Source organism: Vibrio sp. 10N.286.48.B8 (assembly GCF_003050085.1).
GTDB lineage: Bacteria > Pseudomonadota > Gammaproteobacteria > Enterobacterales > Vibrionaceae > Vibrio > Vibrio crassostreae.
Map to the genome: position 1 here is coordinate 1 of NZ_PIGD01000017.1, position 100,414 is coordinate 100,414.

Consider the following 100,414-nt stretch of genomic DNA (forward strand, 5'->3'; position numbering starts at 1 on the left):
GATCTTGGGATCACCAAGCTCCCAGAAGGCTGTGCTCTTTTGGTTGGATGAACGTGACGTGCTGAACTTGCTCGGAAGTGCTTGCTCTAGCACAGAAAGCTCGCCACTCTCGAAAGGTTCTAGCTGATTGATACAACGAATCAAGGTTGATTTACCTGAACCTGATGGCCCGCAAATCACCACTATCTCTCCTTGTTCAATATTTAAATCGATATCCTTTAGGGCATGAAAATCACCATACCACTTGTTAAGTGACTTAAACTTAACCATTTCCTTGAGATTGTTCAAATCGTTGTTCATACCTAGTAAAGAGACAGGTTTACCTTACCAATATAGAAATATGATTGCACATAAAATTAGGGACTTATGAGAATTTAATAGCATCTTGTAGGGCAAATAAAAAGCAGCGCCTGATTTGGACGCTGCTTGAGGATATACGCAAGGGCAAAGAATTTGGTTCAGTTTCACGGCATAAATTTTTAGATTATGACGATTTTCCTTAGAACCTTGTTTTCCTTGCTCTAATTTTGAACGCTATTGAATCGCAGACTCTAGAATTTCACGAGTCTTCTCTGGCGTGATTGCTTGGTTTTCGCCAAGTTGCAGGTAGCCATGTGATTCAAGTTGAGCGACAACATTGTCGATCGCTGTTTCTTTGTTTGTTTCGTAGCCGTCGAACATAGTTGCAACGTCTAGGCTGTGGTAGAACGCTTCGATTGCCGCGATTGTGCGCTCGGCTAAATCAGCACCCGCTTCTAGGCCAAATACGTTACGACCCATTTGCTCAAGCTTGCAACGCTTCGCTTCGATTTGGTTACGAAGTAGTGAAGGTTGAACAATCGCAAGTGAGCGTGCGTGGTCTACGTGCCATAGTGCTGTGAACTCGTGGCCAATCATGTGTGTTGCCCAATCTTGATGAACACCCGTACCAATCAGGCCGTTAAGCGCTTGGTTTGCTGTCCACATTAGGTTGGCACGCCATGCGTCGTTGTCACGCTCGTCGTATTGCTTACCCAGTACAAGTAGGTTTTTCAGCAGAGTTTCTGCATAACCGTCTTGAACCATCGCGTCTGTTGGCATTGTGATGTATTGCTCACATACGTGTACCCAAGCATCAACTAAACCATTAACTAGTTGGCGTTCAGGCAGAGACTTCATTACATCTGGGTCCATTACTGCAAACTTAGGCTGCACCGCAGGGTTCATGAATGCCAGTTTTTCTTGAGTTGCTTTACGAGTGATTACTGCACCCATGTTAGATTCAGACCCTGTAGCAGGAAGCGTCAGCACTGCGCCGATTGGCGTCGCTTCTGTTACTTGGTGTTTGCCCGCTAGGATGTCCCAACCGTCACCGTCGTATTTAGCCGCTGCAGCAACATACTTAGAACCATCGATTACCGAACCACCGCCAACAGCGATAATGAATTCTACGTTTTCTTCTTTAACAAGAGCGACGGCTTTATCTAGCGTCTCTTTGGTTGGGTTTGCTTCAACACCAGAAAACTCAATCCAAGCGTGATCTTTAAGAGATGCGACTACTTGGTCGTAAACACCATTGCTTTTGATTGAACCGCCACCGTAGATGACTAGCACTTTCTTTGAAGTATCAACCGCTTGGCTGATAGCGTTGATTTGACCTTGGCCGAAATGGATTACAGTAGGGTTAACGTAAGTAAATTGCATTAGAGATTCCTTGTGTAAAGCTAAATTTGTTATTTTGGTTTATTGCTCAATTTCTATATTTGCATATTAGTACAGTAATATAGGGTTATGAAGAGCTGATCCTCCAAATAAATTGCCTATTTCTACAAAATTGATATTATTTCTCTGCTTTAGCTTACATACTCTTAGCACTTGGAATGGAAAGTCACCACTTATGAAAACACTCGCGCAGTTGTTACAGTCTTATGTAGAACACAAAGGTTGGGATGATCTCGAAGGGATCAGAGAAACTGAAATTGGCGGTGTGTGGTTGTATAGAAGCAGTGGCGGGAATCAGCGTCAGCCATTTACTTACCAGTCGGGTATTATCATGCTCGGGCAGGGCAAAAAGAACATCTACATTGGCGACAGACCCGTTACTTACGCTGCTGGTGATTATCTTGTGGTAGGCGTGCCAATGCCATTGGAGTGTGAAGCCTTACCTGTAAATGGCGAACCATTGCTTGGTTTGTCGATAAGCATCGATTCTCAGCGCTTGCACAGCTTAGTCAAAAAGCTGGAAGACCAAGGCTTTCTAGAGAGCTACTGCAACAAGCACAAGCAGAATTCGAGCGGCTTAGAATCGACGCCAATGGAAGAGCAAATGCTGGAGAGCTTTACTCGATTGGTCAAAACTCTACATTGTGACATTGAAGCCAATATATTGGGCGATGCCATGGTCAGCGAGATTGTCTACCGCGCCCTAACCGGTTCAGAAGGACGAGTGCTGTTTGATTTAGCTCATCATGACGGACACTATGCACGTGTCGCTAAAGCGCTGTCTAAAGTGCATGAAGAGTATGACCAAACCATCACTGTTCAATCGCTTGCCGATGAAGCTAACATGAGCGTGTCTGCCTTCCACAATGCATTCCGCAATGTCACCTTTGAATCACCTCTTCAATATTTGAAGAAGGTGAGACTCAACAAAGCCAAAGAACTGATTCAGCTAGAAGGCCTTCGCATCAGCGATGCTGCTCGCCGAGTCGGCTACTCGAGCCCATCCCAATTCAGCCGCGAATTTAAGCGCCACTTCAATACTACCCCTAGAGCCGTTTAGCTTTTACTCAATATCTATGTTCCGAAACGTGCGGTATTTCATGACGTGTAGATTCCTAATGTCTAGCATGTAAGGTGATATACAAAACTGTGAGATTAATCTCCTTTAAATTCTTGAATTTTGGAGAATAAACCGTATATACAGTATGGAAATATCAAAAGGTGAATCCATGCAATTAACCCATTCAACGAAGCTTCAATTACATTATTACCTTGAGAATAGCTCTCATAGTATGGATGCTCTCGCTCGTAATCGATGTGAAGCAGAAATTATAGCAATTGTCCAAGAGGTGGCTAAAGCTCTCAATACTCATATCGTAATTGAAGCAGAAGCACGCAAAGAGGGTGGGCTGAGAGATATATTTACGTTTGTGAATGCAAATGTCGCTGTTATATCAGTTGTTGTAAGCGTGGTAGGTATTGTCGTGTCTCGTATTCCTAGCTCAGATCCAGAGCTTGAACATTTACAGAAAGAAGATCTTAAACTCAGCATATTAGAACGCAAGGCTCGCCTAGCTAAGTTGAAAATGGAAATTGATGAAGACAACTTATCTCGGGATACCATTGAAAAGGTAGCTGAGTTAGTTGATAGCAATTACAAAGTTGTTTCCCGTAAGTCTAATTTCTATAAGCAATTAAACAATACACCTAAAGTTACTCAGGTAGGAATAAATGGCTTAGATCAAGATGGTGAGGAAGCTTTCAAGGAAGTGATGGTTGAACGTACAGACTTCAAGCGCTTTATCTTGCATTCCAATGCATTACCCGTGCAAGTTGAAGAAGATGCGATAGTTGAGATTATTTCACCGGTACTGCGTAATGGAAGACACAAATGGAAAGGCATTTACGAAGGCGAAAGCATTAGCTTTTCTATGAATGACAAAGACTTTAAACAGGATGTTCTATCTGAACAAATTAGTTTCACTCATGGTGCTGCAATAAAATGTGTTCTACATATACACAGAAAATTAGATGAAGTGGGTGAGGTTGTGATTACTGGTTACTCAGTGGACACTGTAATCGAGAATGGCCAAGACGATGCTTTTAACGAGACTTTACAAGGTAAGAAATATCGCCACCAAAAGGCCTTAGTAGGCGCTCAGCAAGAGTTGTTCGCTAGTAATTAGCAGAGCTTTGTAAACACAATGGCGTCGATCGTTCACTTTTGACGCCATCTTCATTTTAGAAAGCACCACTTCTCAGTATCACAACCACCTTTCTCTGCTGTTACCCTAGGCTTCTCAATTGTTTAATTATATGAGGATATGTATCTAATAATGGGTGTTGTTAGACTATTGGTATTTTAGTATCGAACATATTATTAACGTACTTGTATAAAATAGACTTTTTAAAATAATTAGTTAAATTGCTTAAGAGTTTATGCAGGATATTTTAGTGGTAGTTCAATGGTTCTGATAATAAGGCTGTTTTATTGTGAACAACCTATCAAACTGCATTTAAATTTCGTAATTTACGTATCACACTACTTGAGAGAGTATTCAAGATTATTGAATAGTTTAAAAATTAAAGATAATTTATCAGTTGATAAAGCCAAATGTGACGGATATTTAGTCGTGTGATGACTAATTATTCTATAACTTGCTGATTTATAGTCAACTGAGAGTCTGATGGATATCACATTTACCCTAAAATAATTCACTTAACATGGCGCTACTTTAATCATTCTTTCCAATACGATTGTTCAATATAAATACGTATTCCTATATTATTAAAAGGATAATTCCGATGAGTAGCGATATCATTAAAATTTCAAGAAATACTGAAAATGCACCAATTAATTCTGTATCTACACAAACGGTCGCTTTTTCTCATTATAATAACTTTTCAGCTCAATTACCTGTTGACCCTAAAACAGGTGAAGTCGTAATCGGTAATATTAAAGACCAAGCAGCACAATGCTTAAATAATATTAAAGCCATTGTTGAAAGCATCGACCATGTTATGGATGATGTCGTAAAGATTAATATTTTCGTTAAGAATATTTCTGATATCGAAGCTATCGATGAAGTTTACAAAAGCTTCTTCAACAATAGTCTTCCTACACGTACAGTTGTGGGCGTAGCTACGCTACCGAATAGCGACGCTTTAGTTCAAATGGATGCGCTGATTTCAAACGGCGAAGGCACTAAACCACAAGCACCTTGCGCGCTGGTAAAGGTATCAAGAAATACAGATAACGCTCCGCATAGTGTTGTCTCTACGCAAACAGCGGCTTTTTCTCACTACAACAACCTTTCAGCTCAATTGCCTATCGATGTAAATACAGGTGAGTTGGTTTCAGGTGGTATCACAGAACAAACGACACAATGTTTAGCAAACATTAAAACGATTCTAGAGAGCATCGGTCATGTCATGAATGACGTGGTTAAAACTACTATTTACCTTAAAAATATTGAAGATGCAGAAAAGGTAAATGAAGTTTGCGCTAAGTTCTTCCCAAGTTATGTTCCAGCGCGAACGGTTGTTAATGCCGTTGAACTACCAATGGGCGCTTTAATTCAAATTGATACATCCGTTTCACATGGCGACGGTACACCGCCACAACTGCCAGAAGACACTCGCTTACTGGTTATCGAAGCTAATAATACGGTTGATGCGCCATTTATGGCTTATTCGCACACAGTCGCTTTCTCTCACTACAATCATATTTCAGGTCAACTGCCTGTAGATCCGAAAACCAATGAAGTGGTTGCTGGTGGTATAAAAGAGCAAACTGAACAATGTCTTAAGAATATTAAGGCGATCATTGAAAGTGTTGACCACAGCATGGACGATACGGTGAAAATTAATATTCAGCTTAAAGATGTTTCAGATATTGATGCGGTGAACGAAATCTACACTACGTTCTTTAATGCTGATTTACCGGCAAGAACGGTGGTTGGGGTTTCAGAGATTCCTATGAACGCTTTAATTCAAATTGATGCCGTCGTTTCTAACTGCGAAGGTACACCTCCACAAGACATTGTTGCTTAAACATCGTTACACACATCGATAACAGCGTTGAAATTTCGGCTCTAGTTCCTAACTTGGAATTAGAGCTGATTCAGTTTGAAGGCCTGCGATTAAGCGACAGTGTATACCGAATCAATGACTCTAATTCATCACAAGTTGGGCGCGAATGTAAGCGCCACCTCAATACATCCCCACGAGCGGTGTAATGCTTCCTATCAGCAATAAAGGTTGTTAAACATGCGGCACTTCATATAGTGCAATCTTGCGCATAATTTTTGATTGACCGAGAAATCTAAATTTTATAAATACCTGTTATTGAGGTACTAAGATTCTGGAGGAGGTTCATTTGCTCGATTTGTTAAAGAAAGTGGTGCTTATCAATTTGATGGCTGCAATGGTCGTTTATGTGCTGTCGCAGTTTTTTCCTTTCTTTGCTTCTACTCGACTCGTCGACTTCTTATTTTTTGTCGTTATTGTCATTTGGATATTGGCAAAACTTCTGTGGGAGGGAGGCGTTCATAGCAAAACAACGCGCTTAGATGATCCTATTACAGACAAAGTCTACAAAATGGTCGACGGGCACGATTTTGCTAAAGACCAACAAGAACACTATCGAATGAATTATCAAACGGGCTTAGTGTTATTCATTGCTGGCTTACCGGCGTTTATTGCGTGCTTTGTTCTGCAATTCTTTTAAGTACGGGTAAGAGGCAGTAATGGAAGAATATTTAGAGCTGGACTTGATGACATTAGAGTCAATTTCAAAAGAAGCGGGCTTTCCAATAGATAGAGATGTGTATTTAGCATCGCGCACTCAATCAATGGAACAAGGACTGCTTGTCGAATATCGGCGACAGAATAAGCTAATTGGCTACACAACGTTGAGTGATTTAGGGGATGGAAAGTGGTTTGTCCCTATGTTTGTGGTACACCCAGACTATAGAAGTAAAGCCGCTTTTCTTGCTTTATTTCGTGGCATTGTAAATATACTGAAAGAGCGCGATTCAAGGGTATTAGTAAGCAATGTTTTACGCCTAAATGAACTGTCGGTGCAGTTTCATAAGCGATTAGGGTTTGAAATAACACGTGAGAATCACTTAGGTTATGAATTTACACTAGCGTTGACTCCTGAAGTAAAAAGAAAATGGGCTAACTTCGTCGCTGTTACCTTGGGGTCATAAATAATTGTGGATCGAGTTTGACCTCAAGTGTGTGGTGGTTAATATCACCTTTCTATCAAACGCATCACTATTAACGCTTCTTATCTTTCGAGAGTAATCAGCAAGGGCATGAATTATGTACAAAGTCGGAATCGTATTATTTGATGACTTCACCGATGTAGACTTCTTCTTGATGTATGACTTACTAGGAAGAACGACAGACTCTTGGGAGGTTAAGGTTCTCGGAACCAAGCTCGAGCATCGCTCACATTTGGGTATGACCGTGAAAACCGATGGTCATTTGAGTGAAGTTGCGCAGCAAGACGTTGTGCTGATCACAAGTGGTTATCGTGGTATTCCGGCTGCATTGAGAGAACCAGAGTTCATGAACTCATTACCGTTGGATCCGAGCGAGCAGCTAATCGGGTCGATTTGCGCTGGATCTTTTGTGTTGCACGAACTCGGTTTACTTAAAGGCAAGAGGCTAACAACAAATCCGCATGCAAAACCAACATTAGAAGCGATGGGTGGAGATGTTCAAGATCTACCTCTAGTCATCGAAGGCAACATTGCTACAGCTGGTGGGTGCCTTTCTCTGGTCTACTTAATTGGTTGGGTGGCCGAGCGGTTATTTGATTCTAACAAACGTAGGGCGATACAAAATCAGCTCATCCCTGCAGGGCAGCTAGAGCTCTTCGAAGAGCTTATCTCTAGAACCATCCAGTCTGCAGAGGCTGATAACTTACACAACAAGTCATTCAAAGCTGAGCTTACAGACGCGGTGAGTTAAATCATCGTCATGGTATTTTTACAAAAAGCGTTTAACGAGAGAAAGAAAACCAGTTTATGCAATTTCGAATTATTTTACTGTTGTGCCTAGCCCTGATGGGTTGTTCATCCAAACCAGAGTTAGCTCCTGACCCAACAACTGTCACTCTTTTTTATGGTAATACGTCGATCTCTGCGGGTGTTTTAGAAGATAAAACATTTAGTTCAGTGCTCGCGGATAGGGTTGAAAGCGTGACGTTTTCGGGTTCAATACGTAAGCAAGACTCTGGCTATTTCGTCGATATGTTAGTGATTCGAGAAAAGAAAGAGCCACGCTCAACTCGACAATTAAATACTTCGCTTCTTATGAAGCCCGGAGAGTTGGTGGATGTTGGCGGTGTGAATAACGATGTCTTCAGAGTCATTATTGAGTAGCAAGACAAACATGCCGATTAATTTGAATTTTCACTTTACCTCAACCTAACTTCAAGTCTTAAGCTTCTTTTACTCATTGAAAAGGAGCTTATTATGCAAAATAACTATGTAAAAGAACTTGCTGTCAAAACTTACCAAGAAGACCTTCAGAAAGAGTACGTAAAATCTAAAGCTCGCCCATTTCATGCCCCAAGTTTTATCGGAGGCATACTGTTGTCAGTCGTGTTGGTTGGCTTGTTTTAACTTATGCAGAATCTTTGATCCACTGCCAACTCTCAATACATCTATTTGATGCACTTTAATGCATAAGACACAATCGCTTAGGTTGAATTATGACGCCAATGTCGAGAGGAAGTATGGCAAGTCCTAGAGTTTTAAAGGCGCAGATTACTGATATTACGTGTGGCGAAAATGTCACTATCATCGAACCAAGCAACGTTTATGGCTGTGAGTTTAAAGATGATGTGTTCGTTGGCCCTTTTGTTGAGATTCAAAAGAACTCGGTTATCGGTGACAGAAGTAAGATTCAGTCTCATACCTTTATTTGTGAGTATGTGACGATCGGAAGTGACTGCTTTGTTGGGCACGGGGTGATGTTCGCGAATGACTTGTTTAAAGATGGCAAGCCAGATCCAAACCCAGACAGTTGGGGACGAACTGTTATAGCAAATAACGTTACCATCGGTTCCAATGCGACAGTGTGGTCTGTCAGCATTTGCGAAGGGGTGGTAATCGGCGCGGGCAGTGTGGTGACCAAAGACATCACCGAGAAAGGTATCTATGCAGGTAACCCTGCTAAGAAGTTAAGAGACTTACCTTATATTCAGAAGACAAGCTGAGATGTATGAATCGTAAGGTGCGGCTTTTTAGATAAGCATCAGAGTATTGATTATGGATATATTTTTACACTTACTTCACCCAAGCGATGTCAGTAATTTATTGGAGTTTGAAGTCGAAAATAGAGAATGGTTTGAGCAATTTGTTCCAGCTAGAGAAGACCGTTTTTATTCAAATGCGGGTGTTGCCGAGCAAGTTATAAGCTTTCTAAAAGAATATGACAATGGCGATATGATTCCTATGTTGATCAAAGACGCTAATGGCACTATTTGTGGGCGAATCAACGTTCGTGATATCGACCAGAACACTGAAACTGGAGAACTAGGTTATCGAGTAGGTCACGCATTTGGTTCTAAAGGTATTGCGTCCAACGCGGTGAGGAAGGTACTTATCTACTTGGCCGAGCACTCTTCCCTTAAATATGTTGATGCCTATGCGCTAGTGGGTAATGTAGGGTCAAATAAAATCCTATCCAATACAGGATTTGATTTAGTTGAGCGCGTTGAAAGTTACGCCGTGTTCAAAGGGAAGGCTCAAGATGCTTATTATTATCGCAAAGTGTTATCTATGTAACTGAATACTCTCAATACTAACCTCTTTTACAGTAAGGAAATATTATGTTTATTGTTTCTCTCGAATACCAAGTGCCTTTGAAGGAAGTCGATCGTTTCATTCCAGAACATGTTGAGTTTTTAAACAAGCAGTATGAACTCGGGCACTTTCAGTTGTCGGGTCGTAAGAGCCCTCGAACTGGTGGTGTTATTTTGTCTACGCTTAGTAACAGGGAACAGTTAGACATGATTTTGACCGAGGATCCTTTTCATCGAGAGAATATCGCTAAATATGAAGTCATCGAAATGTTGCCGACGAAGGCGTCTCAAGAGTTTGAGTTTTTGTTATAGGGTGCATTTATTCTACGAAGTTAATTGGTATTTTAACTTGTTATTTTAATTGAACTTTATAATCTGAACTCTCGCCACTGGCAGCTTGAGAAGTGAACTTGTATGAGTAATACTAGCCGCAAATTTGGCAGGGCAGTTTTGAAGATTCGAGGCATAATTTCTCTTGTCTTAATGGCGGCATTACTTATGTGTATGAGTTCGAGGTGATATGAAGTATTTAATAGGTGTTTGCTTAGGTGCCTTATCTCTGTCTGCGACAGCGCAGTCAATGGTCATTGTTGATTCAACAAGAGACCGCTCTATACCTCTAGAGGTTGTTTTACCGCAGGATTCTGATAGTTGTACAACGACAGAACAGTGTGGCGTGGCTTTTATTAGTGCCGGTAATCGAGTGCCATTCACCAAATATAGTTTTGTTGGAGAAATGCTGAACGATAGGGGTTACATGACCATTTATGTCGATCACGAACTACCAAATGATCCTCCTTTATCGAAGACTGGTGACTTGTATAAAACACGAATTGAAAATTGGACGCGAGGGGCACAAACTCTCAACGTACTTCAACATGAGCTAGCGAGTCGTTTCCCTGTTTATGATTTTGACAAGTTAACCTTAGTCGGGCATTCGAACGGTGGCGATATTTCTACATGGTTGAGTAACGAAAATAAAAGTTATGTTTCTCAGCTAATTACGCTCGACCATAAACGAGTCACTTTACCTAAAAGCGAAAGTATCCGAGTGCTTTCCATTCGAGCAACGGAATACCCTACCAAAGAGGGTGTACTGCCAACTGAATCAGAGCAGAAGCAATATGGTAGTTGTGTTGTTGAGATTCCAGACTCTAAACATATGGATTTAAGCGATTATGGTTCTAATCTCGCGAAGCAAAGTACGAATGACATTATTATTGGCTTTTTGGATGGCTTAGCGTGCGAAGAGTTGAGAGTAAAAGTTGAGTAGAAACATCTAAACCATTAGGGCGTGATATCTGTATTCGGAATAGACGACCGAGCTAATCGATTATCGCCTCATATATTAGAAGCTGGCAGCGTCCTTCTAGCCAGCTTCGAGTCTTTTTATTTCAAGGTTTAAGGTTACTTCTAGTTACGGCCACTTATAGGTTTACGGTTACTTCTGAGGTTTGTTACGTTCGATTACGCTAATTGCGATCGCTAAAAACAGGATGTCTTTCACTAAAAAGAAGTTAGTGACTAAGATGCCATCCGATACTTTCCAAGCGTTTGGCGTTGTAATCAGGAAGCTAAGTGTCACAACAAAGATAGCCGCTGCCGCAATGCCTGAATAGAAAGCTACTGTCGGTTTCTTAAATCCAACGATCAGTCCAACCGCGACAATGATCTCCGCGCCACCCACCATGTTAGACACAGCTTGCACTGAGAACAGATTGTAAAGCCAGTTCATTGCTGGATGATTTGCGATTAGCGGTTCAATGAGCATCGCTTCGGTTGGCGTAAACTTATAAATACCAATCCAAGCTAACACCAATGCTACGCCAATCACGCCTAGGTTGTATCCGACGTTACTCTGTTTTAAATCATAGGTTTGAACATGCATAAAAGTACTCCATTTAATAAAATCCCTGAATATGACCGCAATAGCTCAGATTAAATTTCGCGCTGTGAATAATACTTAATATATTTATCTAAAAACTTAATAGGTAACGACTTATTGTCTCGATAGGAACTTAAAGGCTAGTGACGTTGAGAACCTAAAGAGTGTGTAGGCGATAGTGCTGTTCAAAAGGTGCCGCGAGTTTTCCAATTTTTGTTTTCAATATTCATGATTTGGATTAGATTACGCTGATGTTCACCCTAATTATAAGAAGAGTATAACCAGTGAAAATCCATAGAATTAACCCGACCAAGCGTTGGTCTGATGTGACTGTTTTTAACGGTATCGCAAGCTTTGTGGAAGTGGCAGAGACGGATACAACAGCAGGAATTAAGAGTCAGGTTCAGCAAATCTTCGAACAAGCTGAAGAAATGATGAGTTTGGTAGACAGTGATAAATCTCGCGTATTGTCGGTGACTATTTACCTAACGGATTTCGCTAACTTTGATGCACTGAATGAAGTTTGGGAAGCGTGGTTCCCTGAAGGTTGTGCGCCAAGCCGTGCATGCGTGAAAGCAGAACTTGCTAATCCTGAACTATTGGTTGAGATGTCATTCATGGTTGCTGCGGGTGAAAAGTTTCAATAAGCTGAATTATCGGTAGAAATAAGCATTCGTCGATACAAGTAACGAACAGATAAAACAAAGCCACTCAGGTGAATCACTTGAGTGGCTTTTTAGTGTTCTAGATTATCCGAAACTAAATCGGATTAGGTATTAAGCGAGACCTTGATCTCTTGCCATCTGTTTCGCGATCTTCGGAGCGTGCCATAAGCATGGCAGTAAGATGAACGAAACAGGAACCGCAGTGATTACAATGAACGACTGTAGGGCAGAAATGCCGCCAGAGCCCATTGAGATAAGTGCGATCGCTACCGCACCCATGATGATACCCCAGAAGGTACGTACCGCTGCGTTCGGCTCTGTCGTGCCCGTCATTACTACACTGATCGTGTAAGTCATTGAGTCACCTGTTGTCACGATGAACGTGGTCGTCAGGATCAGGAACAGAATTGCAATCAGAGTTGGGAACGGCAGTTGCGCGGTAATTGCTAGAAGAACCGCAGGAAGGTTGAAGCCTTCGAACGCACTAGAAATCACACCTGGGTTCTCTAATTCAAACGCTAGACCACTACCACCAACGATGCTGAACCAGAAACACGTTACAAGCGGTGCAACGATGCTGATAGAAACGATCATTTGGCGAATAGTACGGCCTCGTGAAATACGAGCAATGAAGATAGCCATCATTGGGCCATAGCCTAAGAACCAACCCCAGAAGAATACCGTCCAGCCACCTAGCCACGCTGTATCTTGGCGGTATAGCGCCATTGGGATGAAGTTATCAACCATTTCGCCCATACCTTGCAGGTAACCATCAACGATGAAGCTCGTTGGGCCAACAAGAAGGATGTAGCCGATTAGACACACAGACAAGATGATGTTGTAACGGCTTACTAGTTGGATACCTTTGTTCACACCACTCAAAGCAGAAAGTGTGTACATTGCGATAGCAAAGATAATAACGACACTTTGTGTTGCAAAGCTGTCTGAAATGCCAAACAGTTCGCTTAGCGCGTAGCTTATTTGTAGGCCGAGGAAGCCAATAGGGCCGATAGTACCTGCGGCTACAGCCACGATGCTGCATGCGTCGACAACGTTACCAACCCAGCTGTTAATCGCTTTGTCACCAAGTACTGGGTAAAGCAGCGTGCGTGGCTTAAGAGGAAGACCTTTGTCGTAATGCAGGTGCATTAACACGATGGAAGACAAGCCACCTAAGATTGCCCATGCAAGGAAACCCCAGTGCATGAAAGATTGTGATAGAGCATTGAACGCCATCGCTTGAGGATCTGCGTTGCCATACAGTGGCGGAGCTGAAACAAAGTGAGCGATAGGCTCTGCGGCTGCCCAGAACACACCACCGCCGGCTAGCAACGTACATAGGACGATAGACATCCATTTAAAGGTGGTCATTTCAGGTAGAGCAAGCGTTCCTAAGCGAACGTGGCCGGTGCGACCTAGTGCAAGCACTAAACCGATAATGAAGTTGAGAAGTAGTAGGACTTGCCAGAAAGCACCGAACCATTTAGTTGAATAACTAAAGCCGATGTTTACAAGTTCGGACAACACGGAGGTGTTGGTGAAGGCTAGGATGACAAAGAGGGTTAAAAAACTGCCACTAAGCCAAAAGACTGGGTTTCCGAGTTCCAGTTTTTCACCCAAAGATTGAGCTTTATTGAAATCGATAGAAGTAGATTCTGCGTTGATGTTTTCGTTGGCGACTTGCGTCAAGTTGGACATTATTTCTTCGCTATATTTGGCTCTTTCAAGCCTATGTATTTCTCCCACACTTGCATAGAAATGTGAGGTTCGTCAAAAAAGCCGCCGATACTAACACATTTGTTATCAAAAAGTGGGCGAATTCCCAAAAGAATCCCAAATCGCCTTTAAATCACTACTTTTTGGCTAGTTTTGATACGAATTTTTTTCTCGAATCCAAATCACATTTCTGATTTTTGAGACGTTATTTTTTAGCTTTCCGAAATAAATTAATATTAGTTGTTGGTGCAAAATAAGTGTCGACTCATTGCATGCTATAAACAAATTAATGCGAGTCATTTTATAAATACTGAATATTTTAGGTGTTAAATTGGCGCTGTTACCTACAGTTGTTTTGCGAAGAGATTTAAGTGGCGAGGAAAGTCCCATTTAAATTAAACATCTTGAAACAACAACTTAAGGGATAGCTAACATGCACCTAAATCAAGGAAGAGTGGCCAAGAAGGTTTTTACACTCAGTACGCTCACCGCGTCATGCTTAATGGCGTTCAACAGCTATGCGGCTGTGGATTGCTCAACGTTAGAAACGTGGAACTCTGCCACTGTATACACAGGTGGTGATCAGGTTTCACATGACGGCAGTGCTTATACGGCAAATTACTGGAATCAAAATAACAACCCAAGCCAATTTGAAGGCGACTACGCACAATGGAAGAAAGTGGATGTGTGTAGCGGCGACGGAGGTGGCGGTACGCCGAATGAAGTACCAACTGCTTCACTAACGGCTCCCTCTGCTTCTGACGCGATTACTGAAGGCGACAATGTTGTGTTGAGTGCAACAGCGCTAGACTCTGATGGCAGTGTGGCTTCGGTTGAGTTCTTTGTTGATGGCACATCAGTTGCGGTAGTCACAGCGGCACCTTTCGAAGCGACTTGGGCTGCAACGTCGGGTAATCATCAGGTTTCTGTTGTTGCAACGGATAATGAAGGCGCAGTAAGTGTTGCAAGTGCGGTTTCTGTTTCTGTTGATTCAGCACAACCAGGGAATGAAGCACCGACAGTTTCAGTTACACTTTCAGCGACATCTGTTGATGTTGGTGGTGTAGTCACACTGACAGCAACGGCAGCAGATAGCGATGGCACGGTTGATAAGGTTGATTTCTATGTGGCTGGTGCTCTTGTTGGCACTGCAGCAACGAGCCCTTACACGTTAGATTACACAACGACTCAAGCGGGTTCTTTAGCAGTTTACGCGAAAGCGACAGACGACCAAGGTGCGACTACAGACTCTGCGTTGGCATCGTTGACTGTGAATGGCGCTCCAACAGTGAGCACATGTCGCCCTGATGGCTTATATCAAACTCAAGGTGTCGATGTTCCTTACTGTACGATTTACGATGATGAAGGCCGTGAGAAAATGGGCGCAGATCACCCACGTCGTGTCATTGGTTACTTCACAAGTTGGCGTGCAGGGGATGACCCACAAGCTGCTTACTTAGTAAATGACATCCCTTGGGAACAACTTACACACATTAACTACGCTTTTGTGAGCATCGGCTCAGATGGCAAAGTAAACGTCGGTGATGTGAATGATCCTGAAAACGCTGCGGTTGGCAAAGAGTGGCCGGGTGTGGAAGTTGATCCTGCATTAGGCTTCAAAGGTCACTTTGGTGCATTAGCGACAGCGAAGAAAAAACACGGCGTGAAAACGCTAATCTCAATCGGTGGTTGGGCAGAAACCGGTGGTCACTTCGCCACTGACGGCAGCCGAGTTGCTGATGGCGGTTTCTACACAATGACAACCAACGCAGATGGCTCTATCAATCATCAAGGTATCGAAACATTCGCAACGTCAGCGGTTGAAATGCTGCGTAAATACCAATTCGATGGTCTGGATATTGATTACGAATACCCAACCTCAATGGCGGGTGCCGGTAACCCTTACGACAAAGACTTCATGGAGCCGCGTCGTCAATACCTATGGGCTTCATATCAAGTGTTGATGAAAGTGCTACGTGAGAAGCTCGATGCTGCCTCTGCGCAAGATGGCAATCACTACATGTTAACGATCGCGGCGCCTTCTTCTGGTTACCTGTTACGCGGTATGGAAACATTCGATGTGACTAAGTACCTCGATTACGTAAACATCATGTCTTACGACCTTCACGGTGCGTGGAACGATCACGTTGGTCATAACGCAGCCTTGTTTGATACAGGTAAAGATTCAGAGCTAGCGCAGTGGAACGTATACGACACGGCGGCTTACGGTGGTATTGGTTATCTGAACACGGATTGGGCTTACCATTACTTCCGTGGTTCTATGCCAGCAGGCCGTATTAACATTGGTGTGCCTTACTACACTCGTGGTTGGCAAGGCGTAACGGGTGGTGAGAATGGTCTTTGGGGCCGAGCAGCACTGCCAAACCAATCTGAATGTTCAGCGGGTACGGGTGAAGGCGAGAAAAACAACTGTGGCCATGGCGCTATTGGTATCGACAACATGTGGCACGATACCGATCCAAAAGGTAACGAAATGGGCGCGGGTTCTAACCCAATGTGGCACGCGAAGAACCTAGAGAAGGGTATTTGGGGCTCTTACGCTGAAGCTTACAAGCTTGATCCTGTGAATGATCCTTCAGATGTTCTAACGGGTACTTATACGCGTAACTACGACAGTGTAGCGGTTGCCCCTTGGTTGTGGAACGCAGAGAAGGGCGTATTCCTTTCAACGGAAGATAAACAGTCTATCGACGTGAAAGCGGATTACGTTATCGACAAAGAGATCGGCGGCATCATGTTCTGGGAACTAGCAGGGGATTATAACTGTTATGTTCTCGATGCAAGTGGCAACCGAACGTCTATCGATACGACTGAGCAAGCGTGTAATAGTGGTAACGGTGAGTTCCACATGGGTAACACCATGACGAAAGCTATCTACGATAAGTTTAAGTCTGCGACTCCATATGGAAACAAAGTAGCGACGGGTGCTATCCCAACAGAAGCGCTGGATATCGCGGTATCGGTTGGTGGCTTCAAAGTTGGTGACCAAAACTACCCAATTAACCCTAAGATCACGTTTACAAACAACACAGGCCAAGCACTTCCGGGCGGTACCGAGTTCCAATTCGATATTCCTGTGTCTGCGCCTGACAATGCAAAAGATCAATCGGGTGGTGGTTTGACGGTGATTGCTTCGGGTCATACTCGTGCGGATAACATCGGTGGATTAGATGGAACCATGCACCGAGTGGCGTTTACGTTGCCTACATGGGAAGAGCTTCCAGCTGGTGGTGTGTATGAGTTAGATATGGTGTATTACTTGCCAATTTCTGGCCCTGCTAACTACGCGGTGAATGTCGGTGGCGTTGATTACGCGTTTAGCTTTGAGCAGCCAGATCTACCATTAGGTGATATCAGTTCAGGTGGCGGTAACCCTGGCGATGGCGGCACCAACCCAGGTACATGTGATACAGCAGGTTTAGCGGTTTACCCAGACTTACCTCAGAAAGATTGGGCGGGTAACCCAAGCCACGCAAACACAGGCGACCAAGTGGTTCATAACGGTAGTGTTTATCAAGCAAACTGGTGGACAAGTTCTGAACCGGGTAGCGACGGTAGCTGGACTCAAGTTTGTTCTTAATTTAATGCTAAGTAATCTCTTTATAGACAATAGAGCGTAGTAATAGGTAATAAATGCGAATGCTTTTAAGTCTATTTATCAGGATGTTAGTATAAATTAAGTCATCAATTTAAACGTAAAATTAAAACGCCGAACTGAATCCAGTTCGGCGTTTTTGTCATAAGTCACAGATTGCGTATAGAAACCCTTGAAAATATCGACACTCGTTCAGTAAAAAATAAAAACATGATATAAAACAGTCTGTATATAAGAGAAGTCACAGCGTTACCTGAAATTATAAATCTACGGGGTAATCTTGAAAGTCAGACGTAAATACATTCTTAATTTTTCAATTGCGCTCGCCGTCGTGTCGATGATTCTTTCTGCCTTTCAATTTAATCGAACTGAAAGGTCATTGTTGGAATCTAACCAACTGTTTTTTCGTACGATTGTGAACGCGAGTTACGATATTGTCGACACCACAGTGAATGAGGCGATAAAGACATATCTTAAAGGAATTACGGATACCGTTGCGTCTCATGTATGGCATACCACGCCAGAACAAGAAGTTGAACAGGTAAGCCAAATTGCCCGTGAATTGCATATTGGACAATCGGGTTATATCTATTTGATGTCACCCCAAGGCGTCCACCTTTATCATCCATTCTTGCAAGGTCAGAAGCGCGGACATCTTACTCATATCCAAAAACAGCTCACTATTGACTCTGGCATGATCGAGTACTTTCACGCTAATCCTCATGAAATAAGCCGTAGAGCCAAAGTCGCTTATTCGATGAGGCTCCCGAGTGGCAACACTTTGGTTGCGACGACCTATAAAGAAGAACTGATGTATTTGGTCGATCTTGAAGGTTTAAAAGACAAACTTAGAAAGTACGCGTTTGGTGATAGCGGATATGTATACATTGTCGATCTGCAAGGTAACTTAGTGCTTCATCCGGATTATGAACATAAATCATTGAAATCCTTAATAGGCTACTCGTCTGAACTGCTTATTGATCGAATCGCCACCAAACCAGAAGGTCAATTCAGTTACTCGATTTCCAGTGATAGTGGCACGACCAACAAAAAAATCTTCTATAAGTTTTACCCTTATCTTAATTGGGTCATTTCTGCAGGTATCTTAGAGCAAGAGCTTAATCGAAATCATAGCCTGTTGTTTATTAGTTTGATGGCTTTGGTTGTAAGTTTGTTGAGCATTATTGTCGTGTTGGTTCTTTACCTGCGGCATCGTCATCTCAAAATCTTGGATGTGGCAAGCCTAGATTACCTTACTGGGCTTCCTAGTCGACGGAGTTTTATCGAGCAGCTAAAACTGAAAATTACTCAGAATTCACCTTATCCGATAACGAATGTCGGCGTCATCTTGCTTGATATTGACCATTTCAAACGGGTCAACGATCAATATGGTCACGCTCAAGGCGATCGAGTTATCTGTGCGGTCGCAAAGTCACTTAAGAGATTTGTTAACCGTCGTCGTTTGATTGCACGCTATGGCGGTGAAGAGTTTATTTTGGTGACGTTTGATTGTGATGAACATGAGTTATTCGAATTATCAGAGGCGTTACGGCTATGTGTTGAGCAACTTCAAGGCTTAGTGTCGCCAGTAACAATCAGCGCTGGTTGTTGCCATACCCAAGCATTGACTGATATTGAAACCGCTATCGATAAAGCCGACAAAGCGCTTTATCAAGCAAAAGAGAGTGGACGTAACAACACTCAAGCGTATCGAGAGAACGAATATCACGTTGCTTACATGTGATCGGTTGAAAGCCTCATTGAATTGAAAAGTTTTGTTCACACAAATCGAGCTCTTGAGAACGACAGAGACAAAAAAGCCCAAATAGATCGCTCTATTTGGGCTTTTTCAGAATTATTTGAAAGGCTAATCGCTAATTTAAGCTTTCGCTGCTTTCATCGCTTCCGTTTTTTTTTCCTTTTGCATTTTTGCAAGGAAGTAGATGTTTACACAAGCGATAAAGCCGTTGGTGGCTGCAACTGGCCATGCGTCAATCATGATGCCGTATGCTGTGAAGAGTGCACAGCCAATAAAGTTAAGGACACGCAGACGAACGATATCTTTCATTGTTAATGAAATTGCGACCATAATAGACGCAGCGTAACCTAAAATTTCAACCATATTGAATTCCATTGTTTGACCCTCTTAAATTTGCCGATACTTTGTCGGTACCAATTCTTCTCTTCATGAGATGATTGAGGAAGCTCCGTGCCTCGAATGGTCTGGTTTTGTTTAACGGGATGAACTATACCAACTCTGTTTTTGTGATTAAACCCCCAAAACGGACAGAAGTGAAGGTTAGCGATTACGCAAACGTTTAATGACCTTTCTATTAACATAATTACTATTTATGTTGGAGGTTAAATTGATAGTTATTCTTATATAGGTAAGGAAGCCTCGAATGATAAAGCGATCCATTTGTGCAACAAAAAGCATAACAAAAGCAGCACTATTGGCTTTGATGGCTATTGGGCTGACCGCATGCACCACGCAAGAAATACCACCCTCGCACAATTATGGTGTGGTCACTAGCGGTGACTTTGATTTTATGAAACACGGCGTAATGACGTACTCCTGGCACCCAGAGTCAGAAAAGGTTTACCTTTCTCAAAAATACGATGAAACCGTGGTGACCGATTTAGTGCGTGATTCGATTCAAGAACAGCTCTCAAGTAAAGGTTATCAGTTAAAACAGGATGGTGTCGGCGATGTTGTTGTAGGCTTTGGATTAGCGGAAGAATCGGAACTGAACGATGAGTCTATCTTCGATGCGATTAAGCTATCTACTGGTGTGCCATTTTACGATGGTGAAGGTAAAGTTGCGGAGAAAGGGTCGTTGTACATTGCGTTTTTCGTACCTAACTCAGAGGTCGTACAATGGCAAGCATTAGCACAGTCTGGCATCCAACCTGATTTAGAACCAAGCGAGAGCAAACAGCGTATTACTGGCTTTGTTGAAATGTTATTTAGACGTATGCCTGAGCGATAGAATTAGGCGTTAGATGTATTTGTTGAGTCAATATTAGTTGTTGAAAATATGGTCAGATCGCAGATTATACTTTTTTATTTGTAACGAATGGTACAAATACGTAAAGCAACGTAAAGTTCGCGCTTCTTTTGCTAGCATTTGTCTATACTGCTCAAAACGTTAACTTAGGTTTGATTCAATGAAACTGTTTTCCAAATACTCTCTCCCTCTATTAAGTATATTCATTGTAAGTAACGCCGCGATGGTAAGTAATGCAGCTATCGCAGCACCTTCTATAGTACCAAGCCCACCTAGCTTAGGCGCAAAAGGGTATGTGTTAATTGATTTTAATTCTGGTGATGTGCTGGTAGAAAAAAACGCACACACTAAGTTAAACCCAGCGAGCTTGACCAAACTGATGACCAGCTATGTGGCAGGTCAAGAGATGAAGCGAGGCAACATCTCTGCTGACGATCAAGTACGAATCAGCGAAAACGCGTGGGCGAAGAACTTCCCAGACTCTTCAAAAATGTTCATCGAAGTAAATACCGATGTAGCAATGATGGACCTTTATCGTGGTTTGATTATTCAATCCGGTAATGATGCTAGTGTTGCGATTGCAGAGCATGTTGCAGGCTCACAAGATGCATTCGTTGACCTGATGAACTCTTGGGCTACCTCTCTGAAGCTAGAAAACACCCATTTTGCCAATGCACATGGTTTGGATGCAGACGACCTCTATTCGACTCCTTACGATATCGCGTTACTCGGTCGTGCCATTATTCGTGATTTACCGGATGTGTATGGCTTATACAGCGAGCGTTCTTTCAGTTACAACGGCATCACACAGCACAACCGTAATGGCTTGTTGCGTGATAGAAGCTTAACCGTTGATGGCATGAAAACGGGTTACACCTCTGGTGCTGGCTACAGTTTGGCGAGTTCAGCGACACAAGGTGAGATGAGACTTATCGCGGTTGTGATGGGTGCATCAAGCGTTAAGAGCCGTGAATCAGACAGCAAACAGCTGTTGAGCTATGGTTTCCGTTTCTTCGATACACTAAACCCGCACAAAGGCGGCGATCAAGTGGCTAAAGAGAAGGTATGGTTTGGTGAGCAAGACACATTGAAACTAGGTGTGGCAGAAGACACGTTCATTACGTTGCCTAAGTCGGACAGTAAAAAGCTGACTGCATCTATCGAGCTTAACTCTGAACTGAAAGCGCCGATTGCAGAAGGTCAAACTCTAGGTGTGGTTCATTACACTGTTGATGGTGAAGACGTTCAAACTCAGCCTTTGATCGCGCTTGAAGCGGTTGAACAGGGCGGTTTGTTCAAACGTTTAATGGACTACGTTAAGCTGTTCTTCGCGAGCCTATTCTAAATAGAGCTTGTGGCGATAAGCCGCGCTGAAAGTCGAAATATGATGGGCGTTGTGAGTGAATCACAGCGCCCATTGTTATTTCTACATCAATCAAAACACCGCGCCGCACTATCTTTATTAGCCGTAGCGGGCGGTTTCGATTACTATACGCAAAATTTAGCAGTGTAGTCACTTATGACGATAGAGATAAAGAACGTAACCGAACCCGAAGTAACCTGTGCCAATTGTCAGGCATGCTGTTGTCGTTTAGAGGTTATGATCATCACAGATACGGGCGTACCTGAAGAGCACATCGCTTACGATGAATGGGGTGGTGAAACCATGAAGCGCTTAGATGACGGCTGGTGTTCTGCGGTAGATAGAGAAACACTGATGTGTACTATCTACGAAAACCGACCATGGATCTGTCGTGAGTTCGAAATGGGCTCTTATGAATGCGTTGATCAGCGCAAGGATGTAATGGGCTAAGGCTTTATTTTAGCTATCGATTTCAGTTGAGCTCTAGCTGTTTTTAGAGCTTTAACTATTCCTTGAACTCAAATACTCCGCAAGAAAATCGATAAACACTCGGATTCTTTGGGGCAAATAGTCGCTCGCATGATACACCGCGTACATTGGTAGCTGGTCATTACTCCAATCTTCCAATAACCGTGTTAATTCCCCTTTCTCAACAAACTCCTTACCCATCCAATTCGGCAAAGCGACAATACCTAAACCTTTACGAGCCATCTTAAGCAGCATTTCTGGGCTGTCTGAAGTGAATATTTGATTTACTTTAATACTGCTGGCTTTGTGGCTCTTGTCGGTAAAACGCCACTCATTCGTAGGTGTCATCAGTGAGTAGGTCAAGCACTGGTGTTTGCTCAACTCTTGAGGCTGTTGCGGTGCTCCGTGTTTCTTTATGTATTCTGGTGATGCGAAGTAGTGAACTTTATTATTAAACAACAAGCGCGCTTTTAACCCTGAGTCTTTGAGTTGGGATGCGCGGATGGCGACATCAATATTGTGTTCATTGAGATTAACGATGCGGTCGTCAACGCTGAGATTAATCCGTATCCCCGGATGTTGTTCAATGAATGCTTGAAGCGGTTCACTGAGTAACATGGTTGAAAAGGCACTTGGAGCGGATATTTTCAATTCACCTTCTACAGACTCGGTTTCTCGCTTGAGCTGACTTTCTATTGCGGACATTTCTTCTAGGAAGCGGACACAATAAGTGAGGTAGTCTTTACCTGCATGGGTTAGGGTTATTTTGCGACTGTTTCGCTGAAACAACGTCATTCCTAAATCACTTTCTAACCACGCAATCTTTTTACTGACGGCACTTTGTGTCATGTCGAGTTTATTGGCAGTAGCAGTAAAACTATTTAGCTGCGCAGTTTCCACGAAGATACGAATACACTCAATTTTATCCATTCCACTTGCCTTATGTCTGCTATCTAAACTCAACCATTCCAAATTGGAATCTTAACCATCATAAAATTAGCATTTATCGCTCGATTTATGAATGGTTAAATAATCCCACTGACGTTAATAATTCTTAAGAAAGGTGGCAATATGATTTTATTGGTGAGTGTATTACTGGTGGTGTTCTTTTTATTGGCAAGCTCAATCAAGACACTTGCTTGGCAGCGTAAAGTGTTCGAAATCCAACTTGGTTTTTTTAAAAGCTATGGATTAAACCGAGTGGTCATGTTTCTAGTTGGCATGGTTGAGTTTACTGGAGCTGTATTGTTGCTCTGTGCTTTGGTTGGTTTAGCACCTGAACATACGCAAATGATGGGAGGTTTGATATTAGCGAGTACTTCACTAGGGGCGATTTACTTTCACTTGAGATTCGATACGTGGAAGGATGGTATTCCCGCGATGGTGACTCTGTTGGGCTCTGGCTTCTTGGTCATTGCAGCGTACTAAGTTTATTCGTATGTAGCGATAGAGGTGAGAGGCAAAGAAAATAAGAGTAGGGCACGAAGCCCTACCAAATAGAAATCATTTAAAACTCAGAAGGCACTTCAAACTCCATCCATTCACCGGTTGTCGGGTGAATCAACTTTAGGTAGCCAGCGTGTAGGTGTAAGCGCTCTCGTTTGTATCCGTATAAGTCGTCACCACGAATAGGCACACCAAGCCCTAATGGATGAGCACAGTGCACTCGCAGCTGGTGGGTTCGCCCTGTTTTAGGGTACAAGTGAACCTTGGTTTTGCCATTGTGAGTGCCAACCGCCTGCCAGTGGGTTTCTGCATTTCGGCCGTGTTGGTGGCAAACCAGTTGTCTTGGTCTATCCGTGATGTCGCCGCGCAAAGGAAGGCTGATGTCGCCAGATTCACCCGTTACCTCACCATCTAACAAAGCGGTGTAGCGCTTCTCTACGGTTCTATCAATGAACTGCTTCTGAATGTGCTTGTTTGACTCTGCCGTGAGCGCCAAGATCAACAAACCTGACGTCGACATATCCAATCTATGAATAATCAAAGGGCCAGTCGCATCCGGGTAACGCGCTTTAATGCGTGTATAAACAGAATCTTCGATGAACTTACCAGGAACCGACAAGAACTCTTCAGGCTTATTGACGACTACGATTTCATCGTCTTCATAAACAATATCAAAAGACTTGCCTACAGCAGGGTTCACGATAAGTGGGTTATCTTCTAGTTCAATACCACTCAGCTGGTGGTCGAGGATCTCAAAGCTTTTACTCTGACAAACCGGGTAGAGGTTTCCGTGTTGTCGAATGATATCTGTAGGCGGTAATCCCCACCAAAATTCAGATAATGCTAACGGCTTGAATCCGTGTTCAAACGCAAAGTTAAGCAACTTAGGTAGGCAGCAGTCGCCAGAGCCTTCAAGTGCGTCTTTGCCATCGAGTAATTCGAGCAAGTTCTTAGATTGCTTGGCTTGATCGATAAAGCGATAGTGAGAGAGGCGTTGAGTTTCCAACAGCTGTGAAACTGCTTGGTGATCTTGCTTACGGTTTTTCAGTTCGTTTTCAATCAAATTAACGTGTGATTGGCGCTCTGCGATCTTCTGTTTCCACTCAATACGAAGTGCTTTTAGGTCACGTTTCTCTTGGCTACTTTGATTACCCAGTTGTTTGAGCAAATTCGTCGCCGACTCTAGATTCCCTAATGCTTTTTCTTGGTTTGCTTGCTCTCTGAGTTCGTTACGTTGGGCTTTATTCGCGGCCATAGCTAACTGAAAGGCTTCGATAGCTTGTGCTGATTCGATTTTTAACCCTTCAAGCTTGGCCAATAATGCGTCTAGGTTGTGCGACTGTTGTAGCTTTTCAATGTCACCCGCAAGTTGCAATTGGTGAGCAAGGTTCGCACTGTTTTGAGAGTGAAACTGTTTTGAATCGAAGGCTGGTGGAACAAAGTGAATGTTGTTTAACTGAGAGACCAAAGCCGGATCTAACTGCAAGCCAGAAAACGCAGAAAGGTAGCCTAACTCTTGTGTTGTTGGATTCTGAACAAGAAGCACAGCGTAGAGATTACCTTGCGAGTTTTCATTCACACCACAGTCGATAAGTGATTGCTGAAGCTGTAGCATAGCGAGTTCACACACAGGGTGTGGGGTATAGTAATACGGAAACGTAAAACGGGTCGGTAGCGCTAAATCGACATTCGTGTTTGGTAGGTGCAGAGGTGTGTATTGAGCGAGGTTTGCTGGCATTAAGATCAAACTCTATGGCTGTTCAGTTAGAGTTCGATATTGTTGTCGAAATGAAGACAAATGAGAAGCCAAAGCAGAAGATAAATCGGCTTTGGCTTCATTTAGTTTCTTGTGTTTACCCTAGCAAGCACGTGTTTGAGTGAAACTCGATCAGTTCGAGTGTTCTAGCTCTACTTGCTCAGCTTTTTGGTAAGCAGGGTGGCTCTTTAAAAGCTCGCCGTATTTAGCAATGTTAGGGTAAAGCGCAGTTGCACCAAAGTTACCCACGATTTCTACGATGAACGACATCATAAAATCTGCACCTGTTAGTGTGTCTGCAACCAAGTAGGTTTTACCTTCAAGTGCATTATTCACGTAAGTTAAGATCTTTTGGTTTTCATCGTCTGCATAACCGCCTAGGAAGTTAGTTTCACAGCCGTCTTTCATCACAAAGATCTTAAGCAACATTGGCAAAATACCTGAGCTCTCAGCGAAGTGAAGCCACTGCGAATATTCGACGTAGTCTGCGGTGCCGCGAGTAGGTGCGAACTTACCCTGACCGTATTTGTCGATTAGGTATTCCGTGATAGCACCAGATTCAGTGATCACGACGCCATCGTCTTCAATGACAGGAGACTTACCCAATGGGTGAATGGATTTAAGTTCTGGTGGCGCAAGAAAAGTGACACTGTCTCGTTGGTAGGGTTTGATTTGGTAATCTACCCCAAGCTCTTCCAATAGCCAGATGATGCGCTTTGAGCGCGACTTATTCAGGTGATGCAAAGTAATCATGATTCTACCTAGTTAACGGGTTCAGTTTATTGAATTTATTTAGCTTCGTTCGTTTTGATAACAAGCTTACCGAAGTTCTGACCTTCCAATAGGCCCATGAATGCTTGTGGCGCATTCTCTAGACCTTCAACCAGGTGCTCACGATAGTGCATCTTGCCTTGAGATAGCCATTTTGTCATTTGAACAGCAAATTCGTTGTAACGGTGCGCGTAGTCATCAAAGATGATGAAACCTTGCATCTTAATTCTTTTAACAAGCAGCATACCCATCAGGCTAGACATACGATCTGGGCCTTCAGGCAGTGATGTCGCATTGTATTGAGAGATAAGGCCACACACAGGAATACGAGCACCTGTATTAAGCAAAGGCATTACTGCATCGAATACCTTGCCGCCAACGTTTTCAAAGTAAACGTCGATGCCGTTGTCACATGCTTTAGCCAATTGCTCCGCGAAATCGTCAGCTTTGTGGTTGATACATTCGTCAAAACCAAGAACCTCTTTCGCGTATTGGCACTTCTCTTGACCGCCTGCAACGCCGATAACACGACAGCCTTTTAGTTTGCCGATTTGTCCAACGGTTGCGCCTACAGCACCTGTTGCTGCTGCAACGACTAACGTGTCGCCTTCTTTAGGTTGGCCGATATCAAGCAAGCCCATGTAAGCAGTAAAACCAGGCATACCCATGATGCCAAGCGCGTAAGAAGGGTGCGTCGGTTCTTTGCCTAGTTTGATTAGGCCTTCACCGCTAGACACACCAAGATCTTGCCAACCTGTGTAAGCGAGAACCCATTCGCCAGTTTCGTAATCAGCGTGGTTTGACTCTTCAACCTGACATACGGTTGCGCCTACCATCACTTCATCAATCGCAACGGGGTCTGCGTAGGATTTAGCATCGCTCATACGACCACGCATGTATGGGTCTAGAGAAAGGTAAACTGAGCGAAGTAACATCTCGCCGTCTTTGATACTTGGCGCGGCTGCTGACTCTAAACGGAAGTTGTCTTGAGTTGGTGCGCCAACTGGGCGAGAAGCCAATACGATGCGGCGATTGTCTTGTTGAGTCATTGGATATCCTTAATTTATGTTATACATTTAGAATTAGACCAGTCGTCTAGTCTTATTGTCTAAAAATCCCGCCATCATCAAACTGATAAGAGGGCGGGTGATTTGTTTTAAGTTAAAGCAAATAAAACGCGTTGCGCGTTATTAGCTTCCACCTTTTAAAATGCGTTCGGTAAGGCTCAAAGCCGACTGTAAGCTATGGGAGCTCTGGCTCAGCTTGCTTAATAAGCTTGCACCTAACCACATGGAGTATAGGTTCTGAGCTGCTTCTTGGTTCTCTTCAACCTTTATAGAGCCATCTTCAATACCGCCGACAATGCACTGTTCGATGGTATTCGTTACTTTCTCAGCACCCTTTAATAGCGCTTGGCGCATAGGATCAGAGAGATCAGAAACTTCCGCACTGAGTTTAACGACCAAGCATTTATGAGCATTACAGGTGCCGTTTTCGGTCTTCGCCCATAGCGAGAAATAGCTCAAGATTCGCTGATAATGATTACCTTCACCGTGTACTAAAATTGCTTCAATCTTAGTGATGTAGTTTTCAAAATAGTGCTGAATCAACGCCTCGCCAAATTGCTCTTTAGATTTAAAGTAGTGGTAAAACGACCCTTTCGGCACGTCCGCTTCTTTAAGCAATTGCGATAGGCCAACGCCGTTAAAGCCGTTGTTTACTATTAGTTGATAGCCAACATCTAAAACATGCAGGCGTGTGTCATTCGTTTTTTCGTTCATGGGCGGTACTATAGGTTAAATTAGACCAGTCGTCTAGTGGTTGGTTTTCGAGATTATATTTGGTCGTTGTTAAGGTCGCTAAATAGCTCAATATCTAAAGAGGCTTCAAATGTTCAGATATAAAAAAGCCCCAACATAGCGCGTATGTTGGGGCTTAAATCAGTTACTTCGATTATTTGATAGAGATAAGTTCTACATCAAAAATCAGAGTCGATGATGGTGGGATAGGGCCTGAACCGCCTTTACCGTAAGCTAGAGTGCTTGGAATGAATAGACGAACTTTTTGGCCTTCAACCATGTAAGTCAAACCTTCTTGCCAGCCTTTAATTACTTGCTTAAGAGCAAATGAGATTGGCTCGCCGCGCTCAACCGAGCTATCGAAAACCGTGCCGTCAATCAAAGTGCCGTGGTAGTGAACTGTTACTTTGCTGTTCTTTGTTGGGTGCTCTGTACCTGTGCCTTCTTCAAGTACAAGGTACTGTAGGCCGCTTTCAGTCGTTACAACACCTTCTTTGGCGCCGTTCTCGATAAGGAACTGTTGACCTTGTTCGAAGTTCTCTGCACCAGACTTATGATTCGTCCAAGTACGGTAAATCATGAAACCCGCCAAAAGAAAGACAATGACCGGGATGACAAATTTAGACATAGTAAAACCTATTTATATTGAGTGCTGAATTTCGTAGCTAATACAAAATGTGTTAATCAGTTGACTAAAGCCGTGGTTATGGTTGAGTCAAAAGGTAGTTGATCGTTTTTGCAATGCCAGCAACGTCTTGGTGACCTGCTGTTAGTACTTGGTATTTACCGTTGATGATAAAGGTTGGTACTGAGTTGATCTGACCTTTTACTGAGATCTCTTCTGCTTTTTTAACGTAGTCGAAAAGAGCGACTTGCTGTTCTTTGTTCAGCTGGTATGGGCTAACCAAACCACGAGAAGTAAACGCTGTCTCTAGTGCTTGTTGACGCTGCTCAGGCGTTGCATCTGCACCCATTTGAACGGCACCAAATAGGTCGTCCATGAATGCGTGGTCAGGCGTCGCATCAAGCTGCATCACTGCTGTGTAGTAGATCATTGCGCTGATTTGAGCGCTTTCGTTGAACGTCACATGCATCTTGCCAATAGTTTGGTCTGTTAGAGATTCAATCTCTGGAATTGCACTTTCCATTTGACGGCAGTGACCACAGTTAAGAGAGAAGATTTCAGTGATCGGAGACAAGTTAAATTCTGTTAGAGCAGTTGGAAGCGCTTCGTATTGAACGCCTTTTTGTGGCTCGTCTGTTTCACTACAACCCGCGATGATAAGTACGGCAGCGAGTGCTATGATGAATTTAGTAAATGGTTTAAACATAATGTTTGCTCTAGCGTTGAGAAGTCGTGAGATTCTAACTATTTAGTACGAATTGGAAAACAATTATAAGGTAAATAAATGCAAACAGTTCGAACTAGCGAGTTAAGACAGTCTAGTTGACTGTTAACTGTGATCAATAGCACTTTTTTTGATGCAGGCTCTTTTGTCGAAAGTTTTCGTCTAAAGTTTTTCCCTCGGTGCCGATATAGACATTAGTGAATGGTTTATCTGCATGAGTGGTTGGTGAAGTAATGAGATATTTAGCAATAATGTTAAGCATAGCTTTGGCAGGGTGTGAAACGACATTACCAACGGGTATGTTGGGTGATGATATGCTAGAAACTGCGCCGCAAACCGATTACGACTTGATGCATCCTGAATGGGGCGTGGTTCAGACTACACATGTAGCAAGCAATCGTGGCTATTCAATGCAGAGTAACTCTCGTCAGCAAACAACCATTACCAGCAACTATGGTCGAGGCGTATCAACCAATGATCCGCTAGAAGTTTTCCTCAGACAAAACCGTATCGATTTTGAAGTTTTACCGGGCAATCATGTAATGGTAAAGCTTGAGCAGCACGTGAACTTTAAAACAGGTTCTGCATTCCCTGAGCCTGTTTATAATCAATGGCTAGATACGCTAGGCAGCTATCTTGCTCAACGCCAAGATATTGATGTGGTCATAGAAGGGCATACTGATAATACGGGCACAGATCGAATCAACGATCCGCTTTCAGAGAAGCGCGCAAAAGAAGTGAAGGCTCGATTAGAGAGTAACTATGTGTCGAGTCGCTCCATTTATACTCGTGGCTTTGGCGAATATGTTCCAGCTTGTACCAACGCCTCTGCGCAAGGCAAGGCGTGTAACCGCCGTGTAGAATTGATGCTGATCGTAGCGAAGTAGTCGTTTGAACTTTCGCACCTCATTTGAAACGGCTTATGCCAAATAATAGACATAAAAAATCCCTCACATTTGAGGGGTTTTTTGTATCTAGATTTTGTCGCTTTATTGCTTATGCAAACTGCTTTTCTAAGTAAGTCACGATATCTGAAGATTCGTACATCCACTCAGTTTTGCCGTCTTTTTCGATACGTAGACAAGGCACTTTCACACGACCGCCGCCAGCTTCAAGCTCTGCACGGTGTTGCTCGTTGTTTTTTGCATCACGAAGTTCAAATTGAACCGACTGACGTTTCATCGCGCGGCGCACTTTCACACAAAATGGGCACGCTTCGAATTGGTATAACGTGTGCGTTTTTGCTTGCTCGTTTACTTTGCTTTGCTCTTCTTGAGAACGCTTAACACCACGTGGGCTGAAAACAAAATTCAATAACAAGATGACACGACCTAAGAACCAACGGATAAACTTCATAACTCTCTCTACATATTTAAAATTAGCGTTACAATTTGCAGCATTATATACACAAGTTTTGCCAGATGCTCGCAACAAACCGCTAATATCTATTTTGTCCGTTCGATCGTGTGAGACTTAGCCACATTTAGCCCTAAACGCTTAGACAGTCGAGTCAGGTTTGCTCGGTCTGTTTTCAAAATACGGCCTGCTTGTGCCCAGTTAAAATTGGCATCTTCCAATACCTCAGTAATGATACTGCGTTGAAAATCATCTGTTGCACCGCGCAGCCCTGCAGAAAGATCGATCGTTGGTGTCGATAACGGTGTGTTCTTCACCTGTGTCGTCGCAATTGGCTGGTCTTGGTCGAGTGGACCACAATCTTCCTTGGTAATTGTCACCAGGTTTTTATTCGTGCTACGCGCCAATGCTTTCAATGCTGAACGACTGATCACGTGCTCAAGTTCACGAACGTTACCTGGCCAACCATAACGATTTAGGAAAGAAAGAACGTCAGAGCGGAACTTAACTTGGTTGATACCAAGTTTACGACGTGCTTGTTCTAAGAAGAAACCCGCTAATAGGCTGATGTCGTCACCACGATCTTTTAGTGCAGGTACTGCGATAGGGTACACACTCAGTCGGTGATATAAATCGGCTCTGAATCGCCCGTCTTCAACTTCTTGCTTTAGATCTCGGTTAGTCGCTGCCAATACTCGCACATCAATGGTTTGAATGTTGTCTTGGCCAACAGGTTGAATTTCGTTGTTTTGTAGAGCACGTAGTAGTTTACTTTGCGCGGCCAAAGGCAATTCACCAATCTCATCTAAGAACAGTGTGCCACCATCGGCTAACGCAAACTTACCTAAGCGGTTTTTGTCTGCGCCAGTAAACGCGCCACGAACGTGACCAAATAGTTCACTCTCTACCAAGTTCTCAGGAATAGCAGCACAGTTGACGTAGACCAACGGGTTACGTTTACGTTGCGATTGATGGTGCAGGGTACGAGCAACAAGCTCTTTACCAACACCAGTGTCACCATGAATCAAGATATTAAATTCAGACGGTGCGACAACGGCAATGTCGTTCTTAAGCGCGACCATGGTGTCACTGTTACCAATTAACTCGCCGCCGTCACGTTCCCAGGCTTCTACGTTCAACTCTTCCAGTAATTGCTTTGACTGTTTTGCTTGATGCTCAAGTTGCGAGAAGGTCAGTGCCATCTGCATAGTTGACGCTGCAATAGCTGCCAGCACCTCAAGGTTGCGGGCAGGAATATTCGCAAATACATCTGGTTTTAGGCTGTCCAGGGTTAGCACCCCTAACAATTTGTCACCAAACAGCAGAGGCAAACCCATGCAGGCGTGCATTGGTAGATCGCCGTCATGATCGATCAGTAAGCCATCGAAAGGATCAGGTAGCGAGCTATCAGCATCAAAACGAACAGGAGAGCGTGATGCGCAAATCTCATCAAAACGAGGGTGTTCTGAAATGATAAAGCGACGACCGAATGTATCTCGGCTGAGCCCTTGCATTGCTATAGGTACTAGCGTGTCGCCTTGAAGGCTTAAAAGCGCGACACAATCACACGTTATGGTTTTGCGAATGGCATCGATCAGGCGATTGAAACGATCTTGATCGTTCACACCACTTGCGAGGCCAATGGTCATTTCCATGAGGGTAGATGCGGAGATATCTTGCATAAAAAACTCTAACTGTGTGTGTTTATCTACATAATAGAGTCTTATTGACTTAAAAAAAAGGTCTTTTTGACATTTTTATAAGATGTATTTTGAAAGGGAAACCAGTAATGACGGGGATTGATAAAGTTGGCACTGATTGTGCAAAAGAGACAGCGAAGCCCAATTATAGCGCTGATTAAACAGACTATTCTTGATCTCAATCAATCAGGTGGCATTAATCAGGTTTCGCGATTTTTTGAAATGAAAACGAGTCAAAATAACTCAGTTTCTAAAAATAACTCAGGTTTCAGAAAATCGATAAGTCATTCTTAATTTTTAGTAGTCAAAATGACATATAGGTCATAAGGCTCAGTGTTCGGAGTAAATTCATGCTTAACAATGCACATATCGAAATCATCAAATCTACTATCCCTCTACTTGAGAGCGCAGGCCCAGCTTTAACTCAGCACTTTTATCAACGTATGTTCACACATAACCCTGAGTTAAAAGATATCTTCAATATGACTCACCAAAGAACAGGTCGCCAAGGCGTAGCACTGTTTGAAGCTATCGCGGCTTATGCAAAGAACATTGAAAATCTAGCAGCGCTAACCACAGCAGTTGAACGCATTGCACAGAAACACACAAGCTTTAATATTCAACCAGAGCACTACCAAATTGTTGGTTTGCACCTGATTGAAACACTACGTGAATTAGCTGCTGACGCGTTTACTCCAGAAGTGGAAGAAGCATGGACAGCCGCTTACCTATTCTTAGCTCAAGTATTCATCGATCGTGAAGCTGAACTTTACCTACAGCGTAAGCAAGCTGTTGGTGGTTGGGAAGCAGCGCGTGCGTTTGTGATTGCAGACAAAGTCGAAGAGTCAGCGCTAGTAACAAGCTTCATCTTACAGCCAAAAGACGGCGGTGAAGTTCTGGATTACACACCAGGTCAATACATCGGTATTGAAGTGAAACCTGAAGGCTCTCAATACAGCGAGATTCGTCAATACTCACTGTCTGATAAGCCAAACGGCAAGCAATACCGTATTTCTGTCAAACGTGAGGGACAAGGTCAAGAGACACAAGGCGTTGTATCTAACCACCTACACGATATGGTTGCTGTTGGTGATGAAGTAAATCTTTACGCACCAGCGGGTGACTTCATGTATCAAGAGCGCAGCAAGCCAGTAACACTTATCTCTGCAGGTGTTGGTGTAACGCCGATGCAGTCTATGCTTGAGTTCCTAAATACGGAAGATAAAAACGAGCCAGTACTTTACCTTCACGCTTGTGAGAACGTAGGCCAACACTCTTTCACGACTCGTGTTAAAGACATTGTTGCCAACAAAGGTTGGGAAGCGAAAACGTGGTACATGAACAAAGACGAATCTGCATGTGAAAACACGCATCAAGGCCAAATGGATCTAGCGTCTATCTCAGACACTAAAGGCTTTGAAGAGAGTGACTTCTACATCTGTGGCCCGGTTGGTTTCATGAAGAACATCGTGGAACAACTAGACGCACTTAACGTTGAACGTTCACGCGTGCACTACGAAGTATTCGGCCCTCACGCTAACTTCTAATAGTTCTCGATAGTTCTATTAACACTCGCCTGAACTATTAACGACCTTGCCTATTCAAAAGGCCTCACATTGTGAGGCCTTTTTTGTTTGGAGGAGCGCTGAATCGAGAGGTCTCTAGAAAAGAGGGCTTGAGTTGATTAAGAACGCTTCGTCTTCTTAGACATGTAATCGGAATCAAAAAACTCGGGCCAGTACATTTTCACGTAACCACCTGCAACCCAAATCACTAGAATGGTCGCGATGGTTAGCTCAAAGAAACCAAACTTGTGTAGCCAATACCATTGTGGGTATTCCGCGCCGAAAAATGTGGTTAGACGATGCATGGCAATAGCGCTGATCACGGATGGGAAGGTGACGGCAGCAATTGAAGGTTGGAACTTCAGACGCATTAGGCGGATGTAACACAAGTAGATCAGCAGTGTCATTGTGATGGCAATGCCAGCCAAAGCGCCAGTCAGAATAGGATCTGGATTATCAAAGTTGACCAAGTAAGCGGCTAAAGACAAGTTTACTGGTGCGGCCATGATTGCCAGTGTTGGTCTTGCTCTGCGTGGCAGGTTTCCTTCGAACACCAAGCGGTACAATACCACTGGCAGCATAAGGAAATAGATACCGATACAAGTGGCCGCAAGTGTTTCTGAAAATACCGTATGGCCAAACTGTGTGCCCGCTAAAGAACTGCTGATCAAACCTACCGGATACAGAAACCAACTCGGTACAATGTTTGACATTTTGAAGTTGATGATCTGAAAACCAAAGAACAATACCATCATGGTAAAGTGCAGCAATAGCGCACAGAACCAAACTGGGTAGGCGATGACTGGCGATATCTCGGCTAAGTAGTCGCACAGAATCAGCAAAGCCATGCTCATTGGTGCCATTAAGCTACCCACTAATGGGTGGCGTATGTCATTAAGGAAGGTATTAAAGCTCGTTAGATAACGGAGTAAAACAGGCAGCAATAATAGCGCACCGAATGAAGCGAGGTAGGGACGAATGATCTCACCAATGCCCGGGATATATAGCGCCCAAGCTTGTCCTAGCCCAATAACGCCAAGTGCTAAAGACGCCTGAGATGGCGGCACATTTTTTACTTGGGTTAATCTTCTCCAGTTCAACGACTTGCTCCGACTTAGTTAATTACAGAATATTGGATTATTTGCTTTAGTTAGAGCCTGTAAGTATTTCATCAATAGATTTTGAGGGCACTCAACTAATTTTGAGTGGATGATACCAAGTTTAACGTTTGCTTTTTTGATTTTGATACGGAATCGGGAGATTAAGCACGTTGAATGTGTGCTTTTGTTTCATGAGTCTTTTGTAATTAACGCACTTCCTCTTGTTGAGGCAGGTCTTGTTGTCTTAACTTCTCGTTTTTCAGCGTGCGGTTCAGTAGTTGGCTGTAAATCGGCTGACCCCCTAACATCTGCGCAATGATTACGGCACCTAGACAGGTGATGATCAACGGTAGGATAAGGTAGTAGTTATTGGTCATCTCGATAACCAGTAATATACCCGTAATTGGTGCACGCACGGTTGCAGCAAATAAAGCGCCCATACCTGCAATCGCAAACATGCCCGGCTCGATATTCAGTTCAGGAAAGAATGCCGCGGCGATAAGCCCAAATGCGTAACCAAAGAGTGTGCCGAGTGCAAGCATCGGCGCAAAGATACCGCCCGGAGCACCAGAGCCAAAACAAAGCAAAGTGGTGACAACACGCCCTAGAAAGATCAGTAGCAATATGTTGGTGCTGTAGCTGCCATTAGTGATATTCGGGATGATACCAATACCACCGCCAGTCAATTCCGGGATATAAAGCAGCAACAAGCCAAAACAGCCACCAAGCAGGGTTCCGGTTATCAAGTAGCGTTTGCGGTCGTTCTTATGTATTGCCACAAACATATCTTGCGAAAGTGTTATTAGCTTATTGAAGATCACGCCAAATACGCCGAACAACACGCCAAGTAATAGGAACAACCACAGTGCACTCAGTTCAGGCGGTTGGTATTGAGGCATTGTGATAACGGCAGATTGGCCATTGATCGAACGAAATACAATGTTGGCTGAGATTGCAGAGATGATGACGGCTTTGATTGAAATGAGTGAGTAGCGAAATTGTGGTCGCATCTCTTCAACAACGAACATAATCCCAGCCAATGGAGCATTGAACGCAGCAGCCAAACCGCCAGCCGCACCAGAAGCGAGCAGTGAATGTCGAGTATCGTCATCTTTCACTCGGAATATGTCAGTCACCATACGTCCGATGCTTCCGCCCATTTGCACGGTAGGCCCTTCACGACCTAACACCATGCCAGAGCCTAACGCGCCCATACCACCAAAGAATTTCACAGGAAGTACTCGCCACCAACGAACAGGTCGCATCCCGTCCATCGCGCCTTCTATTTCAGGGATACCTGAGCCGGCAGCTTCTGGAGCGAAACGGTGAACGAGGAAATAGCCAATGAAAGCGAATGCAGCACTAATAAGGAAAGCCGCAAGCCAAAGTGGTAAATAGCTACCGATTTCATCTTTCAGCCAATCGGTACGAGTTTCTGTGATGAAATGAACCGCAACCTCGAAATAGGTGCCCACCACGCCAGCAAGGATACCGACAATGCAAGAAAGGAAAAGTACTGAAGCGGGTGTTTTGTCTCTAGAGAGAAATTGGTTGATAGCATCCCTTGGCATTTTTGCTAAAAGGGATTGCTTAATTCTCTCTCTATTGGTCATTTAAGTTTGGTTCCTGAGTTGATGCGGGGAGGGCCTTAGTAAATTATACGCCTCCTCTGCATATCCTATAGCAGCAAAGATGCAAAGTTGAATTTCATTTATGAAAGAAGTGTATTACATAAATGGAATGTATGGACAATATAGTGTAATCGCCGTCACAGTTTTGATCGATTCTCAGGTAGCAACTTGTATTACGCCAAAAATGAACCATAGTTAAATCGTAAAGCAACATAACGAACCGCAAGGAGAAGTGAGGTTTTACACACAATTTGGATGGATTCAGAAACAAAGTTTTTAGTTCCTCGTTAAATGTTCAGGTCGATATTTAAGGCTTCCTGATTCGCGAACTCACGATTGAGTAACGAGGGTGAGGCGTACTGACAAGTACGCCTTTAGTCCGTCTGGAGCATCCAAAATTCTGCTTTTCACTTCAATTATCTATTTATCTGCTCAAAGTCTTTACACTTCGTTAAGCACTGTATCTCTGTTAATCAGCTTAACCCTCTATTTAGTTAACCCATTCTTCTGCTCGCCAATCTGAGTATAAACAAGCGATTGGGGTCAACTTTTTGGTAATTGAGTATATACTCCCTTAAAAAGGAGAACTGATATGACTAAAAAAGTTCCTACAAACATCATTACGGGTTTCTTGGGTGTTGGTAAAACGACAGCCATTTTGAATCTGCTTAAAAACAAACCTGAGAATGAAAACTGGGCTGTTCTGGTTAATGAGTTCGGTGAGATCGGCATAGATGGCGCATTGATGACGGACCAAGGTGCTTTGATTAAAGAAGTGCCGGGCGGTTGCATGTGTTGTACAGCGGGTGTACCTATGTCTGTAGGTATTAATGCTTTACTTCGCCAAAAGCCAGACCGCTTGTTGATTGAGCCAACAGGCCTTGGTCACCCTAAACAAGTGATTGCGACGCTGACTTCTGAGCAATACACGCCATACGTTGATCTCAAAGCGACGCTTGGTTTGGTTGACCCACGAAATCTATCCAATGAAAAGTACACGTCGAATCAGAATTTCAATGATCAACTAGACAGTGCCGATGTGATTCTTGGTACTAAGGTTGACCTTGTTCATTCTGAAGACATCGATGTGTTTAATGATTGGGTGACGGATCAAACGCCGGCCAAAGTCTTCCATAAGCTAATTCATGATGGTGAAGTGCCATTGGAAGTGTTGGACATTGAAAGAGTGTATGGCAGTGCTTCATCTCATCTTGAAGCGCACCATCACGATCACGCTGACCAAGAACCTCAATTCCAACTTCCTCCCGGTGAAGCTTTCATCCGTAAAGAGAATAAAGGGCAGGGCTACTTTAGTTGTGGTTGGTTGTTTGGAGCAGAGCATAAGTTCGACTTCGATGCGCTATTCTCAATGTTGTCGGATCTAACGGCTGAGCGTGTAAAAGCCGTAGTGAACACCGACCAAGGTTGCTACGCATTTAATGTGGCGAATCAAGTTGTATCTGTGAACGAAATTACGCTTGATGGTTTTGAATCTCGATTGGAAGTGATCGACTCACAACTCATGCCGTGGGGCGATCTCGAGCAGATTCTACTCAAGCTGTGTGGCATCAAATAGCCTCATTTTTGCTGTTTGAACCAATGAACTCGGTGTTTACTTCGTTTAAGGCGGGGTAAACACCAGATTAAATGAGAAAGTTTGCGTTATATCACGATAAATGTGAGATAAATCACTCTAATTACTTTATAGTGCTCGGCTGAAATAAGAATGTAGGCTGTCTGCTTAAGGAACCCGTAACAATGTCATTTTCCTCTCAAGGTTTTGCTCCTGAATTAGTCAAAGCGTTGACTGAGTGTGGTTATGAAAAACTCACTCCAATTCAACAAAAAGCGATTCCAATGGCTCGTAAAGGCCATGATATTTTTGCTACTGCTCAAACCGGTACGGGTAAAACAGCGGCATTTTCATTGCCTGTTATCCAACACCTTTTGAACAGCGGTAAAAAGGCGTCTAGAGGAACGGCTCGCGGCCTTATTCTTGCTCCAACTCGTGAGCTTGCTGCGCAGATCGCTCAAAACATTAAAGACTACGTTAAATACACGGATCTAAGCGTTTCTGCGGTTTACGGTGGTAACAAGATGTCTTCACAAGTTCGTCAACTAGAACTGGGTGTCGATATTCTGGTTGCAACGCCTGGCCGTTTAGAAGAGCACTTAGAAGCGGGTAACGTGTCTATTGCTAACCTAGAATTCTTAGTATTTGATGAAGCTGACCGTATCCTTGATATGGGCTTTATCAATGCCGTTCGCAAGATCATGTTGGATGTTGAGACCTCTCCACAAATCATGATGTTCTCAGCGACGACTTCAACTCAGTTAAACCAATTGTCTGTTGATATTCTACGTAAACCAAAACGTATCAGTGTTGAGCGTGAAAACTCAACGGCTGCAACTGTTGGTCACGTGGTTTACCCAGTGGATCAAGAACGTAAAACTGAACTGCTTTCTGAGCTTATTGGCCGTAAAAACTGGCGCCAAGTGCTTGTGTTCGTGAACTACAAAGAAACAGCGAACGATGTCGTTAAAGAGCTTAAGCTAGACGGTATTAAAGCGGTACTTTGTCACGGTGATAAAGCGCAAAGCGCTCGTCGTCGTGCTTTAGACGATTTTAAAGAAGGCAGAGCGCGTGTAATGGTAGCAACAGACGTTGCGGCTCGTGGTCTTGATATCGAAGACTTACCACACGTAATTAACTACGATATGCCTTTCCTTGCGGAAGATTACGTTCACCGTATTGGTCGTACAGGTCGTGCTGGTAAACAAGGTCATGCAATCTCTTTCGTTAACCGTGAAGAAGAACTGACTGTTGTTCAAGTAGAAAAACTGATTCAACAGCGTATTCGCCGTGTCGAACAACCGGGTTATGAACCGAAGAAACGTGATGCTTACATCGAGAAGCTGAACACTAAGTCGGCTTACAAAAACCGCCAAGGTCGTAAGAACAACGCGAACGAAGAGCCTCAAGATCAAGCAAGCGCAGAACGCCGTTTGACTATGATGAAGCGAATTAAAAACCGTCGTAAGTAAAATTACGGTTGGTACTGAAAAAGAGCCACTGTATTGTGGCTCTTTTTCGTTGTGTCGCTAAATACAAGGTCGCTCCTTACAAAGACAACTCAACAAGCTGAACACTCAAATAAAAATAAGTCGATAAGGTAATAATATGGATAGCGCGCTACTTTGGGCTTTTATTCCCACGTTTTTCTTTGTATCAATCACGCCCGGCATGTGTATGACCTTGGCGTTAACACTGGGCATGAGCATCGGTTACAAGCGTACATTATGGATGATGGTCGGTGAGCTGGCTGGCGTCGCGGTAGTTTCAGTGGCCGCAGTACTAGGTATCGCGTCTATTATGCTGAATTACCCATGGCTATTTACAGGCTTCAAGTTTGTGGGTGCAGGGTACTTGTTCTACTTGGGTGTTCAGATGTGGCGTTCAAGAGGAAAACTAGCGATCAGTACTGATAATCAAACAACCAAAGTCAGCAATGATTGGGACTTGGTGGTTCAAGGCTTTGTTACTGCGATTGCAAACCCGAAAGGCTGGGCGTTTATGATTTCTCTGCTGCCTCCTTTTATCAACAGCAGTAAAGATTTAGCACCTCAGTTGATGATTCTGGTTTCTATTATCTTAGCTTCTGAATTTGTTTGCATGACTCTGTACGCGACAGGTGGAAAGAGCTTAAAACATATGCTGGGCAAAGCCGATAACGTTAAGTTAATGAACCGCATTGCGGGCACCTTGATGATGGGCGTAGGTGCGTGGTTGTTCGTGAGTTAACTGTGATTAACGGTATTGCGATTAACGAAAACGGGTAGAGAGATCCCCGACTCAGTCGTTCCTCCTTCTCGAGGATGACGATGAGCTCAAGGGCTAGGACTCTTGTTTCAACCGAAGATTGATAGAATAGAAAAAGAGCGATAGGGCAGTTAACCTTATCGCTCTTTTTGATTTTACATAGCTAGATGTTAGAAATATTTCCGATCTTAGCCAGATCTACCGATTAAACCGCTATTTCACCGCCGTCTTCACGACGAATCACAACGGTAGATGCTCGTGGGCGAACATTGCTTTGAGTTTGAGCTGTTGCATCTTCAGACGATGGCCAGTTTGCAGGGTGTTGGATGTTCACAAACAGTGATTTGAAGTCTGGGCTTATGGTAAAGCCAGTCACTTCACAACCGTTTGGACCCACAAAGAAGCGTTTAAGCTGTGCCTGGTTGTTTGCATCAATCACCGCGCTGTTGCCTTTGTCGTCCGTTAACTGAGATGGAACTACTGCCAGCATTTGGTCGTTGGTGTACCCAGTAACTTCGTCTGCACCGTTATCTGTCTGAATCCACAAAATGCCACGAGCATCAAACGCTAAGCCGTCAGGGCTCGCGAATTGGTTCATGTCTGTTAGTCCTGAGCGGTTGATAGATTTATCTTCCACTGCTGGAGAGCCGAATACAAAGATATCCCAATCGAATTCGCCAGCCGTTTTACCTTCATCCCAGCGGATAACATGACCAAACTTGTTGTTTACGCGAGGGTTCGCTGAATTGGCTTCTTTGCGCTTATTGTTGTTCGTTAGCGTTAAGTAAGCCGTACCTGTCATTGGGTCTACAGAGCACCATTCAGGACGATCCATTGGCGTTGCGCCTACAAGGTCGGCTGCGCCTGCGGTATTAACGATAAGTGCGGCTTGAGAGTCATATGAATCACCTAGCTGGCCGCCGTTTGTGGTTTTGCTGCTGAGTGTTAATGGTAACCATGTACCTGAACCGTCGTCGTTGAACTTAGCGACGTAAAGCGTGCCTTTGTCCATGTATTTGTCGCCCGCGCTTAGGCGGTTACTTGGCTCAGCGTCACGCGGGTCCCATTTTGCTTCAGAAACAAATTTGTAGAGGTATTCGAAACGAGAATCGTGGCCAGAGTAGAATACGATCGGTTCTCCTTCGGTCAACTTACCGAATGTACAGCCTTCGTGACGGAAACAACCCAGTGCAGAACGTTTTTTAGCGCGAGAGTTTGCTGTGTATGGGTCGATTTCAACAATGTAGCCGTGACCGTGTGCTTCATTACGGTAATCGTCCATTGGTGAATCAGCGGTTGGTGTTACATCAAAACGTGCGAACTCATCCAAGCGTTCTTGTTTGTCACCAGAAAGCGTGTCCCAACCGTAGCGAGTTTTGTCTGTAGCGATGCCGATACGCTCTTGAGCTGGTGTTGTTGTACCTTTATTGACGAAGTAACCTGGCCAGTTCTCTTCACAAGTTAGGTAAGTGCCCCAAGGTGTGTAGCCGTTGCCACAGTTATTCAATGTGCCACGAGCTTGGCTACCGTCTTGTGAAAATTTAGTTTTGGCAAACTCACTGTGAGCGACAGGTCCAGAAAGATCCATTACGGTTGCGCCTGTGTAGCGGCGGTTAAGTGGGTCGTTATCGACCATTACCCATTGATTACCCTCAAGCTTCACGCGAACAACACTCACGCCGTGTGCGTTGATCTCTTTGCGTACTTCATCAATGTTAGGACGAGCGCCTTCATTATATGTAGGACCATTAGCGTGCAGGGCTTTTTGGTCAATGTATTCGTGGTTGATCACCAACAAACCATCATTGCTGTTGCCGTCGAGTGGGAAGAAGTGCATGCCATCGTGGTGCATTCCCAGTGCGTTGGCTTGGTCTTGTGCGTTGTTTGTACCGTCTTTTAACCAAGCATTACCTTGCTTGTTAAGTGGCGTACCCCAAGGAACAAGCACTTGTGCTGTGTAACCTTTCGGTACGACAACACTGTCAGTCAATGAGCCTTTAACCGATTCAAACGCTAGAGTCGCGGTGCTTTTCTGCGCGCCTGTTGCTTGCATTGTTGCGGCGTTAGCTGTGCTGTGACCCGCTAAACCAAACGCGCCAAAAGCGGTCATTGCACTGATGCCTAAACCGCCTTTTAATACATTTCTTCTTGAAAGGTTTGCATCTAGAACTTCTTCGAAGGGTTTGTTTTTACTCTTGTTAAAACGAGTGCTATCAAATGTTTCCTTGCTCATCGCGACTGCTTCCTATTGGCTGACTTTATTATTCGTTATTTATGACTTACCCGCCTACTAGGGCGTGTTGACCTTTTGCGGTTAAATTTTGTTCGAGATAAAAGCGTTTTAATCGCGGCGAGGGGGAAGTAGCCTAGTCATTCTAAGCAAATCCTCCTCAACAAAGAGTAAAACGCTTTTAGCCGAACCCTTCGGGCAGCGTTTGCTGGTGATTTCTACTGCGTTATCGGCTTCTCATGTAGGCTAGCTACACATCGAAGCCTCTGCCTTGTATAAATACCCAGCAACTCGCTGCAAAAATCAGCTCAAAAGATCAACACGCCCTAATTAATTGGTTAATAACTTGGGTAAATGTGTGACCAATCGTGAAGCAGTTAAGTGACAGATTTTTATAGTTTTCATTAAGCTTTTGTTTCTGTAGCACGATTTTTGCCATAACACTTCTCATGCAAGACAAAACACTTGGGGATTGGGTTAGAACTGTGTATAAATGCTTAATCAAATGAAAAGAGAGACAGTTATGAAATTAGATAAAATCGAAAACAAAAATCGTCGCCTACGCAAAAAGCTATACCTAGGTGAATTCGCGATTCTGGGTTTTGAAGTAAGCTGCAAGACATCGATTACTGATTTTGATCAATACGATGTGTTCATTGACGAGTTCATCGATTTCATCGACAGCATCGGTCTGTGCTTTGGTGGCGGTGGTCTTGAGCTGTTTGAAGGTTTCTTATGCTCTATTGAGCGCTACCGTTCAGTGACAGAAGCAGAGCAACTGCAAGTTGCACAATGGCTTGAAGCGCGTGCTGAAGTAACGAAAGTTGAAGTAAGCGAGCTTATTGACGCAAACTACGCGTTCTAAATTGATGTTGTACTGTTAGCTTTGCTTAGAGGCCTATACGGCTTTTAGAACGAGCAACAATACACAAAAACAGAGGCCGAATCGGTATATCGATTCGGCCTTTTTGCGTTTTCTTCCTTTCATATTCTTTTTTTATGTTTCCCTTTTGTTTTGTGAGGCGACTAATTTCTCTCAAATATCAGCGCTCTATGGCTACTTATCTGGGCTGTAATAAGTTTGGATAAACTTGTGAGACTTTTATGAGAATTCAATGAAGTTGCTGATAGATTTGATCGCCATTCTTAGAGTCAACAACACCACAGTTCGTGGTTGACTAGATAACATGTATTTAAATGTTATCCATTCGTCGGTCTCGAAAGGACTCAATAAAGGATGGAATCAAAATGAATAAACGTACTCAAATCAGCTTAGTGATTGGCTCAGCGATGTTCGCTTTTGGGGCTGTTCAAGCTCAGGCAGCCCAGCTTGAGGTGACTGTCACCAATGCCACAAAAGGGATCTACTTTACGCCAATCTTGGCTGCGGCTCATGATTCAAGCTTGTTCATGTTTAGAACGGGGGAGGCAGCTTCTGCTGAGTTGGAATCCATGGCGGAAGGTGGCGATATTTCAGGTCTATCTAGTGTTATTGCTAACGCGGGCGGCGTGGTGGTTGAGAATCCAGCAGCCGGAATTCTCAATCCAGGCGTCGCAACTACGTTTGATATCGATACGGGTGATTTAGCTTACTTGTCACTCGGCGCGATGTTGTTGCCGACCAATGATGGCTTTGTTGGATTAGACAGTTGGAAGATCCCAACTCAAGCGGGCACCTACAAAGCCACACTCAATGGTTATGACGCAGGTACAGAAGCCAATGATGAGTTGGCAGGCAGTATGCCAAATCCTCCCTTTATTACCTTTGGTGCTGGTGGTACTGGTGTAGAGACTGCCGTGTCTAACACTAAGGTTCATATTCATCCGGGTAACATTGGTGATAGTGACGCGGCGGGCGGTATAAGTGACCTCGATAGCAGTAGTCATCGTTGGTTAAACCCTGTTGCAACTATCACCATTGTTGTGAAGTAAGGGGGATGTATGAAAGCTAGAATTCTATTTATCGCTGCCTCTGTTGCCGTGTTAGCCGGTTGTCCTGATGATGACGATTATTACTATCGCTATGATGTGAGTGTTACTAACCTCACGCCCAACCAACCTATGTCGCCACTTACAGTGCTGACGCACAACACCAGTTTTGATCTGTTTGAAATCGGGCAAAGTGCTTCCGTTGACCTTGAATACTTAGCTGAAGGCGGCAGCAATGCTGAACTTATCGCGCTTAGAGACAGCGACGCTAATGTCTATCAAGGCATCTCGGGCAATGGGCTAATTCTTTCGGGTGAGCAAGACACGGTGTCTATTCGTGTCGACCCAAATCAAGAGGAATATATCTCAGTTGCCTCTATGTTGGTGAACACCAATGATGCGTTTGTTGGTGAATCTGGTTTATCGCTGAAATCTTTGGCGGTGGGCGACACGTTCGTTATGAACATGAATGTGTGGGATTCAGGAACTGAGCTCAACGATGAGCTTGCTGCAACCATTCCGGGACCAGCAGGCGGTGGTGAGGGCTTTAATACCACACGAGACGACACCGATGTAGTGAGTTTTCATCCTGGTGTCATTAGCCAAGATGATGGTCTTGCGACCTCCGTATTAAGTGGCAACCATCGTTTCCTTAACCCCGGTGCGCGAATTACCATCACTCGCACTGAGTAACTAGTTGAACACACGATGAAAGAATTCCTGCTCTGTTCCGGTCAATTGAAAAGTGGGCAGACTCAGAATAGAGCAGGGATAATGAATAGTGCTGCGGTAAATTTGATGGCAAACATATTGCTGGTCGAAGACGACGATGATTTGGCCGAGCTGGTGCAGATGCACCTCAAGTTCCAAGGGCATGATGTTGTAAGAACCAATTCAATTGAAAAGGCTCAAGCGTTATATCAGGGAAGCCAGTTTGATTTGATCGTGCTTGATCGAGGCTTACCTGATGGCGACGGTCTTGATTTCTGTCGATTGCTACGTCAGCAAGAAGACTGGGCGCCTGTGTTGATGCTTACAGCTAGAGACACTGAGCTAGATAAGGTCTTAGGCTTAGAAGCAGGGGTCGATGACTACATTACCAAGCCTTTCAGCGTTCTTGAGTTTCAAGCTCGAGTAAGGAATATACTGCGTCGCTTAAGTCACTCTGAAGCAATAGTGAAAGATCCGCAGTCAACCGAATCCGTAATGAGTTTTGGCAGGCTTACCATTCAACCTGAGCGTCATCAGGTTTCATTAAATAATCAAGATGTCCCACTTACCGCAACCGAGTTTACGTTACTTCACTTTTTAGCTACCCGACCGGGGCGCGTCTATAGCAAAGACGAGCTGCTCAATCACGTTTGGAATACCGATCATTCTGGGTATCACCACACGGTGTGTAGCACCGTTAACCGTTTGAGAACTAAGTTGGCCGTGCCGAATAGCGACGATGACTTCATCAAAACCGTGTGGGGTGTGGGCTATAAGTTCGAATCGAAAGTTTAGGGTTATGTGTCGCATCTTAAGCTTAAGAGGCATCGAGGAGAGAGCATGAGTTTCAAATCGCGTTTAGTGCTGTTTACCAGTTTGTGGTTTCTGCTCGTGAGTGTGGTTATCGCCTATACCTATCATTGGCAAAAAGAGACTATAGAACAAAGAACTAAGCAGAGCTTACATAAAGATCTCGCGCAGCACATGCGTGATGATAATCCTCTGATGATTGGCACGGACTACAACCCGAAAGCACTCAAATCCATATTTCATACCTTGATGTTGATTGGTCCCGATTTCGACATCTACTTTCTCGACAGTCAGGGCAATATCACGACACACGCCGCACCAGAGGGCACTGTGTTGGCAAACCAGATAGACTTAGCACCCATTAAACAATTCTTAAATGACGAGCCTTATCCGATTCTGGGTGAAGACCCGATCAACCCTGAATCTCGTAAGGTATTCTCTGTTGCTGCGATTGAAGAGTTGGGTTCTACGGTGGGGTATCTGTATGTGTTGATTGGCAGTAACCGCCATACCGTCATTGCCAATTCACAAGTCGATACGCCTTATATGGCGCTAGCCGGGCTTATGCTGATCTCTATCTTAGGCTTTGCGATTGGCGCTTACCTGCTCGTAAAACGTAGCCTGTTGAACCCTATTGAAGAGGTTACCAATAAGCTACAACAGCAAGCAGAGCAAGATTTCCGCCTCGACCCCAACTTCATACATCAAGTACCGGAGTTGGTGCCGATCGCACGCTCTTATCAGTTGATGGCGAAACACATTCAGCAGCAATTCTTACAGCTTGAGTATCAGTCTTCACATCGTAGACAAAGTTTATTGCAACTGAGCCATGATTTGAAAACACCGTTATCAAGTGTGTTGGGTTACTTAGAAACATGGAAGATCCAAAACCCTCAATCGGATTCACTGATTGATGTCGCGTATCGCAATGGTAATAAACTGTCTGAACAATTGCATTCACTGCTCGACAGTGCCAAACATGACAATCCTGTCCCTACCTATCGATACGCATCGATAGATTTGAATGGGTTGCTTAGCGAGTGCTTAGAAACGATTCAGAGTCAGTACCGCCATAAAGATGTCGAACTTAAGGTTGATATACCTGATGGAGTAAAAGCAGCTGGTGACAATGACTTGCTTGAAAGGTTGATTTTGAACTTACTAGACAATGCGTTGAGGCATAGCCCAACTGGAACAGTAGTTTCACTGAGTGTTGATTTAGAACCGGATTCGAAGCGGGTGAAGGTGGTGATTCAAAATGAGGTGGAGCAGGAAGCACCGAATGGTTCATTGGGAATAGGAACCAAGATCGCGCAGTCTATACTGATGTTGCATCACAGTGTGCTAGAAACAACAAAGGCAGAGAACTCATTTCAGCAAAGCTTTTACTTGCCTTCGGTATAGTTCTGTCTGCCTTTGGTTTAGCTTGGTGTGTATTTACGTAGAAGCAACGTTAAGCGTCTTTGCTGCCTTCGTTACCTTCGTTCACTTTTGCATAGAAGTGAAGTAGCTCAGTTAATTCTTTAACCCAACCAAATGCATCTTTAGGTGCATTCTTTAAAATCTTTTCTACTTTCTCACAGTGCACTTCGATTGCGATTGCTTCTTCAAGGTTGAAAGAAATTGAGTAGAAGTGCCAAAGCAGTAAGCGAGTCATTCGCTCGATGTTCTGTTGCGAGTTATCCGACTCTGAGAAGGCTAGGTTCACTTCACCAAGCGCGATAGCTGTCATTCGAAGCATTGCGTCAAATTTCGCTGATTGCATGCGTTCTTCGCTGGTGACTTCTTCTTGTTCAAACGTGAACAATTCTGTCATTGCGTCTTCAGGAACAAGGCGATGGATCATTCTTAAACTAAATTCTTCTAGTTCATGACGAGGCATGGTGATTAAACAATTTAAGGTGTAGTCGCGTTGCATGGTGTTCTCTTGAATCAGCAAAAAGGTCGGACAGTTTAATGGAGAAGCGAGCTTAGAAAAAGCAGATTTTAGATAAGCCTACCTTTGCAGACTTATCTGGATGCCGCATACCTGAAAACTAGCGAAAATGGTGAATATAAAAAGCGTTACGCTTTACTATGACTTGGCGGTTGGTATTGCATGGACTGGTCGTTTCTCATAAAAATGTTGCTCGCAACCAAACTGCCAATGCAAATCGAACCAAGGGCGAGCCAAGTCATCGCATCGGGAATCTCGTTAAAAAGCGGGATGGCTAACAAGGTTGCTACTGCGGGGGTTGCACTGCCAAAGGCGGCAGAACGTTCAGCCCCTAAGGTATTGACCGCATAAAGGTAAGTGAACGCCGCTATTAAACCCGCCCCAACGCCTTGCACAGCTGAATGAACGGCAAGCTCTGTGTAGGGCCAATTAGCTATAGGTGTATCCATTAGATGGCTTGGGAGTGTTCCGGTCAGGATTAGGACGAGTAACAGCAAAGTAGAGCAGAGCGAAATAAAACCGGCACTGACTAACGCATTAAGATTAGCGACACGGGCAGATATGGTAAACGTTGCCCACATTAAGCTTCCGCATAAAAACAACAAATGGCCTTTGGTGTACTCAAAGTTGAAGCTGCTTAAGCTACTTCCCAAAAACAACACAATACCGAGCAAGACCAAACCTAAACCGACAACACGGTGTCGGCTGAGCGGCTGCTTAAAAAAGAGTACGGCAATTCCTGTTACGAAAAGAGGGAGCGTGCCCGGAACAAGAGCACTGCCATGTGATACCGGAACAAACTGCATGGCCGTTCCTGCAACAAGCAGATAAGGCAATCCGCTACCGACAAACATACCCGTTAGATACCGTTTAGGGACTTCAGCAATCACGCTGCGTGCTTTCCATATCAGAGGCAATAAAACCAAAGCCGGTATGAGAAATCTTGTGAGAGCGATATCTGCAGGTGTTAAATCTGAATTTGCGCCGCCTTTAAGAGAAAGGAAAAAACTCGCCCAAATGAGCAGAGTGATGGTAATTGATAGATAGCCAAGATTCATAATAAACAATGAAAGTGAATGATGACTAATTATGGAGGAGAGCTCGTGCCTTAAGTTGGCAAGTTTCGTTCTAACTTGACCTATCATTGCGGATTTCTGCTAACATTCTTTCAATTGTTAACGAATTTAACTAATGAATGGCTTTCACTATGGACAGAATTGATAGACATCTTCTCGAGTTGCTGCAAAAGGACGGTAGATTGACCACGGCAGAGTTAGCTGATGAAGTAGGCTTATCCCCGTCACCTTGTGCTAGACGTATCAAAAGGCTTGAAGAAAAAGGCATTATCGACAGTTACCGCGTGAGCTTATCGCGAGAGAAGGTGGGTGTGGCGATGAGTGTGTTTGTCGAAGTGAGCCTAAACAACCACCAAGAAGTGTCGATCGATAAGTTCGAGGGCGCGATTGTCGAGATGGAGGAGGTGATCAGCTGTCATGTGGTGTCTGGCGCTTATGATTATCTGTTAGAAGTCGTTAGCCCGAACTTGATGGCCTACGAGGCATTTACAAGAAAACTTCAAAGGCTCTCTAACGTGAAAGACATTCATACTCACCTTGCGATAAGACAAGTAAAAGGTAATGCGCCACTGCCAATTTATACCGATTAAACCAAAATAAGAGCAGTAACGCGGCGGTAAAGTGAGCTGAAAACGAAATGGTTTGATCTTTAAAGAAGAGCGAGAAAGTTACCAAACATCTCTCACAGGATGACAAACTCACGGCAATAAAAAACGGAGAACCTCGTGAAAGGTACTCCGTATATGTAGGTGCAAAACTTAGTGATACTTAAAGTTAGAGATTGAACAATCCCCAGTTTGTGCATTAATTCTGAATGAAAAAGCATGTGAATGGTAATCCACACCATCATTCCAAATTGTTTCTCCAAATATCTTACATAGCTCTAGCTCACTTACTGAACCGAACTCTTCCATGTGTTTAGCTACAGATAAAAGTTTACCTCTTATCTCTGCAGTCCATTCCGTGTTACTCAAGCAGTTGAAAGCCATAGTCTTTTGCATATTACCTAGCCAAAATGTTTCTTGTTATTAAGTTATATGAAGATTCATGATAACAATTTTCTGGCGTTTGTAAATCTATTTTGTGATGAATATCTCACATACTCGCTTGCATTGGTCGGAAATTGAACTTTATTGTTGATAGTTAGCACATTAGTTTTACAACTTATTGATAAATCTTTGATTAGCGAGCTCTTAGAATAGTATGAAGTGGGTAGAGCATATTAATCGGAAAAGTCCAGTCAAACAGTGAGGTGATCTAATGGCTTCTTCAGTTTGATACATCGCTTATTGGTTGGTTTGTGTGGCGTGCTTCATCAATCATCGTAGCTTCTCTACGGTATATTGACGACAGCTGCCGGAATTTTTCACTGAGTGTATGGAGATCTCGGGAGAGTGATTGTGAGCTTTGTACGTGCACTTGTGCACTTTCTGTTTGTCTCGGTAGTTTTGCTCTAGCACAATGTTTAGCGACGGCTTGCCAAGAGTGTGTGAGAGACTCAGCTCCATCTAACTCGGTAGACACAACGTATGCCTGTTTTAATAGAACCTCAGAGACATCGTAAGCGGTATTCATATGACTATTGAGCTGTACATTAAACCTTTGCTCGTACTTTGCCCAAAGCTCAACGATCTGCTTTTTGGTGAAATGTTTGGATAACAGCGTTTGTGACTTGTAGGTTGAGAGAACTTGGTTGAATTCTTTGGTGTATTGGTTGTAACGTCCTTCAAATGAGAGCTGGCGATCCAGCAGTAGTTGCCAGTTTTCACTGCTACATTGGTTTGCTAGCACGACATTAGCACTCAAAGGTACACACACAATGATAACCTTCACCCAAAAACTCATGACTTTCCTCTACTTACCGCGTTCTCTATAGAGAGTATAGATGAGCAGCAGCATGAGTTGATGTACACTTGAAAGATACCTAAAACGGAAGAGCTGGTGGATTTGATGAAAAAAGCGCTGATCGCTTTACTTGTGTTGTTAATATTGGGCGGAGGAGGAGCTGCGTATTACTTCTTGGTCATGAATAAAGACCCAATTCCACCAGAGAAAATGGAAGAGCCAGCTGTAGAAGTTACTCAGCAGTCAGAATTCGACCTGGCACCCATCATGGATCTGCAGCCTGAACCAGAACAGACGGAATTTTACGTTTTGGATAGAAAGCTTGAAGTGGTAGAGCAACCTGAAATTGATGGGTTGATAACAGATTATCTCTACAAAGGTGAAAAAGTCGAAGTATTAGAGAAACAAGGCGAATGGGCTCGTATCTCTGATTATATTGTTCTCAAAGAAGGTGGCCCGCAGACAGCTGAATGGGTGTCTATGTCAGGTCTATCTAATGATGAAGTGATTATCTCAGAAAAAGAAAACAAAGAGATATTAGATTCCTATTTGGTTAAGTCTGATGACCTCAAGATCCATCAAGAGAAATTCCGTAATTCGGTGGCTAAACTGATCTCTGAAGGGGAGTGTGCCCCAAGTGATTTTGAAGAACTCGGCGGATGGGTGAAATCGGTTAAGTACAGCAATCGAGATGTTTATTTTATTTATTGTGGCGGGTTGTCCATTGAAAACAAAATTTATCTTGATGTAAATACAAATGAAATATTTACGAAGTAGCAACCCACGCTCTATTTATTAATGATTTTAATTAAGCCCACTCATAGATTGAGTGGGCTTTTTTTTGCCTATCCATAATGTTCAGTTTTCCAATTCAGAACGTTAATTATATTGAAGTTCATATAGAATGATAATGAACCATTTATTAATGGATAATAAGATTTTTGTTATTATTTCCATGGTCAATCATTTCAAATTCTCACTTTGCATTCTTCTTGAAACAAGCTAAAAAATATAGGTTTATCTCCTATTAACAATGACTTACCTACTTGGTGATAAAGTTAAAATTAAATAAATCCTAATGATATCAGCACCTTGCATTGGTTTACATGTTCGCAACATTTCATTGATTTTGAGAGGGAAGTCAAGTTTTCAATCATAAGATATAAATATTTCCCATTTGTAATAATATTTTTTGATTTTGAGTTGTAGGGTTTAATTAAAGCAAAACGTAAAGTTTAATTATCAACTAAGACATTATCTTATTAACATCATTGTTATTTAATTGCTTGTAAGGGATGGAACCATTAATGAAAAAACTTGCTTTAATTACAGGGTCAAAAGGCGGTATCGGCTCAGCAATTTCCTCTAAATTAGTTGCAGACGGCTATCGTGTTATCGCGACTTATTTTACTGGAAACTACCAATGTGCATTGGATTGGTTTAATGAAAAACAATTCACCGAAGACCAAGTGAGATTGTTTGAATTAGATGTTACTAATACCGCGGAATGTGCGCTGAGCTTAAGCAAGTTGTTAGAAGAAGAAGGCACGGTGGATGTGCTAGTCAATAACGCAGGTATTACACGTGATAGCGTATTTAAAAAGATGGATGCCGAAGCGTGGAAAGAGGTTATCGAAACGAACTTAAACAGTTTGTTCAACGTGACTCAACCTCTGTTCGCTCCTATGTGTGAAAAGGGTAACTGCCGAGTCATCAATATATCTTCAGTAAATGGTCTTAAAGGTCAATTCGGACAAACTAATTACTCGGCAGCGAAAGCTGGAATGATTGGGTTCTCTAAAGCTTTGGCAGCGGAAGGTGCTCGTAGCGGTGTGACAGTGAACGTGATTGCCCCTGGTTACACTGCAACGCCAATGGTTGAGCAAATGAAACCTGAAGTACTGGATTCAATCAAGAACCAAATCCCGATGAAACGCTTAGCAACACCTGTTGAAATTGCAGATGCAGTGGGTTTTTTAGCGAGTGAATCTGGCGCGTACATTACAGGCGAGACATTGTCTGTGAATGGCGGCTTGTACATGCACTAATGGCGAAACTGACAGGAATTGAATAATGGAAAAAGTATTTATTGTTGCAGCGAAACGCACACCAATTGGTTCATTTACGGGTTCATTGAAAAACGTTAACGCAGGTGAATTGGCTGGTGTAGCGATCAAAGGTGCTCTAGATTCAGTAGACCTTCCCCTAGATGTCATTGATGAAGTGATTGTCGGTAACGTGATTTCTGCTGGTCAAGGTATGGGCGTTGCGCGTCAGGCTTCCATCTATGCGGGGCTTCCTGAGGAAACACCAGCATACGGTGTGAACATGATTTGCGGCAGCGGCATGAAATCAGTGATGGACGCCGCGGCGCACATCAAAGCACAAGATGCTGAATTGGTTATTGCTGCTGGCGTTGAAGTGATGTCCCAAATTCCTTTTGTGGTTCCAGCGAGCGTTCGTAATGGTCACAAAATGGGTGACATCTCAATGAAAGACTTACTGGTTGGTGATGGCTTAACCGATGCGTTTAATCACTACCACATGGGCATGACCGCTGAAAATATCGCGAATACGTTGAATATTTCTCGCCTTGCTCAAGATAACTATGCCCTAGAAAGCCAACAGAAAGCAGTCGCGGCGATTGAAGCAGGTAAGTTTAACGATCAAATTGTGCCTGTAGCAGTTAAGCAGCGTCGACAAACTGTCACTTTTGATACCGATGAGTACCCGAAGTCAGATGCAACCTTCGAAGGTCTACAAAAGCTTCGTCCTGCCTTTGACCGTGAAGGAACAGTCACGGCTGGTAACGCTTCGGGCATCAATGATGGCGCGAGTGCAATCATCTTAGCGTCTGAATCTGCGGTAGCGAAACATGGTCTAACACCTTTAGTGGAACTGACCAGTTACGCACAGTCTGGTCTGGACCCAAAGATCATGGGTTTAGGACCCGTAGAAGCTGTTTCGAAAACGCTTGATAAGGCGAATCTAACTCTAGAAGAAGTAGATTTGTTTGAATTGAATGAAGCGTTTGCAGCTCAAGCTCTTGGCGTGATGTACCAATTGTCAGAGCAGCATGATTTACCGCTTGATGCGTTCAAACCAAAGGTCAACGTGAATGGTGGTGCAATCGCGCTTGGCCATCCTTTAGGTGCTTCAGGCAATCGAATCATTGTTTCACTCATCCATGAAATGCTTGAACAGAAAACGACTTATGGCGTTGCTTCACTCTGTGTGGGTGGAGGAATGGGAACCGCTGTTTTGCTAAAAGGTATGGAAGGTTAGAACCTGACATATCGGTGGCAAGCTTAAAAAGATCGATTCAGCTTTGCAAAGCATCGTGAGTTAGTCGATAAGCGTCGGCTGAATCGATAGTGACACAAATTTATTAAACTATGTATTCATCAGGAGTTATTTATGTACACGGATATTTTCAAAACAATTACTGACCAAACTGAAAAGCAATTTGAACCGTACTTAAAGTTCAACAAGTTGGTTGCAAAGAACGTCCAAACGATGACAGAGCTGCAAATGAATGCTATGCAGACTTACACGGACATGGGGCTTGCGCAAATGAAAGCAGTGACTGAAATCAAAGACGTGACTAGCCTAACGGCTTTCAACAGCCAGCAACTAGCAGCGCTAACTCAGCTGTCTCAACAGATGATGAGTGACAGTGCTAAGCTTCAAGCTGCGGCAAAAGAGTTCAAAGAAGATGTTGAAACACTAACAACTGAAAACTTGAAAACAGTTACACCTGCATAAATAAAATCGCCATCGAGTTAGCACTGTGTTTACTGTGAGGCTCGGTGGCGATTTTCCGATTATTGGAGTCATGTTATGTTTCAACACTTCTTTTCGGACTATCTTGTTAAACTTCAACAAACGAACCAGCAATGGTGGGAAAACTTTGAACAAAACAAGGAAGCCGCGCAATCTCCCCTCAATCAAGCGATGCAAGAATTGAACTTTGATGATGCATCAAAAATCTTCGAGCAAGCCGCCAACCAACCCGCCGTTCTACTTCAGCTACAATCTCAATGGTGGGAACAACAACTTAAGATCTGGCAGAATGCCGCGCTGATGGGCAACACCGAAAGTGTTATTTCAGAAGGTCGCAGCGACAAGCGCTTTATTGATGAAGCGTGGAAAAACGACCCATTCTACAGCTTTATCAAGCAATCTTATTTGCTATTCAGCAAAAGCTACATTGACACCATCAATTCTATCGAAGGCATCGACGAGAAAACCAAAGAGCGTGTGGCGTTCTTTTCACGTCAGGCAATCAATGCTCTCTCTCCAAGCAACTTCATTGCGACTAACCCAGAGTTGATGAAACTAACGCTCGAGCGAAATGGTGAAAACCTGCTTGATGGATTAGAGCAGTTACAAGCAGACGTTGAAGCGAGTGCTGATATCCTCAAGATCCGTATGACTAACAATAACGCTTTCCGATTAGGTGTTGATGTTGCTAACACGGAAGGTGATGTTGTCTTTCAAAACGAGTTGTTTGAACTGATTCAATACTATCCCAAGACACCGCAGGTCAATGCGACGCCTTTGCTGATCGTCCCGCCGTTTATAAACAAGTACTACATTCTTGACCTTCGTGAGAAGAACTCGATGGTGCGCTGGTTGCTAGAGCAAGGACATAGCGTATTCATGATGTCTTGGCGTAATCCGAGCGAGGCGCAGAAAGACCAAGAGTTCGGTGACTATGTCACGGAAGGTGTAGTGAAAGCGGTTGCGGCGATTGAAGACATCACAGGTAAAGAGCAGATTAACGCAGCAGGTTACTGTATCGGTGGTACGGTATTAGCCTCTACGGTTGCTTACTATGCTGCGAAGCGCATGAAGAAACGCATTAAAACCGCGACCTTCTTTACAACCTTGTTGGATTTCTCGCAGCCGGGTGAGGTTGGCGCGTATATCAACGAAACGATCATTAACGCGATTGAGAAGCAGAACGACGCCAAAGGTTATATGGATGGTCGTTCATTGAGTGTGACGTTCAGTTTGCTTCGTGAAAACAGCTTGTACTGGAACTACTACATTGATAATTACCTCAAAGGCAGCAGCCCAATGGAGTTTGATTTGTTGTATTGGAACAGTGATAGCACAAACGTAGCTGCTAAGTGCCATAACTTCTTGCTGCGTGAGCTTTACCTTGAGAACAAACTCGTTCAAGACAAAGGCGTGAAAGTTGGTGGCGTTTGGATAGATCTGAATAAGATCAAAATACCAAGCTACTTCATCTCAGCCAAAGAAGACCATATTGCCTTGTGGCAGGGGACTTATCGCGGTGCATTGAATACGGGTGGCAACAAAACCTTTGTATTGGGTGAATCCGGTCATATTGCAGGCATTGTTAACCATCCAGGCAAGAAGAAGTACGGGTTCTGGTTGAATGACAATCTTGATGATTCTGCTGATGAGTGGCTATCAAACGCAAGCCATAATGAAGGTTCATGGTGGACACACTGGGATCAGTGGTTACAGGGCTTTGAGACTGACGAGCAAATCGAACCATTCAATCAAGGTTCTGAGCTTAACCCTGTGATAGGCAAAGCGCCGGGCAACTACGTAAAACAGGTGCTGCCGATTGTTGATACAGAAGCTGTCGATAAAGAGCCTGCTGATACAGAAGCTCCGAAAAACGAAGCTTAGATTTTGCTATATAAGGCTTTCTTTATATTAGCTGCGATGTCGTTTTACTAAGGTTCCATCATCCCCCTAGCAGTAAACAGAAACGCCAGATAATAAAAAAGCCACTGAAATCAGTGGCTTTTTCGTATCAACTCCTATCAGAAGTAACTGGTAGACGTTGATGCAATCTCGATTATTAATCGACTTCTTTGTCTTTACCCATAGATAAAATCCAAAGAGATACGGCTGCAACACCTGCGAAGCCGCCAAGAATGATAACTGGCATAGCGCTGTAACCTAGGATGTGCCAAATTACGCTTTCTAAAGTACTCATTCAATCGCTCCTTATTGCCAGCCTTCAACGCCGTGCATGTCTGGTAGTTTGTGTGCAATACCTTTGTGACAGTCTACACACGTTTTTTCACCAGAAGCCAGCGCAGTCGAGTGTTGTTTTGCACTACGAGGGCTTTGCTCTGAGAAGTCCATGTAATCGAACTGGTGACAGTTACGACACTCAAGTGAATCGTTCTTTTTCAATCGAGCCCATTCGCGTTCCGCTAGGTGAGCACGACGCGCTTTGAACTTTTCTTCAGTATTGATGGTCTTCGCAATAAAGTGAGCGTATAGCTCTTTAGATGCTTGAACCTTACGAACAATTTTATCCGTCCATTCGTGAGGTACGTGGCAGTCTGAACAGATAGCACGAACACCAGAACGGTTGGAGTAGTGAATTGTCTCTTGGATTTCAGCAACGATAGGTGCGTGACAGCCAGAACAGAATTCTTCTGTGTTGGTTGCCTCCATACCCGTGTTGAATGCACCCCAGAACAAAAGACCGCCCGAGAAACCCAAGAACAAAACAACGCCTACGGCTGCTTTACTTGGTGTCGCGAGTCTTTTCCAAAACGCTTTAAGTAATTTTATCATATATAGCCTCTCTTACAGTCCGGCTACGATTAACGCAGTGAATCTACAGGTTTGAACTCGTTCTCAACTAGTGGCTTAGCATTAGCTTGAGGTACGTGACACTGTAGACAGAAGTAACGACGCGGTGATACATCTGCAAGTACCGCATCTTCACGGTTCATGTAGTGAGTTACACTCACTTTAGTAGCACCCATTTCTTTTGCGTTTTTCCAGCTGTGGCAAGAAAGACACTTGTTAGCGTTAAGAGAAACTTCATAGCTACGAATAGTATGAGGCACTAGAGGTGGTTGGTATACGTAGTCACTCTCAAGTACTTGGTCACGAGGGAACTTTTTGAAGTCATCTGCTGCGCGAGTTGCTTCAAGTTCACTTGCACCACGTAGAGATTCTACGCCACCAATGCCGCCTGGGTTATCCAGCTCAGCTTCAGCTTGAACTGCACCAGCTAGCAAAAGACCAGCTGATAGTAGGGCAGTAATCAGTTTTTTCATGGTTAATTTCTCCGCCTAAAGGCTAATTCTTTGAGTGGACTACTTTTTTCAAAATTCACAAAAAAAGTAGCCGCAATATTAAATACGTTAGATCTTGTACCTAGTTTCTAAAAGCATATGGCTCTTAAGAAACCTTAGTGATCTTAACTGGACACTTCTTGTAGTCCGTCTGTTTAGACAGAGGATCCGTTGCATCCAAGATCAACTTGTTGATCAGAATTCTTGCATCAAAGAATGGTACGAATACCAAGCCTTGTGGTGGACGGTTACGACCACGAGTTTCAACACGAACGCGTACTTCACCACGTTTGTTTTCGATAAGAACTTCATCACCACGACGAAGGCCACGAGCTTTAGCGTCAGCAGGGTGGATGTAACACAGTGCATCAGGTACTGCTTTGTAAAGTTCTGGTACACGACGAGTCATAGTACCTGTGTGCCAGTGCTCAAGAACACGACCTGTACATAGCCACATATCGTATTCATCGTTTGGTACTTCAGGTGGCGCTTCGTATGGGGCATTGATGATCAGTGCTTTACCATCTGGCTTACCGTAGAAGTCCCAATCAGAGCCTTTCTTAGCGTATGGATCTGAACCTTCTTTAAAGCGCCATAGTGTTTCTTTACCGTCAACAACAGGCCAACGTAAACCACGAACTTGGTGGTAGCGATCGTATGGCGCTAAATCGTGACCGTGGCCGCGACCAAAGGCTGCGTATTCTTCGAATAGGCCTTTTTGAACGTAGAAACCTTGAGCTTGTGCATCATCGTTAAGCTCTTGAGCTTCAGACAGTGGGAATGCATCAACGTTGCCGTTTTTGTAAAGCACGTCGTACATGGTTTTACCACGGTACTCAGGCATTTTCGCAACCAGTTCTTCACCCCAAACTTCTTCTATAGTGAAGCGCTTAGAGAACTCCATGATTTGCCATAGGTCAGACTTAGCTTCACCTACGGTTTTCACTTGTTGGTACCATGCTTGTGTACGACGCTCTGCGTTACCGTAAGCACCTTCTTTCTCGATCCACATTGCTGTTGGAAGGATAAGGTCAGCCGCTTGAGCTGTTGCCGTTGGGTACGGGTCAGAACATACAATGAAGTTATCTGGGTTACGGTAACCTGGCAGACGTTCAGTGTTGATGTTTGGACCGGCTTGCATGTTGTTGTTACACATTACCCAGTAAGCGTTGATCTTACCGTCTTTAAGCATACGGTCTTGAACTACAGCGTGAGCACCTGGTTTAGCTGGGATAGTGCCTTCTGGAAGTTTCCAGATGTCTTCTGCAATCTTACGGTGTTTAGGGTTAGCAACAACCATATCTGCCGGTAGACGGTGAGAGAATGTACCAACTTCACGGGCTGTACCACACGCAGATGGTTGGCCCGTTAGTGAGAATGGGCTGTTACCTGGAGTAGAAATCTTACCTGTAAGAAGGTGGATGTTGTACACAAGGCTGTTCATCCATACGCCACGAGTATGTTGGTTCATACCCATAGTCCAAAGTGACATTACTTTGATGTTTGGATCTGCGTATTGCTTAGCCAGTTTGATAAGGTCGTCTTGAGATACACCTGACATTTCAGACGCTTTCTCAACTGTGTATTCAGCAACAGAAGCTTTGTAGTCTTCGAAGCTAATATCAGTCATTTTACCTGAGTTAGGGTTCGCAGCAGCTTTCTGCAGTGGATCATCGTCACGAAGGCCGTAACCGATGTCTGTCGTTGCTTGCTTGAAGTTTGTGTGCTTGTTCACGAAGTCCCAGTTAACTGCATCGTTTTGAATGATGTAGTTTGCTACGAAGTTCGCAATTGCAAGGTCAGACTGAGGATTGAAGATGTAACCAGTGTCAGCAAGCTCGAAAGAACGGTGGTAGTAAGTAGACAGAACGTTTACTTTAACGTGTGGGTGGCTTAGACGACGGTCTGTAATACGAGTCCATAGTACTGGGTGCATTTCTGCCATGTTTGAACCCCACAGTACAAATGCGTCTGCGTGTTCAAAGTCATCGTAACAACCCATTGGCTCATCAATACCGAAAGTACGCATGAATGCGCCTACCGCTGAAGCCATACAGTGACGAGCGTTCGGATCGATGTTGTTTGAACGGAAACCCGCTTTCATCATCTTAACGGCTGCGTAGCCTTCCATTACTGTCCATTGGCCTGAACCGAACATACCAACACCTGTTGGGCCATTTTTCTTCAGTGAAGCTTTCCATTTCTCAGCCATTACGTCGAAAGCTTTGTCCCAAGATACTGGTGCGAAATCACCATCTTTATGGAACTCACCGTCTTTCATACGAAGTAGAGGAGTCTCAAGACGGTCTTTACCGTACATGATTTTTGAAAGGAAGTAGCCTTTAATACAGTTAAGGCCTTTATTTACAGGAGCTTCTGGGTCGCCTTGAGTTGCAACCACTTTACCATTTTGAGTACCTACCAGTACCGAACAGCCCGTACCACAAAAACGACAAGGCGCTTTATCCCACGTGATTTTTGTTTGATCAGAGCTAGCAATCAGGTTGGTTGCTGTTGCCGGTAGAGTTACACCTGCAACGGCTGCCGCTGATGCAGCTGCGTTTGCTTTCACAAACGCACGTCTTGTCATTTTCATACTTCACCCTCAAGTTGAGAATTGTTGCTTCCAGTTTCTAAATCCGTTTCGTCCAGTCCAGTTTCGATTTGGTGATAAACCAAAGCTGTCCCTAAAACGTTCGTAATATTATTAATTTCTTCGATGGTATCCGTTACAAAACCTTGGTTTTCGGTTTCTAGGACCACTATGATTTTGCCTTCAGGGCTACTGCCGTAAATCTCTGCATTATCGAACTGCTCGATTTGTGCTTTGATCTCGTCTAGATGCTCTGGGCTCACATGCACGACTAAACTTGATATATGCACTTCATTTAGTGCCATAAATTGCTCTCGTTATTTTTGTTTTATGCATTACTCACAAGAATAGCTAAAGTAGGGCAAACTGCTACGCAGGCTCCACAACCGCTACACTCATCTAACTTGATTTTTGGTAGAGCAACACTGCCTGCTCTAAGTTGAAATTGAATGGCCATAGGTTCACACATGTCACCACAGCTTCGGCATTCAACATTTTGTTGCGCTAAGCACTTATCAGAGATATGTGCTTTTGCTTGCCAAGGCTCTCCCTGCTTTGGCTTAAAAATGGGTTCGGGGCAAACATCTGCACATTGATAGCAGAACGTGCATTCATCAATAGAGAAATCGACAGTGGGGAAACCACCATCGCCTACAATGATTATCTTAGTCTCACAATTCTCGATGCATTTACCGCAGCGAGTACAGTCATCTGTAAAGCTTTCTAAGTTGTTAATCCAAGGCAAACGAATCTGGCTTGAGTCAACTTTTCTTCTAGAGAACAGACGGCGTTTTGATAGATCTACCACTTAATACCTATAGATGTTGCTAAGATGTTGTAATTTTAGGTCAATATTCCATTAATATCTTGTAATTTGTCCTCATAAGTAGTGTAGTTTTAGAAACAATTGTATAAATACCCCCTAAGGGCTAATTGGGGGCATATATTGTCTTAGATCAATAAATTACGGAGCGAGTGATCACATATTGAATGGAGCTATGATTTTTGATGTGTGACAATACGATATCGCTGGCAAGTCATTTATCAATAGGAAGGCACTTTTGCTTATAAAACCGGTTTCATCTGTAACAAGTACGATAGCAAAATCCTTGCTCTCTATACTGCTGTTGTCGGTTGCTACGACTGGCTTTGCCATCTTTACTTTGGCTTCAAGCTTGAATGATGCGGAAGCGGTTAACGTGGCTGGTTCAATGCGAATGCAAAGCTACCGTTTAGCCCATGATATTCAAATAGAATCCGTCGATTACGAATCTCATATTCATGAATTCGAAAGTTCTCTTTATTCTCCATCAATGACCAATTTGGTCAGTTGGAATGTTCCGACAGACATCACAGAAGATTACTATTTAATTATTGGTCGGTGGCATGAACTGAAGCAAGTATTAAACAGTGAAGATCGCAAGCACTATCTCGTGTTGGTTGAGAACTTTGTTACTGAGATAGATGGCTTCGTTTTCAAGCTTCAAGAATTCTCAGAAGATAAGTTAATAAAATTGGCGTGGGCCGGTGGTGTTGGCTTAGGCGGAATTTTGGTCATATCTCTTTTTGTTGTTCATTTTGTACGTAAACAAGTTGTTAAGCCATTGCATGCGCTCGTTGGAGCCAGTCAGCGGATCAAAAACAGTGACTTTGAGGTAGAGTTAAAGGTCACCAATAACAACGAACTGGGTATTCTGACTAAAACGTTTAACTCGATGGCCAAAGATTTGGGCGTGCTCTATCGAAACCTTGAGTCAGTTGTAGACGCTAAGACAGTTGAGCTGCAAAACGCCAACCAATCTTTGCAGGCGCTTTATCACTCGTCACAAGAACTTACGGTTACACGTATCGCACCAGAAAACTTCCGAGCTATTCTGCAGCACCTAGTCAGTCTAGAAGGAATAGAGTCGTTAAGGCTTGAGATAGCTGATAGTTCGGGTCGTTCATTGATTATGGACGAAGGGTATGATTCGAACTTGGATTATGAAAAGTTTGAAATGAAGTTGGATGATAATGAGCTTATCTTAGGCTATTTATATTGTTCATATCATCATGGCCATTCAACCAAGACTCTGATTGAGAGCTTTATCCAACTGTTATCACGGGCGATCTATTATAATCGTGCGCAGAAGAAAGCAGAACAGCTTATTATTATGGAAGAGCGTGCAACAATTGCACGTGAACTACATGATTCATTGGCCCAATCACTGTCGTATCTGAAAATCCAAGTGACATTGTTGAAGCGCGTGATTGGCAAATTGCCAGAACAACAGCATCGAGAGCAATCTGAACAAATAGCGTCGGAAATCGGCAACGGTTTAGCTGATGCCTATACTCAATTACGAGAGTTGCTCACAACCTTTAGGTTGACAATAAAAGAGGGCAACTTCGGCGAGGCTCTAAGTACCATGCTTGAAGAGCTCAGTGAAAGAACAGATGCAAAGATTAACCTAACCAATAATCTTTCATCCATAGAGCTTGATGCACACAGTCAGGTTCACTTGCTTCAATTGATTCGTGAAGCAACAATAAACGCAATAAAACACGCCAATGCCGACTTGATAGATGTATGCTGTATCGATGAGGACGGTGAAGTATTAGTCGTGATTAAAGATAATGGAGATGGCTTTGACTCAAGTAGTTCCAAGACGAACCACTACGGGATGAGTATTATGCAGGAGCGTGCGGCAAGACTGAATGGCGACTTAACGATTGAAGCGGCTCAAGGTGAAGGCTGTACAGTCATATTGAAATATAAAAGTTTGAAGGAAGTTAAAGTTGACGATTTGTAAAGTAATGCTGGTTGATGATCATCCATTGATGCGCAGAGGTATAAGCCAATTACTGAGCTTTGAAGATGAATTCGAAGTGATTGCAGAAGCAAGTAACGGTACTGAAGCAGTCGCTCTTGCCCATGAAGAAGAACCTGATTTGATCCTATTGGATCTTAATATGAAAGGCATGTCTGGACTTGATACGCTGAAAGCACTGCGTACTGATGGTTCAAGCGCTAACATCGTTATTCTCACGGTTTCTGATAGCCCTGCAGACATTGAAGCGATCGTAAAGGCCGGCGCTGACGGCTACTTGTTAAAAGACACTGAACCCGATGAGTTAATCGAATTGCTTAAGCAAGCACACAGCGGTGACAAAGCTTACAGCAGTGTGGTTGCTCGTTACTTAAATGACGCTGGTAGTCGCAATGATATCTTCGACCAACTGACTGAACGCGAAATGCAAATCCTTCAAGAAGTCGCGAAAGGTTACCGTAACAAGCAGATAGCAGATCACCTGTTTATTTCTGAATCGACAGTTAAGGTACACATGAAAAGCTTGCTGAAAAAGCTACAAGTGCCTTCACGTACTGCTGCAACGGTTCTGTATCTAGAACGCTATGGTGAAATGAAGTAGGGCTTGTTCCTTTGAGATAACACTATTTCAAGCCTTACTGTTTATACATATCTCGATAGTTTTAACGATGTTGAGAAAATGAGATTAAAAAAAGGCGTTGAACTTATTAGGTTCAGCGCCTTTTTGTTTACGCATTTTATATCAGTATTGGTGTTCGTTTGTTCTTCGTTCTTTGAGATTAGAAACTTAAGGCTTACGCTGCCATTGGAACCAATACAAGCGTGCCGAAGATAACGGTGATAAGACCACAGATTACTGGTACAGAAGTACGTTTTACTACTTCAAATGGGCTGATTTTACCCATACCAGATGTCGCTACAATTACACCAGATACTGGTGAAATAGTACGGCCTAGGTTTGATGCTTGAAGCATTGGGATGATTAGGAACGCTGGGTTCAAGCCCATTTTTGCCGCCAGTGATGGAGCCAGTTCTACGAATGCATAGAAAGGCGCGTTACCAGAACCTGTTGCGATAGCTGCAGCAACCGTTAGACCCGTCAGGATAAGCATCAATGCGATACCGCCTGCACCTGCCGATTCAGCAAGACCAATTAAGTTATCAATCGCACCAATAGACATTAGACCTTGAGCAAATACGCCTGCCGCAACCAACAGCATTACCACGCCTTTAAATGCGTCAGCCATACCTTGGTAACAAGAGTCTAAATCCTCTAGTGTTTTTTCGCCGTCAAACTTCTTAACAACGTAATCGATGACCGCGCCCACGAAGATAGAACCTACCACAATGGTATAGATATCAAGTGAAAGCCCAGGGATAGTCCGTCCGTTGAATAGAAAAACGCCGATGATAGGTAAGAATGGAAGTGCAGCGTAGAAAGCCGGTGCGGTCGTTTCAATTTCAGAAACGTCTACTTTCTCCATTGGTGTGTTTTCTTTCTTATCTAGGTATTTGTTCCAGAAGAAAGCCGCACCCGCCATTACGATGATTGCACAGATAGAAACAGGTAGTACCGTTTGAACAGCAAACACATCAAGGGACATGCCTGACTTTTCTGCCGCGATAACCACATCACCAGAGGTTGGTGAAAGAATGATGGCAGCAGGTGACGCACAAACTGCAACTGCCGCTGGGCGAGAAATACCCATTGCCGTCATCATTGGGAATAGGGTTGCCATCAATAGCACACCAAGACCCGTTGCAGAACTTACTGCTAGAGACATCAGACACGCTACGATGTAAGCCGCAACAAGAAGTACATAGGGAGATTTGATCGCAGCAAGTGGTTTAGAGAACTGTTTCACTACCACGTTGTTAGCACCAATGTGCGTCATGTAAGAAGCAAAACCACAAAGAAGCATGATTTGCATACCTAGGCCGCCCCCGCGGTACTGAAGCATGTATTTAACAAATTCTAGTGAGTCGGTAACCATGTTACCTGTTGAAGCGACTTTAGCTGGTAAGACTGTGTGACCAATAAGGCCAGTAATAAGAAGTAGGGCAAGGCCAGCAGTTAGTAATACACCCGCCGCTTTATAGCCTTTTACAATAAAGTAACCAACAGCAATAGTAATCACTAATCCGATCAAGAGCTCTAACATAGAAATCTCCACAAAGTTTAAAAAATATAAGAAAGTGTTTCAGAATATGACAATGAATGTACAGAAAACTGCACTGTGGCACGAGGCATAGTTGAGGTTGATATGATCTAAGACAAACATTTTTTTCGATGTTAATTGTGGTTGTAAATCGTGATTAACTACTGTTGTTTAGATGTTAATAAACAAATTATATCGTTTGCTAGAATATAGCTTGGATCACTTTTGTTGTGCTAAGTTGCATATTAATGCTTTAATTTATAAAATTATGCTTTTTCTAACTTAGTGGTGGAAATCAAAAGGAAAGGGCTATTTCTTACATTTAGGAAGGTATTTTTGCATTCGAGGATTAGAGTCTGACGCCTACTTAATTGGGAAATAGCAGACGCCAGAGGAAAGTCACATAGAATTTACAGAGTGTGCTCTGTTAGTGACGGTAAGCTTAATTGATATTTACTTCCGGTTCTGAATTTGAATAAGCGGGCAGGTCGGCACATACCACTTTTTTACAGAAATGAATCATTCCACGTTGCGTCACCAATAACAGCTCTCTGTCGTTCAGTGGAATGTAAGTCATCGCATCTGAAGAGAGTACAGAACCTTCACTGATCATGACTTTTTCATAGAACGTGAGCTCTCTGTCTGGGATGATCTGTTCGTGTTGAGTCTCATCCAACGAAATATCGTGTTGAGTGACAACGTAAGTGCCAGACGATGTGAAACCAGCCTCTTTAGTCGAAACATATAACAACTCGTAACTATTGTTCTTCTTAAATTCGATATTCACGGAAGCTTGGTTATAAATTATTTTCTCGGGCGGATTAACCACCGATGCCGTGTTGGCCAAATAATGACCTTTAAGGTGTTCTTTTGGAATAAAGGTTGTTAACCAGCCGACCAAAACACCCAATAGAGCCACGATTACGAATATCTGCTTTTCTTTATTCACAAGTAACTCCTTTAAATTCACTAGGGAAGCTCAAAGATTTTCCTGAATTATCTATGATGATTTTTCGACCTTTATATTCATAAAGAGTGACGTTGTAGAGTTCTTTAAAGGTGAACTCGTCGGTTTCGATTGTACAAGAGATAAAATGCTGCCCTGTAAGATCTTGACCCAAGCTATTTCTGTCTAAATAAGCAAACAAATAATGGGACAGACCAGCGGTTAATACAAATAAAGCAATTAGCGCTAACACATGGTTTGTCTTTTTCGTTGGGGCTGTTTTTTCTACCGTTGGGCTTTCTTCTATAGAGCTCTCTGTGGGTTGTGCAGTTTGTTGCGTGGGTTGAGCTTGAATTTTGCGCAATGCACGTTCTTTATCTTGTGTCACTTGTCCTGCAAATCGGTAGCCTTTACCGCGCTCAGTGACGATGATCATTCCGCTCTTATCTTCTAACGCTTTTCGGCAAATCGAGATGGTTTGCATTAGGCTGCCATCTTCTACGTAAATACCTTTAGACACCCACACCTGCTCAATAAGAACTTGGCGAGTGATCACCTCGTTGGGTCTCGAGATAAAAAACTTAAGCAGCTCTGATTCGTTAGAACCTATTGGGTACGTACGGCCCGTCTTAAAGTGATGGATTTCACTCTCTTCTAAATTGACCTGTATATCATCATTGATAATAAATTCAGCAGACATCTGGGTTCTCATTGTTATAAGCGTTCTAACCTAAATATAACAAATGTCGCTACAAATATAAACTTGCTGATTTTGGTGCCTTTGATATTTAAGGTTATGATTTAAAATGATTTATTAACCTAATTAGATTTCCTTATATACCTTTTTGAGGTTGTTTAATGCGGTTTCAGGTGCTTGCCGTTAGTAGCTATTGGATCATTAACGGGTGACGCTGATTTAGTGGGTGTGGGTTAATTGCTCAAATTTCTTACGTAGTTTTATCAACGTGTCATTCCAACTCTGTGTTGCCTTGCTCTCTGCGAATAAAAGTCGAGCTTACTTCCGACTCAATCGGCAACTCAAATAACGATAAATCGCATGACCACACCAGTTAAATGCGAAAGCTACGAAGGAGCTGTTTTGAAAGATTTCAATAAGCCATATATATGTGGACTAATTACGCTTGCCTTACTCGGCTGTCAGTCTGAAGACTCGACTCAAGAACCTGTTTCAGTATTGGTTCCCTACAACATTGATGAACTGCCAAAACCAAACGATGGATACGGGTATGACGACGACGGAACCATTACTGGAGTCGGTGAACACGCTGTAACTTTGTCATCAAAGAACGATGCCTATTATCAGGACTACAACAACTCATACGCCGCTTTAGATGGTTGGGGACTTTGTGCAGAGCCTATTTTAATTCCGCTACAAAGTATTAATTCTGATAAGCGTTTTCCACTGAATAATGAAACTTTATCGGTGAACGTGGTGTTAATTAATGAGTCAACTGGTGAGGAAGTTAGCACTCAAATATCAGCCGATGGTTCTAATATTATTATTCAGTGCGAGTCAGGATTAAAAGAAGGAACGACTTACTCGATCGTTGTGACTGATGGGGTAAAAACTGAATTTGACGAACCTTTAAAAGCAGACGCTAGCTTTGATGAATTGATTTATTCAGGTGTTCCGCTAGACAGCGATAAGGAAGTAAGCCTTCAGGAGCAGGTATTAAATGCGATAGATTCATATTATGCGCTGTATCCTGAGAAGGGTATTCCTGTATATGCAGCTCAATTTAAAACTCAGAGTTCATATTCGTCACTGGATGCGATGAGGGATAACCATATTGTTGAAGGAACGACTTTTTCTGGCGAACTCATCTTGATCGAAGATAAAACGACTAAATATGACCTTTATACTCAGAAACTAAAACTGCCATTTTATCTACCTTTCACGAAGAGTCGTGAATCTGAGTGCGATTACGACCAATATGAACCAAAGGCATCATGCCCGCCGCTATACGAATGGATGAAAACATCGACAGGCGGTTTTCCTACAGTAAATGAACCACTGCCAGTTGTTGTCCAGTCACAGATTGTCAATGCCGATGTTTACACACCAGCCCGTTGGGATGGGAAGACAACACTTCCGAGCGTTGTCTTTATTCATGGCGTCACGGCTGATAAATCTGCTGCGTCTCTAATGGCTAAAGATTACACAACACAAGGTTATGCAGTTGTAGCTATTGACATGCCCTATCACGGCGAACGTATGAGATACGATGTGAATGCTCTTGAAATCAGTGCTAAAGAGAACAAATCATTTTTCATCAATATCGACTCACCTTTCGCGCTTCGCTCCAATTTACAGCAGTCGGTTTCGGATTTCTTAGGTCTACGCTTTGCTCTGAATAATCAGCCATGGGTTGATAAGAGCAATATTCACCTAGTCGGTCACTCTCTGGGTGGGATCATGTCGGTGATGGTTAGTGAGTTTAGCCAAGACTCACCATTGTTTAAGTTCAAAACGGTTAACTTTGTTGTTCCGGGTCAGGGGCTTACCAATTTGGTTTTGTCTTCTCAGACGTTAGGGCCGGAAATGTCCGATGGGGTGAAAAAATCGCCGGATATACAGCGTAGTATCGCTGAAACTGTGATTCCGGAAAGCTGCGATGCAGAGAATAACAACCAAGAGTGTATTGAGTCATTAAACGAGTTTGTCAGTTTATCTTCCGAAAATGCTCTTACGGTTAACCAGTTAGAAAATGATATATATGACCTTCTTGTGACTGGTTTAAAGCAGGGTGTTCATGCTGCTATTGATAGCTCTGACCCTGCGAGTTTTACATCCCGCCAAGCTAACAACAAACAACCAACGTTATTGCTGGCGGCAGTGGGCGACTGCGGTGAAACATGTGATGTTGGAGTGGATTATGTACCAGACAGTGTCGTTCCCAACTCAGCTCCAGACAACATAAGAACGGGAACTGAGCCACTAATTAAGGCTTTGGGATTAGCTCCAATTACGGGTACGACAGGACAGCCATTAACTACTACAGAAACCCGGGGGGTTATTCGAACGACCACGGGAGGGCATGGTACTTACCTATTCCCTTATGAGGGAACGATGGACGAATCAGGATTACCCGGATTCCCAGATTCTGAAGAGCTCAATTTTGTTTGGGATGCGACCAATACTCAGCAGGTTGCCGTTGCATCGATGGTAACAACAACGGGTGCATCAATCGAAATAGTGAACGAAGATCATATCGAAACAGAGGTGCCTCAAGATGAAGAATAAACTCTTATTGGGCACCGCTGCTGCTCTCATTCCTTGCTTAACAAACGCCGCAGGATTCCAACTTAACGCACAATCAGCAACAGGGTTGGGCCGTGCATTTGCGGGCGATGCTGTGATGGCAGATAGCGCCGCGATTGTTGCAAAGAACAGCGCTGCGATGGCTTACATCGAGCAACCAACACTCTCTGTTGGGGCTATTTATATCGATAGTGGTATTGATGTGTCTAATGTTAGCTACACGCCAATGATTGGTGATACTCAAACGTTAGATGATCAATCGTTAGATGCAGGGACGTTAGTCCCAAACATGCATTATGTTCACCCTATCGAAGGTTCTAAATTCACATTAGGTGCAACTGTGCATTCTAACTTCGGCACCGATGTTGAGTTTGACGAGTCGTTCGAAGCGGACGAGTTCGGAGGTAAAACGGCGCTTTCCAGTATCAACGTTGGTTTTGCTGTGGCTTACGAGTTGTCAGAAAAAATCAACTTAGGCGCGGGACTGGATGTCATTTACGGTGAGGGTGAGATATACCGCCAAGGCTTGCTAAATGTGGACGCAGATGGCTTCGGTCTGGGCACAAATGTTGGCGCGACTTACCAAGTCAACGAACACAACAAATTTGGTATTAGTTATCGTTATAGCCCAGATATCGAAGTAGAAGGTGATATTACTAAAGGTGGTGTCCCTGCCGACAAGATGAACGTGCCTTTACCAGATACTCTAGAGTTTTCCGGATGGCACCAAATCAACGAGCAATGGGCGTTCCATTACAGCCTGCAATGGGTGAATTGGTCTGAATTTGATTCATTAACGTCTGATTCTTACGACGATTCTATCAAGGAGTATCAATGGAAAGATGCGGGGCATGTTTCGGTCGGTGGTACATACACCATGTCAAAAAACATCGTGCTAAGAGCTGGCTACATGTACGACCTTTCTCCAACTGACGAACTCACATCGTTATCCATTCCTGATGTTAACCGTCATTGGCTCACCGTCGGAGGGACATATAACGTCACGGCCGCCAGTTCTGTTGATATTGGTGTCGGATTTATCATCGGAGAATCACAAGATATTGACGAAAGCCTGACGACGATCCCAGGAACGAGTTCCAATATAACTGCTGATGTGACTGCCGATGCACTCTTGCTCGGTGTTCAGTATCAGCATCGTTTTTAACTTTAACTTTTACTTTGGAGTTCAGAACGTAAAAATTTAGGAATCATATAAAAATGCAGGGCTCCACAGTGAGTTGAGCCCTTTTCCCATTATTAGCTGTTTTAGCATTATTTAAATAGCTGGAAGCTCATTAAGTAAGAAATAGCTGCTTAGAAAAACGTTTTAATTCAGACGAATTCAACGGTTATGGTTATTAAAAATGAAATTTACAAAGCTTAGTAAAACAATCTGTTTGGCACTGTTTGCCTTACATATCTCTCCATCGTTTGCCCAAGATTCAAACTTGATTCCTGTGACTATTGAAAAAGCTCACAAACGAGCATTCACTTCTTCAATCAACGAGGTAGGTAAAATCAGGGCAACGGATTCTGCTGCATTGACATTTAGTGCCTCCGACAAAATTCTTAATATCCATTTCAAAGATGGAGATTCAGTTAAAAAAGGTGAACTGATCGCTCAACTCGACAATACCAAAGCGAAAGCCGATCTCGACAAAGCTAGAAGCTCTCTAGCGTTAGCAAAGTCGAAATTAAAGCGAGTACAAGAATTACTAAAGAAACAGCCTGACTCTATGTCTCAGCAAGATGTGGAAGAACTGGGAGAACAGGCGAATCTAGCCGCGGCTGATTTCCGCCAGAAAGAAGCGCTAATGAACGATTACCTGTTGGTTGCCCCATTTGACGGGCAGCTCACTAACTTTAGCCATTCAGTAGGCAGTAAAATTGATAGTTCGACGGCACTTGTTAGCTTGATCAAACTTGATCCTGTCGAAGTTCAGTATTCCATTGGCCAGTCGGACTTGGGCAACGCAAAGCTTGGGCAGAATGTTTCCATCCAAGTTGATGCATTTGTTGATGAAGCGTTTTCTGGCGTGGTGGATTACATTGCGCCAGCGGTGGACGAGAGCTCAGGCCGTGTTGAAGTACACGCGCACGTGACTAACCCAGAGCATCGCTTAGTTCCGGGTATGTTTGCCAAAGTAAGTCAGATGACGAGTGAAGACTCCACGCAAATGGTGGTTTCCCAAAACTCAGTTCAAGCAAAAGATGCAGAGCGCTTTGTTTGGGTTGTGAATGGCGAAAGAATCGAGCAACGTATTGTCGAATTAGGCGTGAATACTAACGATGGTTACGTTGTTGTAGAGAAAGGCTTGAAGCTTGGCGATAACGTCGTTGTGACGGGACAACAGAATCTTAAGAAAGCGTCGTTAGTTAAGGTCATGAACCCAAATGCTGAACAGAAAACCGTTGAGCTAATAACGGAACCGACAAACAAAGACAATCCTCAGCAGACCGCAAAGCCTAAAGTAGAAAAGACCATAACACAGGTGGATGAACCCCATCCGATTGAGCCTTCGGTTGATTGGACGGAAGCATCGAAAGGCGTAGATGAAGCGATCATCGAAAACAGCGAGCAAGCAGAGACGAGCGCGGCTGTTGAGGATTCAACGAGCGAAACTCACACTAACGAAACACTAAGCAAGGAAGCTGTAACGAAGGAGAATCTGGATGAAGCTTCCTGAGATTTGTATTAAGCACCCTGTGTTTGCGTCAGTTCTGAGTATCACCATTGTTTTGCTTGGGCTTTTGTCGTTTCAAAAGCTCTCAATCCAGTACTTTCCAGAACATAAAACACCGTCAGCAACGGTAACGGCTGCGATCAATGGTGCGAGTGCGGAGTTTATGTCACGCAATGTGGCAGATAAACTGATCACCGCGGCAACGGGTCTTGATAGTGTTAAGACCATGACCACGGATTGTCAGGAAGGCACGTGTAATCTAAAAATCATCTTTGAAGATGACATTAATGACGTCGAATACACTAGCTTGATGAACAACCTGCGTAGCAGCGTTGAAGCGATTGGTGATTTCCCGCCGAGTATGACGGATAAGCCAACAGTAACGGATGACTCTTCTGATACTAGCATGCCGAGCAACATCATCACGTTTGTGAATACTGGCAAGATGTCTAAACAAGATATGTACGACTACATCAGCCAACAAGTCGTGCCGCAGTTTAAGCATATTCAAGGTGTCGGTGGTATTTGGGGGCCGTACGGCGGTAGTGAGAAATCGGTGCGTGTTTGGTTGCAACCGGATCGTATGATGGCGCTCAACATGAGTGCTTCTGACGTTGTCGGCACTTTAAGTTCATACAACGCAACGTTTACCGCGGGTACCATCAAGGGGCAAGTGCGAGATTTCTCTATCAACCCAGTAAACCAAGTCACCAGCGTTGATGACGTGCGAGATTTGGTGGTTCGTGTCGATAACGGCAAGATCATTCGTATAGGTGATATCGCTGAAGTCAAAATGGGGGAAGAGAGCCTTACACCAAGTATTCTACGTGTAGACGACAACCTAGCGATGTCGATTCAGGTGTTGCCGCTAAAAAGTGAAAACCCAGTAACCGTTGCGAATAAAGTGAAGAAACAGATTGATGTGATTCAGCCTCAGTTGCCAGAAGGCATTGAGATGAAGATGGTTTATAACCAAGCTGATTTCATTAAAACGGCAATTGACGAAGGTTTCATGACTTTAGTGGAAGCGATTGTACTTGTTTCTGTTGTCGTCGTTCTGTTCCTCGGTTCTGTTCGTGTGGCTTCGATTCCAATCATCACCATTCCAGTATGTGTGATTGGTGTGTTTGCCGTGATGCATGTACTTGGCTTTAGCATCAATGTGCTTACTATTTTGGCAATCATCCTTGCTATTGGTTTGGTGGTCGACGATGCGATTGTCGTGGCTGAAAACTGCTATCGTCATATCGAAGAAGGTGAAACGCCATTTAATGCTGCAATTAAAGGGTGTCGAGAGATCGTCTTTCCAGTGATTGCTATGACGTTAACATTGGCGGTTGTTTACTTACCAATTGGCTTGATGGCGGGCTTAACCGCTGACCTGTTTAGACAATTTGCTTTCACGTTAGCAGCAGCGGTCATTATTTCTGGGTTTGTGGCGTTAACGCTTTCGCCAATGATGAGTGCTTATTTAATGAAGCCTGTATCAACTCCGGCGAAGTGGTATCAAAAGGTTGATGCGAAACTGAATGTGTTATCGGATTTATACACCAAAGAACTGGGCAAATGGTTTGATCGTAAGGCTCTGATGAGTGGTATTGCTTTGGTACTAATCGCTCTGTCTGCCTTAGCGGTTTGGAAAATGCCTCAAGTATTACTTCCAACGGAAGATACCGGTTTTGTTGAGGTGACTTCTACGCCACCAACTGGTGTTGGCCGTCAGTACCATTTAGATAACAACGAGCAGCTTAACAGTGTGTTCAAGGGTAATAGTTCAGTAGAAGCGAACTTATCTTACATTGAAGGTACACCGACCAATCACGTTCTGTTGAAACCATGGGGTGAACGTGACCAGTCAGCTGATGAATTGGTAAACGAGTTTATCGCTAAAGCACAAAGTTCAGTCTCTGCTTACGGCATGTCCTTCAAGGTGCGCTCAGCAGATAACCTAAACATCGCTACCAACATGATCCTTGAATTGACAACGGTTAACCGTGATACCACTGTGCTGTCTGAAACCGCGAGCGAAGTCGTTAACGCGCTTGAGGATTACGAGGGCGTAACCAACATTAAGAACTCGATGTTGCGTGACCAGTTACGCTATGACTTATCGATTGACCGTAATGCGATTGTGTTGTCTGGTGTGGATTACGGCAATGTCACCAATGCGTTATCAACATTTCTGGGTTCAGTGAAAGCGGCGGATTTACAAGCGGATGACGGTTATACATACCCAATTCAAGTTCAAGTAAACCGAAGTGATCTTGGTGATTTCAAGGTGCTCGATAAGTTGTATGTGGATTCACAATCGGGGCAAAGGCTTCCGTTATCCCAATTTGTTTCAATCAAACAAGTGACATCGGAATCTAACTTCAAGACGTTCATGGGTAAAGACAGCGCTGAAATTACGGCTGACTTAATGCCCGGATACACGGCAAGTGATGTTAAAGCCTACATTGATGATACGGTTCCAAGCTTATTGAAACCGGCGCAGAGCTACGAATTCAATGGCATCGTTAAAGATTTGGTTGATTCAACCGCGGGCGCACAAGTGCTATTCGTATTGGCGTTGATTTTTATCTTCTTGATCTTGGCGGCGCAGTTTGAAAGCTTTGTCGACCCTATGATCATCTTGTTAACGGTTCCATTATGTATTGTGGGCGCGATTTTGACGCTGTCGGTATTTGGTCAAAGCCTCAATATTTACTCCAAGATAGGGTTGCTGACACTGGTTGGCCTAGTGACCAAGCACGGTATCTTGCTGGTGGAGTTTGCGAATGAGAAACGTAAGTCTGGCGCCAGTGCGCAAGAAGCGGCGATCAGCAGTGCTCGTTCGAGGTTGCGTCCTATCTTGATGACCTCACTCACGATGATCCTAGGTTCATTACCGTTAGCACTGGCTGATGGCCCTGGTTCATTAGGTCGAATTAATATTGGTTTAGTACTGGTCGGTGGATTATCTGTCGGAACTTTCTTCTCATTGTTCTTAGTGCCTGTCGCGTATGTCGGTATGGCGAACCTAAAGCAAATGGATGCGTTGACTCGATTAAGAACCAAACCAGCGTAGCGAGATGCTTTAAATTTATCTAGATACTTCAAGGCCCTCATTGTGAGGGCCTTTTGCTATTGTGGGCTAGATTAAGTGAGGAAAGCGGTGAGGGCGGTTAGAAATCGTAGTTTAGATTCATTGAGCTGTAGATTTCGGTGTTACTTTGATCTGAGGCGACAGTGGTGTTGTAAATGTATTCGGTATCAAACGTCAGTGCTAAATTACCCATCAGAATGTTCTTCAAATAGCCTTTTAGGTTGTAGTTTGTGTTCTCTTCACCGTAGGCCATGTTTGCAGTTGCACCCATAGAAAACGTTTCTGTAAGTGTTAGCGATCCATCAATACTGGCATTAACGATCAGCTCGTAGTTTTCTTTGTTTGGGAACTCTTCATCGGAGGGTTGTCGTTGACTGATTCTGTAACCCGGACCCGCAGAGCCTTGAAGCTTGATTCTTTCTGTATCGTAAAAGTGACGACCCAATCCGGTCGCGGTAATGAATTGCTTACGATAGGTACCATAGTGATCGTGTTCAAAACGTGTTGTCGCGACCAAATAGGTGATTTCGTTCAAGTCATAGCTGATGCCATAGTTGGTGGTATAGCGATTGGTACCGTCTTCGTCGTTTTCAGCATCGGTATAGTAGGTATCAAACTGAACTCGTTGGCCCCAGTTCTCTTTTTTGTATCCAATAGAGATTCCAGAGTTGATCGACAAAGATGAGTTGGTGTTTTGTGAGTAGATAAACCCAAGCTTGGTCAAGGTCGTAAAAGGGGATTCTTTAGCTTCTTCTTGTAATTCAGAACCTTCGCTTAATACGACTTGGTCCTCGACTTCCACTTCTTCAACCTCCTCTCCAGCCTCTTTTCCAAATATGGGCATAGAGAACGCGATGAGAGCTAAAGGTAGCTTTCCTAGGTATCGTGTGTATGAAACTGTGTTTGTTAATGGGCGCGTTGTTTGCGAGATAGCGTGTGTCGACATAATGGTTTGGTATATAAAATGATAGAATACGACGAACGCAAGGTTAGTCGTGAAGAGTCGCCAATGATTGAATCGAAAAAGCTAGTGAGTTACGACGCCATAGGTAAAGGCGAAAAAATCGTTTTTATCGCTGAGAACCCGCTACCTCGATGAGGATTGAAATCTTCAATGTGGACAAAGAATTCAAGTATCTCAGAAGGTTTATCGTCTTCGATTAATAAGAACTCGAGTAGCCCTTGTTCGACATGGCATGAAACTATGGTCTCGCTTGATTGATCTGCTGAAATCTGTTCAACATTGATCACAACGCTCGTCTCGGGTAAGACATTGAAAGCATCTTGCGCACATTTGAGAATACAGCTGCAGACATACTCTCGATATAAAGCATTGCTTTCAGAAAGAGACATCGTTTCAAGCTTCACTTCACCTTGGCACAATACCTTTTTTTCTTTAGGGATCACGTTGTGCTTATTAACCTGAATATTGATTTCTAGCAGGTGACCATTCTTATAAGTATTGAAGTTATGGTTAATCAGCTTAGTGTCGGCTACCGCGGCGTTAATCGAGTTCTGCTGAGCTTCGGAAAGGGCAGAAAGCTTTGCTTCACTATCGTTGTTTAATATACCTTTCGATAATTGATTGCCCTTGGCCCAGTAGCTGTAGCTTTGAACCCAATGCACAAACTCTGTCTTGTATTGCTCGATGTCCTGTTCGGCGGCACGCTCAATATTGTTGGTGAGGGTGTACAATTTCGACTTGTTGCCTAGCAGCATATCTAGCCAGCTAGGCTTGTACTCATCGAGTGCTTCCATGGCTTTGACTTTATGATCGAATCGAACTGTTGGCATTACCGGAGCAGGCTCCATCGCAATCGACTCCCAATTCATTTTTGGGGTCGGAATGGTATGCACGGATTGGATTAAGTATAGGTGCTGATTGAATAAGTTCACTTCACTTACAGCGTCCTCAAGTTGTTTGGTATTCATCTACATTCCTGTCGACTGTTGTTCTTGTAATTTGGCGCTTAGTTTATGGTCAAAGCGCGCGAACAGTATTTAAATGAATGTGAATGATCTTTCGTGAGGTTACTTGATATTGGTTTAGGAATATTTCGACTGTGGAGAGATTAGCTTCTGTTTATGAGGGAGGAAGCGGCACATCGAGCCTGGCACAAAATGAACTCGAAACAACATGACAGGCAAGAAAAGCGAAACCCTGCGTTGAAAGCAGGGTTTTTATTGAATCAGTACTGAGTGACTGGTTAGGCAATGTGCGTCATTTTGTTAAGCACAAAGGTTTCAATACAGTTTTCAGTCGCAGCCATGTACTCGGCGATGTGTTGGCTCGCTAAGTGTTTCTCTAGATGAGCTTCAGAATCCCAGTTCTCATGAAAAACGAAGTGAGCAGGGTTACTGTTATCTTGATGGAGGTCGTAGTTGATACAGCCTTCTTCGGAGCGGGTTTTATCGATCAATTTAATCATCTCTGATTTAACTAGCTCAGTTTTATCTTCTTTAGAGACGATCGTTGCAATAATGGTTAGCTTAGTCATTGTGAATTCCTAGGGCAATAAATCTCTGGGTCCGGGTAATATAAGTATCTATAAACCAAAGAAAAAGATACGATCTATCCAATGACTATGGCTGTTTGTGTCCATAATTCTCTTTGTAATCGCGAGATTATTAATGAATTACGCTCATAAGAAAGCCCGACACTAAGCCGGGCATCTTAAAAAGTGAATGAATTAGTTACTGAAATCAGCCTTTACCCAGATCATACGATGGTCAGAGGATACATCCTTGCCGTTACCATAATCACCAATTCGTGAGTCATTGAATAGTTTGCGTCCTTCTTCATACGAAGCTGACCAATAAACACCAGATTCAACAATGTTTAATGTAGCTGACGGCAGTGCGTAATCAACCGCAAGTCCAAACGTCGAAGTTATACGGTTTGGTTGTGGGTGAGACGATGACTTATCTACCGCATGTTCAGCTGCGCCATAACTAGTAGGGTATAGACTGCCGTTGGTGACTTCTTGATTAACTAATGAGTCGTTATGCAAGTCTTGCATTACAGAGCTAATGCCGTCGCCATCAACAGGATCTAGGTTTTGGTCACCCATCATAACAAAGTGCTTGCCTTGCTCTAGGCCACCTGTTTTTCCAGTGTCATCATAGATGAACGACTTGTTTTGGATGTATTGGTGCCAGAAGTCGACTTCTGCTGCGTTTTGCTCAATGTTCTTACCCACATCAAAAGCTGGAGGAGTAGGGTGTGACATCAACAAGTGAACGGTTTCTGTCCCGTTTTTAGTTGGAATTAGGATCGGCGCGTCAACGTGGTTTTTTGACGATAGACGAACTTCTTCCCATTCAGCTGCTGTGTACCACTCGTCGCCACAGTCCATGCCGACAGGGAACTTACTAGGATCATCACACACTGTGATTGTTGGGATGGTTGCACCTTCAAGATCCTTCCATTTAAATTCTTGGAATGTACGAGTGTTTGCCGTGTCTATCTCATATTTAGACATTAGAGCAAACGCGTACTGACCGTGGTAGAAACCGAAGCCCCAAGCGTCACCGGGAAGTGTTCCAAAATTACCGTCATTGTCTAAATCAAAACCAAATTCGTTCAGCAAACCTGTATTGGTCGAATAGCTTTCAAAATATGGGTATGAGATTGGTTCTAGGTTCGCGTCGCCACCTGCACCTTCGATACTTTGAGCAACAGAAAGGTAGTTCTTCTGGAAGCCTTCGAGCGCTGATTTGTCGGTACCAGTACCATCATTGTTAAATTCAGCCATCATCAGCACATCAGGTCGATTCTTTTGAATCACGGCAGCGACGTTGCGGATCTGGATAACCTTTGCAGCTGTTACTTTGTCAGCGTCATCAATCGTGTTATCCAAATAGTCGGTCACTAGTTTTGTTTGAGCGCTTGGTTCAATCTGCATTTCTGTCACAAGGTCTTCGAAGGTGGCACGATCAAAAGACAAGTTATAAGTCGCGATCTTTACTTCTTCAGGTTGAACGTAATCTGTGTCACTGCTGCAACCAATCAAAAGTGCAGAAGAGATGGCGAAAGCGATAGATGTTTTTAACAATTTCATAAAGTGGGTCCGCTAATTGCTGAAAGAAATTTGGGACGCGCATGTTATGAGATGGATATCATTCTGTAAGTGATTCTTGTCACAGGCAAGGCTCTGAAGTGACATCTTGTTGCATTGAAAATGTGACATTTGGAACTAGTGTCTGTAATTAGAATAAAGACTTAAAATTCATAAATTTAATTAGAACTGTGAATTAAAAAAGCCCTCATAGCAATATAAGGGCTTCAGAATAAGAATCAAACTGTGTTGTTATTGGTGTGTTAAGCGTATTTTTTTGCTTTAAGCATATTGTTCCACTGTCATCGCCCAATTTTTCTTCTGTTGTTCGAAATTCATTTTGATTTGCTGGTAACGAACTTTAAGAACTGAGTGTTCGTACTTCTTCACAACGTCTTCACGTTTACTTTCAAGTAGCTGCTTTTTGACTTCGTAGTACTCGTTCATGTTTGATACTAGAGCATCGAATTCTTGCTGAAGCTTGTCTGCGATTTGTTGCTTGTCGGCACGGTGCATGATTTTTTGCTGTGTGCGTTTGAGTAGCATTGACGCTTCGGCTTTCTCAATGCGAGCTTGAGGGGTCTTTTTAAGCTTACTTGTCAGTCCCATCAATGAAGCACTTTTGATCAACCACTTTGTAGGATCGTATTGCCACCAGTAGATGCCGTTACGGTAGTCGTTCTCAAAAATGTGGTGGAAGTTATGGTAGCCTTCGCCAAAAGTTAGAACCGCCAACACACCGTTATCGCGGGCCGTGTTTTTGTCGGTAAAAGGTTGGCTACCCCAGATGTGAGCAAGAGAGTTAATGAAGAATGTTGTGTGGTGGTTAAGTACCAAACGAACAGCGCCTACGATTAACAACATGCCAAGTACGTCACCGTAAATAACACCTAAAGCGATAGGAACACCGAAGTTCATCAGCAATGCCAACAGAACATAGTGCTTGTGCTGCCACATAACAATCTTGTCTTTTTTAAGGTCACGGCAGTTTTCGTAGTTTTCGTACATTGAAGTGCTGTAATTACGAATCATCCAACCAATGTGCGAGTACCAAAAGCCGCGTTTTGCAGAGTATGGGTCTTTGTCGTTGTTATCGACATGCTTGTGGTGTACACGGTGATCAGAAGACCAGTGTAGCGCGCTGTTCTGCAGGGCAAATGCACCACCTAATGCAAACAGGAATCTTAGGCTTGAATGCGCTTCAAACGCTTTGTGTGACCATAAGCGGTGATAACCCGTCGTGATTGAAAGGTTACAGAACGTAAAGCAGATCGCTAGCCATATCCAGTGCTCCATACCATAGCCAAAAAAGTAGCCATAAACGGGAGCGGCTACAACAGCAAGCAGCATACTAAAAGAGAATACAAAAATATTGAGCCAGATTAATGGCGGCTTTTTTGTAGATTGTTTGTCGGCACTATTCATTAGCAAATTTCCATTGGGCTTACATCTGTGCGCTAGAATATCAGCGTACACGTGTAAGTCAATATTGAAAGTGTAAACGTGTATTAGTATGTTTTGCTTAAATATTGTATAAAGGTAGTGTGAAATGTAGTAGCAAGTCATAAATGGAAGTACTAAGGGCTAATAAATGGAAATTAAGGTAGCTGAATATAAAGATTATGAGCGGATTGCCCAATTACACGCGGATAGCTGGAAGCTATATTACCGTGGCATCCTTGCTGATGATTACTTAGAAAATGATGTTTTGGAGGACAGATCTGTTATTTGGCAGACTCGTTTGATTAATCCTCCTTTCAACCAACATGTTTTATTGCTAGAAGAAGGCGGTTTACTGGTTGGTTTCGTCTGCGCGTTTGGCAATCACAACTTTGAACGAGGTACGTTCATTGATGCGTTACACGTAGACAATAATTACCGCGGTCGCGGTGTAGGCAAGCGTCTATTGTCTGAACTATCGAAGTGGTTACAGCAATACTATTCGGATTCAGGGCTTTACCTAGAAGTGATGTCTGAAAATCGCCAAGCTATCGCGTTTTATGAAGCAATTGGAGGCAAAGAAGAGCTAGAGCAAGTTTGGAATGCACCATGTGGTAGCCAAGTGAACGAAAAAGTGATTTCTTGGAACTCTCCCGTTGAACTTGAACAGAAAACAGCAAGCGTCGTGTATTCTTAGACGATTCTTGTTGAATACTGGTTCCTTGCTTAATTGCAACGCTTACCAAAGCTGAAGAATAAAGATAAAAGCCCCGAGCATTAAATTGTTCGGGGCTTTTTTGATTGGAGTAGTCGTCTTTTTTGTTAATCGCTAAGGTGCGTGAAATACTGGGTGATTAATCACACCATGTGATCTTATTCCTACCGCCTTTCTTCGAAATGTAGAGTGCTTGGTCGGCGTCGTCGATAAGTTGCTCGACAGAACCAAGGGCCTGAGGTGCATGTTTTACACCGATTGAAATCGTTACCTCTAACCTAAGGCGAGAAGGGGACTCTAAAAGGGAGTTAACTAGCGATTCAATTGAAGCCTTTGTTTCCCCTTGCACCATCACCAAAAATTCTTCACCCCCGTATCGAAAGCAGTTACTGCTCGTCGGTAGTCGTTTTTGAATCTCATCAGCCAGTTCTTTTATCACCATGTCGCCCATTTGATGGCCGTAGGTGTCGTTAATTGATTTGAAATGATCAACATCTATCATTATCGATGTAATGGATAACTGACGGTTTATGCTCGGTTCTATGACCTGATGAAGATAAAGGCGGTTGTAGCAACCTGTTAGCGCGTCTTGATAAGAAAGGGCCTCAAACATATTGGATTGTTTGCGAAGCTGAATCGCTTGTTTGCGCAACTGCTCGGATTGAGCAAAACGCTTGTGTACTTCTAAGTCACGTCTTATACAGGCCGCTGAGATTAGGATGTAAGCCGAAATATAAACGGAAATTGTTTCTATTTCATGCTTTGGCTCTGCTTCATAAAGCAGTGGCGCAAGGCCGATCAGATAAGCCCAAAAGATAAACGACAGCGTAAAGATACTGTATTTGGCTGACAATCTTGAAAATGTGCCAATGTAGATCATGACAAGAATGATACCACCTTGGTAATCGAAATTATTCAGATCAATCGCAAGCCGACCGACATAGACCAAGAAAAGTGAGCTAACTACAAGGAAAGTACTTTCTACCAGTTCCAAAACGTTGGGTTTGTTTGTAATGCAGTATCTGGCGACAGCCATCATCAATAGAAAAAGCATGACTCGGAATATGATAGGCGTAATGCACTCGCTACCAAAGTGGATGTAGTCGGTGATGATGAAAGCACAGAATATTGAGATTGGTATGTAGATGAAATTTATGTACGGCAAATAAATTTCATTATCGAAATAGGTTTTAAATCTTTGATTCTTGAACCCAGAATAAGAGCGCATTGAGAAATTAGCCGAGATTGATACACAATAATTTGCGTAGTATGTCACAGTCTTTGGGATTGTAAACGACCGTTTCTATAGATTTGTCAGTATGTTAGCTAGATCAATAAACGGTAACAGGCAATATTCACGCTCTATCATCGATAGAACGTGAATATATTAGAGGCAGGTGTAAGAGTGGTAAACAGAAACTAAAGTAGATTAATAAAAACTAATAGCGATTAACGCTTGTTCTTCAAGTAACGCTTACGACGCTCTTCTTTTTTCTTAATCTGTTGTTCGGCTTTCAGCGCAGCCGCTTCTTCAACTTCGATCAGCTCTTGTGTGATCATTTCAGGTAGCTCAAGTGTTACCTTACCTAAAGTGCCGTTACGCAATTCGTGAAGCAGGATTTCTGAACATTTGTGAATGTCGATATGACCACCGGCACGAAGTGCACCACGCTTACGGCCAATCGCTTCCATCAATTCGATGTCAGACTCAGGCAGCTCTTCAATTTGGTAGCGCTCTTGCAAAAGGTTAGGGTACTGTTTTGCTAGGTACTCTACTGTGTAAAATGCCACTTCATCGTATTCCATTGCCGTATCTTTTACAGCACCTGTTGCAGCCAAGCGGAAGCCACTGTGTGGGTTTTCCACTTTAGGCCAAAGGATTCCTGGAGTATCTGAAAGAATCACGCCGTTTTGCAGGTTGATACGTTGTTGACGACGAGTTACCGCAGGTTGGTTACCAGTAACCGCAATCGTACGTCCAGCCAAGCAGTTGATGATGGTCGATTTACCCACATTCGGGATGCCCATGATCATTGTACGAATGTTCTTGCCCATCTGTTCACGGTGCGGTGCCAGCTTACGTACTAGCTCCATAACGTGGTTAACTTCTTCTTTTACGCTAGTCGTAATCGCAATCGCTTTAACGCCTTGCTCTTTCTCGAAGTGTTCAATCCAACGCTGAGTCAGTTCAGGATCGGCAAGGTCACGCTTGTTCAACACTTTTACACAAGGCTTATCGCCGCGCAGTGAAGAGATCATTGGGTTTTCACTACTAAACGGGATACGAGCGTCCAGTACTTCGATGATCACATCAACCTGTGGGATAACTTCTTCGATTTCTTTGCGGGCTTTATGCATGTGGCCCGGAAACCATTGAATAGACATAGAGATAAACCTTGATAAATATATTTGCTGCACATTGTAAGGGTTGGATGATACGTGTAAAGGTATATCTATCGCGACCTTCAATGAGCTCTGTGAGTTTGCTTGAAGTATAGACGGCTTGGTGATGCTTATTTAGCTGATGATTAACCTGATGAAAGTGGGCCCGCTAATGTTGTGACGTGTAAAAAGCCGCTATATCTTTCAAGTCTTGGTCATTGAGCTTGCTTAGTTGTGCTCGCATCATATCTGCGTAGTCGCCTTGTCTTTCCCCATTTTGATACGCTTTCATTGTATTAAAGAGGTAGGTTGGATCTTGACCAGAAAGCTTAGGATAGGAGTTATCAGCCGAAGGGCTGGTGGGGTTATGACAAAAAACGCAGCTTGGTGATTTCACTTTACCTAATTCAGGATCGCCATCATCAGAGGCATAAAGGCTAGAAGAAAAAGCGACTAATATTAGAGCGAAGGATGGGTAATGCATGTTTTTGTTCCGGTAAAAACATGATTATAAAGCTGACCTTAAGGGGAAGCTCAAGTTCTATTTGCTCTAGATGAGCAATTACATGGGGTTAGAGTGAATTTTTACAGCTTTGTTAGGAAAGTCATGTACAAACCGGAGCAGCTAAGCTTTTTGAGAAGCTGTGAGTCATAGAGCCGAAATGTGTCGTGAGGCTTAAGTTTTTGTGATGCGCAGTTGTTGGATATCAGAGCAGAAACTTGTTAAGGGGGGACGTGGCCCAAGCTTTGAAAGGGAACTTTCGTCAACTGTCATCGTGCTTGTAGGTAACTGTAATTTACTATTATCTTTGGATTGTAGTTATACTTTGAGCTTTATATCAGGTTGTATAATAGTCTCTAAACTATTGATAAAATATGCTTTTCTTATTGCTTCTTTGCGGTTTGTGACATTTATTTTTTTATATATATTGTATACGTGCGTCTTTACCGTACTTTCTGAAATAAATAGTTCGTTTGAAATTTCTAAATTTGAATCGCCTCTAATCACGCGCTTGAATATTTGAACTTCTCTTTTAGTAAGGCTAGATAGTATTACTTTCGACTTGAAAGTGTAATCGTGTCTATTAGATAGAATATGTGACATTAACTTTCTTGGTAGCCACAAATCGTCGTCACACACTGTTTTTAAACAACGGGTAAGGTGATCAATAGGAGCGTCCTGATAGATGATTCCTTTTATATTAAACAAGTTGAATAGTTGCATTACGGTAATACTCTGTCCGGTAATGTCAGCAGGAACATCGTAGACTACCCATTTCTTTGATTCTATTTTTGATAAAATGATGTTGATATCTTCGATATTTGCCAATAGTAAGTAGCTAATAAGGACGACATCGAAAGTCTTATGGTTACTCGAGCGCTCAATGCTTGTCATGCATTCTCTGCTAAAAGAAAAATCACTGTATTTTTCTATTTCGCGCTGAATAAACTGGTTGTTAATACCGTTGTCACCAATTAGGAGCATGTGCTTCAAATTATTTCTATGCATAACTTATTCCGAGCCTGGTAAATCATGTTTTGATTCTATGACGTTGTGTTTTATAAAATTGAGCTCTCCGGCTTAATTTTTACATAATTGCATAATTACGGTTGCTGTGAAAGTCGGGGTTCAATAGAAATTTGTAATGTATCGTCATATTGACCTCCTGGTTTGTTCTCTGTTTCACCAATGACAAAATTCAAAGGAATAGGTTGACCAATCGTAGCGGAAAGACGTTGAATCCTTGCATCCAGTTGCTCAAGATTTACTCTGTCGCTATCGAGGGACAATTGATATGGAATGTCCCATTTGGTCTCATTAGATTCATGACGCAGCATTCCTTGGTGGGATGATTCCAATACGATGGTATAAGCTGTATTGCTTTGAACCCATAGGTTAGGTGCAGAACGAATAACCTTGTTTGAGTATAAGGTTCCTAGATCAAGGTCATAATGTTGTTGGGTTAATCCATAAAAATGAATTTTCGCAGCAGGAGGAACGGTAACCGATACTGGGATGGAACTAGGGCTAATTTCTATTTGTTGACTATTTGATGTATAAGACGGCGAGACTTCCAATAACCCCCGATAGGTTCCTGATGCTAACCATTGTTTGCTCGGAAATCGCATTTGTATCGTTGCCGAAGGTTGGCTGTCGGTTAATGATAAGTGCCATTGATTAGCCACTGGCATACCGATCTGTCCACTCCACTCAAAGTTGAGTTTGTCTTGGTTTGACCCTTTTAACGAGCGGCTTGTATCGTTAAGCTGCAAAATTAAGCTTAAGTTGCAGGGTTCGCCAATTATGTTCGCATCTATACGGTAAGTGTTTATTGTTGCGAATGTGCCTGCGCTGAAAACATCATATTGTGATTTCGATGAGACGGATTGAATAGTCAACGCACTAGCTTCACATGCCAATGCCGAAGGTACATGGTTTATGGCTATGAGGAACAAGGATCCCCAAAGTACTTGTTTATTCGACATACACATCTCCTAGTCTTATCAAGTTGTTACTGCGTTCACTGAGGGAAATGATGACTGACTCTTGTTCTTTAGTGTCTAGTACTAATTGATATTTACCTGGCTTTAACCCAGAGATTGCAAATATGCCGTTACGATTTGTAAAGAAGTCAATTGGCAACTGTTTTGCCTCACCAAGGTAATGTGCTACGCCAGCGACAAGTGAAATAGGGTTGTTACTTTGACGATCGAATAGCTTGCCAATAACGGTTAATACAGCATCAGATCCAATCTGGAGTTGGAAGCCCCTTTTGTAACCCGGCTTAATCCAAAAAGCGCCGTCGCCTAAGTCATACCCTGGTGGCAAGTTATCGACCTCGTAACTGACTACTTGGCCATTATAAGCAACAAGGTCAGGAACCATGGCACTTGCATCTCCTTTAAGATAAACGCGTGCGTACTCACCCTCTTTTGTGGGATCGATAGCCACGTCATTCTCTTTAAGGCTCTTATGTTTGCTGACAATAGCAAATGCTTCGCGTACTGGTCTGCCGATCGTCACAGATGAGCCCGCAAAAGCAATGGCACTACTAATGGTCACGTCAGTACTGTGGTTTCGTGTTTCACCACTAATGTCTTCAAGCCGCGAAGCGTGGGTTGCATTTAATTCATAGCGGTTTGCCGTGTAGTTAATTCCGGCATCCATATCGGCATCCGTTTCTTCGTTATTAATGACACTCGCAAACGCTGATATCCCGCCTGTGTTACCAATATTATTTTGATAGCTGTAATCTAAGGCGGCTTCATTGAGTTCTGTGGTGTATCGACCGACGACACGAGTTTGTCGACTAAGAGGCCAGCTAACGGTGACTGTAGTGCTGATATCATCGTCTTCGGTTGCGTTGTTCCGATAGTTAACGCGTGCGCTCCAGGTGGCGGGTGTATCAAACAGTCCGTCCGATAAACTCGGGCTAATCAGCCAATAATCGTTCTCTTTGTCTACTCCTGAACGATAATTGAGCGTCATGGCGGCACGTAAGGACTTGCCAAGATAAATGGAGCTGAATGCAGAGACATAATGAGTGGTTAAGTTGATATCGATATCGGAAGCATCAAATCCTGAAACCCCAGTAAAATTGTTGGCCAGATATTCATAACTGAAACTCAGTTGTGGGGACAGCGTGTTCGTATTGGAAAACTCCGCATCGAACGCAAATTTGTAAGCGTCGCCAGTTCCAAATGTAGGGTGTTCGCTAAGAGAAGCAGTGAGTTCAGTGACGCCCCATGTAGAAGCGAGTAACGCAGTGGCACCATATTGATAAAGATCTTCACGGGTTTGAAAGTTCGTACCTAACGTTAACCAAGGACTAATACCCACATCAATATAACCATGGAAAATGCGCTCGTCGGTTAGGTACTCTAGTTGTCCATTTTGTAATTCAGAAGGCGCTCCATACATGATGCTATATTCAAACTCACCGCTATTGAGCAAGTCGTTACCGGTCGCAATAGAAAACTCGATGCGTTCTTCATTACCGGAGCGGTCGGTGATGACGAGTACAATATCATTACTACCTTGTGCAAGGGGGATATCACTAAGGTTATAGCTACCTGCGCCTAGAGTTAATCTTTGGACTGCGATCCCATCAATATAGACATCGACATTTGATGCTCTTTGAAGCGTGAATGATTGATTGGCTCGTGGTCGTGCATTTCTGGTTGGAATGAGCGTAAAATCTCGAGTTAAACCAATACCAAGTATGTCTGTGCTGTCCTGAAAAGATTGACCACTGTTGTACATATCGCCGAGCACAAGTCGTGTTCCTTGTTCGGCAAAGTCAATATTAAGACGAGATCCTTCTCTTACGTATCGTGAATCTTGTGATGAGCTGTTTTCTAGATAGGATTCATACTCAAAGTTTAGAAAACCAATGTTAAGTGCTGAATCGAATTGGCTGCGATAAAGATCCTGTCTTGATGAGTTTTGATCGACATATTGGCTCTCATTGGCAGAAAGGGCAAAATTAATGTACCCACTAAACAGGCTTGGTTCAGCATAGTTATAAAAATCATCTGCGCCGTCCATAGACAATTGCTGGGTTAAGCCAAATTCAGGCGGTACTGTCACGATACATTCTAATGATGAGAAATCGAAACTCAGCCCCAGTCCTACGCTCTCGAAGTCGTTCTGTGACAGCATCTCATCGTCAGTCGTATCATTGAGCTTCCCAATGCCCTCCTGAGTTACGACGGACGAAAGGAGGGAGAGTGTACTTTCCTTAGGTAACAAAATTTCGTTGTTTGCGGTAATGATAATGTCCGCTTCCCCAAGTATGGTGTCACTTATCCTTAGCAACGAGGTAAGTTGAATATCTCGTCCTGTTGGGTTTAAGACCATTTCTTGGCCCCAAGCAGTAGGACTTAAGGCGGCACAATAAAAAAGTACTAATCCCAAGACATACAAAATTTGCCACATCTTGTGATAGGGTTCAGTTTTCATGCCCATGATAAGTGCCCACTGGTAAGTAATTTAAAGAAGAAGGCAAAGTAATAATGGAGCGTGGTGGAATAAACTGCTCACCTAAAGCCTCATGTACTTTTTGGCTCTGAGATTCGAGCCCCGCAAAATGAAGTAACGATGTGTAGGTAAATCGCGATCCTGAATTAGTGAGTGTTAGCTTGCCTTGCTCATCTATGCGCAATTTCACGTCAGGCTCTAACGACGATGAGTGAATGTGCAGCAACGCATTGTAGTGAACTTGTAAGTTGATACCGGTTGTTAAACCGATGGGTTTATCTGTTCTCGCGTTGTTCTGTCCAATATTCACGGTACTGAAACGAATGAAATAACTTTGAGAGGTTTCGAGTGTTCTCTTTCCCAACCATTGTATACGGAATACTTGACGTTCTCCGGGGGCCAACATCGCCGCTGGTGGAAACACAAACATCTCTTCACTCGCTAGATCAGATGTCTCGAATGTACCATCAGATAAGAATTTTAATCGACGAACGTTAGCTTCAAGTGGGAGAGCTTGTGTTGAGTTGTTAGTCACAACTAGTTGCGACGTTGCTCTGTGATCTGTGTTGAGCTCAATGACGGTTGGAAACAGTGTTATGCCAAACGCTTGTGCACACAGAAAGCAATAAATTAGCGCCCCCCAAATATCACGTCTCATTGCTATTGATCCTGCTCTATTTCAATCGATAGGTTATTCACGTTGTAATTTTTAAGAGGCAGCATTTCAAAAAAACGAGTGGAGTAGGGAAGGACTAAAGTTCCAGGAATACGCTTAGCGATTTCTACGCCTTTTAAATATGTCGAATTTTTACCATCAGATATCTTCCATGTTGTATTTGTTAATCGACCGTAGCTATTACCACTGTTAAGTACTTCAAGAACCCATTTGTTGTTTTTGGTATTCTGTTCGATACTTTTAATTTCTAGCTGAGAAGCTGTGTTCTGAGGTCGGACGTTAATAAGCGTATTAAATTGCAGTAACAGACTTACTTGTCCTTGGTTGCTGCTTGCTCTTTGAACTTGTACTTGCTTAACAGCAATTCGATACGCTTTAGATTCTGTGATGGAAGGATCGCCTAAATAGCGCACCATAATAGATTGTGATCGTCCAGGTTCAATAATCGCGGTCACTGGAATAACTAGTAGCTCGTCATCAGCAGGAGTGGTGGTCTCTTTGCCATATTTGTCCATTGTCATATATACCGGAGACAACTCAACCGTGAGCGGTTCTTGAGAAGAATTCTCAACCCTCATGGTCATTTGAGCTCTTTTGCCAAGCGGCGTCATTTCCATAGACATCGGTTCTACTTTGAACGCATGAGCGGACAAACAAGTGAACGACAATAAAAACAGAACGGTCCATTTATGTATGATCCATTGATACATAGCGATAAGCTCCAAATTAAACTTACGTCGTTGAGATTGAGGCTAAGATTAAGTCGGAGGCCAAATAATAGCCCCCGACTTATTAACCTCTAATTTGAGGTGATATTTACGGTTAATGTATCTGAGTAGCCACCTGCCCATGGGGAGGTTTCTGTCGTCACAATATCAATAGATGCGGCAACACCTGTCGCTAATGCGCCAGAACCGCCATAAGAATTACTGACTGAAACGTCATTTAGACCTGGGCCCCCTGGTGCATTAAGCGTGAACGGAGCTAAGCCTGAAGGATTAAATGTTGCATCGTATGTAAGAGCGTAGTCTTCGCTATCATCTGACTCTAGACCACCTTCAGCACTTGTCAGTGTCACAGTTGCACCATCGACGTCATTACACTTCATGTTAAGACCACTAACAGAAAGGTTTTGAATTTGAGATACGTTACCAAAGTCCATAAGTTGCGTTGAAAGACCAGTAACCTCACATACAGGTGAAACAAATCCAACTAACTGTACATCACCTGGAGCGGCTTGGACTTGAGCGCCAAAAATAGCTGTGACTGTTGCTGCGTAGAGTGTTAGCTTTTTCATTAGAAATTCCTTTATCTTAAATGATTGGCTCGAATACTGCTGAGCGTATGTTGTTCTGCAGATACATTGCAGAGTTTTCACTTTGTTACGCTATGAATCGAAGGGTAAACTTCGATCTCAATAACGTCTTGATAATAACCTGCGTAATGCAAGCTATTTTCGAGTGCTACCCTAAGATTCCCCTGTTGAGAGAACGGAATAACACCAGAACTGTCTATCATTACTGGTGAAGTAAGTTGGCTACTGTGCCTACTTTCATGAAGACGAATTTCGTCTATTTGTAATGACAAATTGTAACTTTCAATAATATCAACCCCTTGATGTTGATATTTTAAGCCTCCATATTTTGAGTTGATCGTTATACCCAACGGACGGTTACAATAAATATTAAAAGGTAACGATTGCACATCACGGTGTTCCGTAAAATTCATAATGTTGCCAGAAAAGAAGTTTATTTCGCATCGGTCTTTGATCTGACCGCTAATTCCTAACGTTAAGCTATTAGCACTGGCATATAATGAAAGTGACAGACTGAAAATTAACGCTGAGACGATTAAGTTATGAAGAATTCGAAATGCTTTAACCATAATCTCACCTCTCAACGGTTGAATGTAACTTGTTGCTTAACTGTGAAAACTATATGTGCTTTAAAAAATGGTGAAGTAGTAAAAAAAGTTTATTATTTAAGAGAAGTATGAGTTTTAGTATGATTTTAATCTGAACCGAAGAGATTAAATAATTGGATAATAATACTATATTCAATTAGATAGTGGAGTTTTCCCCAATGTTTGAGTTGACGAGCGATTTTTATTTAATTGATAAAAATAGAAGTATGGTCTACGTCGAGTGTATTGAGTTTTTTGATGGGCCGTTGTCACCACAATAGTTACAGTGTTATTAACGGGGAGGCTAATTTGAAAACTTAATTTATAAGTTGATTTTAGCGATTTTAAATTTTTATTTCCGAGAGGGGTATCTGCTGTTTGTTTATTGAAATTAGTTATTTAAACGAATTTTTAGGGGAGGTTAACTCTAGTTTTAAATACCGTATGCGTGGTATTTAAAAGCTTGATATTATTATTACTAAGTTATTTACCACTAGTGAACAGACAAAGCTTTAAGTCATTAATGAAATTCAAACTCAAAGGTTAATTGAATGCTTAAATTTAGGGATTATTCTTAGAAGGTATCCTTATAGGCCAAAATGAGATTGCGTTCTGTTCCAGTCAATCTAGTGTGTTTTCTAGAAAACCTACAGGTGTCGAAGGCTGGTTTTGTTGTGGAATTGTCTAACAGATTTGATGAAAAATTAAAGCTTCCCGAAGGAAGCTTTAGTGTTAATTGCGATAGAGGCTCTTCTCGTTAAGAGTTAAAGTGCATTTTCTAGCTTTGTTAGGAAAGTAGTGATGTCTTCAGAGCTGATATCTCTATGAGTAACAAATCGAACCGGGTTACCTGGAGACATCGTAATGCCTTGTTTGCCCAGTTCGCGAGCGATTCGGTTGATATCCACGGACTCATCTAACTTAGCAAACACAATGTTAGTTTGAATGAAATCAGGGTTAACAGAAAAGCCTTCTAACTTGCTTAGGCCGATCGCTAGGTTTTTCGCGTTCTCGTGGTCAGCTTTAAGTTGAGCAACGTTCTCAGTCAGTGCCATTTTACCTGCTGCAGCAAGAATGCCTGCTTGACGCATACCGCCACCAACCATTTTACGTAGTCGACGTGCTTTAGCGATGTACTCTTTACTACCAAGTAGTAGAGAGCCAATCGGAGCACCTAAACCTTTCGATAAACAAATCGTCATCGAATCGAAGTGTTGTGCGATCTCTTTAATGTCAACGTCGAGAGCGACTGCCGCATTGTATACGCGTGCGCCGTCTAAGTGCATTTGCAAACCGTGTTGGTTTACGAACTCACGAGCTTCCGCTAGGTAAGACATTGGCAGTACTTTGCCATTGATCGTGTTTTCTAAACTAAGAAGCTTAGTACGAGCAAAGTGGCTGTCGTCAGGTTTAATAGCAGCAGCAAGCTTTTTAAAATCTAAAGTGCCGTCTGGGTTGTTCTCGATTGGTTGAGGTTGAATCGAGCCCAATACCGCCGCGCCACCGGCTTCGTATTTGTAGTTGTGCGCCTGTTGACCACATAGGTATTCATCACCACGCTCACAGTGCGCCATTAGGCCGAGTAGGTTGGCTTGCGTACCTGAAGAGGTGAACATAGCGGCTTCAAAGCCAGTTTCGTTGGCTGCCCACTGCTCAAGCTCGTTTACTGTTGGGTCATCACCATATACATCATCACCGACTTCTGCGCTTGCCATTACATCGCGCATAGCTTGTGAGGGTTTAGTTACGGTATCAGAACGAAAGTCCATGTTTCTCTCCTAGAGTGTTATAGGTAGCCGCAGAGTTGGGCTTTACTTAAACAAGCGATAGTTTTTGTATCGGTGATTTGATCGTGTCGTATTTTATCTTGCAGTTCTTCTAAGCTCAGTTCGATCACTTCTATGACTTCATCTTCATCACATTCAAAGCGGGTAGTGAGGCTTAAGTCTTTTGCGACAAACAGATACTGTATTTCATCACAGAAGCCAGCCAAAGGAGTGACTTGCCCCAAGCTTTGAAAGGAAGTTGCGCTGTAACCGGTTTCTTCTTCCAATTCACGCTGGGCACATTGAAGAGGTGACTCATCAATTTCCATCGTGCCTGCAGGTAGTTCCAAAAGCCATTTCTTAAGAGAAGGGCGGAATTGGTTAATGAGGATGATTTTTCCAGACGAAGTGATAGGAAGAATAACTGCCGCGCCAGGGTGGTTTATTGTTGTATGTTTTACCACGACGTTCGTAGGGAGCGTCACGTTCTCTTCTATGAGAGAAATACTTTTCCATTTATGGATAACTTTACTCATGCAGTCTGGCCACATTCCTTGCCAATTTTTCGTATAACGGAAGACGTGCACCACCATAACGTCTATGGTGTCGAAAATAAAAGAAAAATTAGGGTTAGCAATAGATTTAGTTTCACGCCGTTCGTGATGTTACTCTCATAATTGGAATCTATGATTGCGCCAAAATTACCGACGTAACCATCTGATATAAATGCAACTCAATAATAAAATACACTTGTAACAAAGTGCTAACAAATGTATAAAAACATATCTACACTCTCAATTGTTCAAAGATTTTCGGAGTAACGCATGAACCCTTCTATTTCTTCACATGCTGACAAGGCGCTACTCTCTGAAAGAATCAATAAATTAGCGCATGCTCTCTCTGATGGTGTCTATGAAAGAGAAGACACGATTAAGCTATGTTTACTGGCTGCATTGGCTGGTGAAAGCGTGTTTCTATTAGGCCCTCCGGGCATTGCAAAAAGCCTTATCGCAAAACGTCTTATTCAGGCTTTTGACAACAGTAGTTATTTTGAATATTTGATGACACGTTTCTCTACGCCCGAGGAAGTGTTCGGCCCGCTAAGTATCCAAGAATTAAAAGACAACGGTCGTTATGTAAGACTGACCGAAGGTTACCTACCAACAGCACAAGTTGTATTCCTTGATGAGATCTGGAAAGCCGGCCCTGCAATCCTAAACACCCTGCTTACTGTAGTGAACGAAAAAACATTTAAGAACGGCAGCGACATTGAACGCGTACCTATGCGCTTGTTGGTTTCTGCATCTAATGAACTTCCAGATGAAGACAGCGGCCTAGAAGCCCTTTATGACCGTATGTTGGTTCGCGTGTTTGTTAACCGTATTCAAAACAAACAAAATTTCAAATCAATGCTGACAACGGGTACTTCTCAAGAAGCTGTGATTCCAAAAGGTTTGGCGATCACTGACATTGAGTACCATCAATGGCAGAAAGAGCTCGACAAGCTAGAGCTGACCGATAACTCGTTTAACAAGCTGTATGAACTGAAAACCATGCTTGAAGAGACGGTTAAGAAGCAAGGCTCAGCATCAGAGTCAGACTTGTATGTATCAGATAGACGCTGGAAGAAGGCCGTTAAACTATTGAAAGCGAGTGCGTTCTTCAGTGGTCGCGATAGCGTGAACCCGCTAGATATCATGCTTCTGCAGGATTGTTTATGGCATAGCCCTGAATCGCGCGATGTAGTTCGTAGCGTGGTGAAAGACTTTGCATTGAACCGAGCGTTTGATCAACAAGAATCGAAAGCTCAAATCGAGATGTCTCGTGAAGAGTTAGAAGAGATTCAAGACGATGTTGAATCGACGCTATCAGTTTCGCTCTCTATGGAATCAACCAGCGGCTTGTTGCGAAAAGACGTTTACCAGAATGATATCAAGAACGCGAAAATGTACAGCGTAGGCAGTGCATACAATCTAGTGAAACTGGTTATGCTGCAAAGCAACATGTCGGTGTCTGAATCTGAGAAAGGCGATAGCCGTTGGGTCTACGTAGCCAAAGACGATTTTGATCGTGTTCTTAAAGAAGGTCACGGCGATATTTACGGTTACGTAAACGAAAATAAAAACCTATGCCGTTTAAAACTCGACTTGGATGCATCGAACCAATTAGTGATTAAAGACATTGCCAATCGCTCTGTCTTGGTGAGCGTTGTTACCACAGATGGTTTGGACCAAGAACTGTATAACAAGTGGTTAAGTGGTGCTGAAAGAGCGCTAGAACAGTTAACCGAAGCGGAATTCAAGTTAAAGCGTGTTCGTACTGAATTCCATGATGCGTTGCCTCACAACTATATTGACCCTGACTTGCCGAAAGCGATGGAAGCAAGTTTGCAAGCGGTCACGCAAGATCTTGAAACCACGAAAGTGAAGAGCAGCAAGATTGCTCAGCGTATTAAGTTTATGAGCCAGTACTTCGAGTAAGGGGAGAGCATATGTTAGGAGCAGACGGCTTAAACCTCGCTTTGATGGTGGCTGATTCAGGAATCATTGATACCGCGATGAATGATCTCATTGCTCGCTCTCAAGTCATGATGGCTGCAGAGAACAAAGGCGTGAAAACATCAGTGAAAAACCACTTAGTGAAATGGCGCGGTAAAGTTAAAAAACGCGTCACTAAAGTGTGTGAAACTGATCGATTCCAAGAGGAAATCGCCCTTTACCAAGAAGTGATTTACTGGGATGAACCGCAATTCTTTGATGAGATTGATAGTGTCATCAAAAAACTGGAGTGGCACTCCGCGTTCTACCTACAAGCAAGACGCTTGATGGAAAACAACAAAGGCGTTTATAACGCGATGTTTCCACACTACTTTTGCGACCAATGGTACCAATCTCTTTCTGATGCGATCAAACAAGCTCAAGTAACCGAGCTCGAAACAAGCAAAGAAAAAGTCTTAGCCGATCTTTATCAGCGCATGGAAACCATGAAAAACATGGACAAAGTGACGGAGTCGGGTGATGAAGGCAGTGTAGGGCGCTTGTGGGACATGGCATCTGCCAAGTTAAGCAAAACAGACCTTACCATCATGAAACGCCATGCTGAGTTCTTGAATAAGCACAAGGGCTTGCAAGAGATCGCTGAAAAGCTAGGCCGTATGGCTGGCGAGGAAGATGATCCTTCGCTACACAAAGCCCCTGTAGAAGAATTGCAGATGGTTGAAGAGAAAAGCGATGAAGCGGTCGATGATATTGTTGGGATTCACGAAAGTGATGACCTCAACAAGATGCTGCCAAACGAAACTATGTTTCTAGCTTACCCTGAACTTGAGGTTATCTTTTACAAGCACTTGGCCGACAAGCGTTTACTGAACTATCGCTCGCAAGGTAAATCACGCACGTTACGTAAAGTGAAAGCGCAAAAGCCAGATAGCAAGAACATCGATATTGAAAAGGGTCCGTTTATCGTCTGTGTGGACGCTTCGGGCTCTATGAGTGGATTCCCTGAGCAGTCTGCCAAAGCTATGGCTTATGCCTTAATGCAAATTGCTCTTGCGGAAGAGAGAGATTGTTACGTGATTCTGTTCTCTTCTGAGCAGATTACCTATGAGTTAACAAGGCAAGATGGCCTTCGTGAAGCGAGCGACTTCTTAAGTTACTCATTCCATGGCGGTACGGATCTAGAACCTGTTCTCATGAAATCGATTGACTTGATGACGGGTGATAAATACAAAAATGCCGATTTAATCGTACTTTCGGATTTCATTGCACCGAAACAATCTGAAGAAATGATTGCTCAAGTTGAAAAGTTGAAAGAACACAAAAACCGTTTCCACGCGGTTAGTCTTTCTAAGTATGGTAACCCTCAACTTATGACGATGTTTGACCACTGCTGGGCGTATCATCCGAGTCTTGTCGGTCGTTTCATGAAGAAGTGGTAGCGCTAGAACATCTAATTTAAATCCATTTTGCTGTGTGTTTTTTGATAGAAGAGATCGAACATGCAGCAATTTGATTTAAATGTCAGCAAACGGAATTTAAATTCACTTTTTTGTTTGACTATCTCCCCTTAATCCGTAAAGTAGGCACCCGAACACAGCGGTGTGGCTTACTTAAGTCCCTAAAGTGTTGAATTAAAAAGGCGCCTTGGCAGAGTGGCTATGCAGCGGATTGCAAATCCGTGGACCTCGGTTCGACTCCGGGAGGCGCCTCCATTCTTTCTCTTAGTTTGATAAGTTAAGAGATATTAAGAATGAAATGCGATACTAGCTCAGTTGGTAGAGCGCAACCTTGCCAAGGTTGAGGTCATCGGTTCGAACCCGATGTATCGCTCCAAATTTTGTAATGTTGATTCATTTTGACATTAAGATGGTGTTTTACTTTTCAGTAATCGGCATCGCAATAAAGAATTGCGTGCCCTGGTGGTGGAATTGGTAGACACAAGGGATTTAAAATCCCTCGACGTTCGCGTTGTGCCGGTTCAAGTCCGGCCCGGGGCACCATCTATTTGATTGTTACCTTTTTGGGTAATGTTCAAAAGAGTTGTTCTCTTAAAACACTATTGAAGGCGCCTTGGCAGAGTGGCTATGCAGCGGATTGCAAATCCGTGGACCTCGGTTCGACTCCGGGAGGCGCCTCCATCATTTAGAAAAAACCAGTCCTCGTGGCTGGTTTTTTCGTTTCTGGCCTCGCTAAAAGCTTCCAACGTCCCCTTTTCAATGTTTATCAAAGAAATCTTTGTTACGAATATACTTACTCATCAAATGGTAAGAGAAAGGCCTAATCAACCAACTAAAGATAGAGCGACCAAGACGGATTAATGTCGGTGTGTTCTCGTAGATGCGCCCGTTATAGAGCCAAAGCACTTTGCCTACATGCCAATAGAGCAAAGGAACTGGAGGCATGAAGGTTACGATGTCGATATCACAGCAGATTCGGTAGGTCTTCTTACCCAAACGATAGTGCTTTCGAAAGCTCCAGTCACCAATGGCGGGTTGGCCAAAAGTCACTATTCGCTTAATACGGCTAGGGTACTTTTGATCAAAGTAATCAGCGAAGACACAACCGATAGCGCCACCGGAAGAGTGACCAGTAATAGACACTCTCTTGCCTTGCTCTATTAGAGGTGTGAGCGTAGCTTCCAAGCGTTCAATAACGGTTAAGCCAAGCTTATCTTCATTACGACTTGGCTGGCTTTCCTGAAACATTAGATGATAGAAGCCAGCATGCACACGATAATTGAGCCCAATTCTTTTGCAGCTTCTTGTCCATAGAGCAAAGGTCAGTAACCAATCTGAGATGCTGTGCGATCCTTTGATAACCACAACCACTTCATCTTTGTCGCTGCTCCACAGCACTCGAATCATGGTCTTGCCAAACTGGTTCTTTATGATGCGTTGTCCATTTGGGTCAAAACCATAGCGAGTTTGCTTAAATACTCTAGGGTAGGCGAGGTTACAAAGAACGGCATAGCGCTCATATTGATATCGTTTTAGTGGTTTCACGTGTTTACTTCTTAATAAGAGTTACTTAAAACTCTAGTCGTTGAATGTGAAAAGCACATGAAAACACCATTTACTTGATTCGTTACAGAAAAACCAAAATTTGCCGCTGTCGCTAAAGTTAACCCTAGATAGTAAATTGCAGTGTTAGATTAGAGAACAGCGTATAAGAACCGTACAAGCTGCACTAAATTTATTCTTTGGAGAGTGATAATTAATCATTTGAATTAAAAGATAAAATTTATTGTTGACGAATTTTTTCCATCCGTTAAAGTACACCTCGTTCTCACGGCTTAGGTCGCTGAGAGATGGTGTTTTACTTTTCAGTAATCAGCATCGCAAGATTGCGTTGCCCTGGTGGTGGAATTGGTAGACACAAGGGATTTAAAATCCCTCGGCGTTCGCGCTGTGCCGGTTCAAGTCCGGCCCGGGGCACCATCTATCTTGCTTCTACTTTTTGAGTAGAGTGATGAACAAAGAGTTGTTCTCTTAAATCACTATTAAAGGCGCCTTGGCAGAGTGGCTATGCAGCGGATTGCAAATCCGTGGACCTCGGTTCGACTCCGGGAGGCGCCTCCATTCTTTCTCTTAGTTTGATAAGTTAAGAGATATTAAGAATGAAATGCGATACTAGCTCAGTTGGTAGAGCGCAACCTTGCCAAGGTTGAGGTCATCGGTTCGAACCCGATGTATCGCTCCAAATTTTGTAATGTTGATTAATTTGACATTAAGATGGTGTTTTACTTTTCAGTAATCGGCATCGCAATAAAGAATTGCGTGCCCTGGTGGTGGAATTGGTAGACACAAGGGATTTAAAATCCCTCGACGTTCGCGTTGTGCCGGTTCAAGTCCGGCCCGGGGCACCATCTATTTGATTGTTACCTTTTACTAGGTGACAATCAAAAGAGTTGTTCTCTTAAAACACTACTGAAGGCGCCTTGGCAGAGTGGCTATGCAGCGGATTGCAAATCCGTGGACCTCGGTTCGACTCCGGGAGGCGCCTCCACTATTAAAAGTTGAAGGGCCAGCAGAAATGCTGGCCTTTTTGCTATCTGAAATTCTAAACCCTCCATGCTATGTTCAAACTTCCACGTATGTTATCTAGTCAATAACACCTCTAGGAACAAGCTCTTATCTGATCACTTTCTTTGCCTGTCTGTTCCTTGTGTAAACCGGTCATTTGCTAAACAATCAACAGCATCTGTTAACCAATTTTGGTGGTTTTTGAGTGAAATTAGTGGGGAATGGAAAAGGCGATTGTCTTTTGCGTCATTGAGTTCT

Annotated in this window: 92 protein-coding genes and 9 tRNA genes; 53 read left to right on the plus strand and 48 right to left on the minus strand. The window is 43.3% G+C overall.

Annotated elements, in window-relative coordinates; all coding sequences use genetic code 11:
- Together CWO08_RS17650 and CWO08_RS17655 are read right to left on the minus strand one after the other, a co-directional pair.
- Positions 1-300, minus strand: a 300-nt coding sequence (locus tag CWO08_RS17650; protein ID WP_146161768.1) for an ATP-binding cassette domain-containing protein, incomplete at its 3' end; no start/stop codon positions are given.
- Between the two features lie 234 nt (positions 301-534).
- The gene (locus tag CWO08_RS17655; protein ID WP_107898948.1) at positions 535-1,683 is read right to left on the minus strand and encodes an iron-containing alcohol dehydrogenase; all 1,149 of its coding nucleotides are present in this window, start codon (positions 1,681-1,683) and stop codon (positions 535-537) included.
- Positions 1,684-1,876: 193 nt separating this feature from the next.
- Here CWO08_RS17655 and CWO08_RS17660 point away from each other — a divergent pair, with 193 nt between their 5' ends.
- From CWO08_RS17660 to CWO08_RS17710, 12 genes are all read left to right on the plus strand, one after another.
- On the plus strand, positions 1,877-2,761 hold the full coding sequence (locus CWO08_RS17660) for an AraC family transcriptional regulator (RefSeq protein ID WP_009845512.1): 885 nt from the start codon (positions 1,877-1,879) through the stop codon (positions 2,759-2,761).
- A gap of 169 nt (positions 2,762-2,930) precedes the next feature.
- Positions 2,931-3,887 carry a hypothetical protein gene (locus CWO08_RS17665; RefSeq protein ID WP_108020854.1) on the plus strand — a complete coding sequence of 319 codons (957 nt, stop codon included), beginning with the start codon at positions 2,931-2,933 and terminating at the stop codon, positions 3,885-3,887.
- A 619-nt stretch (positions 3,888-4,506) separates the two neighbouring features.
- A complete protein-coding gene (locus tag CWO08_RS17670) occupies positions 4,507-5,754 on the plus strand; it encodes a RidA family protein (RefSeq protein ID WP_108020855.1) in 1,248 nt (415 codons plus the stop codon).
- Positions 5,755-6,079: 325 nt separating this feature from the next.
- Positions 6,080-6,430, plus strand: coding sequence for a hypothetical protein (locus CWO08_RS17675; RefSeq protein ID WP_048660034.1), 351 nt, complete (start codon positions 6,080-6,082; stop codon positions 6,428-6,430).
- Between the two features lie 19 nt (positions 6,431-6,449).
- The gene (locus CWO08_RS17680; RefSeq protein WP_048660035.1) at positions 6,450-6,914 is read left to right on the plus strand and encodes a GNAT family N-acetyltransferase; all 465 of its coding nucleotides are present in this window, start codon (positions 6,450-6,452) and stop codon (positions 6,912-6,914) included.
- 115 nt (positions 6,915-7,029) lie between these two features.
- Positions 7,030-7,683 (plus strand): DJ-1/PfpI family protein, encoded by a 654-nt coding sequence (locus CWO08_RS17685; RefSeq protein ID WP_102433478.1) that lies wholly within the window; start codon positions 7,030-7,032, stop codon positions 7,681-7,683.
- A gap of 56 nt (positions 7,684-7,739) precedes the next feature.
- A complete protein-coding gene (locus tag CWO08_RS17690) occupies positions 7,740-8,096 on the plus strand; it encodes a hypothetical protein (RefSeq protein WP_102433479.1) in 357 nt (118 codons plus the stop codon).
- A 93-nt stretch (positions 8,097-8,189) separates the two neighbouring features.
- Positions 8,190-8,339 (plus strand): hypothetical protein, encoded by a 150-nt coding sequence (locus CWO08_RS24040; protein WP_162929982.1) that lies wholly within the window; start codon positions 8,190-8,192, stop codon positions 8,337-8,339.
- Positions 8,340-8,452: 113 nt separating this feature from the next.
- Entirely contained in the window at positions 8,453-8,935 is a 483-nt protein-coding gene (locus CWO08_RS17695; protein WP_108020856.1) for an acyltransferase, read from the plus strand.
- A 52-nt stretch (positions 8,936-8,987) separates the two neighbouring features.
- Entirely contained in the window at positions 8,988-9,506 is a 519-nt protein-coding gene (locus CWO08_RS17700; RefSeq protein ID WP_102433481.1) for a GNAT family N-acetyltransferase, read from the plus strand.
- Between the two features lie 44 nt (positions 9,507-9,550).
- The gene (locus CWO08_RS17705; protein ID WP_017108087.1) at positions 9,551-9,835 is read left to right on the plus strand and encodes a YciI family protein; all 285 of its coding nucleotides are present in this window, start codon (positions 9,551-9,553) and stop codon (positions 9,833-9,835) included.
- 208 nt (positions 9,836-10,043) lie between these two features.
- Positions 10,044-10,796 (plus strand): alpha/beta hydrolase, encoded by a 753-nt coding sequence (locus CWO08_RS17710; protein WP_065104713.1) that lies wholly within the window; start codon positions 10,044-10,046, stop codon positions 10,794-10,796.
- Positions 10,797-10,964: 168 nt separating this feature from the next.
- Here the strand turns inward: CWO08_RS17710 and CWO08_RS17715 are convergent, their stop codons facing one another.
- Positions 10,965-11,411, minus strand: coding sequence for a DUF417 family protein (locus CWO08_RS17715; protein ID WP_050651721.1), 447 nt, complete (start codon positions 11,409-11,411; stop codon positions 10,965-10,967).
- A gap of 281 nt (positions 11,412-11,692) precedes the next feature.
- Here CWO08_RS17715 and CWO08_RS17720 point away from each other — a divergent pair, with 281 nt between their 5' ends.
- Positions 11,693-12,055, plus strand: coding sequence for a RidA family protein (locus CWO08_RS17720; protein WP_017062654.1), 363 nt, complete (start codon positions 11,693-11,695; stop codon positions 12,053-12,055).
- Between the two features lie 129 nt (positions 12,056-12,184).
- Here CWO08_RS17720 and CWO08_RS17725 read toward each other — a convergent pair whose 3' ends face one another.
- A complete protein-coding gene (locus CWO08_RS17725) occupies positions 12,185-13,771 on the minus strand; it encodes a BCCT family transporter (RefSeq protein ID WP_048606304.1) in 1,587 nt (528 codons plus the stop codon).
- 451 nt (positions 13,772-14,222) lie between these two features.
- Between CWO08_RS17725 and CWO08_RS17735 the strand changes: the two genes are divergently transcribed.
- Entirely contained in the window at positions 14,223-17,390 is a 3,168-nt protein-coding gene (locus tag CWO08_RS17735; RefSeq protein ID WP_108020857.1) for a chitinase C-terminal domain-containing protein, read from the plus strand.
- A 295-nt stretch (positions 17,391-17,685) separates the two neighbouring features.
- The gene (locus CWO08_RS17740) at positions 17,686-19,149 is read left to right on the plus strand and encodes a sensor domain-containing diguanylate cyclase (RefSeq protein ID WP_050646202.1); all 1,464 of its coding nucleotides are present in this window, start codon (positions 17,686-17,688) and stop codon (positions 19,147-19,149) included.
- Positions 19,150-19,284: 135 nt separating this feature from the next.
- Here the strand turns inward: CWO08_RS17740 and CWO08_RS17745 are convergent, their stop codons facing one another.
- Positions 19,285-19,539, minus strand: coding sequence for a YgjV family protein (locus CWO08_RS17745; protein WP_017068159.1), 255 nt, complete (start codon positions 19,537-19,539; stop codon positions 19,285-19,287).
- Between the two features lie 268 nt (positions 19,540-19,807).
- Between CWO08_RS17745 and CWO08_RS17750 the strand changes: the two genes are divergently transcribed.
- The 3 genes from CWO08_RS17750 (at position 19,808) to CWO08_RS17760 (ending at position 22,226) form a co-directional block, all read left to right on the plus strand.
- Positions 19,808-20,395: a DUF4136 domain-containing protein gene (locus CWO08_RS17750; RefSeq protein WP_050634262.1), complete on the plus strand. Its 588-nt coding sequence runs from the start codon at positions 19,808-19,810 to the stop codon at positions 20,393-20,395.
- Positions 20,396-20,573: 178 nt separating this feature from the next.
- Positions 20,574-21,758 carry a D-alanyl-D-alanine carboxypeptidase family protein gene (locus tag CWO08_RS17755; RefSeq protein WP_108020858.1) on the plus strand — a complete coding sequence of 395 codons (1,185 nt, stop codon included), beginning with the start codon at positions 20,574-20,576 and terminating at the stop codon, positions 21,756-21,758.
- Positions 21,759-21,932: 174 nt separating this feature from the next.
- Positions 21,933-22,226 (plus strand): YkgJ family cysteine cluster protein, encoded by a 294-nt coding sequence (locus CWO08_RS17760; protein ID WP_081090056.1) that lies wholly within the window; start codon positions 21,933-21,935, stop codon positions 22,224-22,226.
- Between the two features lie 51 nt (positions 22,227-22,277).
- Here CWO08_RS17760 and CWO08_RS17765 read toward each other — a convergent pair whose 3' ends face one another.
- A complete protein-coding gene (locus CWO08_RS17765) occupies positions 22,278-23,174 on the minus strand; it encodes a LysR family transcriptional regulator (RefSeq protein WP_108020859.1) in 897 nt (298 codons plus the stop codon).
- A 117-nt stretch (positions 23,175-23,291) separates the two neighbouring features.
- Here CWO08_RS17765 and CWO08_RS17770 point away from each other — a divergent pair, with 117 nt between their 5' ends.
- Positions 23,292-23,672 (plus strand): DoxX family protein, encoded by a 381-nt coding sequence (locus CWO08_RS17770; protein WP_108020860.1) that lies wholly within the window; start codon positions 23,292-23,294, stop codon positions 23,670-23,672.
- Positions 23,673-23,751: 79 nt separating this feature from the next.
- Here the strand turns inward: CWO08_RS17770 and CWO08_RS17775 are convergent, their stop codons facing one another.
- From CWO08_RS17775 to CWO08_RS17800, 6 genes are all read right to left on the minus strand, one after another.
- Complete coding sequence (locus tag CWO08_RS17775) at positions 23,752-25,428, minus strand: RluA family pseudouridine synthase (RefSeq protein WP_108020861.1); 1,677 nt, start codon at positions 25,426-25,428, stop codon at positions 23,752-23,754.
- A gap of 150 nt (positions 25,429-25,578) precedes the next feature.
- Positions 25,579-26,199: a glutathione S-transferase family protein gene (locus CWO08_RS17780; RefSeq protein ID WP_050634257.1), complete on the minus strand. Its 621-nt coding sequence runs from the start codon at positions 26,197-26,199 to the stop codon at positions 25,579-25,581.
- A 35-nt stretch (positions 26,200-26,234) separates the two neighbouring features.
- Positions 26,235-27,266 carry an NADP-dependent oxidoreductase gene (locus CWO08_RS17785; RefSeq protein ID WP_108020862.1) on the minus strand — a complete coding sequence of 344 codons (1,032 nt, stop codon included), beginning with the start codon at positions 27,264-27,266 and terminating at the stop codon, positions 26,235-26,237.
- 141 nt (positions 27,267-27,407) lie between these two features.
- A complete protein-coding gene (locus tag CWO08_RS17790; protein WP_108020863.1) occupies positions 27,408-27,998 on the minus strand; it encodes a TetR/AcrR family transcriptional regulator in 591 nt (196 codons plus the stop codon).
- A gap of 172 nt (positions 27,999-28,170) precedes the next feature.
- A complete protein-coding gene (locus tag CWO08_RS17795; protein WP_050634254.1) occupies positions 28,171-28,644 on the minus strand; it encodes an FKBP-type peptidyl-prolyl cis-trans isomerase in 474 nt (157 codons plus the stop codon).
- A gap of 76 nt (positions 28,645-28,720) precedes the next feature.
- Complete coding sequence (locus CWO08_RS17800) at positions 28,721-29,347, minus strand: thioredoxin domain-containing protein (RefSeq protein WP_019821972.1); 627 nt, start codon at positions 29,345-29,347, stop codon at positions 28,721-28,723.
- A gap of 269 nt (positions 29,348-29,616) precedes the next feature.
- Here CWO08_RS17800 and CWO08_RS17810 point away from each other — a divergent pair, with 269 nt between their 5' ends.
- Positions 29,617-30,252 (plus strand): OmpA family protein, encoded by a 636-nt coding sequence (locus CWO08_RS17810; protein WP_108020864.1) that lies wholly within the window; start codon positions 29,617-29,619, stop codon positions 30,250-30,252.
- A gap of 109 nt (positions 30,253-30,361) precedes the next feature.
- Here CWO08_RS17810 and CWO08_RS17815 read toward each other — a convergent pair whose 3' ends face one another.
- Together CWO08_RS17815 and norR are read right to left on the minus strand one after the other, a co-directional pair.
- Entirely contained in the window at positions 30,362-30,721 is a 360-nt protein-coding gene (locus CWO08_RS17815; RefSeq protein ID WP_017062638.1) for a glutaredoxin, read from the minus strand.
- 89 nt (positions 30,722-30,810) lie between these two features.
- Positions 30,811-32,403, minus strand: a complete 1,593-nt coding sequence (gene norR, locus CWO08_RS17820) for a nitric oxide reductase transcriptional regulator NorR (RefSeq protein WP_048660055.1) — start codon at positions 32,401-32,403, stop codon at positions 30,811-30,813.
- Between the two features lie 368 nt (positions 32,404-32,771).
- Here norR and hmpA point away from each other — a divergent pair, with 368 nt between their 5' ends.
- The gene (gene hmpA / locus CWO08_RS17825; RefSeq protein WP_108020865.1) at positions 32,772-33,968 is read left to right on the plus strand and encodes an NO-inducible flavohemoprotein; all 1,197 of its coding nucleotides are present in this window, start codon (positions 32,772-32,774) and stop codon (positions 33,966-33,968) included.
- A 137-nt stretch (positions 33,969-34,105) separates the two neighbouring features.
- On the opposite strand, the gene CWO08_RS17830 is transcribed toward hmpA, so the two are convergent.
- Together CWO08_RS17830 and clcA are read right to left on the minus strand one after the other, a co-directional pair.
- On the minus strand, positions 34,106-35,086 hold the full coding sequence (locus tag CWO08_RS17830) for a TDT family transporter (protein WP_170960777.1): 981 nt from the start codon (positions 35,084-35,086) through the stop codon (positions 34,106-34,108).
- A 206-nt stretch (positions 35,087-35,292) separates the two neighbouring features.
- Entirely contained in the window at positions 35,293-36,699 is a 1,407-nt protein-coding gene (gene clcA / locus CWO08_RS17835; protein WP_108020866.1) for a H(+)/Cl(-) exchange transporter ClcA, read from the minus strand.
- A 610-nt stretch (positions 36,700-37,309) separates the two neighbouring features.
- On the opposite strand from clcA, the gene CWO08_RS17840 reads away from it, so the two are divergent.
- The 3 genes from CWO08_RS17840 to CWO08_RS17850 all read left to right on the plus strand — a co-directional run bounded on the left by CWO08_RS17840 (position 37,310) and on the right by CWO08_RS17850 (position 40,519).
- Positions 37,310-38,293 carry a GTP-binding protein gene (locus CWO08_RS17840; protein WP_048660059.1) on the plus strand — a complete coding sequence of 328 codons (984 nt, stop codon included), beginning with the start codon at positions 37,310-37,312 and terminating at the stop codon, positions 38,291-38,293.
- A 182-nt stretch (positions 38,294-38,475) separates the two neighbouring features.
- Positions 38,476-39,762, plus strand: coding sequence for a DEAD/DEAH box helicase (locus CWO08_RS17845; RefSeq protein WP_019821956.1), 1,287 nt, complete (start codon positions 38,476-38,478; stop codon positions 39,760-39,762).
- Between the two features lie 136 nt (positions 39,763-39,898).
- On the plus strand, positions 39,899-40,519 hold the full coding sequence (locus CWO08_RS17850) for a LysE family translocator (RefSeq protein ID WP_108020867.1): 621 nt from the start codon (positions 39,899-39,901) through the stop codon (positions 40,517-40,519).
- A gap of 223 nt (positions 40,520-40,742) precedes the next feature.
- Here the strand turns inward: CWO08_RS17850 and CWO08_RS17855 are convergent, their stop codons facing one another.
- Positions 40,743-42,770, minus strand: a complete 2,028-nt coding sequence (locus CWO08_RS17855) for a PhoX family phosphatase (RefSeq protein ID WP_108020868.1) — start codon at positions 42,768-42,770, stop codon at positions 40,743-40,745.
- A gap of 520 nt (positions 42,771-43,290) precedes the next feature.
- Between CWO08_RS17855 and CWO08_RS17865 the strand changes: the two genes are divergently transcribed.
- The 5 genes from CWO08_RS17865 to CWO08_RS17885 all read left to right on the plus strand — a co-directional run bounded on the left by CWO08_RS17865 (position 43,291) and on the right by CWO08_RS17885 (position 47,621).
- Positions 43,291-43,632: a YggL family protein gene (locus tag CWO08_RS17865; RefSeq protein ID WP_057623238.1), complete on the plus strand. Its 342-nt coding sequence runs from the start codon at positions 43,291-43,293 to the stop codon at positions 43,630-43,632.
- 383 nt (positions 43,633-44,015) lie between these two features.
- The gene (locus CWO08_RS17870) at positions 44,016-44,699 is read left to right on the plus strand and encodes a spondin domain-containing protein (RefSeq protein ID WP_102478544.1); all 684 of its coding nucleotides are present in this window, start codon (positions 44,016-44,018) and stop codon (positions 44,697-44,699) included.
- Positions 44,700-44,708: 9 nt separating this feature from the next.
- On the plus strand, positions 44,709-45,389 hold the full coding sequence (locus CWO08_RS17875; RefSeq protein ID WP_102478545.1) for a spondin domain-containing protein: 681 nt from the start codon (positions 44,709-44,711) through the stop codon (positions 45,387-45,389).
- An 81-nt stretch (positions 45,390-45,470) separates the two neighbouring features.
- Complete coding sequence (locus tag CWO08_RS17880; RefSeq protein ID WP_102431712.1) at positions 45,471-46,202, plus strand: response regulator transcription factor; 732 nt, start codon at positions 45,471-45,473, stop codon at positions 46,200-46,202.
- A gap of 45 nt (positions 46,203-46,247) precedes the next feature.
- The gene (locus CWO08_RS17885) at positions 46,248-47,621 is read left to right on the plus strand and encodes a HAMP domain-containing sensor histidine kinase (RefSeq protein WP_108020869.1); all 1,374 of its coding nucleotides are present in this window, start codon (positions 46,248-46,250) and stop codon (positions 47,619-47,621) included.
- Between the two features lie 49 nt (positions 47,622-47,670).
- Here the strand turns inward: CWO08_RS17885 and CWO08_RS17890 are convergent, their stop codons facing one another.
- Both CWO08_RS17890 and CWO08_RS17895 read right to left on the minus strand, forming a co-directional pair.
- On the minus strand, positions 47,671-48,135 hold the full coding sequence (locus CWO08_RS17890; protein WP_102431710.1) for an exoribonuclease R: 465 nt from the start codon (positions 48,133-48,135) through the stop codon (positions 47,671-47,673).
- A gap of 146 nt (positions 48,136-48,281) precedes the next feature.
- Positions 48,282-49,211, minus strand: coding sequence for a DMT family transporter (locus tag CWO08_RS17895; RefSeq protein WP_048666318.1), 930 nt, complete (start codon positions 49,209-49,211; stop codon positions 48,282-48,284).
- Positions 49,212-49,360: 149 nt separating this feature from the next.
- Here CWO08_RS17895 and CWO08_RS17900 point away from each other — a divergent pair, with 149 nt between their 5' ends.
- A complete protein-coding gene (locus CWO08_RS17900; RefSeq protein WP_102431709.1) occupies positions 49,361-49,819 on the plus strand; it encodes an Lrp/AsnC family transcriptional regulator in 459 nt (152 codons plus the stop codon).
- Positions 49,820-49,987: 168 nt separating this feature from the next.
- Here CWO08_RS17900 and CWO08_RS17905 read toward each other — a convergent pair whose 3' ends face one another.
- Positions 49,988-50,230, minus strand: coding sequence for a hypothetical protein (locus tag CWO08_RS17905; RefSeq protein WP_017062621.1), 243 nt, complete (start codon positions 50,228-50,230; stop codon positions 49,988-49,990).
- Between the two features lie 268 nt (positions 50,231-50,498).
- Positions 50,499-51,074 (minus strand): hypothetical protein, encoded by a 576-nt coding sequence (locus CWO08_RS17910; protein ID WP_102431708.1) that lies wholly within the window; start codon positions 51,072-51,074, stop codon positions 50,499-50,501.
- 96 nt (positions 51,075-51,170) lie between these two features.
- On the opposite strand from CWO08_RS17910, the gene CWO08_RS17915 reads away from it, so the two are divergent.
- The 5 genes from CWO08_RS17915 to phaC all read left to right on the plus strand — a co-directional run bounded on the left by CWO08_RS17915 (position 51,171) and on the right by phaC (position 56,741).
- Positions 51,171-51,851: an SH3 domain-containing protein gene (locus CWO08_RS17915; RefSeq protein WP_108020870.1), complete on the plus strand. Its 681-nt coding sequence runs from the start codon at positions 51,171-51,173 to the stop codon at positions 51,849-51,851.
- A 530-nt stretch (positions 51,852-52,381) separates the two neighbouring features.
- Complete coding sequence (locus CWO08_RS17920; protein ID WP_048613548.1) at positions 52,382-53,122, plus strand: SDR family oxidoreductase; 741 nt, start codon at positions 52,382-52,384, stop codon at positions 53,120-53,122.
- A gap of 25 nt (positions 53,123-53,147) precedes the next feature.
- Complete coding sequence (locus tag CWO08_RS17925; protein WP_102480564.1) at positions 53,148-54,359, plus strand: acetyl-CoA C-acetyltransferase; 1,212 nt, start codon at positions 53,148-53,150, stop codon at positions 54,357-54,359.
- Positions 54,360-54,491: 132 nt separating this feature from the next.
- Entirely contained in the window at positions 54,492-54,839 is a 348-nt protein-coding gene (locus tag CWO08_RS17930; RefSeq protein WP_048660075.1) for a phasin family protein, read from the plus strand.
- Positions 54,840-54,914: 75 nt separating this feature from the next.
- A complete protein-coding gene (gene phaC, locus CWO08_RS17935) occupies positions 54,915-56,741 on the plus strand; it encodes a class I poly(R)-hydroxyalkanoic acid synthase (protein WP_102431375.1) in 1,827 nt (608 codons plus the stop codon).
- Between the two features lie 175 nt (positions 56,742-56,916).
- Here phaC and CWO08_RS17940 read toward each other — a convergent pair whose 3' ends face one another.
- The 6 genes from CWO08_RS17940 to napF form a co-directional block, all read right to left on the minus strand.
- Positions 56,917-57,054, minus strand: coding sequence for a TIGR02808 family protein (locus CWO08_RS17940; protein WP_102478764.1), 138 nt, complete (start codon positions 57,052-57,054; stop codon positions 56,917-56,919).
- Positions 57,055-57,065: 11 nt separating this feature from the next.
- Positions 57,066-57,647 (minus strand): NapC/NirT family cytochrome c, encoded by a 582-nt coding sequence (locus CWO08_RS17945; RefSeq protein WP_009845456.1) that lies wholly within the window; start codon positions 57,645-57,647, stop codon positions 57,066-57,068.
- 29 nt (positions 57,648-57,676) lie between these two features.
- Entirely contained in the window at positions 57,677-58,138 is a 462-nt protein-coding gene (locus CWO08_RS17950) for a nitrate reductase cytochrome c-type subunit (protein ID WP_017062614.1), read from the minus strand.
- Between the two features lie 124 nt (positions 58,139-58,262).
- Positions 58,263-60,752, minus strand: a complete 2,490-nt coding sequence (napA, locus tag CWO08_RS17955) for a periplasmic nitrate reductase subunit alpha (RefSeq protein WP_102478766.1) — start codon at positions 60,750-60,752, stop codon at positions 58,263-58,265.
- Positions 60,749-61,054 (minus strand): chaperone NapD, encoded by a 306-nt coding sequence (locus tag CWO08_RS17960; protein WP_019824440.1) that lies wholly within the window; start codon positions 61,052-61,054, stop codon positions 60,749-60,751. Before CWO08_RS17960 ends, napA begins: the two co-directional genes overlap by 4 nt.
- Positions 61,055-61,077: 23 nt before the next feature.
- Positions 61,078-61,557 (minus strand): ferredoxin-type protein NapF, encoded by a 480-nt coding sequence (gene napF / locus CWO08_RS17965; protein ID WP_102431377.1) that lies wholly within the window; start codon positions 61,555-61,557, stop codon positions 61,078-61,080.
- 253 nt (positions 61,558-61,810) lie between these two features.
- Here napF and narQ point away from each other — a divergent pair, with 253 nt between their 5' ends.
- A complete protein-coding gene (narQ, locus tag CWO08_RS17970) occupies positions 61,811-63,541 on the plus strand; it encodes a nitrate/nitrite two-component system sensor histidine kinase NarQ (protein WP_048660079.1) in 1,731 nt (576 codons plus the stop codon).
- A complete protein-coding gene (locus CWO08_RS17975) occupies positions 63,528-64,160 on the plus strand; it encodes a response regulator (RefSeq protein ID WP_008219279.1) in 633 nt (210 codons plus the stop codon). The genes narQ and CWO08_RS17975 overlap by 14 nt, the downstream gene beginning before the upstream one ends.
- A gap of 193 nt (positions 64,161-64,353) precedes the next feature.
- On the opposite strand, the gene dcuC is transcribed toward CWO08_RS17975, so the two are convergent.
- From dcuC to CWO08_RS17990, 3 genes are all read right to left on the minus strand, one after another.
- Positions 64,354-65,721 (minus strand): anaerobic C4-dicarboxylate transporter DcuC, encoded by a 1,368-nt coding sequence (gene dcuC, locus CWO08_RS17980; RefSeq protein WP_009845449.1) that lies wholly within the window; start codon positions 65,719-65,721, stop codon positions 64,354-64,356.
- A 439-nt stretch (positions 65,722-66,160) separates the two neighbouring features.
- Positions 66,161-66,667: a hypothetical protein gene (locus tag CWO08_RS17985; RefSeq protein ID WP_102431378.1), complete on the minus strand. Its 507-nt coding sequence runs from the start codon at positions 66,665-66,667 to the stop codon at positions 66,161-66,163.
- Positions 66,660-67,364, minus strand: coding sequence for a winged helix-turn-helix domain-containing protein (locus tag CWO08_RS17990; RefSeq protein WP_102431379.1), 705 nt, complete (start codon positions 67,362-67,364; stop codon positions 66,660-66,662). The genes CWO08_RS17985 and CWO08_RS17990 overlap by 8 nt, the downstream gene beginning before the upstream one ends.
- A gap of 357 nt (positions 67,365-67,721) precedes the next feature.
- On the opposite strand from CWO08_RS17990, the gene CWO08_RS17995 reads away from it, so the two are divergent.
- The 4 genes from CWO08_RS17995 to CWO08_RS18010 all read left to right on the plus strand — a co-directional run bounded on the left by CWO08_RS17995 (position 67,722) and on the right by CWO08_RS18010 (position 75,698).
- Positions 67,722-69,929 carry an alpha/beta fold hydrolase gene (locus CWO08_RS17995; RefSeq protein WP_108020871.1) on the plus strand — a complete coding sequence of 736 codons (2,208 nt, stop codon included), beginning with the start codon at positions 67,722-67,724 and terminating at the stop codon, positions 69,927-69,929.
- Positions 69,919-71,112 carry an outer membrane protein transport protein gene (locus CWO08_RS18000; RefSeq protein ID WP_107898955.1) on the plus strand — a complete coding sequence of 398 codons (1,194 nt, stop codon included), beginning with the start codon at positions 69,919-69,921 and terminating at the stop codon, positions 71,110-71,112. The genes CWO08_RS17995 and CWO08_RS18000 overlap by 11 nt, the downstream gene beginning before the upstream one ends.
- A 199-nt stretch (positions 71,113-71,311) precedes the next feature.
- The gene (locus CWO08_RS18005; protein ID WP_102431382.1) at positions 71,312-72,634 is read left to right on the plus strand and encodes an efflux RND transporter periplasmic adaptor subunit; all 1,323 of its coding nucleotides are present in this window, start codon (positions 71,312-71,314) and stop codon (positions 72,632-72,634) included.
- Complete coding sequence (locus CWO08_RS18010) at positions 72,621-75,698, plus strand: efflux RND transporter permease subunit (protein WP_108020872.1); 3,078 nt, start codon at positions 72,621-72,623, stop codon at positions 75,696-75,698. The genes CWO08_RS18005 and CWO08_RS18010 overlap by 14 nt, the downstream gene beginning before the upstream one ends.
- A 97-nt stretch (positions 75,699-75,795) precedes the next feature.
- Here the strand turns inward: CWO08_RS18010 and CWO08_RS18015 are convergent, their stop codons facing one another.
- From CWO08_RS18015 to CWO08_RS18035, 5 genes are all read right to left on the minus strand, one after another.
- The gene (locus CWO08_RS18015) at positions 75,796-76,560 is read right to left on the minus strand and encodes a DUF481 domain-containing protein (RefSeq protein ID WP_107898957.1); all 765 of its coding nucleotides are present in this window, start codon (positions 76,558-76,560) and stop codon (positions 75,796-75,798) included.
- A 191-nt stretch (positions 76,561-76,751) separates the two neighbouring features.
- The gene (locus tag CWO08_RS18020) at positions 76,752-77,648 is read right to left on the minus strand and encodes a hypothetical protein (protein ID WP_107898958.1); all 897 of its coding nucleotides are present in this window, start codon (positions 77,646-77,648) and stop codon (positions 76,752-76,754) included.
- 275 nt (positions 77,649-77,923) lie between these two features.
- Positions 77,924-78,214 carry a putative quinol monooxygenase gene (locus CWO08_RS18025; protein WP_102431386.1) on the minus strand — a complete coding sequence of 97 codons (291 nt, stop codon included), beginning with the start codon at positions 78,212-78,214 and terminating at the stop codon, positions 77,924-77,926.
- Between the two features lie 192 nt (positions 78,215-78,406).
- A complete protein-coding gene (locus CWO08_RS18030; protein ID WP_102479738.1) occupies positions 78,407-79,777 on the minus strand; it encodes an endonuclease/exonuclease/phosphatase family protein in 1,371 nt (456 codons plus the stop codon).
- Positions 79,778-80,056: 279 nt separating this feature from the next.
- Positions 80,057-81,199 carry a fatty acid desaturase gene (locus CWO08_RS18035; RefSeq protein ID WP_048660095.1) on the minus strand — a complete coding sequence of 381 codons (1,143 nt, stop codon included), beginning with the start codon at positions 81,197-81,199 and terminating at the stop codon, positions 80,057-80,059.
- Positions 81,200-81,365: 166 nt separating this feature from the next.
- Between CWO08_RS18035 and CWO08_RS18040 the strand changes: the two genes are divergently transcribed.
- Positions 81,366-81,911, plus strand: a complete 546-nt coding sequence (locus CWO08_RS18040; RefSeq protein ID WP_055318731.1) for a GNAT family N-acetyltransferase — start codon at positions 81,366-81,368, stop codon at positions 81,909-81,911.
- A 157-nt stretch (positions 81,912-82,068) separates the two neighbouring features.
- Here the strand turns inward: CWO08_RS18040 and CWO08_RS18045 are convergent, their stop codons facing one another.
- The 12 genes from CWO08_RS18045 to CWO08_RS18100 form a co-directional block, all read right to left on the minus strand.
- Complete coding sequence (locus CWO08_RS18045) at positions 82,069-83,094, minus strand: GGDEF domain-containing protein (protein ID WP_181360056.1); 1,026 nt, start codon at positions 83,092-83,094, stop codon at positions 82,069-82,071.
- A 284-nt stretch (positions 83,095-83,378) separates the two neighbouring features.
- The gene (ylqF, locus tag CWO08_RS18050; protein WP_029405588.1) at positions 83,379-84,314 is read right to left on the minus strand and encodes a ribosome biogenesis GTPase YlqF; all 936 of its coding nucleotides are present in this window, start codon (positions 84,312-84,314) and stop codon (positions 83,379-83,381) included.
- A gap of 166 nt (positions 84,315-84,480) precedes the next feature.
- On the minus strand, positions 84,481-84,795 hold the full coding sequence (locus tag CWO08_RS18055; protein WP_102431388.1) for a cytochrome c: 315 nt from the start codon (positions 84,793-84,795) through the stop codon (positions 84,481-84,483).
- 336 nt (positions 84,796-85,131) lie between these two features.
- On the minus strand, positions 85,132-85,821 hold the full coding sequence (locus CWO08_RS18060; protein ID WP_102460936.1) for a helix-turn-helix transcriptional regulator: 690 nt from the start codon (positions 85,819-85,821) through the stop codon (positions 85,132-85,134).
- A gap of 95 nt (positions 85,822-85,916) precedes the next feature.
- Complete coding sequence (locus tag CWO08_RS18065; RefSeq protein ID WP_102431745.1) at positions 85,917-86,798, minus strand: hypothetical protein; 882 nt, start codon at positions 86,796-86,798, stop codon at positions 85,917-85,919.
- Positions 86,788-89,280 (minus strand): fimbria/pilus outer membrane usher protein, encoded by a 2,493-nt coding sequence (locus CWO08_RS18070; protein WP_241902280.1) that lies wholly within the window; start codon positions 89,278-89,280, stop codon positions 86,788-86,790. The genes CWO08_RS18065 and CWO08_RS18070 overlap by 11 nt, the downstream gene beginning before the upstream one ends.
- Complete coding sequence (locus tag CWO08_RS18075; RefSeq protein WP_102431746.1) at positions 89,264-89,950, minus strand: fimbria/pilus periplasmic chaperone; 687 nt, start codon at positions 89,948-89,950, stop codon at positions 89,264-89,266. The genes CWO08_RS18070 and CWO08_RS18075 overlap by 17 nt, the downstream gene beginning before the upstream one ends.
- Before the next feature lie 2 nt (positions 89,951-89,952).
- Positions 89,953-90,678: a molecular chaperone gene (locus CWO08_RS18080; RefSeq protein ID WP_048668843.1), complete on the minus strand. Its 726-nt coding sequence runs from the start codon at positions 90,676-90,678 to the stop codon at positions 89,953-89,955.
- 89 nt (positions 90,679-90,767) lie between these two features.
- Positions 90,768-91,265: a hypothetical protein gene (locus CWO08_RS18085; RefSeq protein WP_017080976.1), complete on the minus strand. Its 498-nt coding sequence runs from the start codon at positions 91,263-91,265 to the stop codon at positions 90,768-90,770.
- Between the two features lie 77 nt (positions 91,266-91,342).
- On the minus strand, positions 91,343-91,867 hold the full coding sequence (locus CWO08_RS18090) for a hypothetical protein (protein ID WP_230682276.1): 525 nt from the start codon (positions 91,865-91,867) through the stop codon (positions 91,343-91,345).
- A gap of 767 nt (positions 91,868-92,634) precedes the next feature.
- The gene (gene ltaE / locus CWO08_RS18095) at positions 92,635-93,639 is read right to left on the minus strand and encodes a low-specificity L-threonine aldolase (protein ID WP_102431565.1); all 1,005 of its coding nucleotides are present in this window, start codon (positions 93,637-93,639) and stop codon (positions 92,635-92,637) included.
- Between the two features lie 17 nt (positions 93,640-93,656).
- Positions 93,657-94,172, minus strand: a complete 516-nt coding sequence (locus CWO08_RS18100; protein ID WP_102431564.1) for an NUDIX hydrolase — start codon at positions 94,170-94,172, stop codon at positions 93,657-93,659.
- Positions 94,173-94,460: 288 nt separating this feature from the next.
- Between CWO08_RS18100 and CWO08_RS18105 the strand changes: the two genes are divergently transcribed.
- From CWO08_RS18105 to CWO08_RS18130, 6 genes are all read left to right on the plus strand, one after another.
- Complete coding sequence (locus tag CWO08_RS18105; RefSeq protein WP_050634205.1) at positions 94,461-96,116, plus strand: ATPase RavA domain-containing protein; 1,656 nt, start codon at positions 94,461-94,463, stop codon at positions 96,114-96,116.
- An 11-nt stretch (positions 96,117-96,127) separates the two neighbouring features.
- A complete protein-coding gene (viaA, locus tag CWO08_RS18110; protein ID WP_108020874.1) occupies positions 96,128-97,573 on the plus strand; it encodes an ATPase RavA stimulator ViaA in 1,446 nt (481 codons plus the stop codon).
- A 199-nt stretch (positions 97,574-97,772) separates the two neighbouring features.
- Positions 97,773-97,846, plus strand: a tRNA-Cys gene (locus CWO08_RS18115).
- Positions 97,847-97,891: 45 nt separating this feature from the next.
- Positions 97,892-97,967: transfer RNA gene (locus CWO08_RS18120), tRNA-Gly, on the plus strand.
- Positions 97,968-98,047: 80 nt separating this feature from the next.
- Positions 98,048-98,134: transfer RNA gene (locus CWO08_RS18125), tRNA-Leu, on the plus strand.
- Positions 98,135-98,198: 64 nt separating this feature from the next.
- A tRNA-Cys gene (locus CWO08_RS18130) sits at positions 98,199-98,272 on the plus strand.
- A 75-nt stretch (positions 98,273-98,347) separates the two neighbouring features.
- On the opposite strand, the gene CWO08_RS18135 is transcribed toward CWO08_RS18130, so the two are convergent.
- The gene (locus tag CWO08_RS18135) at positions 98,348-99,136 is read right to left on the minus strand and encodes a lipase (protein ID WP_102433455.1); all 789 of its coding nucleotides are present in this window, start codon (positions 99,134-99,136) and stop codon (positions 98,348-98,350) included.
- 348 nt (positions 99,137-99,484) lie between these two features.
- Here CWO08_RS18135 and CWO08_RS18140 point away from each other — a divergent pair.
- The 5 genes from CWO08_RS18140 to CWO08_RS18160 all read left to right on the plus strand — a co-directional run bounded on the left by CWO08_RS18140 (position 99,485) and on the right by CWO08_RS18160 (position 100,139).
- A tRNA-Leu gene (locus tag CWO08_RS18140) sits at positions 99,485-99,571 on the plus strand.
- A 67-nt stretch (positions 99,572-99,638) separates the two neighbouring features.
- Positions 99,639-99,712 (plus strand) — tRNA-Cys (locus CWO08_RS18145).
- 45 nt (positions 99,713-99,757) lie between these two features.
- Positions 99,758-99,833 (plus strand) — tRNA-Gly (locus CWO08_RS18150).
- A gap of 79 nt (positions 99,834-99,912) precedes the next feature.
- Positions 99,913-99,999: transfer RNA gene (locus tag CWO08_RS18155), tRNA-Leu, on the plus strand.
- 66 nt (positions 100,000-100,065) lie between these two features.
- A tRNA-Cys gene (locus CWO08_RS18160) sits at positions 100,066-100,139 on the plus strand.
- The last annotated feature ends 275 nt before the right edge of the window (positions 100,140-100,414 follow it).

Excerpts from the sequence above, each read along its gene's own strand:
- CWO08_RS17655 (WP_107898948.1), bottom strand. The coding sequence starts at position 1,683 with ATGCAATTTACTTACGTTAACCCTACTGTAATCCATTTCGGCCAAGGT.
- CWO08_RS17660 (WP_009845512.1), top strand. The coding sequence starts at position 1,877 with ATGAAAACACTCGCGCAGTTGTTACAGTCTTATGTAGAACACAAAGGT.
- CWO08_RS17665 (WP_108020854.1), top strand. The coding sequence starts at position 2,931 with ATGCAATTAACCCATTCAACGAAGCTTCAATTACATTATTACCTTGAG.
- CWO08_RS17670 (WP_108020855.1), top strand. The coding sequence starts at position 4,507 with ATGAGTAGCGATATCATTAAAATTTCAAGAAATACTGAAAATGCACCA.
- CWO08_RS17680 (WP_048660035.1), top strand. The coding sequence starts at position 6,450 with ATGGAAGAATATTTAGAGCTGGACTTGATGACATTAGAGTCAATTTCA.
- CWO08_RS17685 (WP_102433478.1), top strand. The coding sequence starts at position 7,030 with ATGTACAAAGTCGGAATCGTATTATTTGATGACTTCACCGATGTAGAC.
- CWO08_RS17690 (WP_102433479.1), top strand. The coding sequence starts at position 7,740 with ATGCAATTTCGAATTATTTTACTGTTGTGCCTAGCCCTGATGGGTTGT.
- CWO08_RS24040 (WP_162929982.1), top strand. The coding sequence starts at position 8,190 with ATGCAAAATAACTATGTAAAAGAACTTGCTGTCAAAACTTACCAAGAA.
- CWO08_RS17695 (WP_108020856.1), top strand. The coding sequence starts at position 8,453 with ATGGCAAGTCCTAGAGTTTTAAAGGCGCAGATTACTGATATTACGTGT.
- CWO08_RS17700 (WP_102433481.1), top strand. The coding sequence starts at position 8,988 with ATGGATATATTTTTACACTTACTTCACCCAAGCGATGTCAGTAATTTA.
- CWO08_RS17705 (WP_017108087.1), top strand. The coding sequence starts at position 9,551 with ATGTTTATTGTTTCTCTCGAATACCAAGTGCCTTTGAAGGAAGTCGAT.
- CWO08_RS17710 (WP_065104713.1), top strand. The coding sequence starts at position 10,044 with ATGAAGTATTTAATAGGTGTTTGCTTAGGTGCCTTATCTCTGTCTGCG.
- CWO08_RS17715 (WP_050651721.1), bottom strand. The coding sequence starts at position 11,411 with ATGCATGTTCAAACCTATGATTTAAAACAGAGTAACGTCGGATACAAC.
- CWO08_RS17725 (WP_048606304.1), bottom strand. The coding sequence starts at position 13,771 with ATGTCCAACTTGACGCAAGTCGCCAACGAAAACATCAACGCAGAATCT.
- CWO08_RS17735 (WP_108020857.1), top strand. The coding sequence starts at position 14,223 with ATGCACCTAAATCAAGGAAGAGTGGCCAAGAAGGTTTTTACACTCAGT.
- CWO08_RS17745 (WP_017068159.1), bottom strand. The coding sequence starts at position 19,539 with ATGGAATTCAATATGGTTGAAATTTTAGGTTACGCTGCGTCTATTATG.
- CWO08_RS17750 (WP_050634262.1), top strand. The coding sequence starts at position 19,808 with ATGATAAAGCGATCCATTTGTGCAACAAAAAGCATAACAAAAGCAGCA.
- CWO08_RS17755 (WP_108020858.1), top strand. The coding sequence starts at position 20,574 with ATGAAACTGTTTTCCAAATACTCTCTCCCTCTATTAAGTATATTCATT.
- CWO08_RS17760 (WP_081090056.1), top strand. The coding sequence starts at position 21,933 with ATGACGATAGAGATAAAGAACGTAACCGAACCCGAAGTAACCTGTGCC.
- CWO08_RS17765 (WP_108020859.1), bottom strand. The coding sequence starts at position 23,174 with ATGGATAAAATTGAGTGTATTCGTATCTTCGTGGAAACTGCGCAGCTA.
- CWO08_RS17775 (WP_108020861.1), bottom strand. The coding sequence starts at position 25,428 with ATGCCAGCAAACCTCGCTCAATACACACCTCTGCACCTACCAAACACG.
- CWO08_RS17780 (WP_050634257.1), bottom strand. The coding sequence starts at position 26,199 with ATGATTACTTTGCATCACCTGAATAAGTCGCGCTCAAAGCGCATCATC.
- CWO08_RS17785 (WP_108020862.1), bottom strand. The coding sequence starts at position 27,266 with ATGACTCAACAAGACAATCGCCGCATCGTATTGGCTTCTCGCCCAGTT.
- CWO08_RS17790 (WP_108020863.1), bottom strand. The coding sequence starts at position 27,998 with ATGAACGAAAAAACGAATGACACACGCCTGCATGTTTTAGATGTTGGC.
- CWO08_RS17795 (WP_050634254.1), bottom strand. The coding sequence starts at position 28,644 with ATGTCTAAATTTGTCATCCCGGTCATTGTCTTTCTTTTGGCGGGTTTC.
- CWO08_RS17800 (WP_019821972.1), bottom strand. The coding sequence starts at position 29,347 with ATGTTTAAACCATTTACTAAATTCATCATAGCACTCGCTGCCGTACTT.
- CWO08_RS17810 (WP_108020864.1), top strand. The coding sequence starts at position 29,617 with ATGTTAAGCATAGCTTTGGCAGGGTGTGAAACGACATTACCAACGGGT.
- CWO08_RS17815 (WP_017062638.1), bottom strand. The coding sequence starts at position 30,721 with ATGAAGTTTATCCGTTGGTTCTTAGGTCGTGTCATCTTGTTATTGAAT.
- norR (WP_048660055.1), bottom strand. The coding sequence starts at position 32,403 with ATGCAAGATATCTCCGCATCTACCCTCATGGAAATGACCATTGGCCTC.
- hmpA (WP_108020865.1), top strand. The coding sequence starts at position 32,772 with ATGCTTAACAATGCACATATCGAAATCATCAAATCTACTATCCCTCTA.
- clcA (WP_108020866.1), bottom strand. The coding sequence starts at position 36,699 with ATGACCAATAGAGAGAGAATTAAGCAATCCCTTTTAGCAAAAATGCCA.
- CWO08_RS17840 (WP_048660059.1), top strand. The coding sequence starts at position 37,310 with ATGACTAAAAAAGTTCCTACAAACATCATTACGGGTTTCTTGGGTGTT.
- CWO08_RS17845 (WP_019821956.1), top strand. The coding sequence starts at position 38,476 with ATGTCATTTTCCTCTCAAGGTTTTGCTCCTGAATTAGTCAAAGCGTTG.
- CWO08_RS17850 (WP_108020867.1), top strand. The coding sequence starts at position 39,899 with ATGGATAGCGCGCTACTTTGGGCTTTTATTCCCACGTTTTTCTTTGTA.
- CWO08_RS17855 (WP_108020868.1), bottom strand. The coding sequence starts at position 42,770 with ATGAGCAAGGAAACATTTGATAGCACTCGTTTTAACAAGAGTAAAAAC.
- CWO08_RS17865 (WP_057623238.1), top strand. The coding sequence starts at position 43,291 with ATGAAATTAGATAAAATCGAAAACAAAAATCGTCGCCTACGCAAAAAG.
- CWO08_RS17870 (WP_102478544.1), top strand. The coding sequence starts at position 44,016 with ATGAATAAACGTACTCAAATCAGCTTAGTGATTGGCTCAGCGATGTTC.
- CWO08_RS17875 (WP_102478545.1), top strand. The coding sequence starts at position 44,709 with ATGAAAGCTAGAATTCTATTTATCGCTGCCTCTGTTGCCGTGTTAGCC.
- CWO08_RS17880 (WP_102431712.1), top strand. The coding sequence starts at position 45,471 with ATGAATAGTGCTGCGGTAAATTTGATGGCAAACATATTGCTGGTCGAA.
- CWO08_RS17885 (WP_108020869.1), top strand. The coding sequence starts at position 46,248 with ATGAGTTTCAAATCGCGTTTAGTGCTGTTTACCAGTTTGTGGTTTCTG.
- CWO08_RS17890 (WP_102431710.1), bottom strand. The coding sequence starts at position 48,135 with ATGCAACGCGACTACACCTTAAATTGTTTAATCACCATGCCTCGTCAT.
- CWO08_RS17895 (WP_048666318.1), bottom strand. The coding sequence starts at position 49,211 with ATGAATCTTGGCTATCTATCAATTACCATCACTCTGCTCATTTGGGCG.
- CWO08_RS17900 (WP_102431709.1), top strand. The coding sequence starts at position 49,361 with ATGGACAGAATTGATAGACATCTTCTCGAGTTGCTGCAAAAGGACGGT.
- CWO08_RS17905 (WP_017062621.1), bottom strand. The coding sequence starts at position 50,230 with ATGCAAAAGACTATGGCTTTCAACTGCTTGAGTAACACGGAATGGACT.
- CWO08_RS17910 (WP_102431708.1), bottom strand. The coding sequence starts at position 51,074 with ATGAGTTTTTGGGTGAAGGTTATCATTGTGTGTGTACCTTTGAGTGCT.
- CWO08_RS17920 (WP_048613548.1), top strand. The coding sequence starts at position 52,382 with ATGAAAAAACTTGCTTTAATTACAGGGTCAAAAGGCGGTATCGGCTCA.
- CWO08_RS17925 (WP_102480564.1), top strand. The coding sequence starts at position 53,148 with ATGGAAAAAGTATTTATTGTTGCAGCGAAACGCACACCAATTGGTTCA.
- CWO08_RS17930 (WP_048660075.1), top strand. The coding sequence starts at position 54,492 with ATGTACACGGATATTTTCAAAACAATTACTGACCAAACTGAAAAGCAA.
- phaC (WP_102431375.1), top strand. The coding sequence starts at position 54,915 with ATGTTTCAACACTTCTTTTCGGACTATCTTGTTAAACTTCAACAAACG.
- CWO08_RS17940 (WP_102478764.1), bottom strand. The coding sequence starts at position 57,054 with ATGAGTACTTTAGAAAGCGTAATTTGGCACATCCTAGGTTACAGCGCT.
- CWO08_RS17945 (WP_009845456.1), bottom strand. The coding sequence starts at position 57,647 with ATGATAAAATTACTTAAAGCGTTTTGGAAAAGACTCGCGACACCAAGT.
- CWO08_RS17950 (WP_017062614.1), bottom strand. The coding sequence starts at position 58,138 with ATGAAAAAACTGATTACTGCCCTACTATCAGCTGGTCTTTTGCTAGCT.
- napA (WP_102478766.1), bottom strand. The coding sequence starts at position 60,752 with ATGAAAATGACAAGACGTGCGTTTGTGAAAGCAAACGCAGCTGCATCA.
- CWO08_RS17960 (WP_019824440.1), bottom strand. The coding sequence starts at position 61,054 with ATGGCACTAAATGAAGTGCATATATCAAGTTTAGTCGTGCATGTGAGC.
- dcuC (WP_009845449.1), bottom strand. The coding sequence starts at position 65,721 with ATGTTAGAGCTCTTGATCGGATTAGTGATTACTATTGCTGTTGGTTAC.
- CWO08_RS17990 (WP_102431379.1), bottom strand. The coding sequence starts at position 67,364 with ATGTCTGCTGAATTTATTATCAATGATGATATACAGGTCAATTTAGAA.
- CWO08_RS17995 (WP_108020871.1), top strand. The coding sequence starts at position 67,722 with ATGACCACACCAGTTAAATGCGAAAGCTACGAAGGAGCTGTTTTGAAA.
- CWO08_RS18000 (WP_107898955.1), top strand. The coding sequence starts at position 69,919 with ATGAAGAATAAACTCTTATTGGGCACCGCTGCTGCTCTCATTCCTTGC.
- CWO08_RS18005 (WP_102431382.1), top strand. The coding sequence starts at position 71,312 with ATGAAATTTACAAAGCTTAGTAAAACAATCTGTTTGGCACTGTTTGCC.
- CWO08_RS18010 (WP_108020872.1), top strand. The coding sequence starts at position 72,621 with ATGAAGCTTCCTGAGATTTGTATTAAGCACCCTGTGTTTGCGTCAGTT.
- CWO08_RS18015 (WP_107898957.1), bottom strand. The coding sequence starts at position 76,560 with ATGCCCATATTTGGAAAAGAGGCTGGAGAGGAGGTTGAAGAAGTGGAA.
- CWO08_RS18020 (WP_107898958.1), bottom strand. The coding sequence starts at position 77,648 with ATGAATACCAAACAACTTGAGGACGCTGTAAGTGAAGTGAACTTATTC.
- CWO08_RS18025 (WP_102431386.1), bottom strand. The coding sequence starts at position 78,214 with ATGACTAAGCTAACCATTATTGCAACGATCGTCTCTAAAGAAGATAAA.
- CWO08_RS18030 (WP_102479738.1), bottom strand. The coding sequence starts at position 79,777 with ATGAAATTGTTAAAAACATCTATCGCTTTCGCCATCTCTTCTGCACTT.
- CWO08_RS18035 (WP_048660095.1), bottom strand. The coding sequence starts at position 81,199 with ATGAATAGTGCCGACAAACAATCTACAAAAAAGCCGCCATTAATCTGG.
- CWO08_RS18040 (WP_055318731.1), top strand. The coding sequence starts at position 81,366 with ATGGAAATTAAGGTAGCTGAATATAAAGATTATGAGCGGATTGCCCAA.
- ylqF (WP_029405588.1), bottom strand. The coding sequence starts at position 84,314 with ATGTCTATTCAATGGTTTCCGGGCCACATGCATAAAGCCCGCAAAGAA.
- CWO08_RS18055 (WP_102431388.1), bottom strand. The coding sequence starts at position 84,795 with ATGCATTACCCATCCTTCGCTCTAATATTAGTCGCTTTTTCTTCTAGC.
- CWO08_RS18060 (WP_102460936.1), bottom strand. The coding sequence starts at position 85,821 with ATGCATAGAAATAATTTGAAGCACATGCTCCTAATTGGTGACAACGGT.
- CWO08_RS18065 (WP_102431745.1), bottom strand. The coding sequence starts at position 86,798 with ATGTCGAATAAACAAGTACTTTGGGGATCCTTGTTCCTCATAGCCATA.
- CWO08_RS18070 (WP_241902280.1), bottom strand. The coding sequence starts at position 89,280 with ATGGGCATGAAAACTGAACCCTATCACAAGATGTGGCAAATTTTGTAT.
- CWO08_RS18075 (WP_102431746.1), bottom strand. The coding sequence starts at position 89,950 with ATGAGACGTGATATTTGGGGGGCGCTAATTTATTGCTTTCTGTGTGCA.
- CWO08_RS18080 (WP_048668843.1), bottom strand. The coding sequence starts at position 90,678 with ATGTATCAATGGATCATACATAAATGGACCGTTCTGTTTTTATTGTCG.
- CWO08_RS18085 (WP_017080976.1), bottom strand. The coding sequence starts at position 91,265 with ATGAAAAAGCTAACACTCTACGCAGCAACAGTCACAGCTATTTTTGGC.
- ltaE (WP_102431565.1), bottom strand. The coding sequence starts at position 93,639 with ATGGACTTTCGTTCTGATACCGTAACTAAACCCTCACAAGCTATGCGC.
- CWO08_RS18100 (WP_102431564.1), bottom strand. The coding sequence starts at position 94,172 with ATGAGTAAAGTTATCCATAAATGGAAAAGTATTTCTCTCATAGAAGAG.
- CWO08_RS18105 (WP_050634205.1), top strand. The coding sequence starts at position 94,461 with ATGAACCCTTCTATTTCTTCACATGCTGACAAGGCGCTACTCTCTGAA.
- viaA (WP_108020874.1), top strand. The coding sequence starts at position 96,128 with ATGTTAGGAGCAGACGGCTTAAACCTCGCTTTGATGGTGGCTGATTCA.